At 61.3% G+C, this 114,146-nt stretch carries 105 protein-coding genes (1 of these 105 running past the window's edge); 27 read left to right on the top strand and 78 right to left on the bottom strand.

The features are described 5' to 3' along the window. The 4 genes from HX839_RS11015 to fabB form a co-directional block, all read left to right on the top strand. Positions 1-646: the 3' portion of an ABC transporter substrate-binding protein gene (locus tag HX839_RS11015; RefSeq protein ID WP_177067047.1), read on the top strand. It extends 266 nt beyond the left edge of the window; the window shows 646 of its 912 coding nt (coding positions 267-912); the start codon falls outside the window, past its left edge; it ends in the stop codon at positions 644-646. Next, positions 643-2,544, top strand: a complete 1,902-nt coding sequence (locus HX839_RS11010) for an ATP-binding protein (RefSeq protein ID WP_102369646.1) — start codon at positions 643-645, stop codon at positions 2,542-2,544. Before HX839_RS11015 ends, HX839_RS11010 begins: the two co-directional genes overlap by 4 nt. Before the next feature lie 248 nt (positions 2,545-2,792). Continuing rightward, a complete protein-coding gene (fabA, locus tag HX839_RS11005; RefSeq protein ID WP_003210552.1) occupies positions 2,793-3,308 on the top strand; it encodes a 3-hydroxyacyl-[acyl-carrier-protein] dehydratase FabA in 516 nt (171 codons plus the stop codon). Positions 3,309-3,319: 11 nt separating this feature from the next. Further along, positions 3,320-4,540: a beta-ketoacyl-ACP synthase I gene (gene fabB / locus HX839_RS11000; RefSeq protein ID WP_003210553.1), complete on the top strand. Its 1,221-nt coding sequence runs from the start codon at positions 3,320-3,322 to the stop codon at positions 4,538-4,540. Between the two features lie 504 nt (positions 4,541-5,044). On the opposite strand, the gene HX839_RS10995 is transcribed toward fabB, so the two are convergent. Both HX839_RS10995 and HX839_RS10990 read right to left on the bottom strand, forming a co-directional pair. Then, positions 5,045-6,670 carry a methyl-accepting chemotaxis protein gene (locus HX839_RS10995; protein ID WP_003210555.1) on the bottom strand — a complete coding sequence of 542 codons (1,626 nt, stop codon included), beginning with the start codon at positions 6,668-6,670 and terminating at the stop codon, positions 5,045-5,047. Positions 6,671-6,818: 148 nt separating this feature from the next. Next, entirely contained in the window at positions 6,819-7,823 is a 1,005-nt protein-coding gene (locus HX839_RS10990) for an amidohydrolase family protein (protein WP_008434016.1), read from the bottom strand. A gap of 140 nt (positions 7,824-7,963) precedes the next feature. Between HX839_RS10990 and HX839_RS10985 the strand changes: the two genes are divergently transcribed. Together HX839_RS10985 and HX839_RS10980 are read left to right on the top strand one after the other, a co-directional pair. Beyond that, entirely contained in the window at positions 7,964-8,380 is a 417-nt protein-coding gene (locus tag HX839_RS10985; RefSeq protein ID WP_003210558.1) for an OsmC family protein, read from the top strand. Between the two features lie 64 nt (positions 8,381-8,444). Beyond that, on the top strand, positions 8,445-9,317 hold the full coding sequence (locus tag HX839_RS10980) for a pirin family protein (protein WP_177067046.1): 873 nt from the start codon (positions 8,445-8,447) through the stop codon (positions 9,315-9,317). 135 nt (positions 9,318-9,452) lie between these two features. On the opposite strand, the gene HX839_RS10975 is transcribed toward HX839_RS10980, so the two are convergent. The 4 genes from HX839_RS10975 to HX839_RS10960 form a co-directional block, all read right to left on the bottom strand. Beyond that, positions 9,453-10,181 (bottom strand): dienelactone hydrolase family protein, encoded by a 729-nt coding sequence (locus HX839_RS10975; RefSeq protein WP_008434010.1) that lies wholly within the window; start codon positions 10,179-10,181, stop codon positions 9,453-9,455. A 66-nt stretch (positions 10,182-10,247) separates the two neighbouring features. Beyond that, positions 10,248-12,152: a molecular chaperone HtpG gene (gene htpG / locus HX839_RS10970; RefSeq protein ID WP_003210561.1), complete on the bottom strand. Its 1,905-nt coding sequence runs from the start codon at positions 12,150-12,152 to the stop codon at positions 10,248-10,250. A gap of 89 nt (positions 12,153-12,241) precedes the next feature. Further along, positions 12,242-12,694 carry a PaaI family thioesterase gene (locus tag HX839_RS10965; protein WP_063028212.1) on the bottom strand — a complete coding sequence of 151 codons (453 nt, stop codon included), beginning with the start codon at positions 12,692-12,694 and terminating at the stop codon, positions 12,242-12,244. Then, positions 12,691-13,167 (bottom strand): PaaI family thioesterase, encoded by a 477-nt coding sequence (locus HX839_RS10960; protein WP_177067045.1) that lies wholly within the window; start codon positions 13,165-13,167, stop codon positions 12,691-12,693. The genes HX839_RS10965 and HX839_RS10960 overlap by 4 nt, the downstream gene beginning before the upstream one ends. A 157-nt stretch (positions 13,168-13,324) precedes the next feature. On the opposite strand from HX839_RS10960, the gene HX839_RS10955 reads away from it, so the two are divergent. Then, entirely contained in the window at positions 13,325-13,567 is a 243-nt protein-coding gene (locus HX839_RS10955; RefSeq protein ID WP_003210564.1) for a hypothetical protein, read from the top strand. A 149-nt stretch (positions 13,568-13,716) separates the two neighbouring features. On the opposite strand, the gene brnQ is transcribed toward HX839_RS10955, so the two are convergent. The 10 genes from brnQ to sdhC all read right to left on the bottom strand — a co-directional run bounded on the left by brnQ (position 13,717) and on the right by sdhC (position 26,844). Continuing rightward, positions 13,717-15,030, bottom strand: coding sequence for a branched-chain amino acid transport system II carrier protein (gene brnQ, locus HX839_RS10950; RefSeq protein ID WP_003210565.1), 1,314 nt, complete (start codon positions 15,028-15,030; stop codon positions 13,717-13,719). 417 nt (positions 15,031-15,447) lie between these two features. Then, positions 15,448-16,329, bottom strand: a complete 882-nt coding sequence (gene sucD, locus HX839_RS10945) for a succinate--CoA ligase subunit alpha (RefSeq protein WP_003210566.1) — start codon at positions 16,327-16,329, stop codon at positions 15,448-15,450. Further along, the gene (gene sucC / locus HX839_RS10940) at positions 16,329-17,495 is read right to left on the bottom strand and encodes an ADP-forming succinate--CoA ligase subunit beta (protein ID WP_003210567.1); all 1,167 of its coding nucleotides are present in this window, start codon (positions 17,493-17,495) and stop codon (positions 16,329-16,331) included. Before sucC ends, sucD begins: the two co-directional genes overlap by 1 nt. Positions 17,496-17,709: 214 nt before the next feature. Continuing rightward, positions 17,710-19,146: a dihydrolipoyl dehydrogenase gene (lpdA, locus tag HX839_RS10935; RefSeq protein ID WP_003210568.1), complete on the bottom strand. Its 1,437-nt coding sequence runs from the start codon at positions 19,144-19,146 to the stop codon at positions 17,710-17,712. Positions 19,147-19,241: 95 nt separating this feature from the next. Next, entirely contained in the window at positions 19,242-20,474 is a 1,233-nt protein-coding gene (gene odhB, locus HX839_RS10930; protein ID WP_008434003.1) for a 2-oxoglutarate dehydrogenase complex dihydrolipoyllysine-residue succinyltransferase, read from the bottom strand. Positions 20,475-20,518: 44 nt separating this feature from the next. Next, positions 20,519-23,350 (bottom strand): 2-oxoglutarate dehydrogenase E1 component, encoded by a 2,832-nt coding sequence (locus HX839_RS10925; RefSeq protein WP_003210570.1) that lies wholly within the window; start codon positions 23,348-23,350, stop codon positions 20,519-20,521. Between the two features lie 262 nt (positions 23,351-23,612). Continuing rightward, on the bottom strand, positions 23,613-24,317 hold the full coding sequence (locus HX839_RS10920) for a succinate dehydrogenase iron-sulfur subunit (protein ID WP_003210571.1): 705 nt from the start codon (positions 24,315-24,317) through the stop codon (positions 23,613-23,615). 11 nt (positions 24,318-24,328) lie between these two features. Further along, positions 24,329-26,104: a succinate dehydrogenase flavoprotein subunit gene (gene sdhA, locus HX839_RS10915; RefSeq protein ID WP_003210572.1), complete on the bottom strand. Its 1,776-nt coding sequence runs from the start codon at positions 26,102-26,104 to the stop codon at positions 24,329-24,331. A 3-nt stretch (positions 26,105-26,107) separates the two neighbouring features. Continuing rightward, positions 26,108-26,476: a succinate dehydrogenase, hydrophobic membrane anchor protein gene (sdhD, locus tag HX839_RS10910; protein WP_003210573.1), complete on the bottom strand. Its 369-nt coding sequence runs from the start codon at positions 26,474-26,476 to the stop codon at positions 26,108-26,110. Further along, positions 26,470-26,844, bottom strand: a complete 375-nt coding sequence (sdhC, locus tag HX839_RS10905) for a succinate dehydrogenase, cytochrome b556 subunit (protein ID WP_008433998.1) — start codon at positions 26,842-26,844, stop codon at positions 26,470-26,472. The genes sdhD and sdhC overlap by 7 nt, the downstream gene beginning before the upstream one ends. 363 nt (positions 26,845-27,207) lie before the next feature. Here sdhC and gltA point away from each other — a divergent pair, with 363 nt between their 5' ends. After that, positions 27,208-28,497 (top strand): citrate synthase, encoded by a 1,290-nt coding sequence (gltA, locus tag HX839_RS10900; protein WP_003210575.1) that lies wholly within the window; start codon positions 27,208-27,210, stop codon positions 28,495-28,497. Positions 28,498-28,659: 162 nt separating this feature from the next. Here the strand turns inward: gltA and HX839_RS10895 are convergent, their stop codons facing one another. The 3 genes from HX839_RS10895 to HX839_RS10885 all read right to left on the bottom strand — a co-directional run bounded on the left by HX839_RS10895 (position 28,660) and on the right by HX839_RS10885 (position 31,717). Next, complete coding sequence (locus tag HX839_RS10895) at positions 28,660-30,318, bottom strand: cation acetate symporter (protein WP_003210576.1); 1,659 nt, start codon at positions 30,316-30,318, stop codon at positions 28,660-28,662. Further along, on the bottom strand, positions 30,315-30,626 hold the full coding sequence (locus HX839_RS10890) for a DUF485 domain-containing protein (protein ID WP_003210577.1): 312 nt from the start codon (positions 30,624-30,626) through the stop codon (positions 30,315-30,317). Before HX839_RS10890 ends, HX839_RS10895 begins: the two co-directional genes overlap by 4 nt. A 239-nt stretch (positions 30,627-30,865) precedes the next feature. Further along, positions 30,866-31,717, bottom strand: coding sequence for a glycine betaine ABC transporter substrate-binding protein (locus HX839_RS10885; protein ID WP_008433997.1), 852 nt, complete (start codon positions 31,715-31,717; stop codon positions 30,866-30,868). A 330-nt stretch (positions 31,718-32,047) separates the two neighbouring features. On the opposite strand from HX839_RS10885, the gene HX839_RS10880 reads away from it, so the two are divergent. Then, positions 32,048-33,601 (top strand): glycosyl hydrolase family 17 protein, encoded by a 1,554-nt coding sequence (locus HX839_RS10880; protein ID WP_177067044.1) that lies wholly within the window; start codon positions 32,048-32,050, stop codon positions 33,599-33,601. A gap of 98 nt (positions 33,602-33,699) precedes the next feature. On the opposite strand, the gene HX839_RS10875 is transcribed toward HX839_RS10880, so the two are convergent. Continuing rightward, the gene (locus HX839_RS10875; RefSeq protein WP_003210580.1) at positions 33,700-34,068 is read right to left on the bottom strand and encodes a hypothetical protein; all 369 of its coding nucleotides are present in this window, start codon (positions 34,066-34,068) and stop codon (positions 33,700-33,702) included. Between the two features lie 236 nt (positions 34,069-34,304). Between HX839_RS10875 and HX839_RS10870 the strand changes: the two genes are divergently transcribed. Further along, positions 34,305-35,603 (top strand): hypothetical protein, encoded by a 1,299-nt coding sequence (locus tag HX839_RS10870; protein ID WP_003210581.1) that lies wholly within the window; start codon positions 34,305-34,307, stop codon positions 35,601-35,603. After that, on the top strand, positions 35,596-36,384 hold the full coding sequence (locus HX839_RS10865; RefSeq protein WP_177067043.1) for a VacJ family lipoprotein: 789 nt from the start codon (positions 35,596-35,598) through the stop codon (positions 36,382-36,384). The genes HX839_RS10870 and HX839_RS10865 overlap by 8 nt, the downstream gene beginning before the upstream one ends. A gap of 30 nt (positions 36,385-36,414) precedes the next feature. On the opposite strand, the gene HX839_RS10860 is transcribed toward HX839_RS10865, so the two are convergent. The 7 genes from HX839_RS10860 to HX839_RS10830 form a co-directional block, all read right to left on the bottom strand. Continuing rightward, positions 36,415-38,406, bottom strand: a complete 1,992-nt coding sequence (locus HX839_RS10860) for an FUSC family protein (RefSeq protein WP_177067042.1) — start codon at positions 38,404-38,406, stop codon at positions 36,415-36,417. 71 nt (positions 38,407-38,477) lie between these two features. Beyond that, positions 38,478-39,461 carry a GlxA family transcriptional regulator gene (locus HX839_RS10855; RefSeq protein WP_177049336.1) on the bottom strand — a complete coding sequence of 328 codons (984 nt, stop codon included), beginning with the start codon at positions 39,459-39,461 and terminating at the stop codon, positions 38,478-38,480. Between the two features lie 34 nt (positions 39,462-39,495). Next, positions 39,496-40,401 carry a DUF808 domain-containing protein gene (locus HX839_RS10850; protein WP_177019608.1) on the bottom strand — a complete coding sequence of 302 codons (906 nt, stop codon included), beginning with the start codon at positions 40,399-40,401 and terminating at the stop codon, positions 39,496-39,498. Positions 40,402-40,468: 67 nt separating this feature from the next. After that, a complete protein-coding gene (locus HX839_RS10845; protein ID WP_177067041.1) occupies positions 40,469-41,890 on the bottom strand; it encodes an efflux transporter outer membrane subunit in 1,422 nt (473 codons plus the stop codon). After that, positions 41,887-45,012: an efflux RND transporter permease subunit gene (locus HX839_RS10840; protein WP_043226017.1), complete on the bottom strand. Its 3,126-nt coding sequence runs from the start codon at positions 45,010-45,012 to the stop codon at positions 41,887-41,889. The genes HX839_RS10845 and HX839_RS10840 overlap by 4 nt, the downstream gene beginning before the upstream one ends. Before the next feature lie 5 nt (positions 45,013-45,017). Beyond that, entirely contained in the window at positions 45,018-48,080 is a 3,063-nt protein-coding gene (locus HX839_RS10835) for an efflux RND transporter permease subunit (RefSeq protein ID WP_177067040.1), read from the bottom strand. A 13-nt stretch (positions 48,081-48,093) separates the two neighbouring features. Then, entirely contained in the window at positions 48,094-49,221 is a 1,128-nt protein-coding gene (locus tag HX839_RS10830; protein ID WP_177035111.1) for an efflux RND transporter periplasmic adaptor subunit, read from the bottom strand. Positions 49,222-49,462: 241 nt separating this feature from the next. Between HX839_RS10830 and HX839_RS10825 the strand changes: the two genes are divergently transcribed. Beyond that, positions 49,463-50,068: a TetR/AcrR family transcriptional regulator gene (locus HX839_RS10825; protein ID WP_003210590.1), complete on the top strand. Its 606-nt coding sequence runs from the start codon at positions 49,463-49,465 to the stop codon at positions 50,066-50,068. Positions 50,069-50,279: 211 nt separating this feature from the next. Beyond that, entirely contained in the window at positions 50,280-50,738 is a 459-nt protein-coding gene (locus tag HX839_RS10820) for a transposase (RefSeq protein ID WP_177008365.1), read from the top strand. Between the two features lie 126 nt (positions 50,739-50,864). Here HX839_RS10820 and HX839_RS10815 read toward each other — a convergent pair whose 3' ends face one another. Further along, a complete protein-coding gene (locus HX839_RS10815; protein ID WP_003210592.1) occupies positions 50,865-51,305 on the bottom strand; it encodes a heme-binding protein in 441 nt (146 codons plus the stop codon). A 267-nt stretch (positions 51,306-51,572) separates the two neighbouring features. On the opposite strand from HX839_RS10815, the gene gcl reads away from it, so the two are divergent. From gcl to HX839_RS10775, 8 genes are all read left to right on the top strand, one after another. Next, positions 51,573-53,348 (top strand): glyoxylate carboligase, encoded by a 1,776-nt coding sequence (gcl, locus tag HX839_RS10810; RefSeq protein WP_063028181.1) that lies wholly within the window; start codon positions 51,573-51,575, stop codon positions 53,346-53,348. Between the two features lie 10 nt (positions 53,349-53,358). Continuing rightward, positions 53,359-54,141 (top strand): hydroxypyruvate isomerase, encoded by a 783-nt coding sequence (gene hyi / locus HX839_RS10805; RefSeq protein WP_003210594.1) that lies wholly within the window; start codon positions 53,359-53,361, stop codon positions 54,139-54,141. 176 nt (positions 54,142-54,317) lie between these two features. Then, positions 54,318-55,208, top strand: a complete 891-nt coding sequence (locus HX839_RS10800; RefSeq protein WP_003210595.1) for a 2-hydroxy-3-oxopropionate reductase — start codon at positions 54,318-54,320, stop codon at positions 55,206-55,208. Positions 55,209-55,369: 161 nt separating this feature from the next. After that, positions 55,370-56,665: a glycerate kinase gene (locus tag HX839_RS10795; RefSeq protein ID WP_003210596.1), complete on the top strand. Its 1,296-nt coding sequence runs from the start codon at positions 55,370-55,372 to the stop codon at positions 56,663-56,665. Beyond that, complete coding sequence (pyk, locus tag HX839_RS10790) at positions 56,655-58,070, top strand: pyruvate kinase (protein WP_177008366.1); 1,416 nt, start codon at positions 56,655-56,657, stop codon at positions 58,068-58,070. Before HX839_RS10795 ends, pyk begins: the two co-directional genes overlap by 11 nt. A 129-nt stretch (positions 58,071-58,199) precedes the next feature. Then, positions 58,200-59,075, top strand: a complete 876-nt coding sequence (locus tag HX839_RS10785; protein ID WP_087694460.1) for an urea transporter — start codon at positions 58,200-58,202, stop codon at positions 59,073-59,075. A 31-nt stretch (positions 59,076-59,106) separates the two neighbouring features. Beyond that, a complete protein-coding gene (locus HX839_RS10780) occupies positions 59,107-59,931 on the top strand; it encodes an ion transporter (protein ID WP_008434745.1) in 825 nt (274 codons plus the stop codon). Positions 59,932-60,038: 107 nt separating this feature from the next. Further along, on the top strand, positions 60,039-61,043 hold the full coding sequence (locus HX839_RS10775) for a sulfate ABC transporter substrate-binding protein (RefSeq protein ID WP_003210600.1): 1,005 nt from the start codon (positions 60,039-60,041) through the stop codon (positions 61,041-61,043). Between the two features lie 141 nt (positions 61,044-61,184). Here HX839_RS10775 and HX839_RS10770 read toward each other — a convergent pair whose 3' ends face one another. Next, positions 61,185-61,799, bottom strand: a complete 615-nt coding sequence (locus tag HX839_RS10770) for a DUF5666 domain-containing protein (RefSeq protein WP_177067039.1) — start codon at positions 61,797-61,799, stop codon at positions 61,185-61,187. Positions 61,800-61,977: 178 nt separating this feature from the next. Here HX839_RS10770 and HX839_RS10765 point away from each other — a divergent pair, with 178 nt between their 5' ends. Beyond that, positions 61,978-63,174, top strand: coding sequence for an MFS transporter (locus HX839_RS10765; RefSeq protein ID WP_032899318.1), 1,197 nt, complete (start codon positions 61,978-61,980; stop codon positions 63,172-63,174). Positions 63,175-63,331: 157 nt separating this feature from the next. On the opposite strand, the gene HX839_RS10760 is transcribed toward HX839_RS10765, so the two are convergent. From HX839_RS10760 to phnC, 15 genes are all read right to left on the bottom strand, one after another. Continuing rightward, positions 63,332-65,371 carry a M10 family metallopeptidase C-terminal domain-containing protein gene (locus HX839_RS10760; protein WP_177067038.1) on the bottom strand — a complete coding sequence of 680 codons (2,040 nt, stop codon included), beginning with the start codon at positions 65,369-65,371 and terminating at the stop codon, positions 63,332-63,334. 389 nt (positions 65,372-65,760) lie between these two features. After that, positions 65,761-67,257, bottom strand: a complete 1,497-nt coding sequence (locus HX839_RS10755; RefSeq protein WP_177049324.1) for a M10 family metallopeptidase C-terminal domain-containing protein — start codon at positions 67,255-67,257, stop codon at positions 65,761-65,763. Positions 67,258-67,605: 348 nt separating this feature from the next. Beyond that, positions 67,606-68,355 carry a phosphonate metabolism protein PhnP gene (phnP, locus tag HX839_RS10750; protein WP_177067037.1) on the bottom strand — a complete coding sequence of 250 codons (750 nt, stop codon included), beginning with the start codon at positions 68,353-68,355 and terminating at the stop codon, positions 67,606-67,608. Next, positions 68,346-68,909 (bottom strand): phosphonate metabolism protein/1,5-bisphosphokinase (PRPP-forming) PhnN, encoded by a 564-nt coding sequence (phnN, locus tag HX839_RS10745; RefSeq protein WP_177067036.1) that lies wholly within the window; start codon positions 68,907-68,909, stop codon positions 68,346-68,348. Before phnN ends, phnP begins: the two co-directional genes overlap by 10 nt. Next, positions 68,909-70,054 carry an alpha-D-ribose 1-methylphosphonate 5-triphosphate diphosphatase gene (locus HX839_RS10740; RefSeq protein WP_177067035.1) on the bottom strand — a complete coding sequence of 382 codons (1,146 nt, stop codon included), beginning with the start codon at positions 70,052-70,054 and terminating at the stop codon, positions 68,909-68,911. Before HX839_RS10740 ends, phnN begins: the two co-directional genes overlap by 1 nt. Beyond that, positions 70,044-70,763 carry a phosphonate C-P lyase system protein PhnL gene (phnL, locus tag HX839_RS10735; protein ID WP_008434762.1) on the bottom strand — a complete coding sequence of 240 codons (720 nt, stop codon included), beginning with the start codon at positions 70,761-70,763 and terminating at the stop codon, positions 70,044-70,046. Before phnL ends, HX839_RS10740 begins: the two co-directional genes overlap by 11 nt. After that, positions 70,763-71,572, bottom strand: coding sequence for a phosphonate C-P lyase system protein PhnK (gene phnK / locus HX839_RS10730; protein ID WP_177067051.1), 810 nt, complete (start codon positions 71,570-71,572; stop codon positions 70,763-70,765). Before phnK ends, phnL begins: the two co-directional genes overlap by 1 nt. Then, complete coding sequence (locus HX839_RS10725; protein WP_008434764.1) at positions 71,533-72,399, bottom strand: alpha-D-ribose 1-methylphosphonate 5-phosphate C-P-lyase PhnJ; 867 nt, start codon at positions 72,397-72,399, stop codon at positions 71,533-71,535. Before HX839_RS10725 ends, phnK begins: the two co-directional genes overlap by 40 nt. After that, positions 72,392-73,468: a carbon-phosphorus lyase complex subunit PhnI gene (locus HX839_RS10720; protein ID WP_134327103.1), complete on the bottom strand. Its 1,077-nt coding sequence runs from the start codon at positions 73,466-73,468 to the stop codon at positions 72,392-72,394. Before HX839_RS10720 ends, HX839_RS10725 begins: the two co-directional genes overlap by 8 nt. Beyond that, the gene (gene phnH, locus HX839_RS10715) at positions 73,468-74,058 is read right to left on the bottom strand and encodes a phosphonate C-P lyase system protein PhnH (protein ID WP_063028147.1); all 591 of its coding nucleotides are present in this window, start codon (positions 74,056-74,058) and stop codon (positions 73,468-73,470) included. The genes HX839_RS10720 and phnH overlap by 1 nt, the downstream gene beginning before the upstream one ends. After that, positions 74,058-74,495: a phosphonate C-P lyase system protein PhnG gene (gene phnG, locus HX839_RS10710; RefSeq protein WP_003210619.1), complete on the bottom strand. Its 438-nt coding sequence runs from the start codon at positions 74,493-74,495 to the stop codon at positions 74,058-74,060. Before phnG ends, phnH begins: the two co-directional genes overlap by 1 nt. An 11-nt stretch (positions 74,496-74,506) precedes the next feature. Further along, positions 74,507-75,211, bottom strand: coding sequence for a phosphonate metabolism transcriptional regulator PhnF (gene phnF, locus HX839_RS10705; RefSeq protein WP_023659262.1), 705 nt, complete (start codon positions 75,209-75,211; stop codon positions 74,507-74,509). A gap of 36 nt (positions 75,212-75,247) precedes the next feature. Next, complete coding sequence (phnE, locus tag HX839_RS10700; protein WP_033897602.1) at positions 75,248-76,030, bottom strand: phosphonate ABC transporter, permease protein PhnE; 783 nt, start codon at positions 76,028-76,030, stop codon at positions 75,248-75,250. Between the two features lie 148 nt (positions 76,031-76,178). Beyond that, on the bottom strand, positions 76,179-77,180 hold the full coding sequence (gene phnD, locus HX839_RS10695; RefSeq protein ID WP_003210622.1) for a phosphonate ABC transporter substrate-binding protein: 1,002 nt from the start codon (positions 77,178-77,180) through the stop codon (positions 76,179-76,181). A gap of 32 nt (positions 77,181-77,212) precedes the next feature. Next, positions 77,213-78,046, bottom strand: a complete 834-nt coding sequence (gene phnC / locus HX839_RS10690) for a phosphonate ABC transporter ATP-binding protein (protein WP_087694468.1) — start codon at positions 78,044-78,046, stop codon at positions 77,213-77,215. A gap of 496 nt (positions 78,047-78,542) precedes the next feature. Between phnC and HX839_RS10685 the strand changes: the two genes are divergently transcribed. Next, positions 78,543-78,965, top strand: coding sequence for an NUDIX domain-containing protein (locus tag HX839_RS10685; RefSeq protein WP_177067034.1), 423 nt, complete (start codon positions 78,543-78,545; stop codon positions 78,963-78,965). A gap of 69 nt (positions 78,966-79,034) precedes the next feature. On the opposite strand, the gene HX839_RS10680 is transcribed toward HX839_RS10685, so the two are convergent. Further along, on the bottom strand, positions 79,035-79,931 hold the full coding sequence (locus HX839_RS10680) for a LysR family transcriptional regulator (protein ID WP_177067033.1): 897 nt from the start codon (positions 79,929-79,931) through the stop codon (positions 79,035-79,037). Positions 79,932-80,066: 135 nt separating this feature from the next. Between HX839_RS10680 and HX839_RS10675 the strand changes: the two genes are divergently transcribed. Continuing rightward, the gene (locus HX839_RS10675) at positions 80,067-81,266 is read left to right on the top strand and encodes an MFS transporter (RefSeq protein ID WP_177067050.1); all 1,200 of its coding nucleotides are present in this window, start codon (positions 80,067-80,069) and stop codon (positions 81,264-81,266) included. Positions 81,267-81,451: 185 nt separating this feature from the next. Here HX839_RS10675 and HX839_RS10670 read toward each other — a convergent pair whose 3' ends face one another. From HX839_RS10670 to ccmA, 10 genes are all read right to left on the bottom strand, one after another. Continuing rightward, complete coding sequence (locus tag HX839_RS10670) at positions 81,452-81,856, bottom strand: hypothetical protein (RefSeq protein WP_003210627.1); 405 nt, start codon at positions 81,854-81,856, stop codon at positions 81,452-81,454. A gap of 15 nt (positions 81,857-81,871) precedes the next feature. Then, entirely contained in the window at positions 81,872-83,065 is a 1,194-nt protein-coding gene (gene ccmI / locus HX839_RS10665; RefSeq protein WP_177023215.1) for a c-type cytochrome biogenesis protein CcmI, read from the bottom strand. Next, positions 83,058-83,531, bottom strand: coding sequence for a cytochrome c-type biogenesis protein (locus tag HX839_RS10660; protein ID WP_003210629.1), 474 nt, complete (start codon positions 83,529-83,531; stop codon positions 83,058-83,060). Before HX839_RS10660 ends, ccmI begins: the two co-directional genes overlap by 8 nt. Continuing rightward, complete coding sequence (locus HX839_RS10655; RefSeq protein ID WP_008434782.1) at positions 83,528-84,064, bottom strand: DsbE family thiol:disulfide interchange protein; 537 nt, start codon at positions 84,062-84,064, stop codon at positions 83,528-83,530. The genes HX839_RS10660 and HX839_RS10655 overlap by 4 nt, the downstream gene beginning before the upstream one ends. After that, positions 84,061-86,049, bottom strand: coding sequence for a heme lyase CcmF/NrfE family subunit (locus HX839_RS10650; RefSeq protein ID WP_087694319.1), 1,989 nt, complete (start codon positions 86,047-86,049; stop codon positions 84,061-84,063). The genes HX839_RS10655 and HX839_RS10650 overlap by 4 nt, the downstream gene beginning before the upstream one ends. A gap of 3 nt (positions 86,050-86,052) precedes the next feature. After that, entirely contained in the window at positions 86,053-86,508 is a 456-nt protein-coding gene (gene ccmE / locus HX839_RS10645; protein ID WP_177067032.1) for a cytochrome c maturation protein CcmE, read from the bottom strand. Next, positions 86,505-86,681 carry a heme exporter protein CcmD gene (ccmD, locus tag HX839_RS10640; RefSeq protein WP_008434788.1) on the bottom strand — a complete coding sequence of 59 codons (177 nt, stop codon included), beginning with the start codon at positions 86,679-86,681 and terminating at the stop codon, positions 86,505-86,507. The genes ccmE and ccmD overlap by 4 nt, the downstream gene beginning before the upstream one ends. Further along, positions 86,678-87,433 carry a heme ABC transporter permease gene (locus HX839_RS10635; RefSeq protein ID WP_008434790.1) on the bottom strand — a complete coding sequence of 252 codons (756 nt, stop codon included), beginning with the start codon at positions 87,431-87,433 and terminating at the stop codon, positions 86,678-86,680. The genes ccmD and HX839_RS10635 overlap by 4 nt, the downstream gene beginning before the upstream one ends. Before the next feature lie 85 nt (positions 87,434-87,518). Beyond that, positions 87,519-88,187 carry a heme exporter protein CcmB gene (gene ccmB / locus HX839_RS10630; RefSeq protein WP_177067031.1) on the bottom strand — a complete coding sequence of 223 codons (669 nt, stop codon included), beginning with the start codon at positions 88,185-88,187 and terminating at the stop codon, positions 87,519-87,521. Beyond that, positions 88,184-88,765, bottom strand: a complete 582-nt coding sequence (gene ccmA / locus HX839_RS10625; protein WP_371315628.1) for a cytochrome c biogenesis heme-transporting ATPase CcmA — start codon at positions 88,763-88,765, stop codon at positions 88,184-88,186. Before ccmA ends, ccmB begins: the two co-directional genes overlap by 4 nt. 252 nt (positions 88,766-89,017) lie before the next feature. On the opposite strand from ccmA, the gene HX839_RS10620 reads away from it, so the two are divergent. The 3 genes from HX839_RS10620 to HX839_RS10610 all read left to right on the top strand — a co-directional run bounded on the left by HX839_RS10620 (position 89,018) and on the right by HX839_RS10610 (position 92,318). Then, positions 89,018-90,601, top strand: a complete 1,584-nt coding sequence (locus HX839_RS10620) for a flagellar hook-length control protein FliK (RefSeq protein ID WP_032899324.1) — start codon at positions 89,018-89,020, stop codon at positions 90,599-90,601. Next, positions 90,598-90,927 (top strand): EscU/YscU/HrcU family type III secretion system export apparatus switch protein, encoded by a 330-nt coding sequence (locus HX839_RS10615; protein WP_003210638.1) that lies wholly within the window; start codon positions 90,598-90,600, stop codon positions 90,925-90,927. The genes HX839_RS10620 and HX839_RS10615 overlap by 4 nt, the downstream gene beginning before the upstream one ends. A 227-nt stretch (positions 90,928-91,154) precedes the next feature. Further along, positions 91,155-92,318 carry a hypothetical protein gene (locus HX839_RS10610; protein WP_177023220.1) on the top strand — a complete coding sequence of 388 codons (1,164 nt, stop codon included), beginning with the start codon at positions 91,155-91,157 and terminating at the stop codon, positions 92,316-92,318. 33 nt (positions 92,319-92,351) lie between these two features. Here the strand turns inward: HX839_RS10610 and HX839_RS10605 are convergent, their stop codons facing one another. The 23 genes from HX839_RS10605 to HX839_RS10495 all read right to left on the bottom strand — a co-directional run bounded on the left by HX839_RS10605 (position 92,352) and on the right by HX839_RS10495 (position 113,968). Continuing rightward, positions 92,352-92,747 carry a DUF2802 domain-containing protein gene (locus HX839_RS10605; RefSeq protein WP_008434800.1) on the bottom strand — a complete coding sequence of 132 codons (396 nt, stop codon included), beginning with the start codon at positions 92,745-92,747 and terminating at the stop codon, positions 92,352-92,354. Continuing rightward, on the bottom strand, positions 92,748-93,233 hold the full coding sequence (locus HX839_RS10600) for a chemotaxis protein CheW (protein WP_003210641.1): 486 nt from the start codon (positions 93,231-93,233) through the stop codon (positions 92,748-92,750). A gap of 73 nt (positions 93,234-93,306) precedes the next feature. Then, positions 93,307-94,110, bottom strand: coding sequence for a CheW domain-containing protein (locus HX839_RS10595; protein ID WP_087694323.1), 804 nt, complete (start codon positions 94,108-94,110; stop codon positions 93,307-93,309). Positions 94,111-94,261: 151 nt separating this feature from the next. Beyond that, complete coding sequence (locus HX839_RS10590) at positions 94,262-95,050, bottom strand: ParA family protein (protein WP_003210643.1); 789 nt, start codon at positions 95,048-95,050, stop codon at positions 94,262-94,264. Between the two features lie 51 nt (positions 95,051-95,101). Next, a complete protein-coding gene (gene motD, locus HX839_RS10585) occupies positions 95,102-95,989 on the bottom strand; it encodes a flagellar motor protein MotD (RefSeq protein WP_003210644.1) in 888 nt (295 codons plus the stop codon). Positions 95,990-96,004: 15 nt separating this feature from the next. Then, positions 96,005-96,745 (bottom strand): flagellar motor protein, encoded by a 741-nt coding sequence (locus tag HX839_RS10580; RefSeq protein WP_003210645.1) that lies wholly within the window; start codon positions 96,743-96,745, stop codon positions 96,005-96,007. Further along, positions 96,745-97,866 carry a chemotaxis response regulator protein-glutamate methylesterase gene (locus HX839_RS10575; protein WP_177019593.1) on the bottom strand — a complete coding sequence of 374 codons (1,122 nt, stop codon included), beginning with the start codon at positions 97,864-97,866 and terminating at the stop codon, positions 96,745-96,747. Before HX839_RS10575 ends, HX839_RS10580 begins: the two co-directional genes overlap by 1 nt. A 49-nt stretch (positions 97,867-97,915) precedes the next feature. Continuing rightward, positions 97,916-100,126: a chemotaxis protein CheA gene (locus tag HX839_RS10570; RefSeq protein ID WP_134327107.1), complete on the bottom strand. Its 2,211-nt coding sequence runs from the start codon at positions 100,124-100,126 to the stop codon at positions 97,916-97,918. A gap of 11 nt (positions 100,127-100,137) precedes the next feature. Next, on the bottom strand, positions 100,138-100,926 hold the full coding sequence (locus HX839_RS10565) for a protein phosphatase CheZ (protein WP_003214538.1): 789 nt from the start codon (positions 100,924-100,926) through the stop codon (positions 100,138-100,140). A gap of 18 nt (positions 100,927-100,944) precedes the next feature. Continuing rightward, a complete protein-coding gene (locus HX839_RS10560; RefSeq protein WP_005790040.1) occupies positions 100,945-101,319 on the bottom strand; it encodes a chemotaxis response regulator CheY in 375 nt (124 codons plus the stop codon). A 170-nt stretch (positions 101,320-101,489) separates the two neighbouring features. Next, positions 101,490-102,230, bottom strand: coding sequence for an RNA polymerase sigma factor FliA (gene fliA / locus HX839_RS10555; protein WP_008434817.1), 741 nt, complete (start codon positions 102,228-102,230; stop codon positions 101,490-101,492). Further along, positions 102,227-103,060 carry a flagellar synthesis regulator FleN gene (fleN, locus tag HX839_RS10550; RefSeq protein ID WP_003192912.1) on the bottom strand — a complete coding sequence of 278 codons (834 nt, stop codon included), beginning with the start codon at positions 103,058-103,060 and terminating at the stop codon, positions 102,227-102,229. Before fleN ends, fliA begins: the two co-directional genes overlap by 4 nt. Positions 103,061-103,180: 120 nt before the next feature. After that, positions 103,181-104,497 (bottom strand): flagellar biosynthesis protein FlhF, encoded by a 1,317-nt coding sequence (flhF, locus tag HX839_RS10545; protein ID WP_003214543.1) that lies wholly within the window; start codon positions 104,495-104,497, stop codon positions 103,181-103,183. Between the two features lie 11 nt (positions 104,498-104,508). Next, complete coding sequence (gene flhA, locus HX839_RS10540) at positions 104,509-106,623, bottom strand: flagellar biosynthesis protein FlhA (RefSeq protein WP_023659255.1); 2,115 nt, start codon at positions 106,621-106,623, stop codon at positions 104,509-104,511. Between the two features lie 388 nt (positions 106,624-107,011). Next, the gene (gene flhB / locus HX839_RS10535; protein WP_008430191.1) at positions 107,012-108,148 is read right to left on the bottom strand and encodes a flagellar biosynthesis protein FlhB; all 1,137 of its coding nucleotides are present in this window, start codon (positions 108,146-108,148) and stop codon (positions 107,012-107,014) included. Positions 108,149-108,151: 3 nt separating this feature from the next. Next, a complete protein-coding gene (fliR, locus tag HX839_RS10530) occupies positions 108,152-108,928 on the bottom strand; it encodes a flagellar biosynthetic protein FliR (RefSeq protein ID WP_003214551.1) in 777 nt (258 codons plus the stop codon). 13 nt (positions 108,929-108,941) lie between these two features. Further along, positions 108,942-109,211, bottom strand: a complete 270-nt coding sequence (fliQ, locus tag HX839_RS10525; protein ID WP_003214552.1) for a flagellar biosynthesis protein FliQ — start codon at positions 109,209-109,211, stop codon at positions 108,942-108,944. Positions 109,212-109,214: 3 nt separating this feature from the next. Then, positions 109,215-109,958, bottom strand: coding sequence for a flagellar type III secretion system pore protein FliP (gene fliP, locus HX839_RS10520; protein ID WP_003214554.1), 744 nt, complete (start codon positions 109,956-109,958; stop codon positions 109,215-109,217). Further along, complete coding sequence (fliO, locus tag HX839_RS10515; RefSeq protein ID WP_023659254.1) at positions 109,958-110,392, bottom strand: flagellar biosynthetic protein FliO; 435 nt, start codon at positions 110,390-110,392, stop codon at positions 109,958-109,960. Before fliO ends, fliP begins: the two co-directional genes overlap by 1 nt. A gap of 1 nt (position 110,393) precedes the next feature. Continuing rightward, the gene (gene fliN, locus HX839_RS10510; RefSeq protein ID WP_003214557.1) at positions 110,394-110,861 is read right to left on the bottom strand and encodes a flagellar motor switch protein FliN; all 468 of its coding nucleotides are present in this window, start codon (positions 110,859-110,861) and stop codon (positions 110,394-110,396) included. Between the two features lie 34 nt (positions 110,862-110,895). Further along, a complete protein-coding gene (fliM, locus tag HX839_RS10505; RefSeq protein ID WP_003214559.1) occupies positions 110,896-111,864 on the bottom strand; it encodes a flagellar motor switch protein FliM in 969 nt (322 codons plus the stop codon). Between the two features lie 9 nt (positions 111,865-111,873). After that, entirely contained in the window at positions 111,874-112,374 is a 501-nt protein-coding gene (gene fliL, locus HX839_RS10500) for a flagellar basal body-associated protein FliL (RefSeq protein ID WP_003214560.1), read from the bottom strand. Positions 112,375-112,597: 223 nt separating this feature from the next. After that, complete coding sequence (locus tag HX839_RS10495; RefSeq protein ID WP_177067029.1) at positions 112,598-113,968, bottom strand: flagellar hook-length control protein FliK; 1,371 nt, start codon at positions 113,966-113,968, stop codon at positions 112,598-112,600. Positions 113,969-114,146 lie beyond the last annotated feature (178 nt).

The following is a 114,146-nucleotide window of genomic DNA, read 5'->3' as shown; positions in this document are numbered from 1 at the left end:
GCAAGACGCCCAGGGCCCACCGACCCTGGTGCTGCGCATCAGCCGCCTGCAAGCGCGCCAGCGCCTGGGTGCCACGTTGCCTGCGAAGATCAGCCTGCTGTGGAGCGACCCGCCGCTGGACCGACAACTGCGCCTGATCACCGGCATCCTGCCTCAGGCCCGGCGCATCGGCGTGCTCTATGGCATCGACAGCGAGTTCCTGCTGCGCGAGCTGCGCCAGTACGCCGCGCCCATGGGCCTGGAGATCGTGCCCCAGCTTTGGGAAAACATTAATGACAGTCGCCCGCTGCAAAGCCTGTTCAAGAGCAGCGACGTCTTGCTGGGGCTGGATGATCCCCAGCTGTACAACCCGAAAACCGCGAAAAACCTGCTGCTCAGCAGCTACGCCAGGCAATTGCCACTGGTCGGGCCCAACGCCGGGTTCGTCAAGGCCGGCAGCCTGGCCAGCACCTACAGCGATCAGACCGACTGGCTGGATGTGCTCGACCGCCTGCTGGATCATGCGCCGGCCAGTTGGCCGCGCTCGCTGTACCCGGAACGTTTCAAAGTCGTAGGCAACCCGCAGGTTGCGCGCTCACTGGGGATCGAACAGGTGGACGAAACCAACGTCGCCGCCCGCCTGGCCGAAGGAGAAAAACGCCCATGACATTTCGTCGCCGTTGGGACATCAACACCCGGACCCAGCTCATTACCCTGGGCCCGGCACTCCTGCTGACGCTGCTGTTGATCAGCTTCTTCACCTTCGTGCGGATCCAGGACCTGCGCCAGGAACTGGACCACACCGGCCAGTTGATCGCCAACCAACTGGCGCCGGCCACCGAATACGGGGTGATTTCCGGCAACAACGACGTGCTTGAAAGCCTGTTGCGGGCCACCCTCGCCACGCCGCACGTGCGCTTCCTGGAGATTCAGGACAGCGCAGAAAATATCCTGGTGTATGTCGAGCAACCGTCGGAGAAGCACGATCGCTCGCTGTCGGTGAAAGTCTTCCAGGCGCCGATTCGCCTGCAACATATCCAGCTGGGCAATGACTTCTTCCAGGACAGTACTGCCGAGCCCAAGGCCCCGCGCGCGGACTACCTGGGGCGAGTGATTGTCGGCATGTCCAACGATGCGTTCAGCCAGCGCCAGCAGGAAATCCTGTTCAAGGCCGGGATTCTCGCGCTGTTCGCCCTGCTGTTTACCTTCCTGCTGGCCCGGCGCCTGGCGGCCAGCCTGTCGCAACCGATCAGCGCCATGGGCAATGCGGTCAAGGCGATCCAGCAGGGCGATTACCAGACGCCGCTGCCCATCGTGGATGACTCGGAGCTGGGCGACCTGTCGCGCCACATCAATAACCTCGCCGATGGCTTGAACCAGGCCAGTCGTGAACAGCACCAGGCCATGGCCCAGTTGATCCAGACCCGCGAAGAAGCCGAGCGGGCGAACAATGCCAAGTCGGACTTCCTGGCAATGATGAGCCATGAATTGCGCACGCCGATGAACGGGGTGCTGGGCATGCTGCAACTGCTGGAAACCACCGACATGACCGAGGAACAGACCGAATACGCGGCGCTGGCATCGGAGTCCACCGAACACCTGCTGAAGGTGATCAACGACATCCTCGACTTCTCGCGCATCGAGCGCGCGGCCCTGGAGCTTGAGCACATTCCGTTCGACCTGGTGGAGCTGATCAGCAGTTGCGCCCAGGCCTTCCAGCACGCCGCCCAACAGCGCGGGCTGGCGCTCGAAGTGCCGATCCCCCAGGGCCTGGGCTCGCTGCAGGTACAGGGCGACCCGACCCGCATCCGGCAGATTTTGGTGAACCTGATCGGCAATGCCCTGAAGTTCACCGAGCAGGGCACCGTCACCGTCGAACCCCACTGGCAGACCTTGGACCATGAATTGCTGTGGTTCACCTGCACCGTGCGCGATAGCGGGATTGGCATTTCCGCCGAGCGCCTGGAACTGATGTTCGATGCGTTCCAGCAAGCCGACAGTTCCATTTCAAGACGTTACGGCGGCACCGGACTGGGACTGCCTATCGCACGCACCCTGGCCGAACGCATGGGCGGCACCCTGCGCGCCCAGAGCGAAGAAGGCCACGGCTCGGTGTTCACCCTGGAAATCCCGCTGGCGATCTACCAGCAGAGCTTGCCGGTGCTCGCGCCGAATACCGAAGGCAATGGCCGTGCGGGCGAAGGGCGCAACGTGTTGCTGGTGGAAGACAACCCGGTCAATCGCACGGTGGTCGAAGCCATGCTGCGCAGCCTGGGGTTCGAGGTGAGCATCGCCACCGACGGCGCCGAAGCGATTCGCAGCGCCGAGAGCCTGATTTTTACCGCAATCCTGATGGACTGCCGACTGCCGGGCATCGATGGCTACGAGGCTACCCGGCAGATTCGCCAGTTGCCCGGTTGCGCCGAGCTGCCAATCATTGCCCTCACGGCCAATGCCTTGCAGGGCGATCGCGAAGCCTGCCTGGCAGCTGGAATGAACGATTACTTGGCAAAGCCGTTCAAACGCACGGATTTGCAGCAAATCCTGCAGAGATGGGTGCAGTAACACGGTGCCATCAGCCAACTGCGACTGGCGTGAAAGACGAAAGTGCGGCAGTCTTAGGCACCCGAACGGGCCCGTAAACCGGCCCGGTTTATAATTTCAGTGCACAAGTGTACATTCATGACCTTGACGCTGTGACTTTCACTACAACGCAATAGTCTATGTGTAGGCTGCCGATATGAGGCATGAACGCTTCAGTCGGCCGGGAAGATTTGCCCTGCCCTGCCGCATGGGATTATTGAGGAGCTCGCATGACCAAACAAAACGCCTTTACTCGGGAAGACCTGCTGCGCTGCAGTCGCGGTGAGCTGTTCGGCCCAGGTAACGCGCAACTGCCCGCCCCGAACATGCTGATGGTGGATCGCATCACCCATATCAGCGAAGAGGGTGGCAAGTACGGCAAAGGTGAATTGGTCGCCGAGCTGGATATCACCCCTGACCTGTGGTTTTTCGCCTGCCATTTCGAAGGCGATCCGGTGATGCCGGGCTGCCTGGGCCTTGACGCCATGTGGCAGCTGGTCGGTTTCTACCTGGGCTGGCAAGGCCTGCCGGGCCGCGGTCGCGCCCTGGGTTCGGGCGAAGTGAAGTTCTTTGGCCAGGTCTTGCCGACCGCCAAGAAAGTCACTTACAACATTCAAATCAAGCGCGTCCTCAAGGGCAAGCTGAACCTGGCCATTGCCGATGGTTCGGTGACTGTCGACGGTCGCGAGATTTATACTGCCGAAGGCCTTCGGGTCGGCGTATTCACTTCCACTGACAACTTTTAAGGGTTATCCGCATGCGCCGCGTCGTTATCACTGGTCTGGGCATTGTTTCGTGCCTGGGCAATGACAAAGAGACCGTCTCCGCTAACCTGCGTGCAAGTCGCCCTGGCATCCGCTTCAACCCGGAATATGCCGAAATGGGTCTGCGTAGCCAGGTTTCCGGCTCCATCGACCTGCCCCTCGAAGAACTGATCGATCGCAAGATCTATCGCTTCGTCGGCCACGCAGCCGCTTACGCCTACCTGGCCATGAAGGACGCGATCACCGATTCCGGCCTGAGCGAAGACCAGGTATCCAACGTGCGCACCGGCCTGATCGCCGGTTCCGGTGGCGCGTCGACCTTGAACCAGATGGAAGCGCTGGACATCCTGCGCGAGAAAGGCGTCAAGCGCGTTGGCCCGTACCGCGTCACGCGGACCATGGGCAGCACCGTTTCCGCCTGCCTGGCCACGCCGTTCAAGATCAAGGGCGTGAACTACTCGATCTCCTCCGCTTGCGCCACCAGTGCTCACTGCATCGGTACCGCTGTAGAGCAGATCCAGTTGGGCAAGCAGGACATCGTGTTTGCCGGCGGCGGTGAAGAAGAACATTGGAGCCAGTCGTTCCTGTTCGACGCCATGGGCGCCCTGTCGACCCAGTACAACGAAACCCCGGACAAAGCCTCCCGCGCCTATGACAAGAACCGTGATGGCTTCGTCATTGCCGGCGGTGGCGGCATGGTGGTGGTCGAGGAGCTGGAACACGCCCTGGCCCGTGGTGCGAAGATCTACGCGGAAATCGTCGGCTACGGCGCGACGTCCGACGGCTACGACATGGTTGCGCCAAGCGGCGAAGGCGCCATCCGCTGCATGCAGATGGCCATGTCCACCGTTGATACCCCGATCGACTACCTGAACACCCACGGTACTTCGACTCCGGTCGGCGACTCCAAGGAAATGGAAGGCGTGCGTGCGGTATTCGGCGACAAGGCTCCGGCGATCAGCTCTACCAAGAGCCTGTCGGGTCACTCCCTGGGCGCCGCTGGCGTTCACGAAGCGATCTACTGCCTGCTGATGATGGAAGGCAACTTCATGGCGGGTTCTGCCAACATCGAGGAACTGGACCCGGACGTGGCTGACATGCCTATCCTGACCAAGACTCGTGAAGATGCGACCATCAATACAGTGATGAGCAACAGCTTCGGCTTTGGCGGCACTAACGCCACCCTGGTGCTGAAACGCTGGCAGGGTAAGTAAGCTCTCGCAGCTTGATCGCCTGAAAACGCCCCGACTGGTTCGGGGCGTTTTTTTACCCGTTTACCGCGCTTACAGTGGCTCACTTTTGAAAGCCGGAATGCGTGCCCAGTCAAAAGTAAGCAAAACGCTCTTGCCCGATCACTCGGCACCTCGCTCAGGCTTGAGTGTTTAGAAGCAAAATCAAAAGCTAAAGCGGGCACGGTCCAAATGTGGGAGCGGGCTTGCTCGCGAAGGTCGTTAACGATGACGCTGGCATCCTGATTCAACGCGGCGTTCTCAGGTTTTCGCCGGCAAGCCGGCTCCGACAGAAAAGCGGTTCTGCTTTTGCTTCTAACACTCAGGTCGGCTTCCAGGCCGCCGTGCTCTTGCTTTTGATCTTAGGCGCCCCGCCGACAGGCGAGGCAGAGCGCTTTGCTTACTTTGCCGCTTTTGCAAAGTGACTCGCTGCGAGAGCGAAACCATAAGTAGCCCCTACCACAGCAACGGGCATACTCCCCCAACAACCTAAACCGAAAACCTAGCCACCATCGTGTTGAGATCCACCGCCAACCGCGACAACTCCTGGCTCGCCGCACTGGTCTGGTTCGCCCCCGCCGACGTCTGCTGTGCCAAATCGCGAATATTCATCAAATTGCGATCCACCTCCCGCGCCACCGCCGCCTGTTCTTCCGAGGCACTGGCAATCACCAGGTTGCGCTCATTGATCAGGGTAAACGCCGAAGCAATCTCCTCCAGCGCCGTCCCCGCCGACTTGGCGATATCCAACGTTGACCGCGCCCGAGTATTGCTCTGCTGCATGGAGCTGACAGCCTGATCAGTCCCCTGCTGAATCCCACTGATCATCTGCTCGATTTCCTGGGTCGACTGCTGCGTACGATGGGCCAAGGCACGCACCTCATCCGCCACCACCGCAAACCCACGCCCGGCATCCCCAGCTCGCGCCGCTTCGATGGCGGCATTCAGCGCTAGCAAATTGGTCTGCTCGGCAATCGAACGAATCACATCCAGCACCTTGCTGATGCCATATACCTTCTGCGCCAGGTCCTCCACCTGAGTCGCATTGGCCGTCACATCATCCGCCAGGGACTCAATCGACAACACCGTCTGATGCACCTGCTCGCGCCCATGCTGAGCGATACGATCCGACTCCCGCGACGCCTGGGACGTAGCCACCGCATTGCTCGCCACCTCCTCCACCGCCGCCGTCATCTGGTTCACCGCAGTAGCCGCCTGCTCAATTTCCTGACTCTGCTGATGCAACCCACGGGTGGCATCTTCGGTCACGCAACTAAGCTCTTCGGAAGCCGACGCCAACTGGCTGGACGAATCGGAAATACGCCGAATGGTTTCCCGCAGGCTCTCCTGCATGCTTTTCAGCGCCTGCTGCAAACGCGCCGGCTCATCCTGGCCGCTGACAGTAATCACCCCGGTCAGATCGCCACTGGCCACACCCTGGGCGACTTTCAAAGACTGGGATAACGGCAGCACAATACTGCGGGTCAGCAACAATGCCAGGCCGATGGTGATCAGCGCCGTCACGGCAATCATGCCAACCACCCAACTGCGCGATTGCGTGAACACACTTTGCGCCAGGCTCGCCGCCTGATTGGCACTGACCTTGTTCAACGTCACCAGCTCACGCAGGGTACCGGCCAGTTCGTCGGCCAACTGGTTCATCTCGCCGTTGACCACCTTGATCGCGTCTTCCAACTGATTCGCCCGGGAAAACGCCATCACCTGTTCCTGGCGCTGCAGGTAACGCTCTTCCTCGGTTTTAAAGCGATCGAACAGCACCCGCTCTTCAGGCAGCACGATCAAACCTTCATAGAGGGACTGAGCCTTGTGCAGGCCGCTTTTCAGCTCGGTGATTTTCTGCTCATTCTGCGTGATTGCCTGCGGGTCGCGGTTAAGCAGCAGCCGCAACGTCAGGGCCCGCACCCGCAGCAGGTCCTGATTCATCTCGCCGACCGCCATCACGCTGGGCAGCCAGTTGTTTTCCACCTGGTCAGACTGCTGGCGCATATTGCCCATCTGCAACAAGGCGAACCCGCCCAGGGCAAACACCATCAGCGCCAGCAAACCAAACCCCAGGCCGGCGCGAGGGGCGATATTCAGACTTCTGATATTCATGCTCGGAATCCTTCCAAAAGCGCTGCATCCACCTGCAGCGGGCTCTTGAAAGGTATCGGCGAGTTGAGACGTTTGCCTAAGACGAAAACGCGATATCAAAACGCCTTATGATCGCCCCGCCCCGGCTGTAGCGATTCAGCTAAACCCATCACCTGGGCTTGGGCAGAATCGCCAGGAAATTGTCCCGTGCGACCTTTCTGGCCACATCCTCTGGCAACGCATCGAGGAACGGGTCAAAGCTGCGCATTTCCTTACCGAGCTTGTTGAATCGTCCTACCACGTCTGAGCCAAGCATGAAGCGGTCCGGGAAGCGCTCCACCAGCTTTACCCACTCAGGGCGTGCCTTTCCCGCCTCATCCAGCAAGTAAGGCGTGAGCACGCTCCAGGACAGGTCGACGTACAGGTTCGGGTAAGCCTCCAGCATGCGCGCCAGGGTCGGCAGCAAAAAATCCATCTGCGTCTGGTGCCGATGGATCTCCATGCTGCTGCCCGCATGGGCCCAGATAAACCGGGTGTGCGGGTGATTACGCAGCGGCTCTTCCATTTCCGCCAGGTACAACGGATTTTTCTCACGCTTGGAGGTGATGTTGGAATGCACCATCACCGGCAGATCATTCTCCGCGGCCAGGTGATAGATGCGGGTCATCGCCTCATTGTTGGCCCTTGGGGTGTCGCCGGAGGTCAACGCGGTCAGGTCATCGTGACGGGTGAAGACTTCGCCGATGCCTTGCCAGAGCCCAGGATTGAGATCGAGCATGCGCTGGATATGGGATGCGGCATTTTTATCGTTGGGATTGAAACCACTGAGGAACGGATGAAAGCGCTGACGTTGCTCCGGGCTCAGCTTATTGACCGCATCGGCGACGAACACGTCGGTGGCGCTGTACCAATAGGCGTCGGCGTCGTCCCCGGCGTAATAGCGCGGCCGCTTGGGTTCGTCCTCATGCCATTTCTTGGCCACCGGTATGCCGGAAATCATCACATGCTCGATGCGATTATCGGCCATGGCCTTGAGTAATTTATCCATGCCCGCCGACTCCTGGAAGAAATCGACGTAATGCAGGTGTGCATCGCTGTAGGCATAGTCGCGAGCCTGCACCGCAAGGCTTGCGGCGGTCAGCAACAGGGCAATACTCAGGCGGGTCCGGCGCACGGGGGTATCTCAAACAAGGGCTAATGCCGGTAGACCTCGGACCGCGCCTGCGGGTTCAGCGGTAAACAACGGGGAACACCAACGTGCCAGCATGCTCTATAACTGCATGAGCTTCTTCCTGCCACCCTGTGAGGTTTGCCATGCCTGTTACCGTGAACACGCTGAACGCCGAAAACTTCCGCCACAGCGTCAATATCAATAACCACGAGCTGTTTACCGACCTGCCCAAGAGCCTGGGCGGCGACGATTCGGCGCCCTCCCCCCACGATTACTTCGACGCCGCACTGGCGTCCTGCAAGGCCCTGACCGTCAAGCTCTATGCGCAGAAAAAAGACATACCGCTGACCGGCGTGACCGTGGAAGTCACCCATGACAGCACCGAAGAGCAAAAGGGCAAATACAAGCTCAACGTCAAACTGACCCTCAAGGGCGTACTCACTGACGAGCAGCGCGACGAGCTGCACCGCGTGGCGGATCGCTGCCCGGTGCACAAGCTGATGACCACGGCCGAAGTTACCATCGAGACCCGGCTCTCCGAAGGCGCCTTCAGCCAGTAGCGGCAACCTCCCGTCGAGCGGGTTATGCTCAGTACCATCAGACCCGCTCAGACTGGGAAGCACCATGACCACCGTGACCGTGATTCGCCCGCGCGCCGAAGATGTGGAAGGCCAACCGATCCTGCGCCCACTGCCCTCCAGGCAATGCCGCAGCGTCGGGCCTTTCGTGTTTTTCGACCATATGCTGCAAACCCGTTATGCCCCGGGTACCGGCATGAACATTCGCCAACACCCGCACATCGGCCTCTCTACCCTGACCTACCTGTTTGAAGGCGAACTCCTGCACAAGGACAGCCTCGGCTCCGATCAGGTGGTCAAGGCCGGGGACGTCAGCTGGATGACAGCCGGCAGTGCCATTGCCCACGTTGAACGCAGCCCCGAGGCGTTGAAGGCCAGTGGTTTCAGCCTGCACGGGTTGCAAGTGTGGCTGGCCTCCCCCACGGAACATGAACAAGGACCTGGGCATTACAGCCATCATCCGGCCGCCAGCTTGCCGGTGAGCGATAACCTCGGCGTGCAGATTCGCCTGATTGCCGGCAATGGCTTTTGCCTCGAATCGCCGGTGCCGGTGTTGTCGCCCACCTTGTATGCCGAGGTGCGGATGCAGACGGCTACCACCCTGCTGATCCCGGATGAGCATGAAGAACGGGCGGTGTATGTGCTGGAGGGTGAGGCGCAGTTGGATGGCGAAGCGCTGGAGGTACATAGCCTTGTGGTGTTGCCGGCAGGCGCAAGCATGGGGCTGTTTGCCGAGACTGATTGCCACCTGGTGGTGTTCGGCGGCGCGGCGCTGGATGGGCCACGGCGGATTAACTGGAATTTTGTCGCGAGTGATCCGGCGTTGATTGAGCAGGCTCGGCAGCGTTGGGCGGCTGGGGATTGGCCGACAGTGCCGGGGGAAAGTGAGCGGATCGAGTTGCCTGGAGGCAAGGCTTAAGCGCTTTATTGCCTGTGAAACAGCCTTCGCGAGCAAGCCCGCTCCCACATTTCGACCGCGTTCCTTCAGGATGTACACGGTTAAAATGTGGGAGCGGGCTTGCTCGCGAAGGGGCCAGCTCAGGCAACCGAACTATCAGCCCTTGAACACTTCATCCAGCAAGTTATGCATCGACTGAAAGGCCCGCGCAGCGGTTTTCGCGTCATACATCATCTTGCCCGGCACATTCGCGTGCGGGTCGGTAAACGAGTGCACCGCACCGCCGTAGCTCAGCAATTGCCAATCCACACCGGCGGCGTTCATTTCGTCTTCAAACGCCGGCAGTTGCTCCTTCGGCACCAACGGGTCGGAAGCACCGTGCAACACCAGCACGGAACCCTTGATGTTTTTTGCATCGGCCGGGTTCGGCGTGTCGAGGCTGCCGTGGAACGAAACGGCAGCTTTCAACGGTGCACCGGTACGTGCCAGCTCCAGGGAGCAGCAACCACCGAAGCAGAAACCAAAGGTCGCCAGCTTCGAGGTATCCACCGCCGCTTCAGTCTGGGTTTTCAGGTGATCAAGCGCGACCTGCATGCGCTTGTTCAACAGCGGCCGGTCATTCTTCAACGGCATCATCGCCGCACCCGCTTCATCGCCGTTCGAAGGGCGGACGGTTTGCCCGTACAGGTCGGCAAGCAGCACCACGTAGCCCTTGCTGGCCACGCTCTTGGCGATCTCTTCAGCGCCGGCACTGACACCCATCCAGTTCGGCGCCATCAACAACCCTGGCAGCGGGCCCTTATGACTGGCATCAAATGCCAGGCGGCTTTCATAAGACTGGCCATCAATCTGATAGACCACGGAACGCACGGTGATTTGGCTCATCATTTACTCCAGGTGAAAGGCTCCAGAACGAAAAAACCCGCCGAAGCGGGTTTTTCTACAACGGTGTTAAACCGACAGTTCAACCAACAGCTTGTTCAGTCGGCGCACATAAGCGGCCGGGTCTTTCAGGCTGTCGCCGGCAGCTAGGGCTGCCTGGTCGAAGAGGATGTGCGACAGGTCGCCAAACCGCTCTTCGCTCTGCTCGCCGTCGAGTTTCTCGATCAGCGGGTGAGCCGGGTTGAATTCGAAGATCGGCTTGGAATCCGGAACCTTCTGACCGCTGGCTTCCAGGATCTGACGCATCTGCATGCCCAGGTCCTGCTCGCCGATGGCCAGGATCGCCGGGGAATCGGTCAGACGGTGGGAAACCCGCACTTCGCTGACGGCATCGCCCAAGGCGGTCTTGATTCGCTCAACCAGACCCTCTTTGGACTTGGCCACTTCTTCAGCGGCTTTCTTGTCTTCTTCGGAATCCAGGTTGCCCAGGTCCAGGTCGCCGCGGGCGACGTCAACAAAGCTCTTGCCGTCGAAGTCGCTGAGGTAGCTCATCAGCCACTCGTCGATGCGGTCGGTCAGCAGCAGCACTTCGATGCCTTTCTTGCGGAAGACTTCCAGGTGCGGGCTGTTCTTGACCTGAGCGTAGGTTTCACCGGTCAGGTAGTAGATCTTGTCCTGACCTTCCTTGGCGCGAGCCAGGTATTCAGCCAGGGAAACGTTCTGCTCGCCGTCGTCACCGTTGGTCGATGCGAAACGCAGCAGGCCGGCGATTTTTTCCTTGTTGGCGAAATCTTCTGCCGGGCCTTCTTTCATGACCTGGCCGAAGTTTTTCCAGAAGCCCTTGTATTGCTCAGGCTCGTTTTTCGCCAGCTTTTCCAGCATGTCGAGGACACGCTTGGTCAGCGCCGACTTCATCGAGTCGATGATCGGGTCTTTCTGCAGGATTTCCCGCGACACGTTCAGCGACAGGTCGTTGGAGTCAACCACGCCCTTGATAAAGCGCAGGTACAACGGCAGGAACGATTCCGCCTGGTCCATCACGAACACGCGCTGCACATACAGCTTCAGGCCTTTCGGTGCTTCACGCTGGTACAGGTCGAACGGAGCACGGGCCGGTACGTAGAGCAGCGAGCTGTATTCCAGCTTGCCTTCGACCTTGTTGTGGCTCCAGCTCAGCGGGTTTTCGTAATCGTGGGCGATGTGCTTGTAGAACTCCTGGTATTCCTCGTCCTTGACTTCGGTACGAGGACGGGTCCACAGGGCGCTGGCGCGGTTGACCACTTCCCATTCCTGGGCTGGGGCTTCTTCGCCTTCGGCCGCCGCTTGTTCTTTCGGCAACTCGATCGGCAACGCGATATGGTCGGAGTACTTCTTGATGATATTGCGCAGACGCCAGCCATCGGCGAACTCGTCTTCACCGGACTTCAGGTGCAGGACGATGCGGGTACCACGGTCAGCCTTGTCGACAGTGGCGATTTCAAATTCGCCCTCGCCCTTGGAAGACCAATGCACGCCTTCGCTGGCGGCAAGGCCGGCACGGCGGCTGAATACTTCAACCTTGTCGGCAACGATGAAGGCCGAGTAGAAGCCCACGCCGAACTGGCCGATCAGGTGCGAATCTTTCTTCTGGTCGCCCGACAGGTTCTTCATGAAATCAGCGGTGCCGGATTTGGCGATGGTCCCCAGGTGGGTGATCGCATCGTCACGGCTCATGCCGATACCGTTGTCTTCGAGGGTGACGGTTTTCGCGTCCTTGTCGAAGCTCACACGGATTTTCAGTTCCGCGCCACCTTCCAGCAACTCAGGCTTGGACAGGGCTTCGAAACGTAATTTGTCGACAGCGTCAGAGGCGTTCGAGATCAATTCGCGAAGGAAAATTTCCTTGTTGGAATACAGCGAATGGATCATGAGGTGCAGCAGTTGCTTCACCTCGGTCTGGAAGCCCAGGGTTTCCTTTTGAGTTTCCACACTCATGGTCATCAAACTCCAATTGGATGGCAGTGGCCGCGCCCTTGAGGGTTGGCGGCGGGTTGTCATCAAAGTTGGGGGCTAAGACCAGGATTTCAAGGGCGGGCCGGTTCCTCAATCTTGAAATGCGCGCGGGCGGTGGCAATCGGTTCGGCCGGGGTGCTTTGCCAGGCGGTAATAGCCACATTGGCCACCCGTCGGCCCTGGCGCCACACCTGGCATTTGGCGTAGGTGTCGCGAAACTGGCCGGCGCGCAGGTAATCCAGGGAGAAATCGATGATCTTGGGAACACCAGGCGCACCGGTGAAAACCAGCAAATGCAAGGCTGCGGACAGCTCCATAAAGCCTGCGATCACCCCACCATGGATCGCCGGCAATATCGGGTTACCAATGTTGTCCTTGTTGGCCGGCATGCGAAACAGCAATTCATCCCCCAGCCGCGTGCATTCGATGCCAATCAGCTTGGCGTAGGGAATCAGGTTGAGCAGCGCTTCATAGTTGCCGCGCTCGTGGGCTTGCTGCAGACGGGTCTTGAACTGATGTTTCATGCCTGTTCTCCCTTGATTGCATTGCCCAGGCCCTGGCTGCCCTTGAGGCGCTTGCCCATGCGCATGAACGTGCCCACCACGTGGGCAATCGGTTGCTGCGGATCGTCCTGGTAGGCGAAGCCGCGGGTGAAGATCACGTCGATGGTCACCCGGTAGCACTGGGCAAAGCCGAATACCGGTTTATGGGGCTCGGCCGGGTGCATGTAGTCGATGCGCAGGTCCAGGGTCGGGCAAACCTCGAACTCCGGCAGTACGCACAAGGTAGCCATGCCACAGGCGGTGTCCATCAAGGATGTGATGGCGCCGCCGTGGATCACGCCGGTCTGCGGGTCACCGACGATATGCGGAGCATAGGGCAACACCAGCGTCATGCCGTCCTCACTGGCGGCGTGCACCTGGATGCCCAGCACCTGGCAGTGGCGCAAGGCTGAAACAAAGCGCGTGGCACGGGATAAAAGAGGATTTTCGGTCATTCGTTAAAGACTCTTATTAGTGTGGAGCCGGCGGAGTAGACAACCTTGCTGAAAGTTCCCTAGGGAAAAGCCTTATATATCTGTGAGATTTAAGGAACTAAGCGTTGGGCATAGGCTCGAAAGGCCAGTAGATATCTTCAATAAGGAGAAACACCCCATGCGCAAGACTTTAGCTATTTCCATGATGCTGGCTGCTGCCCTCGGCCTCGCTGCCTGCGACAAAAAATCCGAAGACAAAGCCCAAGACGCCGCAGCCCACTCTGAGCAAGCTCAAAAAGACATGGCGAAAGCACAGGATAAAGTGAACGACGCTGCGAAAGAAAACGCCGATGCTGCCAAAGCTCAGGCTGAATCGAACGAAGCTGCAGCGAAAGAAGCAACACCTGCAACCGGTTCTTGAGTCTGACGACTTGAACACTGTGACTTGAAAAGTCATGTTGCAAAAGAAAGCCCGCTTAATAGCGGGCTTTACTTTGTCCGGTGCTTTTAACCCGGCCGGGCAGCTCGAAACTTCGAACTAAACCTCGGCACAAGTTAGTGGCTAAACGTTTAAGCCATCGCTTCACTGCGTTTGCCCAGCAGGCGGTCAATCACCACCGCAACCACCAGCGTCATCACCGAAGGCACCAGCCACGCCAGGCCCTGCTCGCTCAGCGGCAGGTGAGCCAGTTGCGATGGCATCCAGTCAGCCAGGCCCGCGCCCTTCAGCGCGTCAATGCAACCGAAGATGAACGACACCAGCATCACCGGGCCAACGATCCGGCCCTGCTCCTGCCAGAAGTCCTTACAGAAGCTCAGGGCCACCAGCACGATGCACGGCGGGTAGATGGCGGTCAGCACCGGGATCGAGAACGCGATCAGCTTGGTCAGGCCCAGGTTGGACACAAACAGCGAGAATACCGCCAGGATCACCACCAGGGTCTTATAGGACAGCGGCAGTACGCGGCTGAAGTACTCGGCGCAGGCGCAGGTCAGGCCCACCGCGGTTACCAGGCACGCCAGGGAAATCAGCACGGCGAGGAAGCCGCTGCCCAGGGAGCCGAAGGTGTGCTGGACGTAGGCGTGCAGCACGGCGGCGCCGTTGGCGGCACCGGCCGCCACTTCATGGCTGCCCGAACCGAGGCGGAACAGGCTGATGTACACCAGCGCCAGGCCCACACCGGCAATCAGCCCGGCGATGATCGCGTAGCGGGTGATCAGCTTCGGCGACTCGACGCCACGGGAGCGGATCGCGTTGACGATCACAATGCCGAATACCAGGGCGCCGAGGGTATCCATGGTCAGGTAACCATTGATAAAGCCCTGGGAGAACGGTGCAGCCACGTACTCAGGGGTGGCAACACCCACATCGCCGGCCGGCAAGGCAAAGGCAGCAATGCCCAAGACGGCCAGGGCGATGATCTTCAACGGTGCCAGGAAACGACCGACTGTATCCAGCAGACGGCCCGGGTACAGGGAGATGAAGAACACCAGCAGGAAGTACACCGAGCTGTAGAGGAACAGCGCCAGCGGGCTTTCACCGGTCAGCGGCGCCAGGCCCACTTCAAAGGAAACGGTGGCGGTTCGCGGGGTGGCGAACAACGGGCCGACAGCCAGGTAGGCCGCCGCTGCCAGCAAGCCACCGGCGATCTTGCCGATCGGACTGCTCAACGCGTCCATGCCACCACCGACCTTGGCCAGGGCGACCACGGTGATCACCGGCAAACCGACCGCGGTGATCAGGAAGCCCAGCGCTGCCATCCAGACATGAGGCCCGGACTGCAAACCGACGATTGGCGGGAAGATGATGTTGCCGGCGCCCACGAACAGGGCAAAAGTCATAAAGCCCAACGCCAGGATGTCCTGGCTTTTCAACACTTTCATTTGAGGAAATACCACACTACTGAATCGGAATTTAGAGAGGGCTTCCCTATGGATGAGGGAAATACTGCCGGTCCGGATGGGGACCGACCGGTCTGGCGCGAGGCTTCCTTTTGGGAGGCACACGCATAAAGAGGCGGCTAGCCTAACGAATTTGCGGGTCAAACGCACTGTTGCGGGGCGAACTGTCCGATAAGCGACATTTTTATGTCGCGTTTTTATATCTAAATTTTGAAATGCGATCGAATGTGGGAGCGGGCTTGCTCGCGAAAGCGGTGTATCAGCCACTCATGAGCTGACTGACACACCGCTTTCGCGAGCAAGCCCGCTCCCACATGTTGATCTCCACCAACCTTCAGAATGCACAAAGGCCACCCGAAGGTGGCCTTTGTGGGGTGAAGCGTCAGTTAAGCGCGAGGCTTACTTGACAGCCCAACCGGTCAGCTCGGACAAAGCCTTGCCGATGTCTGCCAGCGAACGCACGGTTTTAACGCCTGCGTCTTCCAGGGCAGCAAACTTCTCGTCTGCAGTACCCTTGCCGCCAGAGATGATTGCGCCAGCATGGCCCATGCGCTTGCCAGCAGGGGCAGTCACACCAGCGATGTAGGAAACAACCGGCTTGGTCACGTGTGCCTTGATGTAGGCAGCCGCTTCTTCTTCAGCCGAACCGCCGATCTCACCGATCATTACGATCGCTTCGGTCTTCGGGTCTTCCTGGAACAGCTTCAGGATGTCGATGAAGTTCGAGCCTGGGATCGGGTCACCGCCGATGCCGACGCAAGTCGACTGACCGAAACCGGCGTCAGTAGTCTGCTTGACAGCTTCGTAGGTCAGGGTGCCGGAACGGGAAACGATACCGACTTTACCTGGCAAGTGAATGTGACCTGGCATGATGCCGATCTTGCATTCGCCTGGAGTGATCACGCCTGGGCAGTTAGGGCCGATCAGGACTACGCCCAGCTCGTCGCACTTAACTTTAGCGTCCAGCATGTCCAGGGTAGGAATGCCTTCGGTGATGCAAACGATCAGCTTGATGCCGCCGAATGCTGCTTCCAGGATGGAGTCCTTGCAGAAAGGAGCTGGAACGTAGATCACGCTGGCGGTGGCGCCAGTGGCAGCTACAGCATCTTTCACGGTGTTGAACACTGGCAGGCCCAGGTGCTCGGTGCCGCCTTTACCAGGAGTAACGCCACCCACCATCTTGGTGCCGTATTCGATGGCTTGCTGGGTGTGGAAACTACCTTGGGAACCGGTAATACCCTGGCAGATAACCTTGGTGTCTTTATTGATCAGGACGCTCATTATTTGCCCTCCGCAGCTTTGACAACTTGTTGAGCAGCGTCGGTCAGGCTGGTAGCAGCGATGATGTTCAAACCGCTTTCTGCCAGTACTTTAGCGCCCAGTTCAGCGTTGTTACCTTCAAGGCGCACAACAACCGGGATTTTAACGCCGACTTCTTTCACTGCACCGATGATGCCTTCGGCAATCATGTCGCAACGAACGATGCCGCCGAAGATGTTGACCAGTACTGCAGCGACGTTGGAGTCGGACAGGATGATCTTGAACGCTTCGGTAACGCGTTCTTTGGTGGCACCGCCGCCTACGTCGAGGAAGTTGGCTGGTTTGCCGCCATGCAGGTTGACGATGTCCATGGTACCCATGGCCAGGCCAGCACCGTTGACCATGCAACCGATGTTACCTTCCAGGGCTACGTAGTTCAGTTCGAACTTGGCAGCGTGCGCTTCGCGCGGATCGTCTTGCGACGGATCGTGGAAAGTCTTCAGCTTAGGCTGACGGTACATGGCGTTGGCGTCGATGTTGATCTTGGCATCGAGGCAATGCAGATCGCCGTCGGCCTTGATCACCAGCGGGTTCACTTCCAGCAGGGCCAGATCGTGATCCTGGAACAGTTTGGCCAGACCTACGAAGATCTTGGCGAACTGGGCAACTTGCTTGCCTTCCAGACCCAACTGGAATGCCAGCTCGCGACCCTGGAATGGCTGAGCGCCAACCAGTGGATCGATAGTGGCTTTCAGAATTTTTTCTGGGGTTTCTTCAGCGATCTTCTCAATGTCCACGCCACCTTCGGTGGAGGCCATGAACACGATGCGACGGCTCGAACGGTCAACGACAGCGCCCAGGTACAGCTCTTTAGCGATATCAGTGCACGATTCAACCAGGATCTTGGTGACTGGCTGGCCATTGGCATCAGTCTGGTAAGTCACCAGACGCTTGCCCAGCCACTGCTGAGCGAAGGCTTTGGCGTCTTCTTTGCTGCGAACCAGCTTAACGCCGCCCGCTTTACCGCGACCACCAGCGTGGACCTGGGCTTTGACAACCCACTCGGTGCCGCCGATTTTGTCGCAAGCTTCTGCTGCTGCTTCCGGGGTGTCTACTGCGTAACCCTTGGATACTGGCAGGCCGTATTCAGCGAACAGCTGCTTACCCTGATACTCGTGAAGATTCATGCTTATTACCGTCTTCGTTAGGTACTGCGCATTCGGCGCTGCGCTCTTTATTGAGTGCCGCGCCACCTGTGACTGCTGCTTGCACAGTCAAACCACCAAAGGCCTGAACCCTGGGTGGTGAAACTGCGCAAGACTGCGTCCAGCGGATATTCCGCGGTGAGTCTTGCGCACAAGGCTCACGACGGGCAACCGCCGTGGTTTCTTATTATCTCGCTTAGCGCTTCTTCTTGTTGGCGATGTGGATGGCATGGCCATTCACTGCCAACGCGGCTTCGTGCAGCGCTTCGGACAGGGTCGGATGGGAGAAAACCATCATGCCGATGTCTTCGGCGCTGGTACCGAATTCCATACCGATTGCGCCTTGCTGAACCAGTTCTGCTGCGCCTGGGCCGATCACGTGGACGCCCAATACGCGGTCAGTCTTGGCATCAGCGATGACTTTGACAAAACCACCGGTGTCGTTGGCTGCCATGGCACGGCCAGAAGCGGCAAACGGGAAGGTGCCGACGTTAACTTCAACGCCTTCAGCTTTCAACTGCTGTTCGTTCTTGCCGACCCATGCAATTTCCGGGTGGGTGTAGATAACAGACGGGATCAGGTCGTAGTTCATCTGGGTCTTGTGACCCTTGATGCGCTCGACAACCATGATGCCTTCTTCGGAAGCCTTGTGCGCCAGCATCATGCCGCGAACCACGTCGCCAATGGCGTAAACGCCCGGCACGGTGGTAGCGCAGTGATCGTCAACGTGGATGAAACCACGCTCGTCGATGTTCACGCCGCTGTCGGAAGCCAGCAGGTCAGTGGTCACCGGACGGCGACCAACGGCTACGATCAGCTTGTCGAAAGTGATGGTCTGTTCGCCATCCTTGTCGGTGTAGGTCACGACAACTTCTTCGCCGTTAACCTTGGAACCGGTAACACGAGCGCCCAGCTTGATGTCCAGACCTTGTTTGGTCAGGGTTTTCAGCGCTTCTTTGGACACTGCGGTGTCGGCAGCCAGCAGGAACGTGTCCAGGGCTTCCAGCACGGTCACTTCGGAACCCAGGCGGGACCAGACCGAACCCAGTTCCAGGCCGATCACGCCAGCGCCGATCACGCCCAGACGTTTTGGAACCGCTTGGAATTCCAGGGCGCCGGTCGAATCAACGATCACGTTCTGGTCGACCGGAGCCGGTGGAATGTCGATTGGACGCGAACCTGGAGCCAGGATCACGTTCTCGGCTTCGATGATTTCGGTCGAACCGTCAGGCTTGGTGATTTCAACTTTCTTGCCGGCCAGCAGTTTGCCGTGGCCTTGCAGGGAAGTAACGCCGTTGGCCTTGAACAGGGTAGCAACGCCGGAAGTCAGGCCTTTAACGATGTTGGCCTTGCGGCCGACCATCGCTGGCACGTCCATGGTCACGCCAGCGTGGTTGATGCCGTGGATGGCAAAACCGTCTTGCGCTTCGTGGAATTTCCAGGAGCTGTCCAGCAGCGCCTTGGAAGGAATGCAGCCAACGTTCAGGCAAGTACCGCCCAGCGCCAGTTTGCCTTCCTTGTCGGTGTATTTTTCGATGCAAGCAGTCGAGAGGCCCAGTTGTGCGGCCTTGATGGCGGCAACGTAGCCGCCAGGGCCTGCGCCAATCACTACAACGTCAAATTTCTGCGACATGAAAAAAAATCCTCTTTAGCTAAAAGCTTCAAGCCGTGAGCCGCACTCCGGCCTGCCTCGCGGCAGACCGGGTGGTACGGCGCACCGCCGCTTTATCAGATATCCAGCAGCAGACGAGCCGGGTCTTCCAGCAGGTTCTTGATGGTCACCAGGAAAGTCACGGCTTCTTTACCATCGATCAGGCGGTGATCGTACGACAGCGCCAGGTACATCATCGGGCGGATAACCACTTGGCCGTTGATCGCCATAGGACGCTGCAGAATGTTGTGCATGCCCAGGATCGCAGCTTGTGGCGGGTTGACGATCGGAGTCGACATCATCGAACCGAAAGTACCACCGTTGGTGATGGTGAAGGTACCACCGGTCATCTCGTCGATGGTCAGTTTGCCGTCACGGGCCTTCTTGCCGAAGTTGGCGATGCCGCCTTCGATTTCAGCCAGGCTCATCAGCTCGGCGTTACGCAGAACCGGTACCACCAGGCCACGGTCGCTGGAGACGGCAACGCCGACGTCAGCATAACCGTGGTAAACGATGTCGCCGCCGTCGATGGAAGCGTTGACTGCCGGGAAGCGTTTCAGCGCTTCGGTGGCCGCTTTCACGAAGAACGACATGAAGCCCAGGCGTACGCCGTTGTGGGACTTCTCGAACAGGTCCTTGTACTTCGAACGCAGGGCCATGACTTCGGTCATGTCGACTTCGTTGAAAGTAGTCAGCATCGCCATGTTCGACTGTGCTTCAACCAGGCGCTTGGCCACGGTGGCACGCACGCGGGTCATCGGTACGCGCTTCTCGGTGCGGTCGCCAGCGGCGAACACAGGAGCAGCGGCAGCCGGGGCAGCAGCCTTGGCAGGCGCAGCAGCTGGAGCGTTTTTCTTGGCTTCAACGGCGGCAACCACGTCTTCCTTGGTCACACGGCCATCTTTGCCGGTGCCCTTGATGGACGCCAGGTTGATGCCGTTTTCGTCAGCCAGCTGACGCGCAGCCGGTGCAGCGATTGGATCTTCGCCACCCGCAGCCGGTGCAGCAGCTGGAGCTGCGGCAGCAGCCGGTGCCGCAGCGGCGGCAGGAGCAGGAGCAGCGGCAGCAGCACCGCCCTCTTCGATCGAGCCCAGTACCTGGTTCGACAGGACGGTAGCGCCTTCTTCGGCAACGATTGCGCCCAGCACGCCGTCAGCTTCAGCCAACACTTCGAGCACGACCTTGTCGGTTTCGATGTCGACGATCAGGTCGTCACGCTTGACGGCCTCGCCTGGTTTCTTGTGCCAGGTGGCAACGGTGCCATCGGCAACCGATTCCGGGAATGACGGGGCTTTGATTTCGATAGCCATTATCTGTGGGTCCTTAAAATTCGGTTTCAGTCAGCGCGAAGGCGTTAAACAGTGAAAGCATCTTGCAGCAGTTTTTCCTGCTGCTCGGCGTGCATCGACGCATAACCACACGCAGGTGCAGCAGAAGCATCACGACCGGCGTACTCCAGGCCCAGTGCCTGTTTGTGATTGCCGATGCTGCGACGCAAATGATGCTGGCTGCTGTACCACGCGCCCTGGTTCATCGGTTCTTCCTGACACCACACCACATTGGTGAGGTTGGTGTAAGGCGCGATGGCCTCCATCAGGTCGTCTTCCGGGAACGGGTAAAGCTGCTCGATCCGCACGATGGCGATGTCTTCGCGGCCTTCGGCACGGCGTTTTTCCAGCAAATCGTAGTAAACCTTGCCGCTGCACAGGATCAGGCGAGTGACCTTGGCCGCGTCGAGGGTGTCGATTTCTGAAATAACGGTCTGGAACGAACCATCCGCCAGATCTTCCAGGGTCGAGATGGCCAATTTATGACGCAGCAGCGATTTCGGCGTCAGCACTACCAGCGGCTTGCGCAGCGGGCGGATCACCTGGCGACGCAGCAAGTGGTAGATCTGGGCCGGGGTAGTCGGCACGCACACCTGGATGTTGTGCTCGGCGCACAATTGCAGGTAACGCTCCAGACGGGCCGAGGAGTGCTCCGGACCCTGACCTTCATAACCGTGTGGCAGCAGCATGGTCAGACCGCACAGACGGCCCCACTTGTGCTCGCCGCTGGTGATGAACTGGTCGATAACCACCTGGGCACCGTTGGCGAAGTCGCCGAACTGGGCTTCCCAGATCACCAGCGCCTGAGGCGTGGTGGTCGAGTAACCGTATTCGAACGCCAGTACGGCTTCTTCGGACAGGAACGAATCGTACAGGTCGAAACGTGGCTGGCCTTCGTACAGGTTCTGCAACGGGATGTAGGTGCCCGCGTCTTTCTGGTTGTGCAACACAGCGTGACGGTGCGAGAACGTACCGCGGCCGATGTCCTGGCCGGTCATGCGGATCGGGTGACCCTCGAACGCCAGGGTCGCGTACGCCATGGTTTCAGCGTAACCCCAGTTGATCGGCAGGCCGCCGGCTTGCATCTTCTGACGGTCTTCGTAGATCTTCGCAACCTGGCGCTGTACGACGAAACCGTCTGGGATTTCCAGCAGCTTGGCCGACAGTTCCTGCAGGGTCTTCAGATCGAACGAGGTGTCGTGACGCGCAGTCCAGGCGTGGCCCAGGTACGGACGCCAGTCAACGAACAACTCTTTGTTCGGCTCCTTGACCAGGCTTTTCACGACATGCAGGCCGTTGTCCAGCGCGTTGCGGTATTCATCGATCTTCGCCTGAACACGTGCATCGTCCACCACGCCGGCCTTGATCAGGCTATCGGCATACAGCTCACGGGTGGTGCGCTGCTTGGTGATTTGCTGGTACATCAACGGTTGGGTGCCGCTAGGCTCATCCGCTTCGTTGTGACCGCGACGACGGTAGCAGACCAGGTCGATGACCACGTCACGCTTGAACTGCATGCGGTAATCGATGGCCAACTGGGTCACGAACAACACGGCTTCCGGATCATCACCATTCACATGGAGGATCGGCGCCTGGATCATCTTGGCAACGTCGGTCGCGTACTCGGTAGAGCGTGCGTCCAGCGGGTTGCTGATGGTGAAGCCCACCTGGTTGTTGATGACGATGTGAACGGTACCGCCGGTCTTGAAGCCGCGAGTCTGCGACATCTGGAACGTTTCCAGGACCACACCCTGACCGGCGAACGCCGCGTCACCGTGGATGGAAATCGGCAGCACCTTCTCACCGGTGGAATCGTTACGACGATCCTGGCGCGCACGTACCGACCCCTCGACCACTGGAGAAACGATCTCCAGGTGGGATGGGTTGAACGCCATGGCCAGGTGAACTTCACCGCCGGTGGTCATTACGTTGGACGAGAAGCCCTGGTGATATTTAACGTCACCGGAACCCAGCTCGACCTTCTTCTTGCCTTCGAACTCGTCGAACAGCTCGCGCGGGTTCTTGCCGAAGGTGTTGACCAGCACGTTCAAGCGGCCACGGTGGGCCATGCCGATCACGATTTCCTTGGTGCCGTAGGAACCGGAACGCTGGATCAGCTCGTCGAGCATCGGGATCAGGCTTTCGCCGCCTTCCAGGCCGAAACGCTTGGTGCCCGGGTATTTGGTGCCCAGGTATTTTTCCAGGCCTTCCGCTGCAGTGACGCGCTCGAGCAAGTGGCTCTTGACGTCCGCAGACAGCACCGGGCGACCACGCACGCCTTCAAGGCGGTGCTGGAACCAGTGGCGCTGCTCGGAATCAGTGATGTGCGTAAATTCGGCACCGATGGTGCGGCAATATGTCTGCTGCAACGCTTCGTGAATTTCGCGTAGGCTCGCTTCCTCTTTGCCGATGAACAGGTCGCCGGCACGGAAGGTCGTATCAAGATCGGCATTGGTCAAGCCGTAATGATTGATCGACAGGTCTGCAGGTGCAGGACGCTGCCACAGCCCCAGCGGGTCAAGCTGGGCTGCCTGGTGGCCACGCATACGGTAGGCCTGGATCAGTCGCAGTACTTCAACTTGCTTCTTCTCGTGCTCACTGCTCACGCTTGCGGCAGAAACCGGCTGGGCGCGGCGCTGGTTCTTTGCCAGCAGCACGAACTGATCGCGAATTGTTGCGTGCGATACATCGGTGGCAGCGTTGCCGTCTGAAGACAACGTCTGAAATTTGGTGCGCCATTCTTCTGGCACAGCGTTAGGGTCGTGCAGGTAGAGCTCATAAAGCTCTTCCACATAGGCAGCGTTACCACCTGAAAGATAGCCGCTGTTCCACATGCGCTGCATCACGCTTTCTTGCATGCTTGGTCACCCTCGATTTGGGGACACCACCGGCGAAAACACCGAGTTTGCTTGCAAAAGGCCAAGTGCAGCGACCAAAACAAGCCACTTAGGATCACGCTGATAGTTCGGGTACCAACCCGAATGCCCCTGCTTGTCTCATTTCTTCAAAATAAGAGCCGCGTCTTTGTAAGTCGCTGCTCAAGTTAAAACTACGGCGCCGGTTGAAGCCTGCGCCGTAGCATCTACGGGCACAACGGTCCTGCTTTTACTACAACGTCGGTTACACGCCGCTTTGCAGCAGCATGCTACGTACGTGACCAATGGCCTTAGTCGGGTTCAGGCCTTTGGGACATACGTTGACGCAGTTCATGATCCCGCGGCAGCGGAATACGCTGAACGGGTCATCCAGCGAAGCCAGACGCTCGGCAGTCTTGGTGTCACGGCTGTCTGCCAGGAAGCGGTACGCTTGCAGCAGGGCAGCTGGGCCCAGGAACTTGTCGGGGTTCCACCAGAAGGACGGGCAGGAAGTCGAGCAGCAAGCGCACAGGATGCACTCGTACAGGCCGTCCAGCTTCTCGCGCTCTTCCGGAGTCTGCAGACGCTCGATGGCCGGAGCCGGCGTGTCGTTCTGCAGGAATGGCTTAACCTTCTCGTATTGCTTGTAGAAGATGCTCATATCGACGACCAGGTCACGGATAACCGGCAAACCTGGCAGCGGACGAACAACCAACTTGTTGCCTTTCACCACGGAAGACAGCGGCGTGATGCATGCCAGGCCGTTCTTGCCGTTGATGTTCATGCCGTCGGAGCCGCAAACACCCTCACGGCAAGAGCGACGATAGGAGAAACCTTCGTCCTGCTCTTTAACCAGGGCCAGCACGTCCAGCACCATCAGGTCCTTACCACCGGTATCGACCTGGAATTCCTGCATGAACGGCGCAGCGTCCTGATCAGGGTTGTAGCGATAAACACTGACTTTCAACATGGCAGCCACCCTTAGTAAGTCCGAATCTTCGGTTCAAACGTCGGAACCGTCTTCGGCGAGAAGTTCACGGCACGCTTGGTTACGCGCTTGTCACCCGGGAAGTACAGGGTGTGGCACAACCAGTTTTCGTCGTCGCGGTCTTCATAGTCTTCACGAGCGTGAGCACCACGGGATTCTTTACGAACCTCGGCGGCGATCGCAGTCGCTTCAGCCACTTCCAGCAGGTTTTGCAGCTCAAGGGCTTCGATTCGAGCGGTGTTGAACGCCTGGCTCTTGTCGTTGATCTTGACGTTGGCGATGCGCGTACGCAGGTCAGCCAGCTGGGCGATACCTTTCTGCATGTATTCGCCGGTACGGAACACACCGAAGTAGTTCTGCATGCAGCTTTGCAGCTCTTTGCGCAGGGAGGCGACGTCTTCGCCATCGGTACGCGAGTTCAGGCCATCCAGACGTGCCAGGGCAGCGTCGATGTCGGACTGGCGTGGACGCGCGTAATCAACGCCTTCCTTCAGGGTCTGTTCCAGGAACAGGCCGGCAGCACGACCGAATACCACCAGGTCGAGCAGCGAGTTGCCGCCCAGACGGTTGGCACCGTGAACCGATACGCAAGCCACTTCACCTACCGCGAACAGACCAGGGATGATCTGGTCAACGCCGTCGGCGTCCTGGGTGATCGCCTGGCCATGAATGTTGGTGGCAACGCCGCCCATCATATAGTGGCAAGTTGGAACAACCGGGATCGGCGCAACAGCCGGGTCAACGTGGGCAAAGGTCTTGGACAGCTCCATGATGCCTGGCAGACGGCTGTGCAGCACTTCTTCACCGAGGTGATCGAGCTTCAGCATCACGTGGTCGCCATCGGGACCACAGCCGTTACCGGCGATGATCTCTTTAACCATGGAACGGGCTACAACGTCACGACCGGCAAGGTCTTTGGCGTTCGGAGCATAACGCTCCATGAAGCGCTCGCCGTTCTTGTTGATCAGGTAACCACCTTCACCACGGCAACCTTCTGTAACCAGTACACCGGCGCCGGCGATGCCGGTCGGGTGGAACTGCCACATTTCGATGTCTTGTACCGGAACGCCTGCACGCAGGGCCATGCCGATACCGTCACCGGTGTTGATCAGGGCGTTGGTAGTCGAAGAGTAGATACGGCCTGCACCGCCGGTCGCCAATACGGTGGCGTTAGCCCGCACGTAAGAGGTTTCGCCGGTTTCGATGCAGATAACGATCATGCCTACAAAGGCACCGTCTTCGTTCTTCACCAGGTCGACGCCGTAGTATTCGTTGAGGAATACGGTGCCGGCCTTCAGGTTGGCCTGGTACAGGGTGTGCAACAGCGCGTGACCGGTACGGTCGGCTGCGGCACAGGTACGAGCGGCCTGGCCACCCTTACCGAAGTCTTTCGACTGACCGCCGAACGGACGCTGGTAGATGCGACCCTGTTCGGTACGGGAGAACGGCAGACCCATGTGTTCCAGCTCGAAGACCGCTTCCGGGCCTACGGAGCACATGTATTCGATAGCGTCCTGGTCACCGATATAGTCGGAACCCTTGACGGTATCGTACATGTGCCAGCGCCAGTCATCGTTTGGATCGGCGGAGGCGATGGCGCACGTGATGCCACCCTGGGCCGAAACGGTGTGGGAACGGGTCGGGAACACCTTGGTGATCACGGCAGTCTTGTGACCGCCCTGGGCCAGTTGCAGCGCAGCGCGCATGCCGGCACCGCCGCCGCCAATGATGATGGCGTCGAATGAAAGCGTATTAACTGTGTTAGCCATGAATCAGATACCCCAAAGAATCTGCACACCCCAGACGAAGTAAGCGAACATCGCGACGCCGCATACTGCCTGGAAGAGAAACCGTACTGCTGTCGCGGACTTGCCCAGCGCCATCGGCGTCAGGTAGTCGGTCGCGATGGTCCACATGCCAACCCAGGCGTGAGCGCCCAGGGCTACAAGGGCCAGCAGACTGAAGATGCGCATCCCGTTGTGAGCGAACAGGCCGTGCCATTGGGCGTAGCCAATGCCAGGGTTCGCCGCGAGGTACCCGATCAGGAAGATGAAATAAGCCGCGAGAACAACCGCAGACACACGTTGCGCCATCCAGTCATAGAGGCCCGAACGCGACAGGTTCGTAACGCTGGTTACCATATCCAAACTCCCGCCAGAACGATCAGCACCACGGAAATGGCGATGACGATTTTCGAGCCCAGCTTGCCGCCTTCCAGCGTCTCACCGATACCCATGTCCATGATCAAGTGGCGAATACCGGCCACAAGGTGATAAAGCAGAGCGGACAGGAGGCCCCAGGCGACGAATTTGGCCAGCGGACTGGTCAAGCATGCCTTCACCTCGGCGTACCCTTCTTCCGAACCCAGGGATTTGCTCAATGCATAAAGCATGATGCCCAGGCCAAGAAACAGGATGATGCCGGATACACGGTGCAGGAACGACGTTACGCCGGTGATGGGGAGTTTGATGGTCCTTAGGTCTAGGTTTACAGGTCGTTGGCTATTCACGGCTTTTTTTCACACTGAAGAGCCCCTAACAATCAGGGCAAAGTTGTTGGGGAGTGCACTGGTCAGGTAACCACCACCCAGGGAGTGCGACCCCCATCAAAACGGGCCCAAAAGCCCCTGGCGGTCGGAGGCCGAGTATAGACAGTTAGGCAACTAATGACAACGCGCACTCCTCACCCTAATAGCGCATTGCGCTGGCGGCATAAAAGGCGTAAACGGCAGGTAATTTCGAGGAAAAAGTACGGTTAAAGCCTTCTGGAGCAAGACTTTAGGCAAATTGACATCTGAATTTATCTCACTATAGTGGTGCGGGCCCTGCGTGGGGGGTCTGTCTGATGATTTGAAGCATAAATAGGAGGCCACATGGCTGACAAAAAAGCGCAGTTGATCATCGAGGGCGCAGCCCCCGTCGAGCTGCCCATTTTAACCGGCACCGTTGGTCCCGATGTTATCGACGTACGGGGCCTGACGGCCACGGGCCGTTTTACATTCGACCCAGGCTTCATGTCGACCGCCTCATGCGAGTCGAAGATCACCTATATCGACGGTGATAACGGTATCCTGCTGCACCGCGGCTACCCGATCGAACAGCTTGCTGAACAGTCGGACTACCTGGAAACCTGCTACCTGCTGCTTAATGGCGAATTGCCAACAGCTGAGCAAAAGGCCCAGTTTGTCAGCACCGTGAAGAACCACACCATGGTTCACGAGCAGTTGAAGACCTTCTTCAACGGCTTCCGTCGCGACGCCCACCCGATGGCCGTCATGTGCGGCGTAGTCGGCGCCCTGTCGGCCTTCTATCACGACTCCCTGGACATCAATAACCCGCAGCATCGCGAAATCTCCGCGATCCGCCTGGTTGCCAAGATGCCGACCCTGGCCGCAATGGTTTACAAGTACTCCATGGGTCAACCCATGATGTACCCGCGCAACGACCTGACGTACGCGGAAAACTTCCTGCACATGATGTTCAACACCCCGTGCGAGATCAAACCGATCAGCCCGGTGCTGGCCGCCGCGATGGACAAGATCTTCATCCTCCACGCCGACCACGAACAGAACGCCTCGACCTCTACCGTGCGCCTGGCGGGCTCCTCGGGCGCCAACCCGTTCGCCTGTATCGCCGCCGGTATCGCCGCACTGTGGGGCCCTGCCCACGGCGGTGCGAACGAAGCCGTATTGACCATGCTCGATGAAATCGGCGATGTCTCGAACATCGACAAGTTCATCGCCAAGGCCAAGGACAAGAACGATCCGTTCAAGTTGATGGGCTTCGGTCACCGGGTCTACAAGAACCGCGACCCGCGCGCCACCGTGATGAAGAAGACCTGCGACGAAGTGTTGAAGGAACTGGGCATCAAGAACGATCCGCAACTCGAACTGGCCATGCGCCTGGAAGAGATCGCCCTGACCGACCCGTACTTCATCGAGCGCTCGCTGTACCCGAACGTCGACTTCTACTCGGGGATCATCCTCAAGGCGATCGGCATTCCAACCAGCATGTTCACCGTGATCTTCGCCCTGGCGCGGACCGTGGGCTGGATCTCCCACTGGAAAGAAATGCTCTCCAGCCCGTACAAGATTGGCCGTCCGCGCCAGCTGTACACCGGCTACGAGTCGCGTGACATCACCAAGCTGGAAGACCGCAAGTAAGCTGATCGCTACTTGGCTACACCGAAAACGGCCTCCCTTGATAGAGAGGCCGTTTTTATTTGTGCCGGATTTGAGAAACAGTTTTGTCGTATCTGTTACCAATAAAGGCAAAAAAAAGCCCCGATCTCACGACCGGGGCATTTTTTTGTAACTGTTACGGGCTTAGTGGCTAACCGCCCCACTCGCCCCCAGGCCAGTCTGCGAACGCACAAACTGCGGGAAGTACAGCGCACGTTCCTTCTCTGCCGCCGCCGACTTGTCGGTGATGGAGAAGAACCAGATGCCGATGAACGCAATGATCATCGAGAACAGCGCCGGGTACTCGTAAGGGAAGATCGCCTTCTCATGGTGCAGGATCGAGACCCAGATGGTTGGGCCGAGGATCATCAGACCAACGGCACTGATCAAGCCCAGCCAGCCACCAATCATCGCACCGCGGGTGGTGAGGTTTTTCCAGTACATGGAAAGCAGCAGCACCGGGAAGTTACAGCTGGCCGCAATGGAGAACGCCAGGCCCACCATGAACGCGATGTTCTGGCTTTCAAACAGGATGCCCAAGCCAATCGCCAGTACTGCCAGGGCGATGGTGGTGATCTTCGATACGCGAATCTCATCCTTCTCGTTGGCCTTGCCTTTCTTGATCACGCTGGCGTACAGGTCATGGGACACCGCCGAAGCACCCGCGAGGGTCAAACCGGCAACCACTGCCAGGATGGTGGCAAACGCCACGGCCGAGATGAAGCCCAGGAAGATACTGCCGCCCACTGCGTTGGCCAGGTGCACCGCCGCCATGTTGTTACCGCCGAGCAAGGCACCTGCAGCATCCTTGAACGCCGGGTTGGTGCTGACCAGCAGGATCGCGCCGAAGCCGATGATGAAGGTCAGGATATAGAAGTAGCCGATGAAGCCAGTGGCATACAGCACGCTCTTGCGAGCTTCCTTTGCGTCACTCACGGTGAAGAAGCGCATCAGGATGTGCGGCAGGCCGGCGGTACCGAACATCAGTGCCAGGCCGAGGGAGAACGCCGAAATCGGGTCTTTCACCAGGCCGCCCGGGCTCATGATCGCTTCACCTTTAGGGTGAACCTTGATCGCCTCGGCAAACAGCATGTTGAAGTCGAAGTTGACGTGTTTCATCACCATCAGCGCCATGAACGAGGCACCGGACAGCAACAGCACTGCCTTGATGATCTGCACCCAGGTGGTCGCCAGCATGCCGCCGAACAACACATAGAGGCACATCAGGATGCCTACCAGGATCACCGCGACGTGATAATCCAGGCCGAACAGCAGCTGGATCAACTTGCCCGCGCCGACCATCTGCGCGATCAGGTAGAACGCCACCACCACCAAAGAGCCACAGGCCGACAGGCTGCGGATCTGGGTTTGCCCCAGGCGATAGGACGCCACGTCGGCAAAGGTGTATTTGCCCAGGTTACGCAGGCGCTCGGCGATCAGGAACAGAATGATCGGCCAGCCCACCAGGAAGCCGATGGAGTAGATCAGGCCGTCGTAGCCGGAGGTGAACACCAGCGCGGAAATCCCCAGGAAGGAGGCTGCCGACATGTAGTCACCGGCAATCGCCAGACCGTTCTGGAACCCGGTGATCTTGCCGCCGGCCGCATAGTAGTCGGCCGCCGACTTGTTGCGCTTGGACGCCCAGTAGGTGATGCACAAGGTCGCGCCGACGAAGGCCACGAACATCAGGATCGCTGCGATATTCAGCGGTTGTTTATGCACTTCGCCGGTCAGTGCATCGGCCGCCCAAACGGCAGGTGCAAAGGCCGAAGCGCCGAGTACAGCCAATAGACGACGGATCATTGCGCAGCCTCCTTGAGAATCGCATTGTTCAAGTCGTCGAATTCGCCGTTGGCGCGTCGTACATAGATGCCGGTGAGGACGAAGGCCGACACAATCAGCCCGACCCCGATCGGGATCCCCCACGTAATGGACGAACCGGGGCTGATCTTGGCCCCCAGTATTTGCGGCCCATAGGCAATCAGAAGAATGAAAGCGGAGTAAAGCCCAAGCATGATTGCCGAGAGAATCCAGGCGAATCTTTCCCTTTTACTAACCAGCTCCTTGAAACGCGGGCTGTTTTGAATCGAGAGGTAAATGCTGTCGTTCATTGTTTTTATCCTCGCAGCACAGCTTTTTATTATTGGAACATATCCACTGTATGCGGCTGAGGAACAGGTTCCAGACGACCTTAGTAGTAGAAGGAGTGTAGCGAGGGATATTGAAGGCGCAGGAATAATTGCGGGGGCGAAATAATGTGGGAGCCGGGCTTGCCCGCGATGGGATCACCTCGATACATCAAGTGCACCGAGGCGTCTGCATCGCAGGCAAGCCAGCTCCCACAAGAGACTTACTTAGCAGTCCACTCGGCGACGCGCTCAGGGTGCTTGGCCACCCAGTCCTTGGCCGCCGCTTCAGGCTTGGCGCCCTCTTGGATCGCCAGCATGACTTCGCCGATTTCATCCTTGGAGGCCCACTGGAATTTCTTCAGGAACGCCACGACTTCCGGGGCTTTCTTTTCCAGGCCTTTGCTGCCGATGCTGTTGACGGTCTCAGCAGCACCATAAATTCCTTTTGGGTCGTCCAGGAAACGCAGTTTCCACTTGGCGAACATCCAGTGTGGCACCCAGCCGGTGACCGCAATGGATTCCTGTTTGTCTTCGGCACGGGTCAACTCGGCGATCATCGCCGCGCCCGAACTGGCTTGCAGTTTGTAGTCCAGGCCATAGGCCTTGATTGCTTCGTCGGTCTTGAGCATCACACCTGAACCGGCGTCGATACCCACAATCTTGTTCTTGAAGGTGGTGTCGGTCTTGAGGTCTTCGATGGATTTGGCTTTCACGTACTCAGGCACGATCAGGCCGATCTTGGCGTCCTTGAAGTTGGGGCCGTAGTCGACCACCTTGTCCTTGTTCTTGGCCCAGTATTCACCGTGGGTCACCGGCAACCAGGCGGAGAGCATGGCGTCGAGTTTGCCGGTGGCCACGCCTTGCCACATGATCCCGGTGGCGACCGCTTGCAGTTTCACGTCATAACCGAGCTTTTGCTTGATCACTTCTGCCGCCACGTGGGTGGTGGCGACACTGTCCGACCAGCCATCCACATAGCCGATGCTCAGGGTTTTGCTGTCGGCGCTGGCCAGTGTGGAGCTCATCGCAACTACCAGAGTGGCAGCTGCGCCCAAGAGTCGTCGCATCTTCATAGTGCTTCCCCGAAAGTGCTGCGCCCGGCGGATGCCGAGCGACGTCAACCTGTTGTTATGTGGTGCACCGCGCCCCCTTCACGCGCATCGATCACGTGGTTGCCTCATCAGTGGAGGGCTGACACTTCGATCATCAACCTGCTGCCACAAGCGACCTGCTCTGACTGCGACCTCAGGTAAGCAAGAAACGACATCACATCGCCAGCAGGATGATTTGTAGGACATTCACCGACGATCCCGCCCGAACTTTGCATGTCAAAATTATGCGGCCCCACTGGGACGGCTCAAATCCGGGTAAGATGCGCGCCTTTGCCCCCAGACGGCCTGATCATGCCCGCGACTGCACGTTTCCCGCTCCTGCCCTATTTATTTGCCCTGATCCTCGGTGTGCTGGCCCTCGGTGGCTATTGGTACGGCCTTGGCCAACCGGTGGTGCTGCCGGACGTGGCCAGCGCCAGCCACAAGCTGCAATGTGCGTCCTACACGCCCTTCGACAAAGACCAGTCGCCGTTCGACCAGCCGTTCAAACTGCGCCCCGAGCGCATGGACGCCGACCTGGCGTTGCTGGCCACCCGTTTCGAATGCATTCGCACCTACTCCCAGACCGGCCTTGAAGACTTGCCGGCACTGGCGCGCAAACACGGCCTGAAGCTGATGAGCGGCGCATGGGTCAGCAGTGATCCGGTGGCCACCGCCAAGGAAGTCGAGGCACTGATCGCTTCGGCCAATGCCAACCCCGACGTCGTCACCTCGGTGATCGTCGGCAACGAAACCCTGCTGCGCAAGGAAGTCACTGCCGCGCAGCTGGTCAAGTTGATCCATCACGTCAAGGACCATATCAAGCAACCGGTCACCTATGCCGATGTGTGGGAGTTCTGGCTGCAACACCCGGAAATCGCCCCGGCCGTGGACTTCCTGACCATCCACCTGCTGCCTTACTGGGAAGATGACCCCTCGGGCATCGACCAGGCGCTCAAGCACGTGGGCGATGTGCGCCAGACCTTCGGCAACAAGTTCGCCCCCAAGGACGTGATGATCGGCGAGACCGGCTGGCCGAGCGAAGGCCGCCAGCGGGAAACGGCGGTGCCGAGCCGGGTCAACGAAGCGAAATTCATGCGCGGGTTCGTGGCCATGGCCGAAGCCAATGGCTGGCACTACAACCTGATCGAAGCCTTTGACCAGCCGTGGAAACGTGCCAGTGAAGGGGCGGTGGGGGGTTACTGGGGCCTGTTTGATGCGGATCGCCAGGACAAGGGCGTGCTCGCCGGCCCGGTGACCAATGTGCCGTACTGGCCGCTGTGGCTGGGGGTTGGCGGGATCATCCTGCTGGGCACGCTGCTGCTGGGTGGCCGCGTGCGCACGGCCCGGGCTGCGTTGTTGTTGCCATTGCTGGGCGCCGTGGCGGCCTGCTCGATCGGCACCTGGGCCGAGTTGAACCGGGTCACCGCGCGCTTCACGGATGAGTGGGTGTGGGCTGGATTGCTGGTGGCCTTGAACCTTGCGGTACTGGCTCACGCCGCCCTGGCGTTGAGTACGCGAGAAGGTTGGCGCGAACGCGCCTTCAACTGGCTGGAGCAGCGCGCTGGCTGGCTGGTGGCAATCGCCGGGTTTGCCGGTGCGGTCATGATGCTGGCGCTGGTATTTGACCCGCGTTACCGCAGCTTCCCGAGTGCCGCGCTGGTGCTGCCGGCGCTGGTGTACCTGGTGCGTCCGGTGAGCGGGCTGCGGCGGGAGATTGCGTTGCTGGCGTTCATCATCGGTGCCGGTATTGCGCCGCAGTTGTTCCGTGAAGGGGTGATGAACCAGCAGGCGTGGGGTTGGGCGGTGGTGAGCCTGCTCATGGTCGTAGCCTTGTGGCGTTGCTTGCGGGTGCGCAAGGCTTAAGACCGCTTTCGCGAGCAAGCCCGCTCCCACACTCGACCGCATTCCAAGGGATGTACTCGGTCAAATGTGGGAGCGGGCTTGCTCGCGAAGAGGCCCTGTCAGGCAACGCGAGGCTTACGGACCAACCGCAACCCCGCAATCACCACCGCAAACACCGCAAACGTCGTGTTGTACAACGCCAACGCCGGAAACCCGAACACCAGCGCCAACACCGCCAAACCCCACCCGGCCCGGCCCGGCACGAAAAACGCCAGCACCGCCGTGACCAGCGCCGCCCAGCCCAGCACCTTGAAGTGAATCATCAACCCCAGGTTGGAACGCACCTGGCATTCCCAGCGGCTGGCTTCGTCAGCGCAAATGCCCACCCAACGGCCATCCTCCATGAATCCGTAACGCGCGCCATAACTGGCGGCCAGCCAAAGCGGCAGGGCAATAAGCAACAGGATCAGCGGAAAACGGCGGGACATGGGGCACTCCGATAGGCGAAAACGGCGCCCAGCTTAATCCCCCGGTGGCCGTTGGCAAGTTTTGCAAACAGATAAGTGTTCATTAAGGCGTGCCAAAGTGTATCGTCTCGCTACTATTACCCCGATTCCGACGTTTTTTCCGACTTTTAGTGCCGAAGGCTGGCACTTCGGCAGCAACGCGGTGGTCATAGCCTGCGAACTCCACTTCAGCACGTTTTCCTCTTAGGGATTTAGTCATGCTCCGTTCCTTGCGCTGTGCGGCCCTGTTGGGCAGCCTTTTTCTGAGTGCGTCAGCACTGGCGGTCGATATCGACCAGGCCAGCTATGGCTACCCTTTGACCAACCCGTTTGAAGCGACCATCGCCACCACCCCGCCGAACCTGCGGCCGGAACTGCCATCGGACGATCAAATCAATCAGTCCGACTACACCCTGACGATGCGCCCCGAGCGCGAGTTCAGCCTGCCTGACAACTTCTGGGCGGTGAAGAAACTCACCTACCGCATCGCCAAGCAGGACCGTGCCGCACCGCTGATCTTCCTGATCGCCGGCACCGGCGCACGCTTTGACAGCACCATCAACGAATACCTGAAAAAGCTGTACTACAAGGCCGGTTACCACGTCGTCCAGCTGTCGTCCCCCACCAGCTTCGACTTCATCGCCGCCGCCTCGCGCTTCGCCACTCCCGGCATCAGCCAGGAAGACGCCGAAGACATGTACCGCGTGATGCAGGCCGTACGCGCGCAAAACCCGACGCTGCCCGTGACCGACTTCTACCTCACCGGCTACAGCCTCGGCGCCCTCGACGCAGCCTTTGTCAGCAAGCTGGATGAAACCCGTCGCAGCTTCAATTTCAAGAAAGTCCTGCTGCTGAACCCGCCGGTCAACCTCTATACCTCGATCACCAACCTCGACAAGCTGGTGCAGACCGAGGTCAAGGGCATCAACAACAGCACCACCTTCTATGAGCTGGTGTTGAACAAGCTGACCCGCTACTTCCAGCAAAAGGGCTACATCGACCTCAACGATGCCCTGCTCTACGACTTCCAGAACTCCAAGGAACACCTGACCAACGAACAGATGGCGATGCTGATCGGCACTTCGTTCCGCTTCTCGGCGGCCGACATTGCCTTCACCTCGGACCTGATCAACCGTCGCGGCCTGATCATCCCGCCCAAGTACCCGATCAGCGAAGGTACCAGCCTCACGCCGTTCCTCAAGCGTGCGCTGCAGTGCGACTTCGACTGCTACCTCACCGAACAGGTGATCCCGATGTGGCGCGCCCGTTCCGACGGCGGCAGCCTGCTGCAACTGGTTGACCAGGTCAGCCTGTATGCCCTCAAGGACTACCTGCACGACAGCCCGAAAATCGCCGTCATGCACAACGCCGACGACGTGATCCTGGGCCCTGGCGACCTTGGCTTCCTGCGTAAAACCTTCGGCGATCGCTTGACCGTCTACCCCCTTGGCGGCCATTGCGGCAACCTCAACTACCGCGTCAACGCCGACGCCATGCTGGAGTTCTTCCGTGGCTAAATATCTTCTGCTGCTCGCCGCCCTGATGTGCGCGGGCGTGGCCAATGCCGACAACAGCAAGGCCCACACGCCAACCGTAGTGGACGCCGACGGCTTCAAGGAGCCCCTGAGCCACCTCAAGTTCAACCCTGGCCTGGACCAGCGTGAGTTCGAGCGCTCGTCGGTCAACGCGCTGAATGTCTACGACCCGCTGGAGTCGTGGAACCGCCGGGTCTACCACTTCAACTACCGCTTCGACCAGTGGGTGTTCCTGCCCGTGGTGGACGGTTACCGCTATGTCACCCCGAGCTTCCTGCGTACCGGCGTCAGCAACTTCTTCAACAACCTCGGGGATGTACCCAACCTGCTGAACAGCCTGCTGCAGCTCAAGGGCCATCGTTCCCTGGAAACCACCGGGCGCCTGCTGCTCAACACCACCATCGGCATCGCCGGCCTGTGGGACCCGGCTACCGCCATGGGCCTGCCGCGCCAGAGCGAAGACTTCGGCCAGACCCTGGGCTTCTACGGTGTACCGGGCGGCGCCTACCTGGTGCTGCCGCTGTTTGGTCCGTCGAACCTGCGGGATACCACCGGCCTGCTGGTGGACTACGGCGCCGAGACCGAGATCAACTTCCTGAACGTGTCCAAGGTCAGCGAAAACCACCCGGAAATCTGGGCCCTGCGCGCCGTCGACAAGCGCTACCAGACCAGCTTCCGCTACGGCCAGATGAACTCGCCGTTCGAGTATGAAAAGGTGCGCTACGTGTACACCGAGGCGCGCAAGTTGCAGATCGCCGAGTAATGCCCCGTGTAGGCGCTGGCTTGCCAGCGCCTACCCCCCCCGCCGACACCACTTACGCCATGTAAACCGCAGTTGCAGCACGGCCGCCCTGGCCATTTCCCGATCCTGCTCCGCCAATCCCGAAGGCTGTTCAAGCGCTTCAAGCATCGCAACGCTGGCCGCATCCATCAGCGACTCATTCGCCACGCTCGGTCCACCCTCCTCCAACACCGACTCCAATGCCCGCAAATAGCGATCGCGCTCAATCGCCAACGCACCCCGGCTGTCCGCCAGGCAGGCGCGCAACTCCAGCAACTCATCCCCCAGGTCCAGCCCCAGCAATCCGTTATCCCAGTGGACACGGCGATCGGCAGGCAAGGTTTCGCTGTAGCGCGACAGGCGAATCAGCCGGTCCGCCATGCGCCCGCCAAACCAGCTTTCAGCCTGCTCCAGGGGACGGGAAGTCAATTGCGCCAGGTCGAACAGCGACGCCTTGAACATCCGCCGATAGTGATGCTCGCCGGGATTGAGCTGGATCAGCCGAAACACCACCACGGCAATCCCGACCCCCACCAGCGTCGCGATGGCCTTGTTGAGGAACGCGGCGAAGTCATAGGTCATCACATTGCTGGGCCCTACGTTGTTGACGAAAAAGATGCAGAACGCCGAGGCCGTTGCTGCCAGCTTGAGGCGGCTCATGCACAACGAGGCGAAAAACAGCGGCACTCCCAACGCCAGGCATAACAGGGGAAAGCCATCGAAGCCGGGCAACAGCACGAAGCACACAAAACCGGCCACCGGGATCGACAGCGCTATGCCCTTGAGGAAATTCAGGCTGGAGGCCGACGGGTTTTCCCGCGCTGCAAACAGGCTCAACACCACGCCACAAATCGATACCGCGCCCAAACCCGAAGGCCATGCCGTAAAGATCCAGAACGCCGCGACCGCCAGAAACGCCAACGCACTGCGCAGCCCGCCAAGCACCCCCTGCTCGATATCCCGGTGCCAGGACATCGCCCCCGGTGCGCCGGGCGGCACCCTGCCCTGCTCGACCGCCGACAGCGTCAATGCACCCAGCTCAATCAAGCGCAACACCTGCGCCAGTTGCACCAGGCAAAAGTGCGCCTCCTGGCCAAGCTGCGGATCCTGCAACGCCAGGCCAAGCCGTTGTGACAACTCGGGCAGTTCATCAAGACGCTCCTGCTGCAACGCCGAAGCCACCGCTTCAATCAGTGGCCCGACCGCCGCCGTTTCATCGAGCATCATCCGCTGGCGCGCCACGCCCCGCGCCGCCCGCAGCAGGCTAAGCAGATCACGGCTGAGCACCCGCAAGGCCTGGGAGCGGCGCCGGCCCTTGGGCCCTTCAAACCAGGCATGGTCGCGCTGGCTGTCCACCGCCACCAGGCGGCTCAATGCTTCGAGCAAGCCTTTACGCTGGTCGGTACCCAACAGCTCCGAAGCGGCAGCCCGCACCCCGGCCTGCCAGGCGGCGCGCGCCTGAACCGCCAGCACCTGCTCGACCCGGCGCGGCCACAGAATCGTACTGGCGATGGAGGCACAAAGAATCCCCAGGCTGATCTCCTGGCAGCGTGCCACCGCCTCATCGAACACTCCCAGCGGTGCCGCCGTAGCGGGTAGCGCAATAATCGCCGTGGTGTAACCCGCCAGCACAAACCCATAGGACGCATGATTGCGCAGCAAGGATGCCCCCGTGGTGCAGAACGCCAGCCACAGCGCCATGCACAGCAGGAACAGCAGCGGCGCCTGGCCAAATACACCGATCATCGCGATGGAAACCATGGCCCCGACAAACGTACCCACCAGCCGATAGGCGCCTTTGGCCAGGACCATGCCGCTGGTGGACTGGCCCACGATAAATACGGTGGTCAGGGCCCATTGCGGTTGCTGCAAGTCAAAACAGAAGGCCAGGTACAACGCGACCCCGCCGGCGATCATGTTGCGCAAGGCAAACAGCAGATCGCTACGGGACGGGGTCAACGTCGCCTGCCAGAAATCAGGGAGCTGGAAGGTGGAGGATTTCATTAAACCTACATATAGATAGCAAGCTAATGATTAGCATCGTATCTATATTTGTGGCGAATGCCAATCTCAGGCTATTTGACCAGGCGCTTTTCCTTGGATGGCCTGTAGCCAAAGTAGGCGCTGTAGCACTTGCTGAAATGGCTCGGCGAGACAAACCCGCAGGCCACCAGCACGTCCACCTGGGACAGCTCGGTGTGTTGCAGCAGCCGACGGGCCTCGGTGATGCGCAGTTCCAGGTAATAACGCTGGGGCGTGGTGCCAAGCTGCTCCTTGAACAAACGCTCCAACTGGCGTCGGGAACGGCCCGCATAAACGGCCAGTTGCTCAAGCTCCAGAGGCTCTTCGAGGTTGGCGTCCATCAGGTTGACCACCTCGCGCAGGGGCGCGCTCAAGCAGATGTTCTCGGTCGGTTTCACCCGCCGGTAGCGCGACTCCTCAAACGCCAGGATGTCCTCGATTCCCTCCACCAACGCTTTGCCGTACAGCCCCTTGATCCAGTCCAGCGCCATATGAAACGCACCGGAAGGGCTCGATGCCGTCAGCCGGTCGCGATCAATCACATAGGGTTCGCTGCTGACCTGCGTCGCCTTGCAGAACTCGGCCAGGGCCGGGCGATGTTCCGGGTGCACGGCGCAGCGGTAGCCGCCCAGCAATCCCGCACGCCCTAGGAACCACGCACCATTCCACAAACCGGCCAGGCTCACACCCTGCTCCGAGGCGCTTTTCAGCAGGTGGATAAACTCCTCCGCAGCCTTCAGTTCAGTGCGATAGCCACCGCATATCACCAACAGGTCCAACTCTTTAAGCACCGAAGACTCAAGCCGCGCATCGGGCCGGATCACCAGCCCCAGGTCACTGATCACCTCGCCTTCCCGCAAGCCGAAGGTCGACGTAGAAAAAGAAGCGGGCCGCAGCAGGTTGGCGGTGATCAGCGTATCCAGCGCCTGGGTAAACGCCGGCAGCGAGAAATGTTCGAGCAACACAAATCCCGCACGCACCGTCTGGCGGGCGTCGCCGGGATTTTCATTCAGGTAGCGGAGGTTCTTGCCTTTCATGCCCCCGCTGAATTGCCGTCGCTCGATCAAATGCCTATGCCCTCACCCGCTTCCAGAGGTTACCCAGCACGCTGACCACCGCCAACACCACGGCCCCGGCAATGATCCCCGCCACTGCATTGAGCAACGTCGGCATCAACCACGCCAGGCCGCCAGTGCTCTGGCTCACGGTCTCGATCCAGTGATGCACCACCGGCACACCATGGGTCAGGATGCCACCGCCGACCATGAACATCGCCGCCGTACCGATCACCGACAGGCTTTTCATCATGTACGGCGCCGCCCGCAGGATCGCCCCGCCAATGCTGCGCGCCGCCTGGCCGGGCTTCTGGGTGAGCCACAGGCCCAGGTCGTCGAGCTTGACGATACCCGCCACCAGGCCGTAGACGCCGATGGTCATGACGATGGCGATACCCGACAGCACGATCACTTGCTGCATCAGCGGTGCATCGGCCACGGTACCGAGGGTGATGGCGATGATTTCGGCGGAGAGGATGAAGTCGGTACGGATCGCGCCCTTGATCTTGTCCTTCTCGAAGGCCACCAGGTCCGTGGCCGGATCCGCCACGGCTTCCACCAGGTGCGCCTGCTCTTCGGTGCGCTTGTGGAAGAAGCTATGGGCGAGCTTTTCGAAACCTTCAAAACACAGGTAAGCGCCGCCCAGCATCAACAACGGCGTGACCGCCCACGGCGCAAACGCGCTGATCAGCAAGGCGGCGGGCACCAGGATCAACTTGTTGACGAACGAGCCCTTGGCCACCGCCCACACCACCGGAATTTCCCGCTCGGCGCGCACCCCGGAGACTTGCTGGGCATTCAGCGCCAGGTCGTCCCCCAGCACGCCGGCGGTTTTCTTCGCGGCCATCTTGGTCATCAACGCCACATCGTCGAGCACCGCGGCGATGTCGTCGATCAATACCAGCAAACTGCTTCCTGCCATGGCTCAGGCTTCCCGTGATTCAAAGTGCGCCGAGAATAACGCGGCGCACACCGGGTTAGCGAGCCGTTCAGCGCGCAGGCGTTTGCCAGCCACCGCCAAGGCTCTGGATCAGCGCCACACTGCCCTGGCTGAGCTGGCCCTGGGTGTCGCGAAGATTCTGCTCGGCTTGCAGCAACACCAGTTGCTGGGTCAGCACGGCCTCCTGGCTCACGGTGCCGGCGCGCAACTGTGCTTCCTGGCTGCCGAACAGTTGCTGATTACGCTGGTACACCTGCTGGAACGCATCGGCCTGGGTTTGCAGGTGGTTGATTGCCGACAGGTTGTCTTCAACGTTCTGCAAGGCGCTGAGCACGGTGCCCTTGTAGGTCGCGGCGATCTGGTCATAGCTGGCCTCGGCCTGCTTGACCGCCGCTTCGCGGGCGCCGCCATCGAACAGGGTTTCCGCCAGCGCCGGGCCCAACGTCCAGATGCGATTGGGCAGGGAGAACAACCCGCCCAACGCACTGCCGCGGTAACCGGCCTCGGCAGTAAGATCCAGGGTCGGGAAGAATGCGGCTTCAGCCACGCCGATTTTCGCGTTGGCCGCCGCTGCCGAGCGCTCCGCCGCCACCACATCGGGACGCCGTTGCAGCAGGGTCGACGGCAAGGTCAACGGTGGCCGCGGGACCACGAAGCTGTAGTCATTGCGCACCGCCACGCTGAATTCACTCGGCGCCACACCCACCAGCACCGCCAGCGCGTGTTCGTATTGCTCGCGGTCGCGCAGGGAGGTCTGCAAGTCGGCAATCGAAGTGGTCAACTGGTCCTGCGCCACCAGCAACTGGTCGTTGGTTGCGACGCCCTGGGTGAACTGCACCTGGATCATGTCCAGCAGTTGCTGGTTGATCTTCTGTTGTTGCTGCAACAGGCGCACGTCGATGTCCATCTGCCGCAGGGCGAGGTAGTTACTCGCCACGCTGGAACTGATGGACAGCCGCACCCCGGCCAGCAACGCATCCGATTGCTGGGCCGTCGCCTGGCTGGACTCTATCCCGCGCCGCACCAGGCCCCACAGGTCCGGCTCCCAACTGGCGGTCAAGGTTGCGCTGACACTGTTCTGCACGCCGCCCGCCGTGGTACCGGTGGTGGACGTGCCGCTACCACTGCCTGCCGTTCCCCGCGAACCCGACAACCCTACGCCAACGGTGGGCCACAACCCTGCCCGGCTGGACGCCACCTGCGCCTGGGCCAGACGATAAGCCGCCTCCGCCGCGATGATCGACTGGTTGGCCTTGGCCGAGCGCGCCACCAAATCGTTCAGCACCGGGTCCTGATAGGCCAGCCACCACTGGCTGTCCATGGCCCCCTGGGGGTTGGCCGCCGCGCGTTGCCACTGCGCGCCTTCCTTGAAGGTCTGCGGCAGCTCCATGGCGGGCTGCTGGTAATCGGGCCCGACCATGCAGCCGCCGAGCAGCAAGCTGATGCAAAGCACGCTGTATTTCACGTTCATAACCTTGCTTCCTTACGCCGACCCAGGCGCTGTGACGCCCGGTCGAGCCACAGGTAGATCACCGGGGTGGTGTACAGCGTCAGCACCTGGCTGAACAGCAGGCCACCAATAATCGAAATCCCCAACGGCCGGCGCAACTCAGAGCCATAACCGGTGCCGAGCACCAGCGGCAGCGCGCCAAGGATCGCCGCCAGGGTCGTCATCATGATCGGCCGGAAACGGATCAGGCACGCCCGGCGAATCGCTTCCTTGGCCGTTAGGCCGAACTCCCGCCGCTCGGTGATCGCGAAGTCGATCATCATGATCGCGTTTTTCTTCACGATACCAATCAACAGAATCACCCCCACCAGCGCAATGATCGACAGCTCGGTGCCGGTCAGCAGCAAGGCGATCAACGCACCGACGCCGGCCGAGGGCAAGGTCGAAAGAATGGTCAGCGGGTGCGTCAGGTTTTCGTAGAGGATGCCCAGCACGATATACACGCACAGCAACGCAGCGACGATCAGCAGCGGCTCACTGGCCACCGACGACTGGAACACCTGGGCCGTACCGGCAAACTGGCCGACCACACTGGCGGGCATGCGCAGTTGCTTCACCGCATCGTCCACCATCGCCGTGGCCTGGCCGATGGACGTACCGGGCGCCAGGTTGAACGAGACTGTCACCGCCGGGAACGTGCCCTGGTGACTGATGGAAATTGCGGTGCGCGCCACCGTGTTATCCGCCAGTGCCGAGAGTGGCACCAGGGTCTGCCCGGTGGTCAGGTTGGGCGCCGCCGTGGTGCCCTTGGTGGTCGTGGCCTGGGTGCCCGTCGGCACATAAATGCCCTTGAGCGCGGAAGGGTCGGTCCAGTATTCCGGCGCGATTTCCATCACCACGTGGTACTGGTTGGCCGCGCGATACAGGGTCGCGACCTGGCGCTGGCCAAAGGCGTCGTACAGCGTCTGGTCGACCGCCGAGACACTCACCCCGAGGCGCGCCGCCGTGTCCCGGTTGATTTGCACATTGGCCAGCAAGCTGTTGTCTTGCTGGTCGGTATTGAGGTCGGTGAGTTGCGGCAATTTGCGCAGCACCGCCACCACCTTGGGCACCCATTCGTCCAGCGACTCCTGGTCATCGGCGGTCAGGGTGTATTGGTATTGCGCGCCACTTTGCCGGCCACCCACGGTGATGTCCTGGGCCGACTGCAAATACAGCTTGGTGCCCGGCAAGTCGCCGAGGCTGCGGCGGATCTGGCCGATGATTTCGGTGGCGTTGTCCTTGCGCTCGCCCAGGGGCTTGAGCAATACAAACATCTGCGCGCTGTTGACCGCCCCGCCGCCCCCTCCGCCACCGCCGACAAACCCGGCGACGGTTTCGATGTTCGGGTTTTTCATCACCTTGCGGTTGATCTCGGTGAAGTCCTTCTGCATCGCCCCATAGGAAATGCTCTGGTTCGCCAGGATGCTGCCCTGCAAGCGCCCGGTGTCTTCCTGGGGGAAAAAGCCCTTGGGCACCAGCACGTACAACACGCCGGCGAGCACGATCACCAACACCGTCACAAAACCCATCAGCACCGTATGGTCGATCACCCAACCGAGGGTGCGATCGTAGAAGCGGTGAAAGCGCGAATCCGGGTGTTCATTGCCTTCATGAATCGCTTTCGGCGCGCGCAGCAGCACGCTGGCGAGCATCGGCGTGACGGTCAGGGAGATCAGCATCGAGATCACAATGGCCACCGACAACGACACCGAAAACTCGCGGAACAGCCGCCCGACAATCCCGCCCATCAGCAGCAGCGGAATAAACACCGCCACCAGCGACACGCTGATGGTCAGTACCGTGAAGCCGACTTCCTGGGCACCGGCCAGCGCCGCTTCCACCCGGGTCTTGCCGCGCTCCAGGTGGCGCATGATGTTTTCCACCACCACAATCGCATCGTCCACCACAAAGCCGGTGGAAATCGTCAGCGCCATGAGTGACAGGTTGTTCAGGCTGTAGCCGAGGAAGTACATCGCGCCGAAGGTGCCGAGCAGCGACAGCGGCACCACAATCGCCGGCACCAGGGTGCTGCGCCAGTCGCGGAAGAAGCCGAAGGTCACCAGGGTCACCAGCAGGATCGACACCAGCAACGTGATCTCGACGTCATGCAACGAGGCGCGAATGGTGGTGGTGCGGTCCATCAGCAGGTTGAGCTTGATCGTCGCCGGAATCGAGCTTTGCAGGAACGGCAGCGAGGCTTTCACCGCGTCCACCGTTTCGATCACGTTGGCGCCCGGCTGCTTGAACACCACCAGCAATACCGCCGGCTTGCCGTTGGACAGGCCGAAGTTGCGCAGGTCCTGCACGTCTTCGCGCACGTAGCCCAGGTCGGCGATATGGATCAGGTCGCCGTTGTGGGCCTTGACCACCAGCGGCCCGTAGTCCTTTTCATCGAGCAACTGGTCATTCGCCGCAATGCCGTAGTTACGGTCGCCGATGGCCACGTTGCCCTTGGGCAAGTTGACGTTGGAGGCGTTGATCACCTGGCGCACCTGCTCCAGGCTGACGCCGTACTGGTTGAGCCGATCGGGGTTCAATTCCACCCGCACCGCCGGCAGCGCCCCGCCGCCCACCGTCACGTCACCGACCCCGGTGGTCTGCAACAACTTTTGCTCCAACAGGGTCGAGGCCACGTCATACATCTGCCCCGGCGTGGCGCTGTCGGAGGTCAGGCTGATGATCAGAATCGGCGAATCCGCCGGGTTGACCTTGCGGTACGTCGGGTTGCCGGACAGGTCGCTGGGCAGGTTGCTGCGGGCCGCATTGATCGCCGCCTGCACATCCCGCGCGGCGCCGTCGATGTCGCGATTCAGGTCGAACTGCAAAATGATCCGCGCCGAGCCCAAGCTGCTGGATGAGGTCATCTGCGTGACCCCGGCGATCTGCCCGAACTGGCGCTCCAGGGGCGTGGCCACTGAACTGGCGACGGTGGTCGGATCGGCGCCGGGCAACGAGGCGCTGACGCTGATGGTCGGGAAATCCACCTCCGGCAACGGCGCCACCGGCAACAGCATGAAGGCCAGCGCGCCAAACAGTGCGAGGCCGGCCGCCATCAAGGTGGTTGCAATCGGGCGGCGAACAAACGGCGCGCTGAGGTTCATTGCCATCAGACCGCTTCAGCCGGGCGGCGGCTGAAGCGCTGCCCCAGGCCGTGCATGGCGAGGAAGATCACCGGCGTGGAAAACAGCGTCAGCAACTGACTGAGCAACAACCCGCCGATAATCGCGATGCCCAGCGGGTGACGCAGCTCCGAACCAATCCCCGTACCGAGCGCCAGCGGCACCGCGCCGAACAGCGACGCCATGCTGGTCATCAGGATCGGCCGGAACCGCAACTCTGCCGCCTGGCGGATCGCGGCCGTGGGGCTCAGGCCGCCCTCGCGTAACAACTCCAGGGCAAAGTCGACCATCATGATGCCGTTTTTCATCACGATACCGATCAGCAACACAATGCCGATCAGGCCGATGATGTCGAACTGCGTGCCCGTCACCAGCAGCGCCAGCAAGGCCCCGAGTGCTGCCGAGAGCAGCGTCGAAAGGATCGTCACCGGGTGCACGAAGCTCTCGTACAGAATCCCCAGCATCAGGTACACCACCACAATCGCCGCCACCACCAGGAATACCTGGTTGGACAGCGACTGTTCGAACGTCGCCGCCGCGCCTTCCAGGTTGGCCTGCACCGACAGCGGCAAGCCGACCTTGGCCTCGATGTCCTTGAGCCGCGTCACTGCCGTGCCAAGGGTCTGGCCCGGAGCAAGGTTGAACGACACGTCGGCATACGGAAACTGACCCAGGCGGTTGATGGTCACGGGCGTACGCACCACCTGCAGGGTCGCCATGCTCGACAGCGGCGCCACACCGCCACCGGGAATGTCCACGTACAACCCGGTGAGCAGGTCCGGCAAGTTGCGCGGCGGATGGTCGGTGGCGATCACCACGTGGTACTGGTTGAGCTGGGTGTAGATCGTCGAAACCTGGCGCTGGCCGAAGGCGTCATACAGCACATCGTCAATCGCCTGGGGCGTGATACCGAGTCGCGAGGCGGTGGCGCGGTCAAAGGTCAGCTGGATCTGATTGCCGAATTGCATCGCCTGGCTTTGCACGTCGGTGAACATCGGGTCTTGCTTGATCGCCGCCAGCAGCTTGGTGGTCCACGTTTCCAGCTCGTCCGGATCGGTGGCTTGCAGGCCCAGGCGGTAGCTGGTGGTGGACACCGTGGCGTCGAGGGTCAGGTCCTGTACCGAGTGCAGGTACAGGCGGATCCCGGCGTCGTCGGCGTTGGCATCGGAGAGCCGGCGGATCACCTCGGTGGCACTGTCACGCTCGCCGCGGGGCTTGAGGTTGATCAGCAGGTTGCCCTGGTTGATGGTCGGGTTGGTCTGGTCGATACCGACGAAGGACGACAGGCTTTGCACCGCCGGGTCCTTGAGGATTCGCGCGGCCAGGCGCTGTTGTTCGGTCTGCATCTGCTGGAATGAAACCGTCGGCGCCGCCTGGGAAATACCCTGGATCAGCCCGGTGTCCTGGTCGGGGAAAAAGCCCTTGGGCATGATCACCAGAATCATCAGGGTCAGCGCGGCGGTGAGCGCTATCGAGATCAGGGTCAAGGTGCGGTGCGCCAACACCCAGTCAAGGCCACGCACGTAGTGGGTGTTGATGCGGTCGAAGAAATCCGCGCGGCGTTCCTGGTGCTTATTCTTGAGCATCCGCGCGCACATCATCGGCGTGAGGGTCAGGGAGATGAACGCCGAGATAACGATGGTCACGGCCACGGTCATGGCGAATTCGCGGAACAGCCGGCCGACCACATCGCCCATGAACAGCAGCGGGATCATCACTGCAATCAGCGCAATCGACAGCGAAATAATCGTGAAGCCGATTTGCTCCGCCCCCTTGAGCGCCGCCTCCAGCGGCGAGTCGCCCGCCTCGATATAGCGTGTGATGTTTTCGATCATCACGATGGCGTCGTCCACCACGAATCCGATGGCGATAGTCAGCGCCATCAGTGTCAGGTTGTTCAGGGAGAAGCCCAGCGCATAAGCCACCGCCAGGGTGCCCACCAGCGTCAGCGGCACGGTGACTGCCGGAATAACCGTCGCCGCAACGTCGCGCAGGAAAATGAAAATCACGATCACCACCAGCAGCACCGCCACCGCCAGTTCGTACTGCACATCGGTGACCGAGGCGCGGATGGTTTGCGTGCGGTCGGTCAGCACATCGACCTTCAAGGTACCCGGCAAACTGGCCCGCAGCTTGGGCAGCAATTGCTGCACGCGGTCGACCACCTGAATCACATTGGCGCCGGGCTGGCGCTGGATGTTCAGCACAATCGACGGCGTGCTGTTGGTCCACGCAGCCTGGCGCGGGTTCTCCGGGCCCTGGGTGGAACTGGCGATCTGCGACAGGCGAATCGGCGCGCCATTTTTATAGGCGATCACCAGGTCGCGGTATTCCTCGGCCGATTGCAGCTGGTCGTTGGCACCAATCGAATACGCCTGGAACTTGCCGTCGATATTGCCCTTGGCCTGGTTGACGTTGGCCGTGCCGAGGGAGGTGCGCAGGTCATCAATGGACAGGCCGAGGCTATTGAGCGCCGAGGTATTCGCCTCGACCCGCACCGCCGGGCGCTGACCGCCGCTGATGGTCACCAGGCCGACGCCAGTGATCTGCGAGATCTTCTGCGCCAGCCGTGTATCCGCCAGGTCCTCGACCTTGGTCAGCGGCAACACATCGGAGGTCAGGGACAGGGTCAGCACCGGCGCATCCGCCGGATTGACCTTGCTGTATACCGGTGGGTACGGCAGGTTGGCCGGCAGGAAGGTGCCGGCGGCGTTGATCGCGGCCTGCACTTCCTGCTCTGCCACATCCAGGGACAGCGACAGGTCGAATTGCAGGGTCACCACCGAAGCGCCGTCGGAGCTGGTGGAGTTCATCGACTTGAGGCCCGGCATCTCGCCGAGCTGGCGCTCCAGCGGCGCGGTGATCGAGGAGCTGACCACGTCCGGGCTGGCGCCGGGGTATTGGGTGAAGACCTGGATGGTCGGGTAGTCGACTTCAGGCAACGCCGACACCGACAACAGGTGATACCCCAACATGCCCAGCAACAGCACCGCGACCATCATCAAGGTGGTGGCGACGGGACGTTCGATAAAGGGCCGCGAAATGTTCATGCTCGGCAGCTCCTCACTGGGCGACGACCTTCACGGCCGAACCGTCATCCAGTTTGTCGGCGCCTTCGGTGATCACCTGCTCGCCTGGCTTGACCCCGTTTTCGAGCACCGCCGACACATCGCCCATCGATGGGCCGGTCTTGATGTTGCGCAGGCTGGCCTTGTCGCCATTCACCACGAACACAAAATCGCCCTTGCTGCCATGCTGGATCGCCCGGGTGGGCACCACGGCAACCTGGGCCAGGGTGTCGGCCTTCAGGCGCGCATTGACGAACTGGTTGGGGAACAGCGCACTGCCCGAATCATCGAACTGCGCCTTGACCTTGATGGTGCCGGTGGAGGTGTCTACCTGGTTGTCCAGGGCCAACAGGCTGCCGGTGGCCAGCAGGGCTTTCTTGTTGCGGTCGTAGGCCAGCACCGTCACGGCGCCACGGCCCAGGGCCTGGTTGATAGCGCCCAAGTCGTCCTCGGGGACCGCGAACACCACGGTGGCCGGGTTCATCTGGGTAATCACCACGATGCCGGTGGTGCTGGTGGTGGTGACGTAGTTGCCGGGGTCGACCAGGCGCAGGCCCACCACACCGTCGACCGGCGAGGTGATGGTGCAGTAGCCGACCTGCACTTCAAGGTTCTGCACATTGCCCTGGTCGGCGGCCACGGTGCCCAGTTGTTGCTGGACCAAGGACGCCTGGGTGTCGACGGTTTGCTGGCTGGTAGAACCGGCCTTGACCAGTTCGCGGTAGCGCACCAGATCGCGCTGGGCATTGCTCAACACAGCCTGGTCGTGGGCCAGGGTACCCTTGGCCACGGCCAGTTGGGCCTTGAGGGCGCGGTCATCGATCCGCGCAATCACCTGGCCCTTGCTGACGTGCTGGCCTTCCTTGAATTCCACGCTGCTGAGGATGCCATCGACCTGGGTGACCACGGTCACACTGCGGGTGGGGGTGACGGTGCCGAGGGCGTCGATATACACCGGCACGTCCTGCAACACCACCGGCACCACGGCTACCGGTTCGCCGGTGGCGGCCGGCCGGCCTTTGTGCCCGCCTGCAAAGAAGTGCAAACCCAGGGCAATCAACAACGCTACCAGTAACAACGTGCCAACGGCCCAGGCGAACGTACGTCGTCTGCTTTTCTCCACGGGTTTCTCTCTCGAACGCCGAAAACAGGAAGCGGTGGCCAGGCTAAATGGCCGCTCGCTGCCTGAACTCTAGCAGCGCGCTGGAGCTGTGCCTGTACGACCGTGAATGCGTTCAGCATCAAGACAGACAAAGTCAGCTGGGCGCCCCGCCATGCAAGGGCTGCGGCGGGATTCTTGAGCCCTGCGCAAAGCCGGTGCTACCATGCCAGACCGCCTGTCTTGGCAAGGAACCTCCTGGTCTATGAGCACCATTCGCGAGCGCAACAAAGAACTGATCCTGCGGGCTGCCAGTGAGGAGTTTGCCGACAAGGGCTTCGCCGCGACCAAAACCAGCGACATCGCCGCCAAGGCCGGGCTGCCCAAGCCCAACGTCTACTACTACTTCAAGTCCAAGGACAACCTCTATCGCGAGGTGCTCGAAAGCATTATCGAGCCGATCCTGGCGGCCTCCACACCGTTCAATCCTGATGGCGACCCTTCGGCCGTGCTGAGCGGGTACATCCGCTCGAAGATCTGCATCTCCCGGGATTTGCCGTTTGCCTCGAAAGTGTTTGCCAGTGAGATCATGCACGGCGCCCCGCATTTAAGCCCCGAGCAGGTGGAACAGCTGAATGCCCAGGCCAAGCACAACATCGACTGCATCCAGAGCTGGGTGGACCGTGGGCTGATTGCGCCGATTGATCCGCATCACCTGATGTTCAGCATTTGGGCGGCGACGCAGACGTATGCGGATTTTGACTGGCAGATTTCGGCGGTGACCGGGAAGGCGAAGTTGGATGAAGCGGATTATGAGGCGGCGGCGCAGACGATTATTCGGTTGGTGTTGAAGGGGTGTGAGCGGGACTGATAGACCGCAGCGTCTTCAAGATTCGCGAGCAAGCCCGCTCCCACATTTGAATTTGTGCCAGACATAAATTGTTTAAACGCCGCAGATCCAATGTGGGAGCGGGCTTGCTCGCGAAAGCGCCCTCCCAGACACATCCTGCACAAAGCCAAACCATCATCTCCAGATTCCCCGATCTAGCCTCTCAGAACCCCACCTGAAGAGAGGCAAAGGAATGCCTGATCCAGCTGCTTCACATCGCCTGCGCATCGGGCGATTCAGCGAGTCCAACCGCATCTACCTGATCACCACCAACACCCACGAACGCGCGCCGATATTCAGTGATTTTTATCTCGGCCGCCTGGTGGTCTGGCAATTCCGGCTCGCCCAGTATCAAGGGCTGGCGAACTCCCTGGCCTGGGTGGTCATGCCCGACCACTTTCACTGGTTGATTGAGCTGCAAAAAGGCTCATTGGGAGACCTGATGTGCCAGGTGAAGTCCAAAAGCACTCGAACCGTTAATGGCGCTACGGGCCGCAAAGGGCGGCTATGGCAAACCAGCTTTCATGATCGTGCGCTGCGCAAGGACGATGACTTGGTGAAGATGGCTCGGTATGTCGTGGCCAACCCATTAAGAGCAGGGTTGGTGGAGCGGATTGGCGACTATCCGCTGTGGGATGCGGTTTGGGTTTAGGTCCGGGACCGAGTCGCCCCTTTCGCGAGCAAGCCCGCTCCCACATTTGACCGAGTTCCAGCCTTGGAATGCAGTCAAATGTGGGAGCGGGCTTGCTCGCGAAGAGGCCCGACCAGTCACCTCACATCAAGCAGTAACCCCCGCATCCGCCAACAACCCCAACCCCTCGATCGCACTGATCGCACACTGCTCGTCAATATCCGACGTATCCCCGCTGATCCCGATCGCGCCCAGCACCACACCCGCCTGGTCCCGGATCAACACCCCGCCCGGTGCCGGCACCACGCTGCCCTGCCCCAGGCTGTTCAGCGCGGCAATAAACGCCGGCCGTTGCTGTGCGTCCAGCGCCAGCAAGCGCGAGCCCTTGCCCAGGGCTATCGCGCCCCAGGCCTTGCCAATCGCGATCTGCGGGCGCAGCAGGCTCGCGCCATCCTCGCGCTGCAACGTTATCAAATGCCCGCCGCTGTCGAGTACCGCAACGGTCAGCGGTGCCGCCGAAATGGTGCGGCCTGCCGCGATGGCGTGGCTGGCCAGGTTGACTGCGACTTTCAAGGTTAAAGCGCTCATGGGTGCCGTCCTTATCTTGTTATGGGAAAGCCGTGGGGCTCTGTCTGATCAGAAGCTCGATCAAACAAATAGAACACAATAGATTTATTTTTTGTATACAATATTTCGAAACATACGCACCACACGTCGAAATATTCCCGTCCATAAGCCTTCCGACGAACGTAAAGGCCACCCAAGAAAATGGATTGACCTGCCCCGCTCGCCGTGAATACACTTCGGACCAACACCACTTGTATACAATTACAAAACGCAAGAGGCACCAAAACCATGAGCAAAATGAGAGCAATCGAAGCCGCTGTCCTGGTGATGCGCCGTGAAGGGGTCGACACCGCCTTCGGTATCCCGGGCGCCGCGATCAACCCGCTGTATTCGGCCTTGCAGAAGGTCGGTGGCATCGATCACGTCCTTGCTCGCCACGTTGAAGGCGCCTCGCACATGGCCGAGGGCTACACCCGCACCAAGGCCGGCAATATCGGCGTGTGCATCGGCACCTCGGGCCCGGCGGGCACCGACATGGTTACCGGCCTGTACAGCGCCTCGGCGGACTCGATCCCGATCCTGTGCATCACCGGCCAGGCGCCACGGGCACGCATGCACAAGGAAGACTTCCAGGCTGTCGACATCACCAGCATCGTCAAGCCGGTGACCAAGTGGGCGACCACCGTCCTGGAACCCGGCCAGGTGCCGTATGCCTTCCAGAAGGCCTTCTATGAAATGCGCTCCGGCCGCCCGGGCCCGGTGCTGATCGACCTGCCATTCGACGTACAAATGGCCGAGATCGAATTTGACATCGACGCCTACCAACCACTGCCCCTGGCCAAGCCTTTGGCGACCCGCATCCAGGTGGAAAAAGCCCTGGCCCTGCTGGACCAGGCCGAGCGCCCATTGCTGGTGAGCGGTGGTGGCGTGATCAACGCCGACGCCAGCGAACTGCTGGTGGAATTCGCCGAGTTGACCGGCATCCCGGTGATCCCGACCCTGATGGGCTGGGGCACGATCCCGGACGATCACCCGCAGATGGTGGGCATGGTCGGCCTGCAAACGTCCCACCGTTATGGCAACGCCACGATGTTGAAATCGGACGTGGTGCTGGGCATCGGTAACCGCTGGGCCAACCGTCACACCGGCTCGGTGGAGGTGTACACCGAGGGCCGCAAATTCATTCACGTGGACATCGAGCCGACGCAAATCGGCCGCGTGTTCACCCCGGACCTGGGCATCGTTTCCGACGCCGGCTCTGCATTGACCATGTTCATTGAAGTGGCCCGCGAGTGGAAAGCCGCCGGCAAGCTCAAGGACCGCAGCGCCTGGCTCCACGATTGCCAGCAGCGCAAGGCCACCCTGCACCGCAAGACCCACTTCGACAACGTGCCGGTCAAGCCGCAACGGGTGTACGAAGAGATGAACCAGGTGTTCGGCAAAGACACCTGCTACGTCAGCACCATCGGCCTGTCGCAGATTGCCGGCGCGCAGTTCCTGCACGTCTACAAACCACGCCACTGGATCAACTGCGGCCAAGCCGGCCCGCTCGGCTGGACCATTCCGGCGGCACTGGGTGTGGTCAAGGCGGACCCGACCCGCAAAGTCGTGGCACTGTCCGGTGACTATGACTTCCAGTTCATGATCGAAGAGCTGGCCGTGGGCGCACAGTTCAAGCTGCCGTACATCCACGTGGTGGTGAACAACTCCTACCTGGGGCTGATCCGCCAGGCCCAGCGCGGGTTTGAAATGGACTACTGCGTGCAGCTGTCCTTCGACAACCTCAACGCACCGGAACTCAACGGTTACGGCGTCGACCACGTGGCCGTCGCCGAAGGCCTGGGTTGCAAGGCCCTGCGGGTGTTCGAGCCGGGCCAGATCCAGCCGGCACTGCGCAAGGCTCAGGAAATGATCGAAGAATTCAAGGTTCCGGTGATCGTTGAGATTATTCTGGAGCGGGTGACCAATATTTCCATGGGCACCGAGATCAACGCCGTCAACGAATTCGAAGATCTGGCACTGGTGGGCAACGACGCGCCGACTGCCATTTCACTGCTCGATTAAGGAGAACCCCATGCCGCGTTTTGCCGCCAACCTGTCCATGCTGTTTACCGAACAGGACTTTCTTGCCCGTTTCAAAGCCGCCGCCGACGCGGGGTTCAGTGGTGTGGAATACCTGTTTCCCTATGAATTCAGCTCAGCTGAAATCAAGGCGCAACTCGATGCCCACGGCCTGACCCAAGTGCTGTTCAACCTGCCGGCCGGTGACTGGGCCAAGGGCGAACGCGGCCTGGCCTGCCACCCGGACCGGGTCGAGGAGTTCCGTGCCGGGGTCAACCTGGCCATCGCCTACGCCCAGGTACTGGGCAATACCCAGGTCAACTGCCTGGCGGGGATTCGCCCGGCCGGCGTGGATGACGCGACGCTTGAAAAAACCTTCGTCGCCAACCTCAAGTACGCCGCCGACAAGCTGCAGGCGGTAGGCATCAAGCTTGTGATGGAGATGATCAATACCCGCGACATCCCGGGCTTCTACCTGAACAACACGGCGCAGGCCCTGTCGATTCGCGAGCAGGTGGGCAGTGCCAACCTGTTCCTGCAATACGACATCTATCACATGCAAATCATGGAAGGCGACCTGGCCCGCACCATGGCTGCGCACCTGGGTGAGATCAACCACATCCAGCTGGCGGACAACCCGGGGCGCAACGAGCCGGGGACCGGTGAGATCAACTACCGCTTCCTGTTCGAACATTTGGACCGCATCGGTTATCAGGGTTGGGTCGGCTGTGAGTACAAACCGTTGACCACCACCGAAGCGGGTTTGGGTTGGCTCAAAAGCCACAACGCGATCTAACTGAACAAACACAGCACCCAATGTGGGAGCGGGCTTGCTCGCGAAAGCGGTGGATCAGTCGACATCAATGCTGAATGTCGGCCCCCATTCGCGAGCAAGCCCGCTCCCACAGTGGATCTCCTGTGTTTAGCAGGCCGCGCCAGGCCTGCACACCTAACAATAAGAGGATTTTCGTCATGGCTAAAATCGGATTTATCGGCACCGGCATCATGGGCCAACCCATGGCTGCCAACCTGCAAAAGGCCGGTCACCAACTGTTTCTTTCCGAGCATCACGGCAAGGCGCCGGCTGAACTGATCAGCGCTGGTGCGGTGGCCCTGGCCAACCCGCAGCAAGTGGCCCAGGAAGCCGAATTCATCATCGTCATGGTGCCCGACACCCCGCAGGTCGACGATGTGCTGTTCCGCGCCGACGGCGTCGCCGCAGGCCTTGGGCCGAACAAAGTGGTGATCGACATGAGTTCGATCTCGCCCACCGCCACCAAGGCCTTCGCCGCGAAGATCAACGAGACCGGCGCACGTTACCTCGACGCCCCGGTGTCCGGTGGTGAAGTCGGTGCCAAGGCCGGCACCCTGAGCATCATGATCGGCGGCGACCCGCACACCTTCGAACGCGCCCTGCCGCTGTTCCAGGCCATGGGCAAGAACATCACCCTGGTGGGCGGCAATGGCGATGGCCAGACCGCCAAGGTGGCCAACCAGATCATCGTTGCGTTGAACATCCAGGCGGTGGCGGAAGCGCTGCTGTTCGCCTCGAAGAACGGCGCCGACCCGGCCAAGGTGCGTGAAGCACTGATGGGGGGTTTTGCTTCGTCGAAAATCCTCGAAGTGCATGGCGAGCGCATGATCAAGGGCACCTTCGATCCGGGCTTCCGCATCAACCTGCACCAGAAGGATCTGAACCTGGCCCTGGCCGGTGCCAAGGAGCTGGGGATCAACCTGCCGAACACCGCCGGCACGCAGCAGGTGTTCAGCACCTGCACCGCCATCGGTGGCGGCAACTGGGACCACTCGGCGCTGATCAAGGGCCTGGAACATATGGCGAATTTTTCGATTCGCGATAAATAACCCCCGTTGAAACCTGATCGTTCCCACGCTCTGCGTGGGAATGCAGCCGTGACGCTCCGCGTCACAACAGCGGACGCAGAGCGTCCAGTGATTCATTCCCACGCGGAGCGTGGGAACGATCTGATGCACCCCTAATAACAAGAATCCCCGGGAGCCCGCTTATGTCGGTCGATCCGCAACACCTGCTTCGCGAGCTGTTTGCCACAGCCATCGACGCCGCCCACCCCCGGCAAGTCCTCGAACCCTATCTGCCCGCCGACCGCAGCGGCCGTGTCATCGTGATCGGTGCCGGCAAAGCCGCCGCCGCCATGGCGCTGGTGGTGGAAAACTGCTGGCAAGGCGAAGTCTCGGGCCTGGTGGTCACCCGCTACGGCCACGGCGCACCCTGCAAGAAAATCGAAGTGGTCGAAGCCGCGCACCCAGTGCCGGATGCCGCAGGCCAGGCCGTGGCCAAGCGTGTGCTGGAGCTGATCAGCAACCTGGGCGAAGACGACCGCGTGATATTCCTGCTCTCCGGCGGCGGCTCTGCACTGCTCGCCCTTCCGGCCGCCGGCATCACCCTGGCGGACAAGCAAGCGATCAACAAGGCCCTGCTCAAATCCGGCGCCACCATTGGCGAGATGAACTGCGTGCGCAAGCACCTCTCGGCGATCAAGGGCGGGCGCCTGGCCAAGGCAAGCTGGCCTGCCACCGTCTACACCTACGCGATTTCCGATGTACCGGGCGACCAGGCCACGGTCATCGCTTCCGGCCCCACTGTTGGCGACCCCAGCACCTCGCAACAGGCGCTGGCGATTCTCAAGCGCTACCAGATTGAAATCCCGGCGTCGGTGCGCACCTGGCTGCAAAGCCCGGAGTCGGAAACCGTCAAGCCCGGCGACCCGGTGCTGGCCCGTAGCCATTTCCAACTGATCGCCCGCCCGCAGCAATCCCTGGAAGCGGTGGCAGTGAAAGTCCGCCAGGCCGGTTTCAGCCCGCTGATCCTCGGCGACCTGGAAGGCGAAGCGCGGGACGTGGCCAAGGTGCACGCCGGTATCGCCCGGCAAATCATCCAGCACGGCCAACCCCTGGCGGCGCCTTGCGTGATCCTCTCCGGCGGCGAAACCACCGTCACCGTACGCGGCAATGGCCGTGGCGGACGCAACGCCGAATTCCTGCTGAGCCTCACCGACAGCCTCAAGGGCCTGCCCGGCGTCTACGCCCTGGCGGGTGACACCGACGGCATCGACGGCTCGGAAGACAACGCCGGCGCGATCATGACGCCCACCAGCTACGCCCGCGCCGAAGCCCTGGGCTTGAGCGCCAGTGACGAGCTGGACAACAACAATGGCTACGGCTACTTCGCGGCCCTCGACGGCTTGATCATCACCGAGCCGACCCGCACCAACGTCAACGATTTCCGCGCCATTCTGATTCTTGAAAGTCCTGAAAGAGAGTCCCCTGAACATGACGCCTGACAAGAAGGTCAAGATCCTCGCCACGCTGGGCCCGGCCACCGACAGCATCGACGACATCCGCGAGCTGGTGGAAGCCGGGGTGAATATCTTTCGCCTGAACTTCAGCCATGGCGATCATGCCGACCACGCCCAACGCTACCAGTGGATTCGCCAGGTGGAGCGCCAGCTCAATTATCCCCTCGGCATCCTGATGGACCTGCAAGGGCCGAAGCTGCGGGTGGGGCGTTTTGCCGAAGGAAAAGTGCAACTGATTCGCGGCCAGGCCCTGCGCCTGGACCTGGACCCGACACCCGGTGACCAGCGGCGGGTCAACCTGCCCCACCCGGAAATCATCGCGGCCCTGCAGCCCGGCATGGACCTGCTGCTGGACGACGGCAAGCTGCGCCTGCGGGTGATCACCAAGCACGCCGATGCCATCGACACCACCGTGCTCAATGGCGGCGAACTGTCGGACCGTAAAGGCGTGAACGTACCCCAGGCATTGCTGGAGCTCAGCCCGCTGACCGCCAAGGACCGCCGCGACCTGAGCTTCGGCCTGGAACTGGGGGTGGACTGGGTGGCGCTGTCGTTTGTGCAACGCCCGGAAGACATCCGCGAAGCCCGCGAGTTGATCGGCGACAAGGCGTTCCTGATGGCCAAGATCGAGAAGCCCTCGGCGGTGCAGCGCCTGCAGGAAATCGCCGAGTTGAGCGACGCGATCATGGTCGCCAGAGGTGACCTGGGGGTGGAAGTGCCGGCGGAAAGCGTGCCGCAAATCCAGAAGGACATCATTGGTGTGTGCCGCCAGTTGGGTAAACCGGTGGTGGTGGCCACGCAGATGCTTGAATCCATGCGCTTCTCCCCGGCGCCGACCCGTGCCGAAGTCACCGACGTGGCCAACGCAGTGGCGGAAGGGGCGGATGCGGTGATGCTGTCGGCGGAAACCGCTTCCGGTGAATACCCGTTGGAGGCCGTGCTGATGATGAGCAAGATCATTCGCCAGGTGGAAAATGGCCCGGATTACCAGACCCAGCTGGACGTCAGCCGGCCCAAGGCGGATGCCACGGTGTCGGACGCCATCAGCTGTGCGATCCGCCGTATCAGCAGCATCCTGCCGGTGGCAGTGCTGGTGAACTACAGCGAGTCGGGCACCTCCACTTTGCGGGCGGCGCGGGAACGGCCGGCGGTGCCGATTCTGAACCTGACACCGAACCTGTCGACGGCGCGACGCTTGAGCGTGGCGTGGGGCGTGCATTCGGTGGTGAACGATCGGCTGCGGCAGGTGGATGAGGTGTGTTCCACGGCGTTGGAGATTGCCCAGGCACAGGGTATGGCGGAGCGTGGGGATACGTTGGTGATTACCGCGGGGGTGCCGTTCGGGCAGCCGGGGTCGACCAACTCGTTGCGGATCGAGACATTGATCTAATCCCCTGTGGCGAGGGAGCTTGCTCCCGCTGGACTGCGCAACAGGCCCATCTTTTGGGGCCGCTGCGCGCCCCAGCGGGAGCAAGCTCCCTCGCCACAAGATTCGGCGCTTTCCTGCAGATTATTGATCATGCCCAACCAACCCTGCCCCGACTGGGCCGAAGCCCTGCTCAACGGCTTCAGCCAGATATTCCTGCAGCGCCACCCGCTGTGTGGCCTGCTCTGCCTGCTGGCGATCCTGGTCGGCGCCCCGGCCCTGCTCGGCGGCGCGCTGCTGGGCGGTGTCGCCGGCTTGCTGACCGCCCAACGCCGCGGCTATCCCAAGGCCGAACGCCAGGCCGGTCTCTATAGCTACAACGGCGTGCTGCTCGGCTTGCTGATCAGCCAGCACTTCAGCTGGTCGGCACTGCTGCCGCCGTTGATTCTCGCCTGCGGTGGCCTCAGCGCAATCCTCACTCGCCAGTGGCTCAAACGCGCCGCCAACCCCGATGACCTGCCCGCCTACACCGCACCGTTTGTGGTACTCGGCTGGCTGCTGCTGGGCACCACCGCGCCCGCCGCATTTGCCGCCAGCGAACCCCGCACCTGGGCGCTACTCTGCGCGCCGTTCACAGGTCTGGCCCAAGTCATCCTGATGGACCACCCCCTCGCCGGCCTGCTGATCGCCCTCGGTCTTGTAATAGCCAGCCGCCGCGCGGCCTTGTGGGCGCTGACCGGCGCGAGCCTCGGCGTGTTGATCGCCCTGTTGATGGACGAGCCCGCCAGCGCCCTGCTCGGCCTGCACAGCTATAACCCGGCGCTGGCCGCCCTGGCCCTCAGCCAGTATCGTCGCCAACCCTGGCTGCCGCTGATCGGCATTCTCCTGGCGATCATCCTCACGCCCGGCTTCACCGGCCTGAACCTGCCCGCGCTGACCGCGCCGTTTATCCTCGCCACCTGGCTGGTGCGCGCCAGTCAGCGGGTGATGCAGAAAACCCGCATGGACAGCCCCTTCGAATCCCCCTAGGCTTCGCTGATCTTCGATTCAGGCGACTTCCATGGACAGCAACAAGCACTGGCGTGAGCGTCTCTACGTCATGGTTTTCCAAAGTGACACCCCGGCCGGCCGACGCTTCGACAGCACCCTGTTGCTGATCATCCTGGCCAGCCTGGTGATCGTGATCCTCGACAGCATCCAGGCAGTCCACGACAACTACGCCAACGTGCTGGCCTATATCGAGTGGGGCTTCACCATCATCTTCGCCATCGAATACGGCCTGCGGCTGTATTGCTCGCCCAAGCCGTTGCGCTATGCCTTCAGCTTTTATGGGCTGGTGGATTTGCTGGCGATCGTGCCCGGGATCCTCGCGCTGTACTACAGCGACGCGCAGTACCTGCTGATTATCCGAATCATCCGGATGCTGCGGATTTTCCGCGTGCTCAAGCTCGGCCCGTACCTCAAGCAGGCCAACTACCTGATGTCGGCGCTGCGGGGCAGCAAGCAGAAGATCGTGGTGTTCCTGGTCAGCGTCTGCACCCTGGTCACGGTGTTCGGCACCTTGATGTACGTGATCGAAGGCCCGGAGCACGGGTTTACCAGCATTCCCAAGGGCATCTATTGGGCGATCGTCACCCTGACCACCGTGGGCTTTGGCGATATCGTGCCGAAGACCCCGCTGGGCCAGGTGATTTCGTCGCTGGTGATGATCACCGGTTATTCGATCATCGCGGTGCCCACCGGGATCTTCACCGCCGAACTGGCCAACGCCATGCGCGGTGAGCAATTGCAAACGGATTGCCCGGTGTGCAAGAAAAACAGCCATGAGCCCAATGCAGCGTTTTGCTCACGGTGTGGCAGCGCGCTTTTCAAGAAACTGGAATAAGCAAAGTTCTTTTTAATCTTTAAGCGACTATGCGCCCCCCCGTTATAGTCGCTGGCATATTGCCCCCATGCGTTTCAAAAACCTTCTCGAACAACAAGGAATGAGCAGTGAAAAAACTCGTTAGTGCCTCTCTCCTGGCCGCCGGCCTCGCACTGGCTGGCGTCGTCCAGGCCGCCCCGGTCACCCTGCTCAACGTCTCCTATGACGTGATGCGTGACTTCTACAAGGACTACAACGCCGCCTTCCAGAAGCACTGGGCCGCCGAGCATCCAAACGACAAGCTGACCCTGCAGATGTCCTTCGGTGGTTCGAGCAAACAAGCGCGCTCGGTGATCGACGGCCTGCCGGCTGACGTGATCACCATGAACATGGCCACCGACATCAACGCCCTGGCGGACAACGGCAAACTGGTGCCGGACAACTGGGTTACCCGCCTGCCGAACAACAGTGCGCCGTTCACTTCGGCCACGGTGTTCATCGTGCGCAAAGGCAACCCGAAAGCCCTGAAAGACTGGCCGGACCTGCTCAAGGATGGCGTGCAAGTCATCGTGCCGAACCCGAAGACCTCCGGTAACGGCCGCTACACCTACCTCTCGGCCTGGGGTTATGTGCTGAAAAACGGTGGCGACGAAGAGAAGGCCAAGAAGTTCGTGGGTGACCTGTTCAAGCACGCACCCGTGCTGGACACCGGTGGCCGTGCCGCTACCACCACGTTCATGACCAACCAGATCGGCGACGTGCTGGTGACCTTTGAGAACGAAGCAGAAATGATCGCCCGTGAATTCGGCCGTGATCAGTTCGAAGTGATCTACCCGAGCGTCTCCGCAGAAGCTGAGCCGCCAGTGTCGATCGTCGACAAAGTGGTCGAGAAAAAAGGCACCAAAGTGGCTGCCGAAGAATACCTGAAGTACCTGTGGTCGCCGGAAGGCCAGGAAATTGCCGCCAACAACTACCTGCGTCCACGTGACCCGAAAGTGCTGGCCAAGTACACCGACCGTTTCCCGAAAGTCGACTTCCTGTCGGTAGAGAAGACCTTTGGCGACTGGCGCACCGTGCAGAAGACCCACTTCAATGATGGCGGGGTTTTTGACCAGATCTACTCCGGCCAATAAGCAGTTCTGACTGGAGAAACCCGGTCAAAAATGTGGGAGCGGGCTTGCTCGCGAAGGCGGTGGATCAGTCGGTACATCCGGTGACTGTCACACCGCATTCGCGAGCAAGCCCGCTCCCACATTTGTTTCAGTGTTCAGCGGTTACATCGGCGGTGTCACGCCATCCTTACCCGCAGAAATCGCCTGGGCCGTTACGCCCCCGTCCGCGCCCTTCGCCGCAAACATCACCACCTTCACCCCAGGCTTCAGCAAGCTGCGATCACCCGGTTCCAGGTTGACGATCGGCACATCATCCGGCACCACGATCTTCTGCTCGCCGCCCTTGTACTTGACGGTCAACGTGCGGCCATCGCTCACCACCAGGTCACCCACGGTGCCGTTGGTCATGCTGCTGCCTTCCTTCAGGTCGAACGCACGGTGCCCATCGCCTGTACCGGCCATCGCCGGTGGGAATACATGCACTTCCAGCGCCGTCAGGGTGCCATCCGCGTTGGGCATGGCCGCCGAACCGATGTAACTGCCGGGCTTGATGTCTTCGATTTTTGCCAGGGTGACCGCACGCACCTGCGTGTCCTTGGTCAGGTGCACGGTGACGTCTTCACCGCTGTTGACCTTGACGTGCATCGCGTCGCCGTCCATCGCGGTAATCGCACCCCGCACGCCGACACGCGGGGCATCTGCGGCCTGGGCAACGCCCACGGTCATCAGCGCGGCCAGGCTGGAGGCCAGGAGCATCTTGTTGAATGTCGTCTTCATGGCAGTCGATTTCCTGTTTATGCAGTTGTGACTGAATGTATCATCGACCTTCAGCGCGAAAGTTAACGTTTCAGTCATTAATTCCCGGCATGAGTGTTATCACCACAGACAGGCTACTCGCGCCCGGGGCCAGTCTTTATCCTCGCTCGCCACAATCCTTCGCTTTTATGAGAACGCCATGAACGCCACGCCCCCCGCTACAAGCACGATGACCCGAGGCATGGTGATGCTGTTTGCGTTCTGTTGCGGCGCCATCGTCGCCAACATCTACTACGCGCAACCGATCATCGAGCTGATCGCCCCGGACATCGGCCTCACGCCGGCCATGGCCAGCCTGATCGTGTCCCTGACCCAGATCGGCTATGCCCTGGGCCTGTTCTTCCTGGTGCCGTTGGGCGACCTGCTGGAAAACCGCCGGCTGATGATCATCACCACCGTGGTGGCCATCGCCAGCCTGCTGGGTGCGGCGTTCACCGAACAGCCGAACCTGTTCCTGCTGGTGTCGCTGCTGATCGGCTTCAGTTCGGTGTCGGTACAGATCCTGATTCCGCTGGCGGCGCACCTGGCGCCGGCTGAATCCCGTGGCCGGGTGGTCGGCAGCATCATGGGCGGCCTGCTGCTGGGTATCCTGCTGGCGCGACCGGTGTCCAGCGTGGTGGCCGACCACTTCGGCTGGCGCGCCATGTTCATGGCCGCTGCGGCACTGATGGCGTTTATCAGCGTGGTGCTGATGCTGACCATCCCCAAGCGCCAACCGGATCACGCGGCCAGCTATGGCCAGCTGCTCGCCTCGCTGGGCACCCTGCTGCGCCGCCAGCCGGTGCTGCGCCAGCGCGCGTTTTACCAGGGCTGCATGTTCGCCACCTTCAGCCTGTTCTGGACCGCCGCCCCGCTGGAACTGTCACGCAACCACGGCCTGAGCCAAAGCCAGATCGCCCTGTTTGCCCTGGTCGGTGCCCTGGGCGCCATCGCCGCGCCCATTGCCGGGCGCCTGGCGGATGCCGGCCACACCCACCGCGCTTCGCTGCTGGCGATGCTGTTTGCCGCACTGAGCTTCCTGCCGGCCTTCGTGCACCCGCTGTACAGCGTGATCGGCCTGGCGGTGACCGGCGTGGTCCTGGACTTCTGCGTGCAGATGAACATGGTCCTTGGCCAGCGCGCCATCTACGCCCTCGACGCCAACAGCCGTAGCCGACTGAACGCGCTGTACATGACCAGCATCTTCATCGGCGGCGCCTTCGGCTCGGCGATTGCCAGCAGCGTGTACGAACACGGCGGCTGGCTGGGGGTGATGCTGGTGGGCAGCGCATTCCCGCTGGTGGCGTTGCTGCGCTTCTTGAGCGCCTCGCGGCAAGGGGCGGTGGCGACTGCCTGACCCACCTTACAACCGCATCAACGGCTCCAACGCCGCATCCGCCAGAAATGACGAGTGACGAGGTCAAGGGCTTGCTGACTGATTGGGAATTACCGCCCAGGGATTTATGGGCGGTATCCCCTCCAGGAGGATGGCGAGCGCCCTGGCGCGTTGCTTTTCAGCGCAGGTGAGTAGACAGACCGATCACGTCCTCTGGCCGGATCAAGCGTGTGCTTTTAAGCAGGAAGTTTGTCTGACGCCGTCCCAGTAAGTCGATGCCCACAAAGTAACGCCCGCTCTGCTGGTTGTATTTGACGACGGTATCTCCAATACGGCCCGTGTAGCTATCCACCAGCCGCAAGGGCGTTCCGACTTCTGTCATTAAACCCGTCAGATCAATTGTGTCTTGGCCACTGGTGAAATCCATGATCAGGTCAGCGTCGTCATAGACCGAGTCGCTGGCCTGCTCATACCTGAACGTGTTTCTACCGCCCACACCCCAGAGCGTATCTCCACCTGCCCCGCCGGTGAGAACGTTATCCACCGTATTGCCTATGAGCGTATCACGGCCTGAGCCGCCAATCGCATTCTCCACGGTGACACCTTTGGCTATACCAACGTTATTGCGCAAGCCGCCTACGCTGGAGGCTGCGCCCTCGCGCAAGTCGATGGTCTGGTTCTGCCGGAAGCCCGAAAAGTCCAGGGTGTCATCGCCACCTTTGTCCCTCACCAGGAACCTGGGAGCGCCACTCTGGGAATGCAGGCTAAGGAAGGGATCACCGGTGTTGGAGTTGAAGCCATAGACAGTATCGTGCGGAGCAGGAAAAGGTTCCGGATTCGGGTCCGGTTGAGGTTCTGGCTTGGGCTCTGGTTGGGGCTCCGGCTTGGAAACTCCAGGTTCGTGTGCCCCGCCAGTGACTATGTCACTTGCCTGAATGCCACCCACGCTCTTAATCAGAAAATCCGCTTTGCCCCTGCCAGTGGTGTCGAGACCCAGACTACCGTTTCCGCTGCGCGGGTCATGGCTCAGGACAATCTCGCCAGCACGCCCCGTAAACCGCTCAACAATGTTGAAATGCTTGATTGAGGTATTTTTCAATAAGCCCGAAAGGTCGATCTTGTCTGTGCCGCTGGTGAAATCCAGGATTTCGTCAGGCCTGGTGAGTGTCGAGTCACTCGCTCTATCGTAAGCAAACACGTCCGCGCCTGCGCCGCCTGTCAACCTGTCTGAACCCGCTCCACCCTTGAGCCGGTTGCCGGCCTCATTCCCTATGAGCTCATCGTCACCTGAGCCACCTGTGGCATTTTCAATGACAACGCCCTTGGCGATAGACACATTACCCTTCAAGCCACCCACATTGGAAAACGACTCCGCATTCAGGTTGATCTTCTGGTTCTGGGAAAATAGCGAAAAGTTCAGCGTGTCATTCCCGCCCCCGTCCCATACCGAAAATATCGGGGCGTCCTTCGAGGACTCAAGGCTGAAGTGGTCACGGTCAGTATTGGATTCAAAGCCATAAGTAGTATCGGTATTCCGAATATTGAGATTGGCCCCGTAGAGTTTCTGTACGGCAGCAATATCATCTTTCATTGGCGTTGAAGGTTCGCGCGATTTGAAGTCATGGCCCGTATGATTGGTTTCTCGCCAGTAACTCATCACGCTGTGGGCTCTGGTGTCCTGCGTGTATAGGGCATCTGCATAAGAGTGCACACTTTCACCATAGTCCCCAGGGTGGCCAAGCCCCAGGGCATGTCCCAACTCATGTATGGCCGTTGATAAAAAAACATCGCCATGCCGTGGGGCATCAGAAGCGCCTTTCGTTCCAACCGTAGTGTTCATATCACCGTACCAGCGATTAGGCAGCCCCGACACCCCGCCATTGTCATCGGGATTGGCCTTGATGGTTATTGAACCATCCGGACCTGGCGCCCCCTCCTTGAAGACAATATTTGTCACGTCCTGCCAAGACGTCAGGGCTTTGCGCAAGGACGCTTTCTGTTGCACAGAGAATTGATCGTCAAGGGTGAAGGAAAGCTCGATTTTGTTATCGCCATTACGATCGTAATGCCTCGAACCCTCTCGCAGGATCTGCTTTGCAGCATCATCCGTGGTGAAGGTTTTTTTTGAGGTTGCGCCATCACTGGTAGTGGCCGCATTCAACGTAGATAGCTCATGACTTGATACAGGCGGATTAACAAAAGAAGCAGTGACTCTCATACAAACAACATCCTTTTAGTTGAGACTTTGATTCATCAGGAAACAGACTTTCAACGCGACTGTTTCACTTAACAGCCGCCTTAAAATCTCACATGAAAAAACCGAATGTCACCCCTATGAACGTTTCAATTTAAATATCCAAACAGCCAGAAACACATCGCCAATTTTTTAAGCGCACTATATTTATATTCAGAAGTTTCAGATCAGGCCAGCTCTGCATTCAATATGCGATACGAAGAAAACCGGAGACATATAAACCTACAATTACCCATCGCCCTAACCAGGGCATGAAAACAATCTGCTACACATCCGGCTGCTGCACCACGTGGTGCTGATGGCTGAGAGCCAGGCACTGGAAACAGGGCCAGACTCTGCCTTCACTCTGGCGGTTACCCAGGGGCGCCCGGCTGTTGAAGCAGACCTTTCAATAGCTGCAGCAACGTCGACAATGTCTTGGCGATCATCTCGTTCAACACTGCAAGCGTGGTCGTTTTCGAATCAGGCGCAGGGGGCGGCGCCGGGGACGGCACTACATTTGGCATGGGTAATGGCACCGGCTTGAACCCAGGCGTCGCCCCCGCCCACTGCACATCCGTCGACTTGATCTGGCCAACACTGTTGATCAACAACTCGGCTTTGCCACTGCCGTTCAGGTCAACTTCCAGGCTTGACCGGCCCGTGGCGGCGTCGTACTTGAGCAAGGCCTCGCCAGCGCGCCCCGTGAATCGGTCCGTGAACACCAGGGTGCCCACCCCGGCTTCTTTCAATGCGCCCGACAGGTCGATCTTGTCGGTACCGCTGGTAAAGTCCTCGATCAAGTCAGGATCCTGAGGCGTGGAATCACTGGCCTTGTCGTAGATAAACATGTCCGCTCCGCCGCCACCGCGCAACGTATCAGCCCCTGCTCCACCTTTGAGTCGATTGCCCGCCTCGTTACCGATCAGGGTGTCGCGACCGGCCCCACCTGTTGCGTTTTCAATTGTGCACCCCTTGGCAATCGAGACATTGCCCTTCAAGCCGCCCACGTCAGAGAACGACTCGGCATTGAGGTTGATCTTCTGGTTCTGTGAGAACCCTGAAAAGTCCAACGTATCGTCACCGCCGCCGTCCCATACGCAAAAAACGGGTTTGTCCGTGGCGCTCTTGAGCGTCATCGCCTCCCGCTCGGTGTTGGAGTTGAAACCATACGTGGTGTCGGTATTGCGGGTTTGGTGATTGGCCCCATACAACCGCTGCGCTGCCGCGATGTCGTCCATCATTGGCGCGGATGGATTCGAAGACTGAAAGTCGTGGCCGGCCTGGTTTTTCTCCGACCAGTAGCTCATGACGCTGCGCGCCTTGGTATCCCCGGCATAGACCGCGCCACTGTTGTAGGCAGAGCCGCCACCATTGTAGTTGCCTGGATGCTGCAGGCCGATGGCGTGCCCGATTTCATGTACCGCGGTCACCGAAAAGTGGCTGCCCAGGCCAGGTCTGCTCCCTGCTTTCAGCGTGCCTATCGTCGCGGTCGTGCTGGTGTTGGAGCGTGTAGGTGATGTGGCAACACCACGGTCACCGCGAGGGTTGTTTTTAATGTTTACCGTGCCGTCTGCCCCATCTGCCTGCTCCTTGAGGTTAATGTTGGCAACATCCTGCCAGGACTGCACCGCTTGACGAACGCGTTGTTGCTGCTGCGCGGTGAAACTGGGGTCGACGGTGTAGGACAGATCAACTTTCTTGTCGCCGTTACGATCGTGAAACCGCAGGTTGTCCCGCGAGATCTGCTTGCCGGCCTGATCCGTGGTGTAGGTCGGCTTGGCTTTCGCGCCGAAGCCAGTCGGACCGGGGTCAGACTCCGGCAAGTTTTGAAGCATGGGCCTGATGGAGATCGCGTCAAAAACGTTCATGAGAAAGAGCACTCTCTTTTAATTAATAGACGAGCCGGAACAATCGGCATCAGCCATTAAGCTCCCATGCATGGAAAGCACGGGACAGCGCTTATTTAGTTCTCACCGAAACATTTAAAAGCGATGAAACACCCGCTAAGAAACTCAATAAATTACTTGTAATTTAAACAACTGAACACACACCAGCCGTTGCGGCAGCGCCTTGGTTTATCAGAAAAAAAACAAAAACCTACACAATGCCGCCAATATGAATACTCCAAACTGGCATCAACAAAGATACATCCACTCAAACTTTTCATCCAAATCCACCAGCGATCAGGACTTCACCGCTTGACGTAACTTCCCACGTTAAATCACCCGCCCATCCCAGCCCACCGTCACATGCCGCGGCAGCTCCCGCCGATGCTGCAACAACCACGCATCCAGCGTATGCCCCACATGGGTCAGCACCCCCAACTGCGCACCCACCTCTTCAATACATTGCAACGCCAGCGTCAGGTCATTGTGATTGCGCGGTGCCTGCGGTTGCGGCGGCATGGAGCAATCGAGTACCAGCACATCCACCGGCTCGTGTTGCAGCCAATCGCGGGTGGCGGGTGGCAGGCCGACGGTGTCGGTAAGGTAGGCAATGCGCCGCCCTTCACCTTCCAGCAGATACCCCAGGGTGGGCTTGGAATGCAGCAGCGGTAACGCGGTGACGCTCAGTTCACCCAACCGGCGGGTTTCAAACTCGGCAAACGGCTGGCTGAAATCGAGGATGCCGGGGTGCTTGTACAGGTCGGACAACCCTTCCGGATCCACCGGACCATGCACCGGAATCACCAGCCCTTGCCCCCAACGCAAATGCAGCAGGCCTTGGGCGTGATCGGCGTGGTAGTGGGTCTGGAGAATCCCGTTGAAACTGCGGGGCGGGAAGCGTTCGGTGAGGTCGGGCAACCCGCTGTCGATCAACCAGCGCTGGTCGCCACACTCGATCAATGCGCTGCATGGGCGGCGGCGCAGGCTCTGGTCATGGCGGGCCAGGCCACAGGCGGCGCACTCACAGCCATACACCGGGACTTGCCGCGCATCGCCGGTGCCCAGCAGTGTCAGGCGCATGCGGGTTGCCCGTCGAGGCGGCCCAGCAAGCGCTCGACCGTGTGTTCCAGGTGGCCGGAATTGTCGAGCAGGAACACGTCTGCAGCAGCGCTCAAACCCTCGGCGAATCGCGCATTGCGTGCCAGGCGCAGATCAATATCCGCCAGGGATTCGCGACCCCGCGCCAGCAAGCGCTGGCGCAACACCCCTTGGTCTACCGTCAGCAACACCACCAGCAGGTTCGGGTAACGCAGCCGGGTTTGCGCCAGGTGACCTCGGGAGCCGTTGACCAGCACATCGTGCCCCGCCGCCAGCCACTCATCGATTTCCCGCGGGATGCCATAGGACAACCCGTTGGCGTGCCAGCTGAGGGCAAATGCGCCCTCGGCCTCCATTGCGGCAAACTGCTCCGGGCTCACACCCTGCGCCGCTTCGCCCACCGCTTCCGCCGAGCGGGTGATGACCCGCCGCACAATGCGGCAACCACGCTCGGCCAGACGCGGTCGTGCAGCATCCAGCAGGCTGTCCTTGCCCGAACCCGATGGTCCGATGAGATAGATCAACCTGCCTGCCATCAAAACACCCTCTTCGCTTGTCGCCACACTTGTTGGACCACGGGCAGTCCGTCGCGGCTCCTGGCTTGCACCAGGTCGGCCCGCAGACCCGTGGCGATTTCGCCGCGATCGCTGAGGCCCGCCGCGTGCGCGGGCGCCAGGCTGATCATCCTGATTGCCCGCGACAGATCGCCGCCATCCTGTTGATCGGCCAGCACGAACGCCGCCTGCAACAGGCTGGCCGGGTAGTAGTCACTGGAAAGTATATCCAGCAATCCTTCGGCGGCCAGGCCGGCGGCGGCCACATTACCCGAGTGGGACCCGCCACGCACCACGTTCGGCGCGCCCATCAGAACTTTCATGTTCAGTTGCCGGCAGCCACGGGCGGCTTCCAGGGTGGTGGGGAATTCGGCGATGGTCATGCCGTAGCGCGCCGACTCCTCGACGTGAGCCAGGGTCGCATCGTCATGGCTGGCCACCGACAGGCCGCGTTCCAGGCAATGCTCGACGATCGCGGCGCGGTAGCGGTCGCTGTACTCCCTGGAGTTGGCCATTTGCAGCTTGATGAACGCGTCCATGGTCTCGTCGTTCAGGTGGTACTTGCCCATGTAGTACTCACGGTACTTGGATTCAAGCACGAACTGGCGCTGGCCCGGCGAGTGGTCCATCACTGACACCAACTGCACCAACGGGTTTTCCACCAGGTCGCGGAACACGCTCAGGGTGTCGGGGTGGCACAGCTCGCAGCGCAGGTGCAGGTGGTGTTCGGCGCGGGTCAGGCCGGCGCTTTCTGCTGCCGCGATGGCGTTGAGCATCGCCGGCAGTTTCTGCATGCGGTTGCCCTTGGGATTCACATCGCCGATGGACACCGCGTCGAACACCGTGGTGATGCCGGCCGCGATGATCTGCGCATCATGGCTGAGCACCGCCGAGGTCGACGGCCAGTCCACGCCGGGGCGCGGGGTCATGTGTTTTTCCAGGTTGTCGGTGTGCAGTTCCACCAGGCCCGGCAACAGGAAATCCCCGTCAAGGTCCTGGGCCTGGGGCAGTCGGCTGCGGCCTTCGGCGATGTCGACGATCAGCCCGTCACGCAGCACGACGCTGCCAAGGAACATGCGATCAGCCGTCACCAGCCGGGCATTACTGAGGATCTGTTCAGCGGGCATGGGCGTATTCCTCTTGGGCAACAGGCGCGGGGGTCATGTCGAAATGGCGGTCGGCGACCGCTTCACGGGCGGCACGGTCGTGGAAGATGCCGATCAAGGCCGCGCCAGCAGCCTTGGCTTCGTTCATCAGTTCCAGCACCACCTGGCGGTTGCTGTCGTCGAGGGACGCGGTGGGTTCGTCCAGCAGCATCACCGGCCAATCCACCATGAAGCCGCGGGCGATGTTGACCCGCTGTTGCTCGCCGCCGGAGAACGTACCGGGTGCCAGCTGCCACAGGCGTTGTGGGATATTCAGGCGGGTCAGCAGATGCTCGGCGCGCGACTGTGCATTGGCCTTCGACCAGCCACGGGCCAGGGCGGGCTCCATCACCACATCCAGGCAGGCCACCCGCGGGATCACCCGCAGAAACTGGCTGACGTAGCCCAGGGTCTGCTGGCGCACCTGCAACACCTCACGCGGCTCGGCACCAACCAGCTCCAGCCATTCGCCAAGGTGCTGTACCCGGATGCTGCCGCCCGCCGGCAGATAGTTACCGTACAGGGTGCGCAGCAACGTGCTTTTACCGGCGCCGGACTGGCCATGCAGCACCAGGCACTCACCGCCTTTCACACTGAACTCCACCCCGCGCAGCACGTTCAGCACCACGCCGTTCTGCTGGTGCAAGGTGAAGGTTTTCGAGAGGTCACGGACCTCGATCAAGGCGTTCATCATGGTTGCAATACCGAAGACACCAGCAGTTGAGAGTAAGGGTGCTGTGGATCGTCGAGGATCTGGTCCGTCAGCCCGGTTTCCACCACGCGCGAGCGGCGCATCACCATCAGGCGGTCGGCCAGCAGGCGCGCCACGGCGAGGTCGTGGGTGACGATCACCACCGCCAGATCCAGTTCGCGAACGAGGCCGCGCAACAGGTCGAGCAAGCGCGCCTGTACCGACACGTCCAGGCCGCCGGTGGGCTCGTCCATAAATACAAGACGCGGGCTGGAGACCAGGTTGCGGGCGATTTGCAAGCGTTGTTGCATGCCGCCGGAGAAGGTCCGGGGCAAGTCGTCGATGCGCTGCGGGTCGATTTCTACCTGGCCCAACCAGTCGAGGCCGGCGCCACGCAGTTGCTCATAGTTGCGCACGCCCTGGGCCATCAGGCGCTCGCCGATATTGGCGCCGGCAGACACGCCCATGCGCAAACCGTCCCGAGGGTTCTGCTCGACAAAGCCCCATTCGGTGCGCAGCAAGGTGCGACGTTCGGCTTCGCTGGCGCTGTACAGATCCAGCCATCCACCGTCCTTGCCGCGATAGCCGATGTGGCCGGCCTGCGGTGGCAGACGCCCGCTGAGCAGCGAGAGCAAGGTGGACTTGCCCGAGCCCGACTCACCGACAATCCCCAACACTTCGCCGGGGTACAAATCGAAGCTGACGTCCTGGCAGCCCTTCTCTTCTCCGTACAACAACGACAGGTCACGCACTTGCAAAAGAGGCTGGCTCACTGGTTGTTCTCCTTGACCCGTTGGGCGCAGTACCAGGTGTCGGAACACACAAAACTCTGGGTACCGGCGTCGTCGAGAATCAGCTCATCGAGGAACGATTCATGGCTGCCGCAGATCGCGCAGGTGTGTTCCCACTTCTGCACTTCGAACGGATGGTCTTCAAAGTCGAGGCTGGTGACCTGGGTGTACGGCGGCACCGCGTACAGGCGCTTTTCGCGACCGGCACCGAACAGCATCAGCGCCGGGCTCATGTCGAGTTTCGGGTTGTCGAATTTCGGGATCGGCGAGGGGTCCATCACGTAGCGCTCATCCACCATCACCGGGTAGGCGTAGCTGGTGGCGATATGGCCGAAGGTGGCGATGTCCTCGTAGAGCTTTACGTGCATTACCCCGTAGTCATTCAGGGCGTGCATGGTGCGGGTCTCGGTTTCCGACGGTTCGATAAAACGCAGCGGCTCCGGGATCGGCACCTGGTAGACCATGATCTGGTCGGCCTGCAACGGGGTTTCCGGGATGCGGTGGCGGGTCTGGATCACCGTGGCGTCCGGGGTGCTTTCGGTGGTGGCGACGCCCGCCGTACGGGCGAAAAAGCGGCGGATTGAGACGGCGTTGGTGGTGTCGTCGGCGCCCTGGTCGATCACCTTGAGCACGTCGTCAGCCCCCAGGATAGCGGCGGTCAGTTGCATGCCGCCGGTGCCCCAACCGTAAGGCAGCGGCATCTCGCGGCCACCGAACGGCACCTGGTAACCGGGGATCGCCACGGCCTTGAGCAAGGCGCGGCGGATCATGCGTTTGGTCTGCTCGTCGAGGTAGGCGAAGTTGTACGCAGGGTCACGCGCAGGCGCTTGAGTCAGGTCATTCATGGCGGGTGCCCTCGGCCGGTTGGCGCAGTTTGCGGATCAGTTCCAGCTCGGACTGGAAGTCCACGTAGTGAGGCAATTTGAGGTGTGAAACGAAGCCCGCCGCCTCGACGTTGTCGCAGTGGGACAGCACGAATTCTTCCTGCTGGGCCGGCGAGACGATCTCTTCGTTGAACTCATTGGCCCGCAGCGAGCGGTCCACCAGGGCCATGCCCATCGCCTTGCGCTCGGCATGCCCGAATGCCAGGCCGTAGCCCCGGGTGAACTGCGCCAGCTCGGTGGCCGAGCCGACGAACTGGTTGACCATCTCGCACTCGGTGACTTCGATGCTGCCCAGGCAGATCGGGAAACCCAGCTCTTCCGGGTCGATCCACACCTCCACATCGCCGATGCGAATCTCGCCGGCGAACGGGTGGTTGCGGCCATAACCACGTTGGGTCGAGTAACCCAGTGCCAGCAGGAAACCTTCGTCGCCACGGGCCAGGGCTTGCAGGCGCTGGGCGCGGTTGGCCGGGTATTCCAGCGGGTCGCGGGTGATGTCGGCGACGCTGCCGGTGTCGTCGGATTCGTTCTTGATCAGCCCTTCCTTGGCCAGCAGGCCGAGTACCCGAGGGCACGCTTCCAGAGTGGCATCCGGCGTGGTTTGCGGGCCCGGGTATTCACCTTCGGCCAGCAGCGCAAAGTCCAGCAGGCGGTGGGTGTAATCGAAGGTCGGGCCCAGCAGTTGCCCGCCCGGCACGTCCTTGAAAGTCGCCGACAAACGCCGGCTCAGTGACATCTGCACGGTATCGATCGGCAGGCTCGGGCTGAAGCGCGGCAACGTGGTGCGGTAGGCCCGCAGCAGGAAGATCGCTTCCACCAGATCCCCCGCCGCTTGCTTGATCGCCAGTGCAGCCAACTCCGTGTCGTACAGCGAGCCTTCGCTCATCACTCGCGCGACCGCCAGCGGCAGTTGCTCGCGGATCTGCTCCACGCTCAGTTCCGCAATGGAAGTATCGCCCCGGCGTTTTTTCGCCAGCAGGCGGTGGGCATTGTCGATGGCCTGTTCGCCACCCTTGACGGCTACGTACATCAGGCATGCTCCTGTGCAATTCGGGTGCTGCGTGGCAGGCCGATCAGGTGATGGCCGGCGGCGAACAACACGTCCAGGCCACGGGGAAAGGTTTCCCGGCGTTGGCGTTCCAGCCAGAACGCCTGGGGTACGGGCAGGTTGACCTGACGCTGGGTCTTGATCCCCGGACCGCGCCAGTTCAAGGCGCGACCGGCTTCCAGGTCGGTCAACTGGACCAGCAAGGTGCAGGACTGATCCGGGTAGCGGTCATTGCCGTGGTCGAAGCCGCTGAGGTCGAGCAAGTCCTGTTCACCGAGCAAGGCGAACGCGGCCTCTTCCCGGTTGGCGGTCAGCGGGCAGCCGCAGTGGAAGGCCAGGTTGGCGCGGATCAGCGGCGTGTCGAAGCACGGCGCCAGCCACAGCGGCGTGTCCATATCCAGCAGCGCCAGGCACAGCGCATAGGTAGCCGGCGCCAGGCCTTCAAGGCTGGGGGCCGCGGGCAAGGACTGGATCAGGCCGGGCTCGGCGAGGGCCTTGAGGGCCCCGCGAAAACCGCGCTGGGCGTCCAGCACCGGGTCTACAAAGGCCGGTTGCAAGCGTTGGGCATTCATCAGTTTTCTCCTCGAACCAGGGTGAAGAACTCGACCTTGGTGGCGGCGGTGTCGGCCTCTTTTTGCGCCCGGCGCTCGGCCTGGGCGTTGGCCAGTGCGCCGATCAGGTCGCTGAGCCAGGGGCTCGGGTGCGCGCCCTGCAAATGCGCATCCGCCAGGGCCGCCAGTTCGGCGTGGACCTTGTCGCGCCCGGCCAAATAGCTGTAGCCGGTACGCCCGTCAGCCAGGCGCACCACGCAGCGGGTCACGCTCATTTCGCCGAGGTTGAACGGCGCGCCATTGCCGCCCATGCGGCCACGCACCAGGGTCATGCCGATTTCCGGGGCGCGGATCAGTTGGTAATCCACGTCGCGCAGGGCGTCTTCATGGGGCAGCAATTCACTGCGAAAGGCGCGGGCGAGCACGCCGATCCAGTGTTGACGCGGGGACAGGTTCATCGGGGTCTCCATCAGGTCACCACTTGGTACTGGAAGCGATCCGAACGGCTGGTGGACTGCGCCAGCTCCACCGGGCGGCCGTCGCGATCGCGGGAAAGGGTGAATACGGTGAGCGCCGGCAAGTGCCGGGGCATCATCAGCAGTGCGGCTTCGTCGCGGTTGGGCAAACGCGCGCCGATCAGGCTTTGGGTACGGGTCAACGGCATGTCGCGCTCACGCAGGTAGTGGCGCAGCGAGCCGCCGTTGTAGTCCGCCAGCAGCGGCGCATGGCTGGCGCAGTAACGGTGGCGGATCAGGCTGACCGGCTGGTGGTCGAGCTTGCGCAGGGTTTGCAACTCGATCATCGGCGCCATCTCGGCGATGCCCAGTTGCTGGGCCTCTTCGCGGCTGGCAAAGCAGTAGCGGCGCTTGAGCAGCATCGCTTCCACGCCCACGCCTTGGGCCGACAAGGACTGGCTGTAGGAGGTCTCGGCGCCCATCGGGTAAATCAGCGGGCGGTCCAGCACCTGGGTGCCTTTGCCCTGGCGGCGCAACAGGCTGCCTTCGAACACCAGCTCGTCGATGGCGCGGCGCAGGGTGTGGCGGTTGACGCCGAAGCGTTCAGCCAGTTGCACCTCGCCCGGCAGGAATTCACCGGCCTGGTAGCTGCTCAGTTCGCGGCGCAGGATGTCGGCGAGTTCGCGGTACACCGGCTCATCTTGTCTAGACAACTGCATGCTTAAAAAAAAGCGCCCAGGGGCACCCCTCCGTCGTCAGATGAACTGCTTGCGCAGGCGTTGGGACAGCACGTCGATACAGCTCACCACCACGATGATCACCAGCAGCACCGCGCAGGTCTGCACGAACTGGAACGCGCGGATGTTCTCCCAGAGGATCACGCCGATCCCGCCGGCACCGACCATCCCCACCACTGTCGCCGAACGCACGTTGGCCTCGAAGCGGTAGAGCGCGTAGGACACCCACAGCGGCATCACTTGCGGGATCACGCCGTAGATCACTTCCTGCAAGGCACTGGCGCCGGTGGCTCGCACACCTTCAACGGGGCCCGGGTCGATGGCTTCGACGGCTTCGGCAAACAGCTTGGCGAGGACCCCGGTGGTGCTGATCCACAAGGCCAGGACACCGGCAAAAGGACCGAGGCCGACGGCGACCACGAACAACATCGCGAACACCATTTCGTTGATCGAACGGAAGGCATCCATCACCCGGCGCAGCGGCTGGTGAATCCACCATGGGGTGATGTTGTCGGCGCACAGGATGCCCAGGGGCACCGAGCAGACGATCGCCAGCACCGTGCCCCAGAGGGCGATTTGCACGGTGACGATCATCTCCTTGAGGTAGGAGCGCCATTCGTGGAAGTCCGGCGGGAAGAAGTCGGCGGCGAAGGTCGCCATGTTTCCGGAGTCGCGGTACAGCGCCAGCGGGTTCATCTCGGCGCCGTGCCAGGCCCAGGCCAGCAGGACCAGGAACAGGCCCCAGCCCAGGTATTGCGGCCAAGTCCTTTTGCCCACTGCTTCAGCATGCAAGGTAGTCATGGGTCACTCTCGGTGTAGGGTTGGAACTGGGCTTAATGTGGGAGCGGGCTTGCTCGCGAATGCGGTGACTCAGTCGCCGGATGCGTTGAATGACACACCGTATTCGCGAGCAAGCCCGCTCCCACATGAACCCGATTCCTACAGGGGGTTAGCCGTTGGCTGCGGTCTTCTTGTCCAGTTCGGTGATGCGCTCTTGCAGCTTGGCCAGGTCGGCGTCGATGTCGGCGAGCTTCCTGGCCTTGTCAGCCGCTTCCAGCTTGTCGTCGGCGCTGATGGTGGTGCGCTGCTTGAACAGTTCCAGTTGGCGGATCGGCAACAACTGGTCGTCGCTGGACTTGAGGAACTTGCCCAGTTGCATGTTCTTCAGCACGGCCTTCTCTTCGTCGGTGTCACCGTAGTTGGCGAAGAAGTCGCGGATCTTGGTCTTCTCGCTGTCGCTCAGGGCCTTGCTCCACACCATCGGGTCGGCCGGGATCAGCGGCGACTTCCAGATCACCTTGAGCATGGCGGCCTTGTCCGGCTGGGTGACTTCCAGGCGGTCCCAGCTTTCGGTGTTGAAGGTGGCGACGTCCAACTGCCCCTTGGCCACGCTCAATGCGTTGACTTCATGGCTGGAGTTGAGGGTGCGCTTGAAGGCGGTGGCGGCGTCGACGTGGTTCTTGGCGAACACGTAGTAGCCGGGTACCAGGTAGCCCGAAGTGGAGTTCGGGTCACCGTTGCCGAAGGTCAGGTTCTTGGCGTTCTTGAGCATGTCATCGACGTTGTTGATCGGGCTGTCCTTGCGCACGATCAGCACGCTCCAGTAACCGGCAGCCCCGTTGGCGGCGGCGGTCTGGGCGAAGATTTCGCCGTTGGAACGGTCCACCGCTTCCATCGCGGCCTTGTTGCCCAGCCAGGCCACGTCGACCTTGTTGAAGCGCATGCCCTGGATCAGGCCGGCGTAGTCGGAAGCGAAGGTGGCGTTGATGGTGAGGCCGGTCTTCTTGTGCATGTCATCCAGGAAGGGCTGCCAGATGCTCTTGAGGTTCTGCGAAGACTCGGTGGACATGATGCCGAAATTGATCGCCTTGTCGGCGGCCTGGGCAGTGCCCATGGCCACGCTGGCAAGCAGCACGGCAGACAGAAACACATGACCGATACGGTTCAACATGGAGAGGATTCCTGTGGGTCGTTAGTAAGGTTTCAAGCGCGGGCCAGGGCCAACCGTGCGGGGACGACGGGTGTGCGGGTCTGGTCGGAAAACATCAGGCTGGTGTCCACATCGGCACCGTACAAATCGTTGAGGAACTGGCTGCTCAGCTCGCTGGCCTGGCCATCGAAGTGAATCCGCCCGCCCTTGAGCGCCACGGCTCGGGGGCAATAACGCATGGCGTAATCGACCTGGTGCAGGGTGACCACCACGGTCTTGCCGTCGCGGCCGTTGATGTCGGCGAGGATCTCCATGACCTTGCGCGCCGACTCCGGGTCCAGGGAGGCGATGGGTTCATCCGCCAGGATCACTTCGGCGCGTTGCGTCAAAGCGCGGGCAATTGCCACGCGTTGCTGCTGGCCGCCGGACAAGGTGGAGGCGCGCTGGCTGGCCAGGTCTGCCAGGCCGACGCGGGCCAGGGATTCCATGGCGAACTGTTTTTCCTCGGTGTTGAACAAACCGAGGTTGCCGCGCCAGCGCGGCATGCGGCCCAGGCAACCGAGCAGTACGTTGTCGAGCACGCTCAGGCGGTTGACCAGGTTGAACTGCTGGAAGATGTAGCCGATGTCGGCGCGCAGGCGCCGCACCTTGCCATTCAACCGCCCGCTGGCCTGCACTTCCCGGCCCAGCACCTTGACGCTGCCGCCGTTGCTCTTGTCGCAACAGGCCAGGCCCGCGAGGTGGCGCAGCAAGGTGGACTTGCCGGAGCCGGAAGCGCCAATCAGCGCGACCATCTCACCGGTGGCAACGGTGAGTTCGAGGTCGACCAGCGCGGATTTCTTCGCAAAGGTCTTGTTCAGATGATCGACATGGATAGCTGGAGTCATGGGCTTCTCTGTCTGGTTGAACAGCCATCCGTGGCTGCGTTTGAGTTCAAACGACAGTAGGCGCGGGCTGTGTCAGCCCTATGACTTGCACATGACTGGAGTAAAACCGTTTGATGAAGGTTTGATGAAAGGTTGGAAGTAGCTGTAGGACGTTGATCGTTCCCAACGCTCTGCGTGGGAATGCCGCCTCGGACGCTCTGCGTCCATTGAAGTTTTGCGCAGTGGTGACGCGGAGCGTCACGGGATGCATTCCCACGCAGAGCGTGGGAACGATCCATACCTAACCTGTGGCGAGGGAGCTTGCTCCCGCTGGGCTGCGCAGCGGCCCCAAGCCTGGGTGACACGGTCTGTCAGATGTACTGAAGTGGCTGACTTGGGCCTGCTTCGCAGTCCAGCGGGAGCAAGCTCCCTCGCCACAAGGTCTTCGCCCGGCATTGGAAATGTGCCGGACTGTGGTGCAATAGCTGGCCGCCAATATGTGCAAAAGGACAACGTGATGGGAAAAGACAAGGCATGTCCGGTCATCCTGCGAACCCGCCAATCCCTGGAAATCCTCGCCTTCAAACACCCACTGGCAGGTCTTCAACTGGTCAAGGGCAGCGTGGAGCCTGGCGAAAGTACCGAGGCTGCGGCAGTTAGAGAGCTGCTTGAAGAGGCCGGGATAACCGGCAAGGTGATACGTGACCTGGGCACTTGGCACTCAGCGTCCACGGGGCATACATGGGCCTTTCATCAATGCCTGATCCCTGAAGACCTGCCAGATACCTGGACCCATTTTGCAGAGGATGATGGCGGCCACGAGTTCCAGTTCTTCTGGCACCCGCTGGCGAGCGAACCGTCAGAAGAGTGGCATCAGGTCTTTAAAGATGCCCTGGAGTTTCTAAAGCCGCGCCTTGCCGAGATCCAACTGGCAACGTAAATCCAATGTGGGAGCCGGGCAAGCCCGGCTCCCACATTTTGATTTTCATCAGGTTCAAATTCGTCGGTGTTATTGGGCGGTGCGGGCGCGCAATCGCGGCATCACAAAATCCAGAAACGCCCGCAGCTTCAGCGGCAACGGCGACTGCCCTTTGTGCACCAGGCTAATGGGCAGCGGCTCCGACTCGAACGCCTCAAGCACCACCGCCAACGCCTCCTCCCGCACTGCATCCGCCACTTGATACGAGAGTACCCGAATCACCCCAACCCCCAACGTCGCCGCCGCAATCGCCGCTTCTGCGGTGTTCACCGACAACCGCGAATGCACCGGTACCGAGAGCCCGGTTTTACCCGCGCCAAATCCCCACGCCCCTTGGGACGCCAGCACTTCGAAGGTGATGCAGTCATGCCCCGCCAAGTCCTGGGGCTCAGCGGGTACACCGCGAGCGGCCAGGTACGCCGGGCTGGCGCACACCACCCGCCGCACCGCGCCCACCTGCATGGCCTTGAGCGAGCTGTCGGGCAACTCGCCAATGCGCACCGCGACGTCGCAGTGTTCTTCCATCAGGTGCACGACGCGGTCGGTGAGGATCAGGTTGATGTCGATCTCCGGGTACTGCGCGAGGAATTCCGCCACCACCGGCACGATGTGCAGCCGCCCGAAGACCACGGGCGCGGTGACCACCAACTCGCCCCGGGGCTCGGAATATTCGCCAGTGGCCGCGCGCTCGGCCTCGCTGATGTCTTCAAGAATGCGCCGGCATGCGTCGAGGTAAGAGGCGCCGGCATCGGTCAACGACAGCTGGCGCGTGGTGCGGTGCAGCAGGCGCGTTTTCAGGTGCGTCTCAAGCTCGGCCACCTTGCGGCTGACGCTGGCCAGCGGCATGTCGAGGCGCCGCGCCGCAGCGGTCAGGCTGCCTGCATCAACCACGGCAACGAAGATGGACATGGATTCAAGACGGTTCATGGCAACCTATCAAATTCTGGAAGGATGATTCCAAATCCTAGGGGATTATCCTGATAAGCGCGAGTGCGTAACGTTGGCCACTCATCTCCTTCCCGGAGATCTGCATTGAAGGAGAGCGCCGTGAGTGGCCTGCCGATGACATCCCAACCTTCCACAGCGCCTGCGGTCGCGCCGCGCGGCAAGATCATCATGATGGCGGTGATCGCCGGCGCGGTGATTACCAATATTTACTGCACCCAGCCGATCCTGCCGCTGATCGCTTCGGACATGGGCGTGGACGTGACCACCGTGGATCTGGTGGCCGGTTCCGCCCTGCTGGGTTTTGCTACCGGGCTGGCGTTGCTGCTGCCGATGGGCGACCGTTTTGACCGCCGCAAGCTGGTGCTGGGGCAGATCGCCCTGGCGTTCTGTTTCGCCCTGGCGGCGGCGTTTTCACCGGGCATCTGGGCGCTGATCGGGGCGTCTTTCGGCTTGGGGATTGTGAGCTGTGTGCCGCAGCAACTGGTGCCGTTCGCGGCGGTGATGTCGCAGCCCCACGAACGCGGGCGCAATGTGGGCACGGTGGTCAGCGGGATCATGGTCGGCATCCTGCTCGGGCGCACGATCGCCGGCGTAGTCGGTGAGGCTTATGGCTGGCGGGCGGTGTACGCGATGGAGGCGGCCTTCATGATCCCGGTGTGGATCGGTGCCGCCAGGCTGCTGCCACAAGGCGTGCCGAGCACCAACCTGTCCTACCCTCGCCTGCTGGCTTCGCTGTGGCCGCTGATGCGCGACAACAGCCCGATTCGCCAATCAATGATGGTGCAGGCGTTGTTGTGGGCTTGCTTCAATGCGTTTTGGGTGAATCTGGCAGCACTGTTGGCTCATGGGCCATGGCAATTGGGCAGTGCCTGGGCCGGTGGCTTCGGGATTATCGGTGCGGCGGGTGCGTTGGCGGCGTCGCTCGGTGGGCGGGCTTCCGACAGGCTGGGTTCGCGCAAGGTGATTGGGGCGAGTATCGGGATTGTGACCTTGGCGTTCCTGCTGCTGGCGGGTGCCGAGACTTCGATTATCTTGCTGGTGCTGGGGGTGATCGTGCTGGATATCGGCGTGCAGTCGGGCTTGGTTTCCAACCAGACCCGGGCGTTTGCGGTGGACCCGAAAGCCCAGGGCCGCATCAATAGTTTGTACATGACGGCGACGTTTTTTGGCGGTGCGGTGGGGGCGACAGTCAGCGGCTGGTTAATGGCGCGGTTGGGCTGGATGGGGATTGTGGAGTTTGGGGTGATGCTGGGGGTGATTGCCGGGGTGGTCCACTGGACAAGCGCGCCCAGGCAGACTGAGGAGCTGACGTAATTTCAAATCAAACGAGATTCAAAATGTGGGAGCGGGCTTGCTCGCGAATACGGTATATCAGTGCCCGATTTGTTGGCTGACACGCCGTATTCGCGAGCAAGCCCGCTCCCACATTTGAGCTTTGTTGTTGGGTGGACTGTATTCCAAACCAGCCATGAAAAAGGCGACCCGAAGGTCGCCTTTTTTCATTGTGCGTACTGCTTGCTCAACCCCGGCGGTACGCCATGGACATCGGTCTCTTCCCAAGGCCCGTTCGGGCTAATGGACCGGCTCCAGCCGTTGCTCCAGCGGTAGTAGGTGCGCTGGCGGTAGAACGTATCCGGCTGTTCGTCCAGCACGTACACCTGCATCTTCCCGTCCCAGTGGCTGGCCGCACCCGGTGGCGGTGCGAAGGTCGGCGAGGAGCTCGGCACCGGCTTCGACGGTTTGATCACTGGGCCTGAGGGCTGGGTGCCTGGCTGTGTGCTCGGCTGGGTCGACGGCCCTGTCGGTGGAATAGTCGGCCCGGTAGGCGACGGAGGCCGATGGACCGCACAAGCACTCAACCCCAGTACCAGGCTGAGCAGGGTGATACGTGCGATAGCGGTCATGGGCATTTCCTCGAATTATTGGTCCGGACTGTCGATGGTCAGCTGCTGCAGCGCAGTGGTGCTGCTGGCCAGGGGTTGGCTGCGGCCGATCCACTCGCCAGCTGTGGGAACACCTGCCCGGGATATGCGCGCAACCAGTTGGACTTCGGGAAAGTTGGACAGTTTCAACTGCGGCATCATCGCGTCGCTGTCGCCCAGCTCGACGGTGATCGGCAGGTCGGCCACGGTCACGCGCTTGGCCGCCAATGGCGCCGGCGGGCCTTTGACGGCACGGGCGAAGATGAACACGCTGTCGGTCGGCAAGGCCTTGGCCTTCACATCGGCGGCCAGGTCCACCCGCACTTGCATCTGTTTTTCTGCCTTCACAGGCGCCACGCTGCCGCCACTCTCCTTGAGCTTCTCGGCGGCCCGGTCGATCCCGCCTTGCAGCGCGGCACGGGAATTGTCGTCCGGTGGCAGTTGCGCCAGCAGGCGGTTCCAGTAGTCGATCGCTTCCTGGTAACGCTGGCCTTCAAAGGCGGCGATCCCCAGCAGGCCGAGGCTGGTGACTTCCTTCGGGTCGAGTTTCAGTGCTTCGTCGGTCAGGGCCTGGACCTTGGGCGACCACTGTTTGTTGTCGGCAAAGTACTGGGCCTGGGCCCACTGGCCGAGCAACTCGGGCTGGCGACCGGCCAGGGCCACGGTGCGCTCGAAGATTTTCGCCGCATCGGCGGAACGGTCCTGGGCCATGTAGGCGCGACCGAGGAAGTACAGGCCTTCCGGCGAATCCGGCTGGGCCGCTGCGGCGCGCTCCAGGCGGCGGGTCATGTCTTCCATGGACACCGGCGGCTGGGAGAATTCGCGGGTCAGTTCGACCTTGTCGCTGGCACCGTAATGCAGGTACAGCGCCACGCCCAACACCGGCACCAGAAACGCCGCGAGCAACGGCAACGGTTTGCCGAGGCGCGATTCCCGGGGCTTTTCCACACCCTCGGTATCCGCCAGCAACTCACGGGCCGCTTCAGCGCGACCGCTGTCCAGCTGGGCCGCATCCAGCACGCCTTCGGTCTGCTGGGTTTGCAGTTCCGCCACGCGTTCCTGGTACAGCGCCACGTTCAATGCAGTGCGATCCTCTTCACGCTGGGCACGGCGGCCGCGTAACACCGGGATCAGCAGGAAACTCAAGGCAATCAGAAGCAGCAGACCTGCTGCGAGCCAGAAATCAATCATCAGTTTTTTTGTCCAGCAGTTGGTCGAGGCGTTGACGCTCGTCGACGGAAAGCGAGTCCGAGCCATCGGCCGGGGCGACACGACGGCGGCGCACAATCACCGCCATAACGACTAAGCCTGTGAGCAACAACCCGGCGGGGCCGAACCACAGCAGCGCAGTCTTGCCGGTGAGCGCCGGCTTGTAGCGCACGAAGTCACCGTAGCGGTCGACCATGAAGTCGATGATCTGCTGATTGTCCTTGCCCTCGCCGAGCATGCGGAAAATCTCTTTGCGCAGGTCGGCGGCGATCGGTGCGTTGGAGTCGGCGATGTCCTGGTTCTGGCACTTGGGGCAGCGCAGCTCCTTGGTCAGTTCGCGAAAACGCTCGCGGTCTCCGTCCTTGGCAAATTCGTAAGTGTCGATGGCGGCGTGGGCCACGCCGACCATGCTCAAGCCCAACACAGCGGCGGCTAACCAACGCTTCATGGCTTGGCCTCATCCACCAGCGCCTGGTACTTGGCGGCCAGTTGCTCGCGCCACACCACTTCGTCGATCACGCCCACGTACTTGTCGCGGATCACGCCCTTGGCGTCGATGAAGAAGGTTTCCGGAGCGCCGTACACACCAAGGTTCAGCCCGAGGTTGCCGTCTTCGTCGCGGATATCCAGTTGGTACGGGTTGTGGAATTCAGCCAGCCACTTCAGGGCGGCAGCATTGTCGTCCTTGTAGTTGATGCCGTAGATCACCACGCCCTTCTCCGCCAGCTTGTTCAGCACCGGATGCTCCACGCGGCAGGAAATGCACCAGGTGCCCCACACGTTGACCAGTGCCGGCTTGCCCAGCAAGTCAGCCTGGGTCAGGGTTTTGTCGCCCTGCACGGTCGGCAGCGAGAACGCCGGAAATGGCTTGCCGATCATGGCCGACGGCAGCTCGGCCGGGTCCAGGTACAGCCCGCGATACAGGAACACCGCCACCACCAGAAACGCCGCCAGCGGTAACACCATCAACCAACGCTTCATACTGGCGCTCCTTGCAGACCGAGGGCTTCACGCACCCGGCTCTTGACCTTGACCCGGTAGCGCCGGTCCATCGCTGCCAGCAAACCACCGAAGCCGGTGAGCAGGCCGCCGAACCAGATCCAGCGCACAAACGGTTTGACGTGGACCCGCACGGCCCAGGCACCATCGCCCAACGGTTCACCCAGGGCGACGTAGAGGTCGCGGGTGAAACCGGCGTCGATCCCGGCTTCGGTCATCATCGAACTTTGCACGGTGTACAGGCGTTTTTCCGGGTGCAGCACGGCGATTTCCTTACCGTTGCGCACCACACGTACGGTGCCTTTGTCGGAGGTGAAGTTCGGCCCTTCGAAGTGCTTGGCGCCTTCGAAAATGAAGTGATAGCCGGCCAGGTCCATGGACTCGCCGGGGGCCAGGCGCAGGTCGCGCTCGGCGCTGTTCTGGCTGGACAACACCACACCCAGGGCGCACACGGCGATGCCGATGTGGGCGACCTGCATGCCCCAGTAACTGCGGGTCATGGTCGGCAAGCCTTTGATCAAACCTTTGTGGCGGGTCTTGTCGATCAGGTCGCGTACACCGGCCAGCAATACCCAGGCCGCGAGCATGAAGGTGGCAAGCACGGCCCAGTTGAAGTCGCCGTAGGCAATACCGGCGATCACGGCCAGCGCGGCGCTGCCCAGCAGTACCGGGGTGAGCATGCCCACCAGCCATTTCACCGGGGTGTCTTTCCAGCGCACCAGTACGCCGACCGCCATCACCACCATCAGCAGCGCCATCAACGGGATGAACAGCGCGTTGAAGTACGGCGGGCCGACGGACAGCTTGGCGCCGCTCAGGGCATCCAGCACCAGCGGGTACAGGGTACCGAGCAGAATCATCGAGGCCGCCACCACCAGCACCAGGTTATTGCCCAGCAGCAGGGTTTCCCGGGACCAGAGGTTGAAGCCCACGTGGCTCTTGACCACTGGCGCACGCAGGGCGAACAGCGTCAGGGAGCCGCCGACCACGAACAGCAGGAAGATCAGAATGAACACGCCGCGCTCCGGGTCGGAGGCAAACGCGTGCACCGAGGTCAGCACGCCGGAACGCACCAGGAACGTACCCAGCAGGCTCAGGGAAAACGCGGCGATGGCCAGCAACACGGTCCAGCTTTTGAACACGCCGCGTTTTTCCGTGACCGCCAGCGAGTGAATCAGCGCGGTGCCCACCAGCCAGGGCATGAAGGAGGCGTTTTCCACCGGGTCCCAGAACCACCAGCCGCCCCAGCCGAGTTCGTAGTAGGCCCACCACGAGCCCAGGGTGATGCCGATGCCGAGGAATGCCCAGGCGACGATGGTCCACGGCCGCGACCAGCGCGCCCAGGCGGCATCGAGACGCCCGCCGAGCAAGGCGGCGATGGCGAAGGCGAAGGCGACCGAGAAACCGACGTAGCCCATGTAGAGCATCGGCGGGTGCACGATCAGGCCGATGTCCTGCAGCAGCGGGTTGAGGTCGTGCCCGTCGACCGGGATCTGCGGCAGGATGCGGGTGAACGGGTTGGAGGTCATGATCAGGAACAGCAGGAAGCCGATGCTGATCATGCCCATCACCGCCAGCACCCGGGCCAGCATCACCTGCGGCAGTTGGCGGGAGAAGATCGAGACGGCAAAGGTCCAGCCGCCGAGGATCAATGCCCACAGCAGCAACGAACCTTCGTGGGCGCCCCACACGGCGCTGAACTTGTAGTACCAGGGCAAGGCGCTGTTGGAGTTATTGGCGACGTAGGCGACAGAAAAGTCGTCGGTCATGAAGGCGTAGGTCAGGCAACCGAAGGCGAATACCAGAAAGGCGAACTGGCCCCAGGCAGCCGGCTGGGCCAGGCTCATCCACAGGCGGTCACCGCGCCAGGCGCCCAGCAACGGGACCACGGCCTGGACGATGGCAAAGCACAGGGCGAGAATCATCGCCAACTGGCCCAACTCCGGAATAAACAGTGCGGACGTCATGACTTAGCCCTCCTTGGCGGGGGTCGGGGCGGATTGACCGCTGTCTTTGAGGGCCTTGGTGACTTCCGGCGGCATGTATTTTTCATCGTGCTTGGCCAGCACTTCGTCGGCCACTACCACGCCGTCGGCGTTGAGCTTGCCGAGGGCGACGATGCCCTGCCCTTCGCGGAACAGGTCCGGGAGGATGCCGCGGTAGGTGATGGTCACGGACTTGTTGAAGTCGGTGACGATGAACTTGACGTCCAGGGAGTCGCCGGAGCGTTGCAACGAGCCTTTCTCGACCATGCCACCGGCACGGATTCGGGTATCCAGCGGCGCTTCGCCGTTGGCGATCTGGGTCGGGGTGTAGAACAGGTTGATGTTCTCCCGCAGGGCGCTCAGGGCCAGGGTCACGGCAATGCCGACACCGACCATGATGGCCAGGATGATCAACAGACGCTTTCTACGCAGCGGATTCACTTTTCGGTCTCCCGGCGCAAACGACGCGCCTCTTGTTGCAGGTAACGCTTGCGGGCCAGGATCGGCGCGGCGACGTTGAGGGCCAGCACCGCCAGGCAAATGCCATAGGCCGTCCAGACGTACAGGGCGTGATGGCCCATGGCGAGAAAATCACTGAAAGAGTTGAAGCTCATCCACGGGCTCCCAGGCTGTTTTGCACTTCGGCCTTGACCCAACTGGTGCGGGCTTCACGCTTGAGCACTTCGAGGCGCATGCGCATCAGCAGCACGGCGCCGAAGAAGCAGTAGAACCCCAGCACCATCAGCAGCAGCGGCGCCCACATTTCCACGGGCATTGCCGGCTTTTCGGTGAGGGTGAAGGTGGCGCCCTGGTGCAGGGTGTTCCACCACTCCACCGAGTATTTGATGATCGGGATGTTGATCACGCCGACGATCGCCAGCACCGCGCAGGCCTTGGCGGCGCTGTCACGGTTGCTGATGGCGTTGCCCAGGGCAATCAGGCCGAAGTACAGGAACAGCAGGATCAGCATCGAGGTGAGGCGCGCGTCCCAGACCCACCACGAACCCCAGGTCGGCTTGCCCCAGATCGCGCCGGTGACCAGCGCCACGGCGGTCATCCAGGCACCGATGGGCGCGGCGCATTGCAGGGCCACATCCGCCAGCTTCATCTTCCACACCAGGCCGACGATGCCGCACACCGCCAGCATCACGTAGCAGGACTGGGCCAGCATCGCGGCAGGCACGTGGATGTAGATGATGCGAAAGCTGTTGCCTTGCTGATAGTCCGGCGGCGCAAAGGCCAGGCCCCAGACCAGGCCGATGCCGATCAGCAATACGGCGGCGATGCTCAACCACGGCAGCAGTTTGCCACTGATGCCGTAAAACCATTTGGGCGAGCCGAGCTTGTGAAACCAGGTCCAGTTCATGCTGTTTCCATCACGGTTGCTTCTCGTCGTTGCGAGAAGCTTAGGGTCTTTACTGGTTAAGGTTCTATCGCTTAACCAGACCTCATTATTCGCCGACGCTGATCTTCAGGCCAGCCGCTATAGCAAAGGGTGTCAGGGTTACCGCCAGGGCGGCCAGGCTGCCAAGCCACAAGAGGTAACCGGTCGCCGGCATGCCCTGGAGCGCGGCTTGCAACGCGCCGCTGCCCAGGATCAACACCGGGATATACAAAGGCAAGATCAGCAGCGCCAACAACAGGCCGCCGCGTTTCAAACCGACGGTCAGTGCCGCACCTACGGCGCCCAGTAGACTGAGAACCGGCGTGCCAAGCAACAAGGAAAGGAGCAACACCGGCAGGCATTCGGTGGGCAACCCCAGCATCATCGCCAGCAGCGGCGCGAGCAATACCAGCGCCAGGCCGGAAAACGCCCAGTGTGCCAGTACCTTGGCCAATACCAGAAGTGGCAGGGGGTGCGACGAAAGGACCCACTGTTCGAGGGAACCGTCTTCAAAATCACTGCGAAACAGCCCGTCCAGCGAGAGCAGGACCGACAAAAGCGCCGCCACCCAGACCAGTCCCGGAGACAAGGTTTGCAACAGTTTAGTCTCGGGGCCCACCGCCAACGGGAACAGCGCAATCACAATCGCGAAGAACACCAGCGGGTTGGCCAGTTCGGCCGGACGGCGACAGAGTAACCGCGCTTCGCGGGCGACCAACAGGACAAATACGCTCATACCGCCCACCGGCCCAGGTCGAGGTCGCAGTAACCGGCGGGCATGCGCGTCAAGGTGTGGTGAGTGGTCAGGACAACCATGCCGCCCTGCTCGCAGTGCGCGGCAAGGTGTTCTTCCAATTGGGCAACGCCTTGTTTGTCGAGGGCGGTGAAGGGTTCGTCGAGAATCCATAGCGGCGGGCCGTCGAGATACAAACGGGCCAGGGCCACGCGGCGCTGCTGGCCGGCGGACAGGGTGTGGCAGGGAACGTCTTCGAAACCCTTGAGGCCAACCGCGGCCAGCGCCTGCCAGATCGCCTCGCGGCTGGCGGGATGATGCAGGGCGCTGAGCCAACTGAGGTTTTCTTCAGCGGTAAGCACATCCTTGATTCCGGCGGCGTGGCCGATCCAGATCAGGTTGCGCGCCAGCTCGGTGCGCTGCTCGTGCAACGGTTTGCCGTTGAGCCGCACTTCCCCCGCCGTCGGCTGCATCAGCCCGGCCAGCAGGCGCAACAGGCTGGTCTTGCCGCTGCCGTTGGGGCCGCTGACCTGCACCATGTCGCCGCCCGCCAGACGCAGTTCGAGGTGTTCGAACAGCATCCGCAGGTCACGTTCACAGGCGAGCGCTACGGCTTCTAGAAGAGGGCTGGTCAAGAGATCGCGGGCCTTTACGGTTCAAGTCGGCGGTGGAACGGCCGTTAAAGAGATGCACATTAACTGCTTTGGCGACCGTTTTTAGAGAGCTGGATCAATCAGTTGTGTTGTTTTTAACGCTCTCTTTGAAGACGGGCGGCATTATACATGTGATGCCCTACTCTAAAGAGGGCAATTTCCCCTGAGACGGCGCGCACGATGACCGGTGAGATCAATCTTCCCACGCTCCCCCCGACGCTTCCGGCCGGGCCTGCGCCCGCGCCTGCAGCGGGCGAGTTGCTGAAACTGCTGGAGCCGCAGACCGGCCTGATCGACCCCGGAAAAACCGTAAATGCCGAGGTGCTGGCACTGAAACAAGGCGGCGATGCATTTCAGTTGCTGCTCAAGCTGACCCTGGAAGGCGGCCGGCAAACCCTGGTGCAGGCCAGCAGCAGCCAGCCGCTGCCGCTGGGTACCCAGGTGGAAGTCAGCCAGACGCCGTCGGGCAATTTGTCCATCAGCCTGCAGCAGGCCCTGAGTTCCAGCGTCGCCGCGCTGACGCGTATCGATACCAGCCAGTTACCGGTGGGCACCCTGCTGCAAGGCAAGGTGCTGACCACCCAGGCGCTGCCACAGGGCGCCAACCAGCCGGTGGTGTATCGCTCACTGGTGTCGGTGCTCAATAACGTCCTCAGCGGCGCGACCCTGACCGTCGAAAGCCCGCAGCCCTTGCGCGTCGGCAGCCTGCTCAGCGCCGTGGTGCAAAGTGCGCAGACCTTGAGCTTTGTACCGCTGAGCGGGCGCCAGGACCAATTGGCCGTGGCCCAGCAACTCTCCACCCAGCAAAGCCGCCAGGGCTCGCTGGACGTGGTGTTCACCGCGCTGCAAAGCCTGCCGGCGACCAGCAGCGACAGCACCGGGGCCGACCTGCGCGCCGCCGCCGAGCGTTTGCTCGCCGGCCTGCCCGACCTGGCCCAGGCCAGCAACCCCAAGGTGCTGGCGCAACTGATCCAGAACAGCGGGACCTTCCTCGAAGCCAAGTTGCTGGCCGGGCAAAACCCGCAGATACCGCCGCTGGACATGAAAGGCGCGCTGCTGCGCTTCGTCGCCGACCTGCTGCCATCCCTGCCCGCCAGCACCAATCTGAATGCGATCCTCGCTGCCAACACCCTGGCGCAATTGCTGCCCAGCTTCGTACGCAGCCCGCTGGGCACCCTCGGCCAGGTCGGCGCCAGGCAGGCGCCCGCAGGCTTTCCGCTGCCCGATCGGCTGATGCAACGCCTGGAAGGTGAAAGTGACCTGGAAAACCTGCTGCGCCTGGCCGCCGGGGCCATCTCCCGCCTGCAAAGCCATCAGCTGTCGAGCCTGGAGCAGACCGGTACCACCGCCGACGGCAAGCTCTTGACCACCTGGCAGCTGGAAATCCCCATGCGCACCTTGCAGGACATCGTGCCGTTGCAGGTCAAGTTCCAGCGGGAAGAACCGGCGCCCGACAAGGAACAGCCGGAACGCAAGGACAGCAAGGATCCCAAGCAAATGCTCTGGCGCGTGGAAATGGCGCTCGACATGGAGCCGCTCGGCCCGTTGCAGGTCCAGGCGCAACTGAGCCAGGGCAAACTGTCGAGCCAGTTGTGGGCGACCCGGCCCTTCACCGCCAGCCTGATCGAAAGCCACCTGGGCAGCCTGCGCGAGCGCCTGGTGTCGTCGGGACTCAACGTCGGCGACCTCGACTGCCACCTCGGCACCCCGCCACGGGGCCCGAAAACCGGGCTTGAACAACGCTGGGTGGATGAAACCGCATGAAAAACCCCAACCCGCCCCGCCAGGCCATCGCCCTCAAATACGACGGGCAACAAGCGCCGACCCTCACCGCCAAGGGCGACGATGCCCTGGCCGAAGCCATCCTCAAGCTGGCCCGGGAGAACGAAGTCCCGATTTACGAAAATGCCGAGCTGGTCAAATTACTGGCACGCATGGAGTTGGGCGACAGCATCCCGGAAGAGTTGTACCGCACCGTCGCCGAGATCATCGCGTTTGCCTGGACGCTGAAGGGCAAGTTCCCGGTGGGCTACGACCCGGACGCGGGGCCGGTGGAGCGGGATGTGACGGAAAGAGGCGACGATTATTAAGGTGGGAGCCGGCTGATCGTTCCCACGCTCTGCGTGGGAACGCCGCCTCGGACGCTCCGCGTCCAACCGGCGCTGCAACGTTCAAGTCTTGCGCAGGGGTGACGCGGAGCGTCACGGGATGCATTCCCACGCAGAGCGTGGGAATGATCAGTTGCGGTGGGTGGTGTATAGCAATTATATCTTTCGAGGTATAGATTATCCCGAACCCGATAGTTCAGGATAAACCCATGAGCCCTACCCGCCCGATTCTCAGTCGAAAGCTACTCGCCGAAGCGCTCGCCCGTGATCTGGCAGGCGAGTCATTTGCCGACTACAGCTCCGGCATGTTCCTCGCGGCTCCGCGCCGTACCGGCAAGAGTACGTTCCTGCGCAACGACCTTATCCCCGAGTGCAAGGCCCGGGGCTGGCTGCCGGTGTACGTGGACCTGTGGATGAACCGCGAAATCGACCCCGCCGAACTGATCTCCGGCGCTATCGGCAAAGCCCTGGGCGAGTTCGAAAGCGCAGTGAGCAAGGCGGCCAAGAAAGCCGGTATCGACAAGATCAGCCTGCTGCGCACCTTGAGTTGGGATTTCACCAAACCGCAATTGCCCGCCGGCACCACGCTCAGCCACGCCCTGGACGTATTGCACCAGGTCTCGGGGCAAATGATCGTGCTGATCGTGGACGAGGCCCAGCACGCCCTCAACAGCGAAGGTGGGGTGAACGCCATGTTCGCCCTCAAGGCGGCACGGGATCATCTCAACGGCAGCAGCACGGCCGATGGCCTGCGCCTGGTCTTCACCGGCTCCAGCCGGGACAAACTGGCCAACCTGGTACTCAAGAGCAAACAACCGTTCTTCGGCGCCCATATCACGCCGTTCCCGCTGCTGAGCCGGGATTTCGTCGAGTTCGTGACGGACCTCTGGAACCAGCGCCTGGCCGCGACCAACCAGTTCAACCTGGAGGACATGGACTATGCCTTCCAGCTCGTTGGCCGGCGCCCGGAAATGCTCAACACACTACTGACCGAAGTGAGCGTGGGTCTTGGCGAGGCCAGCAACCTTGGCGAGTTGCTGAGGACCGGGGCACTCAATCACCAGGCCGGCATCTGGAGCGATTACGAGAGCGCCTACAACGACCTCTCGCCGCTGCAACAGGCGGTACTTGAAGTGATGGGCGAACGAACCCTGGGCAAGCAGGCGTTCTCGCCTTTTGCGGAGAAAACCTTCCAGGATGTGAACCGCAAGCTGGAACAGGCCCAGGTCGAGCCGAACGCCAGCACACCAAACGTGCAGAAAGCACTGGAAGTGCTGCGGGAGAAGGAGTTGGTCTGGAAAGCCAACCGTGGTGAATATGCTTTGGAGGACTCGACCATGGCCGAATGGCTGAGCAACCGGCACCGGCTATAAGCTGCAAGCAATACCGCTTGCAGCTCGTAACCTTCAGTTGTCCTTGTGCAACCGGCTCATCAACTGCGCTTCAGCCTGGGTCAACCCGCAGGACTGCGTCAGCTCATCCACCGTGGCGCCCATGCCCACCAGCTTCGCCGCCTGGGCGAATGAGAGGCTCGACGGGTCACGCTGCTCGAGTGCCGACAGCTTGTCCGGCAACGGCGCCAGCACCGAACGCAGCTCGTGCACTTCATCACCCACACGCACCGCACTTTGCTGGAAGTGGTCGACCCGCTTGGCCAGCTCCAGGATCCGCCGGTCGCGCACAGCGTCGCGCTCGACTTGTCGAGTGGCCAATTCCCGTTGCTGGCGAACATAACGCAGCAGGAAGCCCAGGGTCCCGGCCCAAAGGATGGCCAGGACGATCACCGCTACCTCAAGAAACAATCAGATATTCTCCAGGTCCTGCCACTCTTCTTCGCTCATCATCTTGTCCAGCTCAACCAGAATCAGCAGTTCGCCGTTCTTGTTGCAGACACCCTGGATGAACTTGGCCGATTCTTCGTTGCCGACGTTCGGCGCAGTCTCGACTTCGGATTGGCGCAGGTAAACCACTTCCGCCACGCTGTCGACCATGATCCCGACCACTTGCTTGTCGGCTTCGATGATCACGATGCGGGTGTTGTCGTTGACTTCGGTCGGCACCAGGCCAAAACGCTGGCGGGTGTCGATCACGGTCACCACGTTGCCGCGCAGGTTGATGATGCCCAGCACATAGCTTGGGGCACCCGGAACCGGAGCGATTTCGGTGTAGCGCAGCACTTCCTGCACACGCATCACGTTGATGCCGTAGGACTCGTTGTCCAGCTTGAAGGTGACCCATTGCAGGATTGGATCATCCACCAGACCTTGTGCGGACACTGACTTGTTCATACTCCAGACCCCTTCAAATACCGTTGGTTACGGTGTGTGTTCTTAGGCAGCGCCGTAGCGCTGCTGCTTGTTATCAAGTGCGTTTGTTCAGCGGCATGGCTTTTACCGCGCCGCTGGCAATCAACTCCGCCAGTTCGGCGACATCCAGCAACGCGCACATGTGTTCGATCACAGTGCCCGCCAGCCATGGCCGCTGGCCCCGGTGGCTGCGCCATTTGATTTCGTTCGGGTCCAGGCGCAATGAGCGGCTGACCTGATGCACCGCCAGCCCCCACTCGTAGCCCTGGACCGAAATAACGTATTGCAGGCCCTGGCGGAAGTCATCGCGGTAGCGGTCGGGCATCACCCAACGCGCGGTGTCCAATACCTTCAAGTTGCCCTGCTGGCTCGGCAGGATCCCGAGGAACCAATCCGGCTGGCCGAACAACGGCGTCAACTCCTGGCCTTCCAGGGAGTAGATCGACCCCAGGCACACCAGCGGCACCGCCAGGGTCAGCCCGGCGACATCGAACAGCAAACATTCGAACGGCTCCGCAGCCCACACCGGGCGACCGTCGCCCTGTACCGGCGGCGGCGTGATGCTCGGCGGGAGGTGAACCTCAACCACCGGCTCCACCACTACAGGCGCAATCACCACAGGCTCGACGGGCACAGCAACCGGTACAGGAACTGCTACGGGAACGACCAACGCATCACGGGCCTGTTCTTCCAGGACCGCCAGCTGAAACTCGTCCAGGGCAGCAGGTTCAGGCTCGATGACTTCATCGAGGATCAGAATCGGCTCCGGCATCTCCTCGGTGGCGTCCTGGAGCAAAGCGTCCAGGTAGGACTCCAGCGCCAGTTGCGGCCGGGTCTTGAAATCAACGGGACGGTTCATCTGTATGCCCACGCGCAAGCCCCATCAACCCTGTATTCAGAGGTTATCGGCCTGTGAGTGTCCGGACTTGAATCGAGAGCCGGTTTGGTCAGGAAAACCGCGGCGTCTGCATCGCTGGCAAGCCAGGCTCCTACAGGGCTGTTTATGACCATCATGCCACCTGCGCCACAAGTTGCTGGGACAACAGGTGCTTGAGCAACGCCCGATACGCCAGCACCCCACGGCTCTTGCCGTCGAACTGCGACGGCGTCAGCCCTGCCCGGCTCGCATCCCGCAGGCGCGTGTCCACCGGGATGTAGCCTTGCCAGATGGTGTCCGGATAAGCATCGCGCAATACCCGCAAGGTGCCGAGGGACGCCTGGGTACGGCGGTCAAACAGGGTCGGCACGATGCTGAACGGCAGCGCTTGCTTGCGCGAGCGGTTGATCATCGCCAGGGTACTGACCATCCGCTCCAGGCCCTTGACGGCCAGGTGCTCGGTCTGCACCGGGATCACCAGCTGTTGGCTGGCGGCCAGGGCGTTGACCATCAGCACGCCGAGCAACGGCGGGCTGTCGATGATCGCGTAGTCGAAGTCCTGCCACAGCTGCGCCAGGGTCTTGGCGATCACCAGGCCCAGGCCGCTCTGCCCCGGCGACTGGCGCTCAAGGGTGGCCAGGGCGGTGCTGGACGGCAACAGCGAGATCTTTTCATTGCTGGTAGGCAGCAACAGTTGCCCCGGCAAGTCGGCCGGCACGCTGCCCTTGTGCAGGAACAGGTCGTAGCAACTGTGTTCCAGGGCATCCGGGTCATAGCCGAAATAGCTGGTCATGGAGCCGTGGGGGTCCAGGTCGACCACGACCACACGCTTGCCGGCCTCGGCCAGCAAGCCGGCCAAGGCGATGGACGTGGTGGTTTTACCGACACCACCCTTTTGATTGGCAACTGCCCAGACTCTCATTCGGATTGTTCCTCCCGGCAGGCACAGGCTCGACCGAGAAATTGCATGGGGTTATAGAGCCGGTGACGGAGAATTGACGGCACTCCCGCGAACCGGCGCCTTTACGGGCGCTGGTGCAGTTTGTGTGCCAGCCCGCTTCAAGGCGGCATCCGGTGTTGCATTGGCAGTGCCGGTACCGGTCAGGCTGCGGCGCACGTCCAGGTTGCGCGACACCACCAGCACCACCCGACGGTTGCGCGCACGGCCTTCCGCCGTGGCGTTATTGGCCACCGGCTGGAACTCGCCGTAACCCACCGACGCCAGGCGCCCGGGGTTCACACCCTGCATCGCGAGCATTCGTACAATACTCGCCGCCCGGGCCGAAGACAGCTCCCAGTTGGTCGGGTACTGCGCGGTACTGATCGGCAGGTTATCGGTAAAGCCTTCAACGTGGACCGGGTTTTCAAACGGCTTCAGGATCGCCGCCACCTTGTCGATGATGGTAAACGCCTGGTCGCTGGGCATTGCATCGGCACTGGCGAACAGCAGGCTGGAATTGAGCTCGATCTCGACCCACAACTCATTGCCGCGCACGGTCATCTGGTTGGAGCTGATCAGGTCGCCAAAGGCCGCGCTGATGTTATCGGCGATGCTTTTCAGCGGGTCGCTGGTGCCACCGATGCCGGCCGCGGTTTCATCGCTGTCGTTGACCAGCGGCTTGGCCGGGGTCACGGTCTTGGGGCGTTCTTCGCCAATGGGTATCGGCTTGAGGGCGCGGTCAGCGTCGTTGAACACGCCAATCAGCGCCTGGGAAATGACTTTGTACTTGCCTTCGTTGATCGAGGAAATGGAGTACATCACCACAAAAAACGCGAACAGCAACGTAATGAAGTCGGCGTAGGACACCAGCCAGCGTTCATGGTTGACGTGTTCTTCAGGCTCGCGGCGGCGACGGCTCACAACAAATACCTCCCATCAATCCATGAAGCCCTGGAGCTTCAATTCGATGGAGCGCGGGTTTTCACCCTCGGCAATCGAGAGGATGCCTTCGAGCAACATCTCGCGATAACGCGACTGGCGCAGGGCGATCGACTTGAGCTTGCTGGCCACCGGCAACAACACCAGGTTGGCACTGGCCACGCCGTAGATGGTGGCGACGAACGCCACGGCAATCCCGCTGCCCAGTTGCGACGGATCGGCCAGGTTGCCCATCACGTGGATCAAGCCCATCACCGCACCGATGATGCCGATGGTCGGCGCGTAGCCGCCCATGCTTTCAAAGACTTTGGCAGCGTTGATGTCGCGGCTTTCCTGGGTGTAGAAGTCCACTTCGAGGATGCTGCGAATCGCTTCCGGCTCGGCGCCGTCCACCAGCAGTTGCAGGCCTTTGCGGGCGTAGCTGTCGGGCTCGGCATCGGCCACGCCTTCCAGCCCGAGCAGGCCTTCCTTGCGCGCCGTGAGGCTCCAGTTGACCACGCGGTCGATGCCGCCCGGCAAGTCGACACGCGGCGGGAAGATAATCCAGATGAGGATCTGCATCGCGCGCTTGAACGAACTCATGGGCGACTGCAACAACGCCGCGCCCACGGTGCCGCCGATCACGATCAACGCCGCCGGGCCGTTGGCCAGGGCGCCCAGGTGGCCGCCTTCAAGGTAGTTGCCGCCGATAATCGCGACAAACGCCATGATGATGCCAATCAGGCTCAATACATCCATCAGAGGCAAGCCTCCACCAGGTGCTTGCCGATGTCGTCCAGGCTGTAGACGGCGTCGGCCAGGTCGGCCTTGACGATGGCCATGGGCATGCCATAGATCACGCAGCTGGCTTCATCCTGGGCCCAGATCGCGCTGCCGCCCTGCTTGAGCAGGCGCGCGCCTTCACGGCCATCGGCGCCCATGCCGGTCAACACCACCGCCAAAACTTTGTCGCCGTAGGATTTGGCCGCAGACCCGAAGGTGATATCCACACACGGCTTGTAGTTCAGGCGTTCGTCACCCGGCAGGATTTTGATCGCACCCCGGCCATCGACCATCATCTGCTTGCCACCGGGGGCCAGCAGCGCCAGACCCGGACGCAGGATGTCGCCATCCTCGGCTTCCTTGACGCTGATGCGGCACAGCTTGTCCAGGCGCTCGGCGAACGCCTTGGTGAACGCGGCCGGCATGTGCTGGATCAACACGATCGGCGCCGGGAAGTTGGCCGGCAATTGGGTCAACACCCGCTGCAAGGCCACCGGGCCGCCGGTGGACGTACCGATGGCCACCAGTTTGTAGGCCTTGCGCTTGGGCGCAGGTGAATGCGCGGCGGGCGCAGCCGTACGCACCGGGGCGGCGGCCGGGCGCGCAACCGGTGTCGGCGCCGGGCGACCAAAGGTGCTCGGGGCGGCCGGTGGCGGCGTAACGGGTGCGGGCGCCGGCGCACTGAACAGGCTGCGACGGTTACTGCGGGAGATGCTGTGCACCTTCTCGCAGAGCATCTGCTTGACCTTCTCGGGGTTGCGCGAGATGTCTTCGAAATTCTTCGGCAGGAAGTCCACCGCGCCGGCATCCAGCGCATCCAGGGTGACCCGGGCGCCTTCGTGGGTCAGCGAGGAGAACATCAACACCGGCGTCGGGCAGCGCTGCATGATGTGCCGCACCGCCGTGATGCCGTCCATCATCGGCATCTCGTAGTCCATGGTGATCACGTCCGGCTTGAGCGCCAGGGCCTGATCGATCGCCTCTTTGCCGTTGGTGGCCGTGCCGACCACCTGGATATTGGAATCCGATGAAAGAATTTCCGAGACGCGGCGGCGGAAGAAACCCGAATCGTCCACCACCAGGACCTTGACTACCATAAACACTCCGTTAGGCCGGGCGAGGGACAACCGCCCTGCCCGGGCCGAATCAAATACGCCGTGCGGCGTAACGCTTGAGCATGCTCGGAACATCCAGAATCAGCGCGATCCGACCGTCACCGGTAATGGTCGCACCCGACATGCCCGGGGTTCCCTGCAGCATTTTGCCCAAAGGCTTGATGACCACTTCTTCCTGGCCCACCAGTTGATCGACCACGAAGCCGATACGCTGGGTGCCCACGGAAAGAATCACCACATGGCCTTCGCGCTGCTCTTCATGCTTGGCCGAAGCCACCAGCCAGCGCTTGAGGTAGAACAGCGGCAACGCCTTGTCGCGCACGATCACCACTTCCTGGCCGTCCACCACGTTGGTGCGCGACAGGTCGAGGTGGAAGATTTCGTTGACGTTGACCAGCGGGAAGGCGAACGCCTGGTTGCCCAGCATCACCATCAGGGTCGGCATGATCGCCAGGGTCAACGGCACCTTGATGACGATCTTCGAGCCCTGGCCCTTGGTCGAGTAGATGTTGATCGAGCCGTTGAGCTGGCTGATCTTGGTCTTCACCACATCCATGCCCACGCCACGGCCCGACACGTCGGAAATCTCGGTCTTGGTGGAGAAGCCCGGGGCGAAGATCAGGTTGTAGCACTCGGTGTCGGTGAGGCGGTCGGCGGCGTCCTTGTCCATCACCCCACGCTTGACTGCAATGTTGCGCAGTACCGTGGGGTCCATGCCTTTGCCGTCATCGGTGATCGACAGCAGGATATGGTCGCCTTCCTGTTCGGCCGCCAGGATCACTTTGCCCTGGCGGTTCTTGCCCGAGGCTTCGCGCTCTTCCGGCGTCTCGACACCGTGGTCGACCGCGTTGCGCACCAAGTGGACCAGCGGGTCGGCCAGGGCCTCGACAAGGTTCTTGTCGAGGTCGGTTTCTTCACCCACCAGTTCCAGGTTGATCTCTTTCTTGAGCTGGCGTGCCAGGTCGCGAACCAGGCGCGGGAAACGCCCGAAGACTTTCTTGATCGGCTGCATCCGGGTCTTCATGACGGCGGTCTGCAGGTCTGCGGTGACCACGTCGAGGTTCGACACGGCCTTTTGCATGGCCTCGTCGCCACTGTTCAGGCCCAGGCGCACCAGGCGGTTACGCACCAGCACCAGTTCGCCGACCATGTTCATGATGTCGTCCAGGCGCGCGGTATCAACCCGCACGGTGGTTTCGGCTTCACTGGCCGGTTGCTTGTCCGGGGCCGGGGCAGCCGTGGCAGCCCGGGCCGGTGCTGGAGCCGGAGCCGGAGCCGCTTTCGCTGCGACAGGCGCGGCAGCCTTGGCGGCAGGAGCCGGTGTTGCGACAGCTGCGGCAGCAGCCGGTGCAGCAGCGCCGACCACTTCGGTGAACTTGCCCTTGCCGTGCAGTTCATCCAGCAGGGCTTCGAATTCGTGATCGGAGATCAGTCCATCGGCGGCCGGCGCAGCAGCGGGTGCCGCAGGCGCGGCGGCCGTTGCGGCGACTTCCGGCAGAGCCTCGGCGGCAAACGAGCCTTTGCCGTGCAACTGGTCCAGCAGCGCTTCAAATTCGTCGTCGGTGATTTCATTGCTGACGGGCGCCGCGGCTTCCGTTGGCGCTGGCGCTGCGGCCACCGCGTCCGGGGCAAACTGGCCCTTGCCGTGCAACTGGTCGAGCAACGACTCGAACTCGGCGTCGGTAATGTCTTCGGTGGTCGGCACCATGGCCGGCGCACTGGCTGCCGGCGCTTCGGCTTCGGCCTTGACAGCGTTCAGCGAGTCCAGCAGTTGTTCAAATTCGCTGTCGGTCACGTCGCCCGCAGGCTCGGCAACCGGCTCAGCCACCGCTTCCACCACGGGAGCGTTGGCCGCAGGTTCCGCCAGGCGCGCCAGGGCGGCCAGCAGTTCCGGCGTGGCGGCAGTGATCGGTGCGCGCTCGCGCACTTCACTGAACATGCCGTTGACCGCGTCCAGTGCTTCCAGGATCACGTCCATCAGTTCCGAGTCGACGTGCCGCTCACCCTTGCGCAGGATGTCGAACACGTTCTCGGCGATGTGACAGCACTCCACCAGCTCGTGGAGCTGGAGGAAGCCGGCGCCCCCTTTTACAGTATGAAAACCGCGAAAAATTGCATTGAGCAGGTTCGCATCATCCGGTCGGCTTTCCAGCTCGACCAGTTGTTCGGACAGTTGCTCTAAAATTTCGCCGGCCTCTACAAGGAAATCCTGAAGGATTTCTTCATCGGCGCCGAAGCTCATGGGTGTGCTCCTTAGAAGCCTAAACTGGACAGCAAATCGTCTACGTCGTCTTGCCCGGATACAACGTCTTCACGTTTATCGGCATGAATCTGCGGACCTTCACCCTTGGCGAGGTGTTTTTGTGGATCTTTTTCAGAAAGGATCGCTGCGCGGTCATGTTCGATGCCGGCAAACCGGTCGACCTGGCCCGCCATCAACACCAGTTTGAGCAGGTTGCTTTCCACTTCGGTGACCAGTTGGGTCACACGCTTGATCACCTGACCGGTGAGGTCCTGGTAATCCTGGGCCAGCAGAATGTCATTGAGGTTGCTGGAAACCGTGCGGTTTTCCTGCTCGCTGCGGGACAAAAAGCCCTCGACCCGACGCGCCAGCTCACGAAACTCCTCAGCGCCCACTTCCCGACGCATGAACCGGCCCCAGTCAGTGCTCAGGGCCTTGGCTTCACTGGCCATACCGTTGACCAGAGGCGTGGCGTTTTCCACCAGGTCCATGGTGCGGTTGGCCGCCGCCTCAGTCAGCCTGACCACGTAGGACAGGCGTTCGGTGGCATCCGTGATCTGCGAGATTTCCTCGGCCTGGGGCATGTGCGGGTCAATCTGAAAATTGACTATCGCACTGTGCAACTCACGGGTGAGCTTGCCCACTTCCTGGTACAGGCCGCGGTCACGGGTCTGGTTGAGCTCATGGATCAACTGCACCGCGTCGCCGAACTGGCCTCTTTCAAGGCTTTCGACGAGTTGATGAGCATGTTTTTTCAGGGTCGACTCAAAGTCGGCCTGCGATGATTCTTTATGCTCCATAGCTCCCCCGTGGCAGCATCAATGACCGATGCGTTCGAAGATCTTTTCGATCTTCTCTTTCAAGGCCAGTGCAGTGAATGGCTTGACCACGTAGCCGTTGACCCCGGCCTGGGCGGCTTCGATGATCTGTTCACGCTTGGCTTCAGCGGTCACCATCAGCACAGGCAGGCTGCGCAGTTTTTCATCAGCGCGCACGTGGCGCAGCAGATCGATACCGGTCATGCCCGGCATGTTCCAGTCCGTTACCAGAAAGTCGATGCTCCCGCTGTTGAGGATCGGAATCGCCGTAATACCGTCATCCGCCTCGACCGTGTTAGTGAACCCAAGGTCACGCAACAGGTTTTTTATGATCCGCCGCATCGTTGAGAAGTCATCAACGATGAGGATTTTCATGTTCTTGTCCAATTCGACCTCCAAGCAGTCTTAAACGCGCCCAGCACCTGGGCGCGCCATATCAATCAACAGGCGTTACACAAAAAGGACTACCGGGGGCGCACCACGGGCCAAGCCCGTCCGGGCGCAGGGCCTGGACGGTATCGTTCGCAGTGTCCCCACACTGCCTGTCAGCGCGCTCGCCACTCTCCCAAACGCCCCCGCAAGCGGGCCGCGCACTGGCTGTGTAACTGGCTGACCCGCGATTCGCTGACCCCCAGGACCTCACCGATTTCCTTGAGGTTCAGCTCTTCGTCGTAGTACAGCGCCAACACCAGTCGCTCACGCTCCGGCAAATTGGCTATCGCGTCCGCCAGCGCGCTCTGGAAGCGTTCATCTTCCAGGTCCCGTGACGGTTCGAGATGGGCACTCGCGCCGTCCTCGTGCAGCCCTTCATGTTCGCCGTCCTGTAAAAGGTCGTCGAAACTGAACAGCCGGCTGCCCAAGGTATCGTTCAAAATCCCGTAGTAATCGTCGAGACTCAATTGGAGTTCGGCCGCAACTTCATGATCTTTAGCGTCGCGACCGGTTTTTGCTTCAATTGAGCGAATTGCGTCACTCACCATCCGCGTATTGCGGTGCACTGATCGCGGCGCCCAATCACCTTTACGCACTTCATCGAGCATGGCCCCACGGATACGGATACCCGCGTATGTCTCGAAACTCGCGCCCTTGCTCGCGTCGTACTTGGTCGACACTTCAAGCAGGCCGATCATCCCGGCCTGGATCAAGTCCTCGACCTGCACGCTGGCAGGCAAGCGCGCCAGCAGGTGATAGGCAATGCGCTTGACCAGGGGCGCATAGCGCTCGATCAATTCGACTTGACTGTCACGTGCCGACTTCTTGTAAAGGTTGTAGCCGCTGGCTGTCATAGCACCGGTCCTGCGCTCGTCTGATGCACCAATCGCTCGACGAAAAACTCCAGATGCCCCCGGGGATTGGCGGGCAACGGCCAGGTATCGACCTTCTGGGCAATAGCCTTGAACGCCAATGCGCACTTCGAACGAGGGAACGCTTCATAGACCGCACGCTGCTTTTGCACGGCCTTGCGCACACACTCGTCGTAAGGAACTGCGCCAACGTATTGTAAGGCGACATCGAGGAAGCGATCCGTGACCTTGGTCAACTTGGCGAACAGATTCCGCCCTTCCTGCGGGCTTTGGGCCATGTTGGCCAGCACGCGGAAGCGGTTCATGCCGTAGTCGCGGTTGAGCAGTTTGATCAGGGCGTAGGCGTCGGTGATCGAGGTGGGTTCGTCGCACACCACCAGCAACACTTCCTGGGCTGCGCGCACGAAACTGACCACCGACTCGCCGATCCCGGCGGCGGTGTCGATCACCAGTACGTCGAGGTTGTCGCCAATGTCGCTGAACGCCTGAATGAGGCCGGCATGTTGCGCCGGACTCAGGTGCACCATGCTCTGGGTGCCGGAAGCCGCCGGCACGATGCGAATCCCGCCGGGGCCTTGCAACAGTACGTCGCGCAGCTCACAGCGGCCTTCGATGACATCGGCCAGGGTATGTTTGGGCGTCAGTCCCAGCAGAACGTCGACGTTCGCCAGCCCCAGGTCAGCATCCAGCAGCATGACGCGACGGCCAAGCTCTGCCAGGGCCAGGGACAAATTCACTGACACGTTAGTTTTTCCGACGCCACCTTTGCCGCCGGTCACCGCGATCACCTGTACGGGATGCATGCTGCCCATTTTATTTCTTTACCTTGTCTTGCTTAGACGCAGGCTACATAAGTTGGCCGCGCGAACTGCTGGCAGGCCATCGATGTAGATACTTTTCACTGTCATTTTTAAATAGAAAGCCATGATGCCTCAGCCAACTCGCTTGTTCGGGCTGTGGTAGAGGTCAGCAAACATGTCAGCCATCGCTTCCTCACTGGGTTCTTCCTGCATTTGCACGCTGACAGCCCGGCTGACCAACTGATGACGGCGCGGCAGATGCAGATCATCCGGGATCCGCGGCCCGTCGGTCAGGTAGGCGACCGGTAATTCATGACTGATTGCCAGGCTCAATACTTCGCCCAGGCTTGCCGTCTCATCCAGTTTAGTCAGGATGCAACCCGCCAGCCCGCAGCGCTTGTAGCTGTGGTAGGCGGCGGTCAATACCTGCTTCTGGCTGGTAGTGGCAAGCACCAAATAGTTTCTGGATTTGATCCCGCGCCCGGCCAGGCTTTCCAGCTGCATGCGCAGGGCCGGGTCGCTGGCTTGCAGGCCGGCGGTGTCGATCAGCACCACGCGCTTGCGCAGCAATGGGTCGAGGGCGTTGGCCAGGGACTGGCCCGGGTCGACGTGGGTCACCGGCACATTGAGGATGCGGCCCAGGGTCTTGAGTTGTTCCTGGGCGCCGATGCGGTAGCTGTCCATGCTCACCAGCGCGATGTTCTGGGCGCCGTACTTGAGCACGTAACGTGCGGCCAGCTTGGCCAGGGTGGTGGTCTTGCCCATGCCGGCCGGGCCGACCATGGCAATCACACCGCCTTCTTCCAGGGGTTCGATTTCCGGGGTGACGATCATCCGCGCCAGGTGGGCCAGGAGCATGCGCCAGGCCTGGCGAGGCTCTTCAATTTGCGTGGTCAGTTGCAGCAGGTCGCGGGACAACGGGCCGGACAGGCCAATGCGTTGCAGGCGACGCCACAGGTTGGCCTGTTGTGGCTGGCTGCCCTGCAACTGGTTCCAGGCCAGCGAACCCAGCTGCACTTCCAGCAGTTCACGCAGGCCGTTGAGTTCGAAGCGCATCGAGTCGAACACCCGCTGGTCTACCGCCGGCGCCGGGGCTGGCGCAGCAGGACGCGGTGGTTCAACAAAAGTCGGCTCTACCAGCGGCTCGGACGCGGTCAACGGCAGCCCGGCAAACAGCTGGCGATTGGTGGAGGCGTCGCTGTCGCCACGCATGCTCAGTTCAGCCTGGGCCGAGACAATGCGCGAAGCGGTCTTGCGCAGCTCGTCTTCCAGTTCCATGTTCGGCACGCGCGGCGCCAGGGCCGAGGGTTTGTAATCCAGGGCAGCCGTCAGCTCCACACCGCCGGCAATACGACGGTTACCGATAATCGCAGCGTCGGCGCCCAACTCATCACGTACCAGTTTCATGGCCTGACGCATATCGGCGGCGAAAAAACGCTTCACTTGCATATCCCACTACCTCAGCCGTTGGGCCCTACTGTCGCGACGATAGTCACTTGCTTATTGTCAGGAATTTCCTGGTAAGCCAATACGTGCAAATTCGGTATAGCCAGGCGTCCAAACCGCGACAACATCGCCCGGACGGGGCCAGCCACCAGCAGGATCACCGGATGGCCTTCCATTTCCTGGCGCTGCGCGGCCTCGATCAACGAACGTTGCAGCTTCTCTGCCATGCTTGGCTCCAGCAACACGCCCTCATCAGCGCCCTGCCCAGCCTTCTGAATACTATTGAGCAATATTTGTTCCAACCTTGGTTCCAAGGTGATGACAGGCAGCTCGGAGTCAAGCCCTACAATGCTTTGGACGATTGCACGCGACAATCCGACGCGCACTGCGGCCACCAGGGCGGCAGTATCTTGACTCTTGGCGGCATTGTTGGCGATAGCTTCGGCAATGCTGCGAATGTCCCGCACCGGCACCTGCTCGGCCAACAGCGCTTGCAGCACCTTGAGCAGTTGCGAGGTGGACAGCACACCCGGTACCAGCTCTTCGGCGAGTTTTGGCGAGGCCTTGGCCAGCAATTGCAAGAGTTGCTGGACTTCTTCGTGGCCAATCAGCTCGTGGGAGTGCTTGTACAGAATCTGGTTGAGGTGGGTGGCGACCACAGTGCTGGCGTCGACCACGGTGTAGCCCAGCGACTGCGCCTGGCTGCGCTGGCTGATTTCGATCCATACCGCTTCCAGGCCAAAAGCCGGATCTTTGGCGGTAATCCCGTTGAGGCTGCCAAACACCTGGCCCGGGTTGATCGCCAGTTCGCGGTCCGGGTAGATCTCGGCCTCGGCCAGAATCACCCCCATCAGGGTCAGGCGGTAGGCGCTCGGGGCCAGGTCGAGGTTGTCGCGAATGTGCACGGTGGGCATCAGGAAGCCCAGGTCCTGGGACAACTTCTTGCGCACACCCTTGATCCGCGCCAGCAATTGCCCGCCCTGGTTGCGATCCACCAGGGGAATCAGGCGGTAGCCGACTTCCAGGCCGATCATGTCGATCGGGGTCACGTCGTCCCAGCCCAGCTCCTTGGTTTCCAGGGCGCGGGCCGGCGATGGCAGCAGTTCCTGCTGGCGCGCCACTTCCTGCTGGGCAATCACCTTGATGTTGTTTTGTTTTTTCCAGAACAGGTAGGCACCGCCGGCGGCCATGGCGGCCATACTCAGGAACGAGACATGGGGCATGCCCGGCACGATGCCCATGATCGCCATGATGCCTGCCGCCACCGCCAGCGCCTTGGGCGAGGCAAACATCTGCCGGCTGATCTGCTTGCCCATGTCTTCGGAGCCCGAAGCACGGGTCACCATGATCGCCGCAGCTGTAGATAACAACAGTGATGGCAATTGCGCCACTAAACCGTCACCGATGGTCAGCAGGGCGTAAACCTTGCCGGCGTCGCCGAAGGTCATGCCGTGCTGGAAGATGCCGACCGCCATGCCGCCGATCAGGTTGATAAACAGAATCAACAGGCCGGCGATGGCGTCGCCGCGCACGAATTTGCTGGCACCGTCCATGGAACCGTAGAACTCGGCTTCCTGGGCGACTTCAAGGCGACGGGCCTTGGCCTGGTTCTGGTCGATCAGGCCGGCGTTGAGGTCGGCGTCGATCGCCATCTGCTTGCCGGGCATCGCGTCGAGGGTAAAACGCGCGCTCACCTCGGAAATCCGCCCGGCGCCCTTGGTCACGACCACAAAGTTGATGATCATCAAGATCGCAAAAACCACGATACCGACCACGTAGTTACCGCCGATCACCACCTCGCCGAAGGCCTGGATCACCTTGCCCGCGGCGGCGTGGCCGTCCTGGCCGTGGAGCATCACCACCCGGGTGGAAGCCACGTTAAGCGCCAGCCGCAGCAGGGTGGCGATCAGCAGGATGGTCGGGAATACCGCGAAATCCAGCGGCCGCAGGGCGTATACGCACACCAGCAACACGACGACCGACAGCGCAATGTTGAAGGTGAAGAACACATCCAGCAGGAACGGCGGCATCGGCAACATCATCATTGCCAGCATCACCAGCAACAACAACGGCACACCCAGATTGCCTCGCGAGAGGTCAGTCAGGGTGCCACGGGCCGTGCTGAGCATTTGAGAGCGATCCACCGGTATTCCTCGTTTCCTTGAAGCAAACTTTTGACGCCGGGAAGCGTCCTGGAGGCGGTATTGCAAGAAGCCTTCCAACTTTTGCTTGAGGAAGCAGATCGGTCTCACGGACAGCGAAGGGCTACCGCCGTACACACATCACCTGTGGCGAGGGAGCTTGCTCCCTCGCCACGCTGATTGAGGTAGCGCCCTCGCCCGCGACTTACACGGTGCGAGATGCAATTGCGGGAACGCTCAGGGGGATTTTTGTTGTTTGGGCGGACGCCTTCGCGAGCAAGCCCGCTCCCACATTTGACCGCGTTTCTACAGGATATACACGGTCAAATGTGGGAGCGGGCTTGCTCGCGAAGAGGCCAGGAGGGACGCTACAAAATCAGGAATCCCGACGCAAATCCGGCGGAATCGGCAGGTCTTTGAGCGGATCCGGCCGCTTGCCCTTGCCCGCCCGGTACTGGCGGATCTGATACACGTACGCCAACACCTGAGCCACCGCCAGATACAACCCGGCCGGAATTTCCTGGTCCAGGTCGGTGGAGTAGAAGATCGACCGCGCCAACTCCGGCGATTCCAGCAGCAGGATGTCATTGGCGACCGCAATCTCGCGAATTTTCAACGCCGTGAAATCACTGCCCTTGGCCAGCAACATCGGCGCCCCACCCTTCTCCGGGTCGTACTTGAGCGCCACGGCGTAGTGGGTCGGGTTGGTGATGACCACATCGGCATCGGGCACCGAGGCCATCATCTTGCGCTGGGACATCTCGCGCTGCAGCTGGCGAATCCGCTGCTTGACCTCGGGCCGGCCTTCCTGGTCCTTGTGCTCGTCGCGCACTTCCTGCTTGGTCATCAGCAGTTTCTTGTGGCTTTCCCACAGCTGGATCGGCGCATCCACCGCAGCAATGATGATCAGCCCGCAAGCCATCCACAGCGAGCTCCAGCCCACCACTTGCACACTGTGGATGATCGCCAGCTCGATCGGCTCATGGGCGATGCGCAGCAGGTCGTCGATGTCGGACGACAACACCGTCAACGCCACAAACAGGATCAGGATGAACTTGGCCAAGGCCTTGAGCAGTTCCACCAGGGCCTTGGTGGAAAACATCCGCTTGAGCCCGGCCGCCGGGTTCATCCGGCTGAATTTGGGCGCCAGGCTGCCGGCGGCAAACAGCCAGCCGCCGAGGGAAATCGGGCCGATCAGGGCCGCCAGCAACAAGGTGATGAGGATCGGCTGCACCGCGAGGATCGCGATCTTGCCCGAGTGCAGCAGGTACAAGCCCATGGCGCCCGGGCTCAGCAGCACGTCGCGGGGCAGGGAGAAATTCAGGCGCATCAACTCCATCAGGTCCAGGGCCAGGCCACCGCCGTAGATCAGCAGGCCGCCGGAACCGGCGAGCATGATCGCCAGGGTGTTGAGCTCTTTGGAGCGGGCAATCTCGCCCTTTTCCCGGGAGTCCTTTTTACGTTTCTCCGTGGGGTCTTCTGTCTTGTCCTGGCCACTCTCGCTCTCGGCCATGGCTTACCGCGCCCGCGCCAAGTCACGTAAAAACTGCAAGGCGTCGGTCGCCAGCGGTTGATACTGATTGAGAATGTCAGCCATGCCGACCCAGAAAATCCCCATGCCCAGCACCAGGGTCAACGGGAAACCGATGGAGAAGATGTTCAACTGCGGCGCCGCCCGGGTCATCACGCCAAAGGCGATGTTGACCACCAGCAGCGCAGTGATCGCCGGCAATACCAGCAGCAGGGATGCACCGAGCACCCAGCTCAAGCGCCCCACCAGCTCCCAGAAATGATTGACCACCAACCCGCTGCCCACCGGCAAGGTGGTGAAGCTTTCGGTCATCACCTCGAACACCACCAGGTGGCCGTTCATGGCCAGGAACAGCAAGGTCACCAGCATCGTCAGGAATTGCCCGATCACCGCCACCGACACGCCGTTGGTAGGGTCGACCATGGACGCGAAGCCCATGCCCATCTGGATCGAGATGATCTGCCCGGCGATCACGAAGGCCTGGAAGAACAGCGTCAGGGAGAAGCCCAGCAAGGCGCCGATGATGATTTGCTCGGCGATCAGCATCATTGCACTGAGGTCCAGGGCATTCACCGGCGGCATCGGCGGCAAGCCCGGCACGATCACCACGGTGATCGCCACCGCGAAATACAGGCGGATGCGCCGTGGTACCAGGGTGGTGCCGAACACCGGCATGGTCATCAGCACGGCCGTGACCCGGAACAACGGCAGGATGAACGAGGCCACCCAGGTGCTGATCTGGGTGTCGGTCAAGGCCAGCATCGAATTCACGGGGTCAGCCGATCAACTGCGGAATACTGCCGTACAGCTGCAGGATGTATTCCATGAAGGTTTGCACCAGCCACGGGCCGGCAACGATCAGGGTGATCAGCATCACCAGCAGGCGCGGCAAAAAGCTCAGGGTCTGTTCGTTGATCTGGGTCGCGGCCTGGAACATCGCCACCAACAGGCCCACCAACAGGCTCGGCACCACCAGTACGGCGACCATCATGGTGGTCAGCCACAGGGCTTCGCGAAACAGGTCGACTGCTACTTCTGGCGTCATGGCCTACACCCCACCGAAACTGCCGGCCAGGGTGCCGATTATCAGCGCCCACCCGTCCACCAACACAAACAGCATGATCTTAAACGGCAACGAAATGATCAGCGGCGACAGCATCATCATACCCATGGCCATCAGCACACTCGCCACGACAAGGTCGATGATCAGGAACGGAATGAAGATCATGAAGCCGATCTGGAACGCGGTCTTCAACTCCGAGGTCACGAACGCCGGCACCAGGATGGTCAGCGGTGCCATGTCGGGGCTGGCGATGTCGGTACGCTTGGACAACCGCACAAACAACTCGAGGTCGCTGGAACGGGTCTGCGACAGCATGAAATCCTTGATCGGGCCCTGGGCCTTGTCGATCGCATCCTGGGCGGTCATTTTCTCCGCCAGGTACGGTTGCAGGGCTTGCTGGTTCACCTTGTCGAACACCGGCGCCATGATGAACAGCGTCAGGAACAGCGCCATGCCGGTGAGGATCTGGTTCGACGGCGTCTGTTGCAGGCCGAGGGCCTGACGCAGGATCGAGAACACGATGATGATGCGGGTGAAGCTGGTCATCAGCATCACGAACGCGGGGATGAAGCTCAGCGCGGTCATGATCAGCAGGATCTGCAGGCTGACCGAATACTCCTGCGCGCCCGCCGCGTTAGTGCCCAGGGTGATCGCCGGGATCGACAACGGGTCTGCTGCGTACGCCAGCGGCGCTGCCAGCAACAGCATGAGCGTCAATAAAACGCGCATTACTTCTTATCCTTCTGATCCTTGCCCAGCAACTCCATGAGGCGCTGGGCGAATTCCGGCGTGGCCGCCTGGGTCTGGGCCACTTCCACAGGCGACTTGAGCACGTGCAACGGGGTGATGCGACCGGGGGTGATGCCCAGCAGGATCTGCTCGTCGCCGACCTGCACCAGCACCAGCCTGTCCCGCGGGCCAAGGGCGCGTGAACCCACCAGCTCGATGACCTGGGCATTGCCCGGGCCGATGCGCTGCACGCGGCGCAACACCCAGGCGAGCACGAAGATCAGCCCCACCACCAGCAACAACCCCAGCACCAACTGGGTGAGTTGCCCGCCCACACCGCTGCCAAGCGCCGGCGCAGCCGCCTGGGCAACCGGTTCTGCTGCCATTACGCTCAAGGGCAGCGTCGATAACAGTCCTACCAATGAGCGCTTCATATCAACGCAACTTCTTGATGCGTTCGCTCGGGCTGATCACGTCGGTCAGGCGGATGCCGAACTTCTCGTTGACCACCACCACTTCGCCATGGGCGATCAGCGTGCCGTTGACCAGCACGTCCAGCGGCTCGCCGGCCAGGCGGTCCAGCTCGATCACCGACCCCTGGTTGAGCTGCAGCAGGTTGCGGATGTTGATTTCGGTGCTGCCGACTTCCATGGAGATCGACACCGGAATGTCGAGGATCACGTCCAGGTTCGGACCGTCGAGGGTCACCGGGTCATTGTTCTTCGGCACGCTGCCGAACTCTTCCATGGGAAGGCGGTTGCCAACCGGTGCAGTGGCTGCATCGGCCGCCAGCAGTGCATCGATATCGTCCTGGCCGACATCGCCGGTTTCTTCCAGGGCAGCCGCCCACTCGTCAGCCAGGGCCTGGTCTTCGGCGGAAGTGTTTTCGTGTTCGGTAGCCATTACATGTCCTCGGCGGAGCAGAAATTAAGGTGGATCAGCGACGGTTGATCGGTTCGATCACTTGCAACGCCAGGTTGCCTTTGTGAGAACCGAGCTTGACCTTGAACGACGGCACGCCGTTGGCGCGCATGATCAGTTCTTCCGGCAGGTCGACGGGAATCACATCCCCCGGCTGCATGTGCAAAATATCCCGCAAACGCAGCTGGCGACGGGCCACGGTGGCGCTCAGGGGTACGTCGACGTCCAGCAGGTCTTCGCGCAGGGCTTTCACCCAGCGTTCGTCCTGGTCGTCGAGGTCGGACTGGAAACCGGCATCGAGCATTTCGCGCACCGGCTCGATCATCGAGTACGGCATGGTCACGTGCAGGTCGCCGCCGCCGCCATCGAGTTCGATGTGGAAGGTGGAGACCACAATGGCTTCGCTGGGGCCGACGATGTTGGCCATGGCCGGGTTCACTTCCGAGTTGATGTACTCGAAATTGACTTCCATGATCGCCTGCCAGGCTTCCTTCAAGTCGATGAAGGCCTGCTCCAGCACCATGCGCACCACCCGCAACTCGGTCGGGGTGAATTCACGGCCTTCGATCTTGGCGTGACGGCCATCGCCGCCGAAGAAGTTGTCCACCAGCTTGAACACCAGCTTGGCGTCGAGGATGAACAGCGCGGTGCCGCGCAGCGGCTTGATCTTCACCAGGTTGAGGCTGGTGGGCACGTACAGCGAGTGCACGTACTCACCGAACTTCATCACCTGCACGCCGCCCACTGCCACGTCCGCCGAGCGGCGCAGCATGTTGAACATGCTGATACGGGTGTAACGGGCAAAACGCTCGTTGATCATTTCCAGGGTCGGCATGCGTCCACGGACGATGCGATCCTGGCTGGTCAGGTCGTAGCTTTTGACGCTGCCGGGCTCGGCAGCCATTTCGGTCTGTACCAGACCATCGTCGACGCCATGGAGCAGCGCATCGATTTCATCCTGGGACAGCAGGTCCTGCACGGCCATGTCGTGATCCTACTGCAATACGAAATTAGTGAAGAGCACCTGCTCGATCACAGGTTTGCCGACTTCCTTCTGGGCCACTTCCTGCACGCTGGCAGTGACCTTCTGGCGCAGCATTTCCTGGCCCACCGGGGTGGCGAGGGTGTCGAAGGGTTGGGCGGAAAACAGCATCACCAGGTTGTTGCGGATCACTGGCATGTGCACCTTGAGGGCATCCAGGTCTGCCTGGTTACGCGCCAGCAGGGTAATGCTCACCTGCAGGTAGCGTTGACGGCCGTTCTGATTGAAGTTGGCGACAAACGCCGGCAGCATCGGCTCGAAGATTGCCGGTTGCTTGACGTTGGGGTTGACCTCGGCCGTGGCGGCCGGTTTGCTCTGGGCACTGTGCATAAAGTACCAGGTAGCCCCCACGGACAAGCCGATCGCCAGCAACAAGGCCAGGACAATCAGCAGGATAAGCTTGAGCTTGCCCTTGCCTGCGGGTGCTTTTGCTGCGTCGTCGCTCTTCGCCATGCCAATAATCCGTCACTATTCTGGGATTCATAGTTCTGGGGAAAGGCAAGAGCAAGTGTTATGCCAGAGTTGTCAGTTCGGTCACGGTTTCGCCGACACTGCAAAACCAATGTGGGAGCGGGCTTGCTCGCGAAAGCGGTGGATCAGCACCTGTAACGGTGACTGACACTCCGTATTCGCGAGCAAGCCCGCTCCCACATTTTGATCATCGCCAGGCCTCGGATCAGGCGTAGTAGTCCACGGCACTGGAGCCAATCACCGACTGCACCACCGGCGCGGCCACTTCAGCCACCTCACCGATACCGCCGCCATCAACCCCATCACCCCGCCCGCCACTGCCGCTGACGCCGCGAGCCTGGTTCTGCTGTTGCTGGTCCTGGCCCTGCTGCCCCTGCCAGCCACGTGACTGGTCCGACACGTTGACGTCGACCTGGCCCATGCCCTGCTGGGCAAACATCTCCCGCAGGCGGCCCGACTGGCTTTCCAGGGCTTCACGCACCACTGCATGGCCGCTCATGAAAGTGACTTGCGCCTGCTGGTCGGCGGACATCTTCACGCTGATGTCCAGGCGACCCAGTTCAGCGGGCTGCAACTGGATCTCTGCCGACTTGAGGTTGGCGCTGGACAGGTACATGACCCGGTTCACCACCTCATCGGTCCAGCCACTCTGGTGCATGGCCAATGGCGCGTTGGCCACCGGCGGCAGGGCATTCGCAGTTTTCGGCGTGGCAGCCTGGGTCAGCGCGGCGAGGCGGTTGGCGAAGTCATCGAGACGGGTGTCGCTGCTGGCGTCCTTCAAATCCTTGAGGCCGCCGTCGATCAGACCGGCAAAGGCTTTGTCGCCGCCCTGGTCGGTGCTGTCCTTGGACGCTTGCTGGTCGACCATATTGGCCAGGCCTGTGACGAAGTTTTGCGCGGCGGTCGGCTGATCCTGGGTCGGGGCCGGGGCGGTTTTTGCCGGGGCCTGGCTGCTGGCGGACACGTGTCCGCCCTGTTCCATGGCCAGGCGCACGGCGGGCATTGCATCAAGCGGATCGGCCTCGGGATCGAAGGCGGGCTTGGCGTCGTCGGTCGCGGCAATCGGTGGCGCCACGACTGGCTGGTTTTTGTCATCCTTCGCGGTGGCCGGCGTCGGGGTCTCGACGGGCGCCGGCGTAGCGGGGACGGGGACAGGGACTACCGCGGCTATCAGCGCCGGGTCTACGGCGGGGTCGACCGGAGGTTGCTGGGCCAGGGACGGATCGTCTGCCGGGGCATCGTCGTCTGACTTGGCGGTGGTGTCCGGGGTGTCCGCCTTGGCCGGCGGGTTGGCAGGCAAAGTCTTGCCGTTATCGGCAACCGATGGGGTACCGGCGGCAGGCTTGTCGTTGTTGGCGGCGGGCTTGGGGCTGTTGTCCGCAGGCTTGTCGCGGGTGGATTTGATGGGGGTGTCGACAGGTTTTGCCGCAGGCGCAGGGGCCTGGTTGGCGAACACCTGAGCGAAGCCCGGGGCCTTGTCCCGCGGGTTCGCAGCCACTGCCGGTGGATTGGCAGCGGGCGCTTGAGGCTTGGCCGCAGGGGCTGCCTGAAGGAGCGAATTCGGGGTGATTGCCATAGTCAAGAGTCTCCGCCGCACAGGGGTCGAGGGTGCGGTAACAGGAGGTAGAGCAAGAGTTGGGCCAGGTTTTGGTTTAAGGGTGTATATCCGTTATTTGGGTGAGGGCTTGTATGGGGTCTTGAGTGTTGAAGAGCAAAAGCAACAGCCAAATCAAAAGCGGGCACGGTCCAAATGT

The organism is Pseudomonas sp. I8001 (assembly GCF_013385345.1).
Classification (GTDB): Bacteria; Pseudomonadota; Gammaproteobacteria; order Pseudomonadales; family Pseudomonadaceae; genus Aquipseudomonas.
The sequence above is the reverse complement of the archived record's forward strand: the minus strand, read 5'-3'. Positions and strand labels throughout refer to the sequence as shown.

What these genes read in the sequence shown, in the direction of transcription:
- HX839_RS11010 (WP_102369646.1), top strand. Translation starts at nt 643, where the DNA reads ATGACATTTCGTCGCCGTTGGGACATCAACACCCGGACCCAGCTCATT.
- fabA (WP_003210552.1), top strand. Translation starts at nt 2,793, where the DNA reads ATGACCAAACAAAACGCCTTTACTCGGGAAGACCTGCTGCGCTGCAGT.
- fabB (WP_003210553.1), top strand. Translation starts at nt 3,320, where the DNA reads ATGCGCCGCGTCGTTATCACTGGTCTGGGCATTGTTTCGTGCCTGGGC.
- HX839_RS10995 (WP_003210555.1), bottom strand. Translation starts at nt 6,670, where the DNA reads ATGAATATCAGAAGTCTGAATATCGCCCCTCGCGCCGGCCTGGGGTTT.
- HX839_RS10985 (WP_003210558.1), top strand. Translation starts at nt 7,964, where the DNA reads ATGCCTGTTACCGTGAACACGCTGAACGCCGAAAACTTCCGCCACAGC.
- HX839_RS10980 (WP_177067046.1), top strand. Translation starts at nt 8,445, where the DNA reads ATGACCACCGTGACCGTGATTCGCCCGCGCGCCGAAGATGTGGAAGGC.
- HX839_RS10975 (WP_008434010.1), bottom strand. Translation starts at nt 10,181, where the DNA reads ATGAGCCAAATCACCGTGCGTTCCGTGGTCTATCAGATTGATGGCCAG.
- htpG (WP_003210561.1), bottom strand. Translation starts at nt 12,152, where the DNA reads ATGAGTGTGGAAACTCAAAAGGAAACCCTGGGCTTCCAGACCGAGGTG.
- HX839_RS10965 (WP_063028212.1), bottom strand. Translation starts at nt 12,694, where the DNA reads ATGAAACATCAGTTCAAGACCCGTCTGCAGCAAGCCCACGAGCGCGGC.
- HX839_RS10960 (WP_177067045.1), bottom strand. Translation starts at nt 13,167, where the DNA reads ATGACCGAAAATCCTCTTTTATCCCGTGCCACGCGCTTTGTTTCAGCC.
- HX839_RS10955 (WP_003210564.1), top strand. Translation starts at nt 13,325, where the DNA reads ATGCGCAAGACTTTAGCTATTTCCATGATGCTGGCTGCTGCCCTCGGC.
- brnQ (WP_003210565.1), bottom strand. Translation starts at nt 15,030, where the DNA reads ATGAAAGTGTTGAAAAGCCAGGACATCCTGGCGTTGGGCTTTATGACT.
- sucD (WP_003210566.1), bottom strand. Translation starts at nt 16,329, where the DNA reads ATGAGCGTCCTGATCAATAAAGACACCAAGGTTATCTGCCAGGGTATT.
- sucC (WP_003210567.1), bottom strand. Translation starts at nt 17,495, where the DNA reads ATGAATCTTCACGAGTATCAGGGTAAGCAGCTGTTCGCTGAATACGGC.
- lpdA (WP_003210568.1), bottom strand. Translation starts at nt 19,146, where the DNA reads ATGTCGCAGAAATTTGACGTTGTAGTGATTGGCGCAGGCCCTGGCGGC.
- odhB (WP_008434003.1), bottom strand. Translation starts at nt 20,474, where the DNA reads ATGGCTATCGAAATCAAAGCCCCGTCATTCCCGGAATCGGTTGCCGAT.
- HX839_RS10925 (WP_003210570.1), bottom strand. Translation starts at nt 23,350, where the DNA reads ATGCAAGAAAGCGTGATGCAGCGCATGTGGAACAGCGGCTATCTTTCA.
- HX839_RS10920 (WP_003210571.1), bottom strand. Translation starts at nt 24,317, where the DNA reads ATGTTGAAAGTCAGTGTTTATCGCTACAACCCTGATCAGGACGCTGCG.
- sdhA (WP_003210572.1), bottom strand. Translation starts at nt 26,104, where the DNA reads ATGGCTAACACAGTTAATACGCTTTCATTCGACGCCATCATCATTGGC.
- sdhD (WP_003210573.1), bottom strand. Translation starts at nt 26,476, where the DNA reads ATGGTAACCAGCGTTACGAACCTGTCGCGTTCGGGCCTCTATGACTGG.
- gltA (WP_003210575.1), top strand. Translation starts at nt 27,208, where the DNA reads ATGGCTGACAAAAAAGCGCAGTTGATCATCGAGGGCGCAGCCCCCGTC.
- HX839_RS10895 (WP_003210576.1), bottom strand. Translation starts at nt 30,318, where the DNA reads ATGATCCGTCGTCTATTGGCTGTACTCGGCGCTTCGGCCTTTGCACCT.
- HX839_RS10890 (WP_003210577.1), bottom strand. Translation starts at nt 30,626, where the DNA reads ATGAACGACAGCATTTACCTCTCGATTCAAAACAGCCCGCGTTTCAAG.
- HX839_RS10885 (WP_008433997.1), bottom strand. Translation starts at nt 31,717, where the DNA reads ATGAAGATGCGACGACTCTTGGGCGCAGCTGCCACTCTGGTAGTTGCG.
- HX839_RS10880 (WP_177067044.1), top strand. Translation starts at nt 32,048, where the DNA reads ATGCCCGCGACTGCACGTTTCCCGCTCCTGCCCTATTTATTTGCCCTG.
- HX839_RS10875 (WP_003210580.1), bottom strand. Translation starts at nt 34,068, where the DNA reads ATGTCCCGCCGTTTTCCGCTGATCCTGTTGCTTATTGCCCTGCCGCTT.
- HX839_RS10870 (WP_003210581.1), top strand. Translation starts at nt 34,305, where the DNA reads ATGCTCCGTTCCTTGCGCTGTGCGGCCCTGTTGGGCAGCCTTTTTCTG.
- HX839_RS10860 (WP_177067042.1), bottom strand. Translation starts at nt 38,406, where the DNA reads ATGAAATCCTCCACCTTCCAGCTCCCTGATTTCTGGCAGGCGACGTTG.
- HX839_RS10855 (WP_177049336.1), bottom strand. Translation starts at nt 39,461, where the DNA reads ATGAAAGGCAAGAACCTCCGCTACCTGAATGAAAATCCCGGCGACGCC.
- HX839_RS10850 (WP_177019608.1), bottom strand. Translation starts at nt 40,401, where the DNA reads ATGGCAGGAAGCAGTTTGCTGGTATTGATCGACGACATCGCCGCGGTG.
- HX839_RS10845 (WP_177067041.1), bottom strand. Translation starts at nt 41,890, where the DNA reads ATGAACGTGAAATACAGCGTGCTTTGCATCAGCTTGCTGCTCGGCGGC.
- HX839_RS10840 (WP_043226017.1), bottom strand. Translation starts at nt 45,012, where the DNA reads ATGAACCTCAGCGCGCCGTTTGTTCGCCGCCCGATTGCAACCACCTTG.
- HX839_RS10835 (WP_177067040.1), bottom strand. Translation starts at nt 48,080, where the DNA reads ATGAACATTTCGCGGCCCTTTATCGAACGTCCCGTCGCCACCACCTTG.
- HX839_RS10825 (WP_003210590.1), top strand. Translation starts at nt 49,463, where the DNA reads ATGAGCACCATTCGCGAGCGCAACAAAGAACTGATCCTGCGGGCTGCC.
- HX839_RS10820 (WP_177008365.1), top strand. Translation starts at nt 50,280, where the DNA reads ATGCCTGATCCAGCTGCTTCACATCGCCTGCGCATCGGGCGATTCAGC.
- HX839_RS10815 (WP_003210592.1), bottom strand. Translation starts at nt 51,305, where the DNA reads ATGAGCGCTTTAACCTTGAAAGTCGCAGTCAACCTGGCCAGCCACGCC.
- gcl (WP_063028181.1), top strand. Translation starts at nt 51,573, where the DNA reads ATGAGCAAAATGAGAGCAATCGAAGCCGCTGTCCTGGTGATGCGCCGT.
- hyi (WP_003210594.1), top strand. Translation starts at nt 53,359, where the DNA reads ATGCCGCGTTTTGCCGCCAACCTGTCCATGCTGTTTACCGAACAGGAC.
- HX839_RS10800 (WP_003210595.1), top strand. Translation starts at nt 54,318, where the DNA reads ATGGCTAAAATCGGATTTATCGGCACCGGCATCATGGGCCAACCCATG.
- HX839_RS10795 (WP_003210596.1), top strand. Translation starts at nt 55,370, where the DNA reads ATGTCGGTCGATCCGCAACACCTGCTTCGCGAGCTGTTTGCCACAGCC.
- pyk (WP_177008366.1), top strand. Translation starts at nt 56,655, where the DNA reads ATGACGCCTGACAAGAAGGTCAAGATCCTCGCCACGCTGGGCCCGGCC.
- HX839_RS10785 (WP_087694460.1), top strand. Translation starts at nt 58,200, where the DNA reads ATGCCCAACCAACCCTGCCCCGACTGGGCCGAAGCCCTGCTCAACGGC.
- HX839_RS10780 (WP_008434745.1), top strand. Translation starts at nt 59,107, where the DNA reads ATGGACAGCAACAAGCACTGGCGTGAGCGTCTCTACGTCATGGTTTTC.
- HX839_RS10770 (WP_177067039.1), bottom strand. Translation starts at nt 61,799, where the DNA reads ATGAAGACGACATTCAACAAGATGCTCCTGGCCTCCAGCCTGGCCGCG.
- HX839_RS10765 (WP_032899318.1), top strand. Translation starts at nt 61,978, where the DNA reads ATGAACGCCACGCCCCCCGCTACAAGCACGATGACCCGAGGCATGGTG.
- HX839_RS10760 (WP_177067038.1), bottom strand. Translation starts at nt 65,371, where the DNA reads ATGAGAGTCACTGCTTCTTTTGTTAATCCGCCTGTATCAAGTCATGAG.
- HX839_RS10755 (WP_177049324.1), bottom strand. Translation starts at nt 67,257, where the DNA reads ATGAACGTTTTTGACGCGATCTCCATCAGGCCCATGCTTCAAAACTTG.
- phnP (WP_177067037.1), bottom strand. Translation starts at nt 68,355, where the DNA reads ATGCGCCTGACACTGCTGGGCACCGGCGATGCGCGGCAAGTCCCGGTG.
- phnN (WP_177067036.1), bottom strand. Translation starts at nt 68,909, where the DNA reads ATGGCAGGCAGGTTGATCTATCTCATCGGACCATCGGGTTCGGGCAAG.
- HX839_RS10740 (WP_177067035.1), bottom strand. Translation starts at nt 70,054, where the DNA reads ATGCCCGCTGAACAGATCCTCAGTAATGCCCGGCTGGTGACGGCTGAT.
- phnL (WP_008434762.1), bottom strand. Translation starts at nt 70,763, where the DNA reads ATGAACGCCTTGATCGAGGTCCGTGACCTCTCGAAAACCTTCACCTTG.
- HX839_RS10725 (WP_008434764.1), bottom strand. Translation starts at nt 72,399, where the DNA reads ATGAATGACCTGACTCAAGCGCCTGCGCGTGACCCTGCGTACAACTTC.
- HX839_RS10720 (WP_134327103.1), bottom strand. Translation starts at nt 73,468, where the DNA reads ATGTACGTAGCCGTCAAGGGTGGCGAACAGGCCATCGACAATGCCCAC.
- phnH (WP_063028147.1), bottom strand. Translation starts at nt 74,058, where the DNA reads ATGAATGCCCAACGCTTGCAACCGGCCTTTGTAGACCCGGTGCTGGAC.
- phnG (WP_003210619.1), bottom strand. Translation starts at nt 74,495, where the DNA reads ATGAACCTGTCCCCGCGTCAACACTGGATCGGCGTGCTCGCCCGCGCC.
- phnF (WP_023659262.1), bottom strand. Translation starts at nt 75,211, where the DNA reads ATGCAGTTGTCTAGACAAGATGAGCCGGTGTACCGCGAACTCGCCGAC.
- phnE (WP_033897602.1), bottom strand. Translation starts at nt 76,030, where the DNA reads ATGACTACCTTGCATGCTGAAGCAGTGGGCAAAAGGACTTGGCCGCAA.
- phnD (WP_003210622.1), bottom strand. Translation starts at nt 77,180, where the DNA reads ATGTTGAACCGTATCGGTCATGTGTTTCTGTCTGCCGTGCTGCTTGCC.
- phnC (WP_087694468.1), bottom strand. Translation starts at nt 78,046, where the DNA reads ATGACTCCAGCTATCCATGTCGATCATCTGAACAAGACCTTTGCGAAG.
- HX839_RS10685 (WP_177067034.1), top strand. Translation starts at nt 78,543, where the DNA reads ATGGGAAAAGACAAGGCATGTCCGGTCATCCTGCGAACCCGCCAATCC.
- HX839_RS10680 (WP_177067033.1), bottom strand. Translation starts at nt 79,931, where the DNA reads ATGAACCGTCTTGAATCCATGTCCATCTTCGTTGCCGTGGTTGATGCA.
- HX839_RS10675 (WP_177067050.1), top strand. Translation starts at nt 80,067, where the DNA reads ATGACATCCCAACCTTCCACAGCGCCTGCGGTCGCGCCGCGCGGCAAG.
- HX839_RS10670 (WP_003210627.1), bottom strand. Translation starts at nt 81,856, where the DNA reads ATGACCGCTATCGCACGTATCACCCTGCTCAGCCTGGTACTGGGGTTG.
- ccmI (WP_177023215.1), bottom strand. Translation starts at nt 83,065, where the DNA reads ATGATTGATTTCTGGCTCGCAGCAGGTCTGCTGCTTCTGATTGCCTTG.
- HX839_RS10660 (WP_003210629.1), bottom strand. Translation starts at nt 83,531, where the DNA reads ATGAAGCGTTGGTTAGCCGCCGCTGTGTTGGGCTTGAGCATGGTCGGC.
- HX839_RS10655 (WP_008434782.1), bottom strand. Translation starts at nt 84,064, where the DNA reads ATGAAGCGTTGGTTGATGGTGTTACCGCTGGCGGCGTTTCTGGTGGTG.
- HX839_RS10650 (WP_087694319.1), bottom strand. Translation starts at nt 86,049, where the DNA reads ATGACGTCCGCACTGTTTATTCCGGAGTTGGGCCAGTTGGCGATGATT.
- ccmD (WP_008434788.1), bottom strand. Translation starts at nt 86,681, where the DNA reads ATGAGCTTCAACTCTTTCAGTGATTTTCTCGCCATGGGCCATCACGCC.
- HX839_RS10635 (WP_008434790.1), bottom strand. Translation starts at nt 87,433, where the DNA reads ATGAACTGGACCTGGTTTCACAAGCTCGGCTCGCCCAAATGGTTTTAC.
- ccmB (WP_177067031.1), bottom strand. Translation starts at nt 88,187, where the DNA reads ATGAGCGTATTTGTCCTGTTGGTCGCCCGCGAAGCGCGGTTACTCTGT.
- ccmA (WP_371315628.1), bottom strand. Translation starts at nt 88,765, where the DNA reads ATGCTGTTCGAACACCTCGAACTGCGTCTGGCGGGCGGCGACATGGTG.
- HX839_RS10620 (WP_032899324.1), top strand. Translation starts at nt 89,018, where the DNA reads ATGACCGGTGAGATCAATCTTCCCACGCTCCCCCCGACGCTTCCGGCC.
- HX839_RS10615 (WP_003210638.1), top strand. Translation starts at nt 90,598, where the DNA reads ATGAAAAACCCCAACCCGCCCCGCCAGGCCATCGCCCTCAAATACGAC.
- HX839_RS10610 (WP_177023220.1), top strand. Translation starts at nt 91,155, where the DNA reads ATGAGCCCTACCCGCCCGATTCTCAGTCGAAAGCTACTCGCCGAAGCG.
- HX839_RS10600 (WP_003210641.1), bottom strand. Translation starts at nt 93,233, where the DNA reads ATGAACAAGTCAGTGTCCGCACAAGGTCTGGTGGATGATCCAATCCTG.
- HX839_RS10595 (WP_087694323.1), bottom strand. Translation starts at nt 94,110, where the DNA reads ATGAACCGTCCCGTTGATTTCAAGACCCGGCCGCAACTGGCGCTGGAG.
- HX839_RS10590 (WP_003210643.1), bottom strand. Translation starts at nt 95,050, where the DNA reads ATGAGAGTCTGGGCAGTTGCCAATCAAAAGGGTGGTGTCGGTAAAACC.
- HX839_RS10580 (WP_003210645.1), bottom strand. Translation starts at nt 96,745, where the DNA reads ATGGATGTATTGAGCCTGATTGGCATCATCATGGCGTTTGTCGCGATT.
- HX839_RS10575 (WP_177019593.1), bottom strand. Translation starts at nt 97,866, where the DNA reads ATGGTAGTCAAGGTCCTGGTGGTGGACGATTCGGGTTTCTTCCGCCGC.
- HX839_RS10570 (WP_134327107.1), bottom strand. Translation starts at nt 100,126, where the DNA reads ATGAGCTTCGGCGCCGATGAAGAAATCCTTCAGGATTTCCTTGTAGAG.
- HX839_RS10565 (WP_003214538.1), bottom strand. Translation starts at nt 100,926, where the DNA reads ATGGAGCATAAAGAATCATCGCAGGCCGACTTTGAGTCGACCCTGAAA.
- HX839_RS10560 (WP_005790040.1), bottom strand. Translation starts at nt 101,319, where the DNA reads ATGAAAATCCTCATCGTTGATGACTTCTCAACGATGCGGCGGATCATA.
- fliA (WP_008434817.1), bottom strand. Translation starts at nt 102,230, where the DNA reads ATGACAGCCAGCGGCTACAACCTTTACAAGAAGTCGGCACGTGACAGT.
- fleN (WP_003192912.1), bottom strand. Translation starts at nt 103,060, where the DNA reads ATGGGCAGCATGCATCCCGTACAGGTGATCGCGGTGACCGGCGGCAAA.
- flhF (WP_003214543.1), bottom strand. Translation starts at nt 104,497, where the DNA reads ATGCAAGTGAAGCGTTTTTTCGCCGCCGATATGCGTCAGGCCATGAAA.
- flhA (WP_023659255.1), bottom strand. Translation starts at nt 106,623, where the DNA reads ATGCTCAGCACGGCCCGTGGCACCCTGACTGACCTCTCGCGAGGCAAT.
- flhB (WP_008430191.1), bottom strand. Translation starts at nt 108,148, where the DNA reads ATGGCCGAGAGCGAGAGTGGCCAGGACAAGACAGAAGACCCCACGGAG.
- fliR (WP_003214551.1), bottom strand. Translation starts at nt 108,928, where the DNA reads ATGCTGGCCTTGACCGACACCCAGATCAGCACCTGGGTGGCCTCGTTC.
- fliQ (WP_003214552.1), bottom strand. Translation starts at nt 109,211, where the DNA reads ATGACGCCAGAAGTAGCAGTCGACCTGTTTCGCGAAGCCCTGTGGCTG.
- fliP (WP_003214554.1), bottom strand. Translation starts at nt 109,958, where the DNA reads ATGCGCGTTTTATTGACGCTCATGCTGTTGCTGGCAGCGCCGCTGGCG.
- fliO (WP_023659254.1), bottom strand. Translation starts at nt 110,392, where the DNA reads ATGAAGCGCTCATTGGTAGGACTGTTATCGACGCTGCCCTTGAGCGTA.
- fliN (WP_003214557.1), bottom strand. Translation starts at nt 110,861, where the DNA reads ATGGCTACCGAACACGAAAACACTTCCGCCGAAGACCAGGCCCTGGCT.
- fliM (WP_003214559.1), bottom strand. Translation starts at nt 111,864, where the DNA reads ATGGCCGTGCAGGACCTGCTGTCCCAGGATGAAATCGATGCGCTGCTC.
- fliL (WP_003214560.1), bottom strand. Translation starts at nt 112,374, where the DNA reads ATGGCGAAGAGCGACGACGCAGCAAAAGCACCCGCAGGCAAGGGCAAG.
- HX839_RS10495 (WP_177067029.1), bottom strand. Translation starts at nt 113,968, where the DNA reads ATGGCAATCACCCCGAATTCGCTCCTTCAGGCAGCCCCTGCGGCCAAG.